This is a genomic window from Silanimonas sp., assembly GCF_044377035.1.
In the GTDB taxonomy this organism is placed as follows: Bacteria; Pseudomonadota; Gammaproteobacteria; order Xanthomonadales; family Xanthomonadaceae; genus Silanimonas.
This window is the reverse complement of record NZ_JBILJW010000003.1, coordinates 112569-205904: the sequence shown is the minus strand read 5'-3', so window position 1 is coordinate 205904 and position 93336 is coordinate 112569. Positions and strand designations below refer to the sequence as shown.

Below are 93336 nucleotides of genomic sequence, written 5' to 3'. Positions count from 1 at the left end.
CGTCCACCGCCGCCCCGCTAACTACTTGTGTACCCCAATGGGGGGTGTAGCAGCAGCTTGAAAGGCCGCCGCCGTCCGGTCAACGGCCGAAATCCTACGCTGGATCAACACGATATCCGATGGCTGAGGGGGTTCGGGCCCGCCACCCTTGTGCCCACAGCGACGGAATGCGCGGCGGGAATACCGGGATGAAAAAATCGGGCGGCGAGTCGGGGGTGCTAAAGGACCCTCGGGAAGTGGCGCTTGGTGCGGCGACGCCGAGGGAGGTGATCGACGCGGTTCGCCTCATGTTGCGGACGAAGCACTACAGCATTCGGACCGAACATGCATATCTCGGGTGGATTCGCCGGTATATGGCGGAGAACGGTCGGCGCCACCCTAAAGAAATGGACGGGCGAGCGATGGGCGCGTTCCTCACTCGGCTGGCGGTGGAGGGCCGGGTGTCGGCGAGCACGCAGTCGCAGGCGCTGTCGGCTTTGCTCTTTCTGTATCGCGAACTGCTCGGGATGTCGCCGGAGTGGCTGGACGACGTGGTGCGGGCGAAGCGCAGCATCCGCGTGCCGGTGGTGCTCTCGCGCGGGGAGGTGGTGCGCCTGCTCTCGCGGATGCAGGGCCGTGAGTGGCTGATGGCCTCGCTGCTCTACGGCTCGGGCCTGCGCCTGATGGAGGTCATCCGTTTACGAGTGAAGGATGTCGACTTCGAGCGCTGGGAGATCACGGTGCGCTCGGGCAAGGGCAACAAGGACCGCCACACGATGCTGCCGTCGAAGCTGGCCGAGCCGCTGCGCCGGCAGATGGAGGATGCGCGGGTGGAGCATGCGCGCGACCTCGAGGCCGGCTTCGGTTCGGTGTGGCTGCCGAACGCCTTGGCGCGCAAGTTCCCGAATGCCGGCGAGGACTGGGTGTGGCAGTACGTGTTCCCGGCCTCGCGGCGTTCGAAGGACCCGCGCACCGGGATCGAGCGCCGCCACCACCTCGACGAGAAGGTGCTGCAGGCGGCGGTGAAGCGCGCCCGCGTCGAGGCCGGCATCCCGAAGCCGGTGACCTGCCACACGCTGCGGCACAGTTTCGCCACCCACCTGCTGGAGTCGGGCGCCGACATCCGCACGGTGCAGGAGCTGCTCGGCCATCGGGACGTGAAGACCACCCAGATCTACACCCACGTGCTGAACCGGGGCGCCGGGGGCGTGCTCAGCCCCCTGGATCGCTGATTTTCCCGATGCCGCCCGGGCCGCGGCGCGGGGAGACTGCGGACTTGAGTCAACGTCGAGGACGAAGGCTGCGGCATGCCCTCCCCTGTCTGCTACTGCCAACCCCGCCCGCACCGGCCGGAGGCCGTGTCCTGTCTGGGCGGCGGTTGGCGGACCTTCGGCCTGATCCTGGCCCTGCTGCCGGGACTCGCCGGGGGCGCGGCCCCGTCCTCGCCGCCCCGTCCTGAGGCCCCCGCCGTGCTGAACATCGCGCGGGCCCACGACTCCGCCGCATCGGACAGGCTCTCAGCGATCCTGCAGCGGGCCTATGCGCGGGCGGGGCTGCCGCTCCGCTTGGAGCCCCTTCCGGCCCCGCGGGCCTCGCAGCGCCTGGACGCGGGACGGCTGGACGGCGAAGTGGCGCGCATCGCCCCCTACTTCGACGCGCACCCGGCCCTGATGCGGGTGGGGCCGCCGCTGATGCAGGTGTCCTTGGTGGCCTACGTTCGCTCGGATGCCGGCTTCACGGTGCGCAACGTGGCGGACCTTCGTGGGCGCCGGGTGGGGATCGTGCGCGGGCTGCTGCAATCGCAGCGACTGGTGGCGGGATTGGACCGCGTGACCGAAGTGACGACCGGCGCCCAGCTCTACCGCATGCTGGCCGCCGGCCGGCTGGACGTGGTCGTGGACGCCCCGATGGACCAGCGCCGACACACGGCACAGCTCGGGCTTCGGAACGTCGTGGCGCAGGCGACGCTGTGCGAGCAGCCCGCCTACCACGGGCTCCACCGGCGCCATGCGGCGCTCGCACCGCGCCTGGCGGCGGCGCTCGAGGCCATGCAGGCCTCGGGGGAGCTGGCAGCGCTGGCGGCGGTTGTCGAGCCCGCGTCCGCACCTCTTCTGGCCACGCGCTGAGCGGCCGAGGCCGGTGCACGGGGCCGCGACGGCGCGGCTCCCTTACAATGCGCGCCCTATGCGCCTCTATCTGCAACAGCGCCCGACCGCCGGCGAAGCCCCGAAGTACGTCCAGCTCACCTTGGAGCAGGACCTGTTCGGCGGATGGTTCCTTGTCCGCGAGAGCGGCACCACCGGCGCTCGCCCCACGGTGAAGCGGGAGCAGTACCTCGCCCGCGACACCGCGCTCGCCGCCTTCGAGTCGGCCCGAGACGCGCAGCTGAAGCGCGGCTTCCAAGTGATGTTCGCGCAAGGCGCGGACGCGCCCCGTTGATCCTGCGGCGCGCTCGCGCCGCCCTGCCGCCCGGAGGGCGACCGTGACCACCCCGTTGAAGAACGACCCGCTGCATAACGATGTGTTCCTGCGCGCCCTGCGCCGCGAGCCGGTGCCGCACACGCCGGTGTGGCTGATGCGCCAGGCCGGCCGCTACCTGCCGGAGTACCGCGCCACCCGCGCCAAGGCCGGCAGCTTCCTGGCGATGGCGAAGAACCCGGAGCTGGCCTGCGAGGTCACGCTGCAGCCGCTGGAGCGCTTCCCGCTCGACGCCGCCATCCTGTTCTCCGACATCCTCACCGTGCCGGACGCGATGGGCCTCGGCCTGTACTTCGCCGATGGCGAGGGCCCGAAGTTCGAGCGCACGGTGCGCTCGATGGCCGATGTCGAAGCCCTCGGCACGCCGGACATGGAAACCGAGCTGCGCTACGTGATGGACGCGGTGCGGGTGATCCGCCGCGAGCTGCGCGGCCGCGTGCCGCTGATCGGCTTCTCGGGCAGCCCGTGGACGCTGGCCTGCTACATGGTGGAAGGCGGCGGTTCCGACAACTTCGCGCGCATCAAGGCGATGGCGCTGAACGAGCCGGCCACCCTGCACGCGCTGCTGCGCAAAGTGACCGATGCCGTCATCGCCTACCTCGACGCGCAGCGCCTTGCCGGCGCGCAGGCGATGCAGGTGTTCGACACCTGGGGCGGCGTGATGGCGCCGCACCTGTACCGCGAGTTCTCCCTGCCGTATCTCGTTGAAGTCGCACAGAAGCTGCCGCGCGGCGAAGGCGCGAACCACGCGCCGCTGATCCTGTTCGGCAAGGGCAACGGCCCCTATCTCGAAGAACTGGCGGCCTCCGGTGCGGAAGCGCTGGGCGTGGACTGGACCGTGTCGCTCGGCGACGCACGCCGTCGCACGGGCGGCAAGGTGGCGCTGCAGGGCAACCTCGATCCGGTGACCCTGTACGCGACGCCGGAAGGCATCGCCCGCGAAGCGGCTCGCGCGCTGGACGACTACGCGGCCGCCAACGGCGGCTCGCGCGACGGCCACGTATTCAACCTCGGCCACGGCATGTCGCCCGACATGTCGCCGGAGCATGTCGCGGCCCTGGTGGCCGCGGTGCATTCGCACTCGCGGCGCTGAGGCGCCGCCGCTCAGCCGGCCTCGTCAGGGCGTCCTTCGCCGCGCGGGCGTGCGCGCCGGTCGCCCTCGACGGGTGATTCACCACGTCGCGGGGCCGCGCCGATGCCATCCAGCGCTTCAGCCAGCATCGCGCCGGTGACGGGCTTGCGCAGGTAGCCGTCCATGCCGGCGGCGCGGGCGCGACGTTCGGAGACGGCGTCGGCGCGCGCGGTGACGGCGATCAGGGGCAGGGTCCAGCCGTTCTGGCGGATCAGGGTGGCCAGTTCGAAGCCATCGACCGCGGGCAAGTCGAGATCGAGGAGCCCGACGTCGATGCGCTCGGTCTTCATCAGGGTGAGCGCGTTCAGCGCTTGCGTGGCGTGGTGAACGCGATGTCCCTGCGCGCCGAGCAGCCCGAGCATCACCTCGGCGACGATGGGGTCGTCTTCCACCAGCAGCAGGTCGAGGCCGGGGCGCGCGGCCGCGAGGTCGCCGGTGGGTGGCCGCGCGGTGCCGGGATCGACCGGTGCGAGGGCGGTGTCGGCGGCCAGCGGCAGGCGCACGCTGAAGCAGCTGCCCTCGCCCTTCGCGCTGCGCAAAGTGAGTTCGCCACCCATGGCGCGGGCCAGTTCGCGGCTGATGGCGAGGCCGAGCCCGGTGCCGCCGTAGCGGCGCTGCGTGGTCTCGCCGTCGGCCTGTTCGAAACGCTGGAAAAGCCGGCGCTGTTGGGCCTCGTCGAGGCCGATGCCGGTGTCCTCGACGTCGAACTGCACGCCGCCGCCCGGCAGCGGACGCAGCGTCAGGGTGACGCGGCCACGCTCGGTGAACTTGATGGCGTTGCCGCCGAGGTTGAGCAGGATCTGCCGCAGCCGCGACTCGTCGCCGCGAACGCGCGGCGGCAGGCCCGGCGCGAGCTGCACGGCGAAATCGAGGCCCTTGGCCTGCGCGTTCGGGCGCAGCAGCTGGCCGACGTCGGTAGCCAGCGCGGCGAGGTCGAAGGCCTCGTCCTGCAGCAGCAGGCGGCCGGCCTCGATGCGGGCGAGATCGAGGGTGTCATTCACCAGCCGCAGCAGGTGCTGGCCGGCGCGCATCACGGTTTCGGCGCGCTGGCGCTGCGGCTCCGGCAGCGGGTCCTTCAGCATCAGCTCGGTCATGCCGAGCACGCCGGTGAGCGGCGTGCGCAATTCGTGGCCGAGGTCGGCGAGGAAGGCGGTCTTGGCTTCGGAGGCCTGCTGCGCGACGCGACGCGCGTCCTGCAGGCCACGCTCCTCGGCCTGGGCCTGCACGCGCCGCCGGTACACCAGGGCCGCGGCGCCCAGCACCGCGAGGCCGCCCAGCGCGTACAGCACCCACGCCCACCAGGCGCGCCACCACGGCGGCATCACGTCGACGGCGAGCGTGATCGGTTCGGACCAGCGCCCATCGGCGCCGGCCGCGATGACATCGAGCGTGTAGCGGCCCGGCGACTGCCGCGGCAGCAGGCGTTCGCCGCTGGCGCCGACATCGACCCAGTCGGGGTCGTAGCCGTTGAGGCGGAAGCGGTAGCGGTGCGCGGACGGATCGGCGAAGGACATCAGCCGCGCCACCACGCGAAGATCGCGGTCGTCGGGCTGCAGGGTCACCACCGCGCCGGGCTGCACGGCGGCGACGGCGTCGAGGTCGACGACGTCCTCGGCGCGACGGACGCTGATCGACTCCAGCACCATCGTCGCCACCCGGGTGTCGGGTTCCACCTGCATCGGATCGAAGACCACCGCGCCGCCGACGGTGCCGGCGACCACCACGCCGTCGGCGAGCACGCGCGGCGGACGCAGGCCGAACTCGCTCTCGCCGAGGCCGTCGCCGGGGCCGAAGCGGCGGATGGCGCGCGTGGCGGGGTCGAAACGGATGAGGCCGCGCACGGTGAACAGCCACAGCCGGCCGGCGGCGTCGCGCACGAGGCCACCGGCTTCCGCGCTCGGCAGGCCGTCGTTGCCGGAATCGACCTGGTCGACTTTCGTCCACGTGCCGGCCTCGCGCTGCCAGCGCTGCAGCAGGCCGGGGCGATACACCCACACGTCGCCGGCGTCGACGAAGGCGAGGCCCTGCACGGGACCGCCGTCGGCGCCGATCTGCGGCTGGAAGCGCTCACCGTCCCAGCGCAGCACGCCCTTCGCGTTGGCCACCCACAGCGCGCCGTCGGGGCCGAGGGTGACGGCTTCCATGTCGAAGGTGTCGAGCCCATGGCCGCTGGACGGCGCGACGGTGAGCGTGACGCGGCCCTCGGCATCGCGGCGCTGCAGGCCGCCGCCGTAACCAGCGACCCAGAGCCCGCCGTCCGGCAGCGGCACGAGGAAATCGATGGCCCCGCGCGGCGCGGCGTCGGGGCCGCCATCGCCGGGCCCCCAGCGTCGCCACGTGCCGTCGGCGTCGCGCCGCGACAGGCGGCCGCTGGCCGCGCCCACCCACAGCGCGCCGTCGGCCGTGCGGGCCAGCGAGTACAGCCGCACGTTGCCGAGTTCCGCGGGCGCGATGGCGTTGTTCTCGATGCGCTGGCGGGTGGGATCGAGGCGATCGAGGCGGCCCTCTTCGCCGCCGACCAGCACGCTGCCGTCGGCGTCTTCGGCCAGCGCGCCGGCCTGGCGCATCGACAGCCGCGCGCTCGGGTCGCTCCGGCGCGTCAGGGTGGCGAAGCTGCGCCAGTAGCCGGAGAGCCAGACGAGGCCGAATTCGGCATCGCCGAACCACAGGCCACCCTGGCGATCAACGAGCATCTGCTGGTAATCGCCCTCGGCGGCTTCCGGCGCGAGGAAGCGGCGCAGGCCCTCGCCGTCGTCGTAGTAGAGGCCACGCACGGTGTAGATCCAGCGCCCGCCGCGGCCATCGCGCTGCACGCCGTGCACGCGCGTGCCGGCCAGTTCGGCGTCCCACGGCGAGGGCGCGATGCGGCCGTCGGGGCTGCGCCGCCACAACCTGCTGCGCGCGCCGATCCACAGCGAACCGTCGGCTTCGGCCTGCAGGCTGGTGATGGCGTCGCCGTCGAGGCCGGGCACGGAGACCGGCTCCGCACGGCCGTCCACCCACTGCGCCAGCCCGGTGGCGGTGCCGATGAACAGGCTGCCGTCGGTGGTCGTGGCGAGGCTGACCACCAGCGCATCCGGCTCGGTGCCAGCACCGGCGAGCACCGGGCCGTGCGCGCGCACGCGCCCGTCCGGCTCGCGCTGGAACAGGCCGTCACCGAAGCTGCCGAACCACAGCGAGCCGTCGGGCGTTTCTGCGATGGCCCAGACATCGGCGGTGGCGAAGCCGGGAACGTCGTCGGAGTGCAGCGGACGCACTTCGCGGCGAAGGGTGTCGATGACGCCGACGCCGTTCTTGCCGAAGCTCAGCCACACGTTGTCGCCACGATCGATGAGGAGCGTGTTCACCAAGTTGTCGGGCATGCCGCCGACGATGCCGGGGTTGTGCCGCCACACCCGCATGGACAGGCCGTCGAAGCGCGCCACGCCGTCGTCGGTGGCGATCCACAGGTAGCCGGCGCGGTCCTGGGCGAGGCCGTTGATGCGGCTGGAGGGCAGGCCCTGTTCGATGCCGATGCGGCGGAACTGCGGGGTTTCCGGCACCCGCGCCATCGCGGCCTGCGCGACGGCGAGCCCCAGCATCCATCCGAACAGCCTCAGCATGCCGCGCATCGATCGCTTCCCTTTCGAACCGCCCTCGCGGCGGTGGCGCGCCATGCTCGCAACGCAGCATTGCGCCCGCAAGGGACGCCCGGCCCGGCACGGCGCCTAGAATGCCGGCCATGCACCCCCTCGCCCGCCACCACCCGATAGCCCGCTTCGCCGCGCCACTGCTGGCGCTCGCGCTGTCGGCGCAGGCGGCCTGGGCCGCAGCGTCGGTGCCGGAATGGCGACTCGATCCGACCCATTCGCGGGTGGTTTTCGACGTCGACCACGCGGGGTTTTCGTACAGCCTGGCCACGCTCTCGGCACCGACCGGCCGACTTCACTACGACCCGGAAGGCTGGGAGGGCGCCGAAGCCTCGATCGAACTGGCGGTGGAGCGCCTGGATTTCGGCGACGCCGACTGGAACCGCACGATGCTCGGCCGCCGCTGGTTCCGCGCCGAGGAGTTCCCGACGATCACCTTCCGCTCCACGCGTGTGGAAGCGATCGATGAACGCCATGCGCGCGTGCACGGCGAGCTGACGGTGCGCGGCACCACGGCACCCGTGGTGCTCGATGTGCACCGCAACGGCCTTCGCCGCCATCCGTTGACACTGCGCCGCACCGTCGGCTTCTCGGCCACCGCTGAACTCGACCGCCGCGCCTTCGGGCTCGACAGCTCGCCCAATTTGATCGGCTCGACGGTGCGCGTGCGCATCGAGGTCGAAGCCGTGCGCACGCGCCGGAGCAATGCCGAGGCGCCCACCGAATCGCAGGAGAACGACGATGCCGATCCGCAACACGACTGAGCGCTGGGGCCACCTGAGCATCGCGCTGCACTGGGTCACCGTGGTGCTGATCCTCTCGCTGGTGACCGTCGGCTTCGTGATGGAGGACCTGCCGAACACGCCGTTCAAGCGCGACCTGTACCTGCTGCACAAGAGCTTCGGCCTGACGGTGCTGGCGCTCACCGCGCTGCGGCTGGGCTGGCGCTTCGTGCAGCCGACGCCGGCGCTGCCGGATGGCACGCCCGTCTGGCAACGCTGGGCCGCGCGCGGTGGCCACCTCGGCCTGTACGGCCTGATGATCGCCATCCCGGCCAGCGGCTGGGCCTACAACTGGGCCTCGAACTTCGCCACGCCCTACTTCGGCTGGACGCTCTTGGACCGCGCCGGCGCCGTGGACCGCGAACTCAAGGCGATCGCCGGCGTGGTGCACGAATGGGGCGTGTACGCCCTGCTCGCCCTGCTGGTGGCGCATGCCGGCGCGGCCTTCTACCACCACTACCAGCTGAAGGACGCGGTGCTGCGGCGCATGGCGCCGTGGATCAAGCCGGCGGGCTGATCACGCCGGCCTCGCGCGTCGCTTCCCACGCTGCTCTCGAACTCTCCCTATTCCGTGACGACCCCCGCCATGCGCTTCCTGCTCGCCCTCACCCTGGCCCTCGCGGCCCCGCTCGCCCTCGCCACCTCGCCGATGGGCCCGGTGCGCTACAGCCACACCGCCGGCTCGACGCTCGGCTTCGCGTCGAGCTACGACGGTGAAACCTTCGATGGCCGCTTCGCGCAGTTCACGACCGACATCGCCTTCGATCCGGCGAGCGCCGCCGGCCGCTTCGACGTGGTGATCCAGCTCGCGTCCGCGGGCACAGAGAATGACGAGCGCGACGAGACCCTGCTCGGCGCCGAGTTCTTCAATGCCACCGCGATGCCGCAAGCGCGCTACCAGGCCACGGCCTTCCGCAAGCTGGCCGATGGGCGCTTTGTCGCCGACGGCACGCTGACGCTGCGCGGCATCACCAAGCCGGTGCCGCTGACCTTTCGCTGGACGCCGGGTGCGACGCCGACGCTCGAAGGAACGGCCTCGGTGAAGCGCCTCGAGTTCGGGATCGGGACCGGCGATTGGGACGACACCGAGGTGATGCCCGACGCCGTCAGCGTGACGACGCGGCTGGTGCTGCAGCCGAAGCCCTGAGGATCAGCCCGCGCCGCTGCGGGCCAAGAACTGGCCGAAATCGTAGCCCGACGACGCCACCTTGATGAGGAGCCACACGGCGACGACGCCGAGGAAGGCGCCGCCGAGGGCGAAAGCGAACTTGCGGGACATGGCCGGGTGCTCCACAGGGAATGGCGACACCCTGGGCCCCACGTCCTCGCCACCGAAGTGGCGGAAGTCAGGGTGCCGACCAGCGCAGCCGCGGACTCAGCCGGCGCGCAGGAAGGCGTTGACGGCGACGAGGTCGAAGGGCCAGGCCAGTTCGATGCCGGTGGCCTCGTCGCGCAGCACCGGCACGCGCGCGCCGTAGCGGGCTTCGAGGGCGGCATCGCCGTCGATCCACACGCTTTCGAAATCGGGCGCGCCGGCTTGGGCGAGCACGTCCAATGCGGCATCGCACAAATGGCAGTCGTCGCGCTGGTACAGGGCGAGTTTCATGGCCGTTAGACTAGGCACCCTTCCTGAACCAACGCCGTCCGCGCGCCCATGGCCGTCAGCCTCTTCGACATCTTCAAGATCGGCATCGGGCCGTCCTCCTCGCACACCGTGGGGCCGATGCGCGCCGCGGCGCGCTTCCTCGAGCGCTGGCTGCAAGAGCCGGGCCAGCTGGGCGAGGTGGCGCGGGTGCGCGCCGAACTTTACGGCTCGCTCGCCCTCACGGGCCGCGGCCACGGCACCGACAAGGCCGTGCTGATGGGCTTCGAGGGCCACTGGCCCGACCGCATCGACCCCGACGTGATCCCCGACAGCCTCGAGCGCATCCGCGGCACGAAGCGGATCCGGCTGATGGGCATGCACGAGATCGCCTTCGACGAAAAGCGCGACCTCGTGTTCAACAAGCGCGAGAAGCTGCCGTACCACACCAACGGCATGCGCTTCACCGCGTTCGGTGCCGACGGCGAGGTGATCGCCACGCGCGACTACTACTCGGTGGGCGGCGGCTTCGTCGTCAACACCGACGAAGCGGCGGAAGACCGCATCGTCGCCGACACCACCGAACTGCCCTTCCCCTTCCACTCCGGCGACGAGCTGCTGGTGCGCTGCAAGGAGAGCGGTCTGTCGATCGCGCAGCTGATGTTCGAGAACGAGAAAGTGTGGCGCCCCGAGGCCGAGATCCGCGAAGGCCTCGACCGCCTCTGGGCCGCCATGCAGTCCTGCGTGGCCCGCGGCACGCGCGAGGAAGGCGTGCTGCCGGGCGGGCTGAAGGTGGGGCGCCGCGCGCCGTCGATGGCACGCGACCTGTCGAGCCGTCCCGAAGCCGCGCTGCGCGACCCGCTGACCATCCTCGACTGGGTGAACCTCTACGCGCTGGCGGTGAACGAAGAAAACGCCGCCGGTGGCCGCGTGGTCACCGCGCCGACCAATGGCGCGGCCGGCATCATCCCCGCGGTCGGCCACTACTACGAGCGCTTCTGCCCGCAGGCCAACGTACAGGGCATCCACGACTACCTGCTCACCGCCGCCGCCATCGGCATCCTCTACAAGGAGAACGCGTCGATCTCCGGCGCGGAAGTGGGCTGCCAAGGCGAAGTGGGCGTGGCCTGCTCGATGGCCGCGGCCGGCCTCACCGCCGCACTCGGCGGCACGCCGGCGCAGGTGGAGAACGCCGCCGAAATCGGCATGGAGCACAACCTCGGGCTCACCTGCGATCCCATCGGTGGCCTCGTGCAGATTCCCTGCATCGAGCGGAACGCCATGGGTGCGGTGAAGGCGATCAACGCGCAGCGCATGGCCGCGCGCGGCGACGGCAGCCACAAGGTCTCGCTCGACAAGGTCATCAAGACCATGCGCGACACCGGCCGCGACATGCAGGACAAGTACAAGGAAACCTCGCGCGGCGGCCTCGCGGTGAACGTCATCGAGTGCTGAGGGCACGCCGGTCCGCTGGGCGGCGTGCGGGTTGACCCGGAACGGTCACGCAACCGACATATCGTCGGAGGTTTCCTCACCGGAGTCCCTCCCGATGGCCGCCCGCCTCCCCCGTCCTGCCGCCCTGCCCAGCCGACTCGCGCTGAGCGCGGGCCTCGCCACCGCTCTTGGCCTGCTCGCTGGCTGCCAGCCGACCGCCGAACCCGCACCCGTCGCCACGCCGAGCCCGGCGCTCGAAGCCCCGGCCGCGGCCGGCCCGCGCAGCGCGATCTTCCTGCACCCGGACGGCATGGGCGCCAACACGTGGATGGCCACGCGCCTGATGCACGTGGGCCCCGATGGCCGCCTGGCGTGGGACCAGTTGCCGCAGGTGGCGATCTACGTCGGCCCGACCAGTGATTCGGTGAACCAGAGCTCGAACGCGGGCGCCACCACGCATGCCTACGGCGTGCGCGCCAAGCTCGACAGCTACGGCGCCATCGACGGCGCGGCGCCGACCGCCGCTTCCGGCAAGGCGCAGAGCCTGATGGTGGAAGCGAAGGCCGCGGGCAAGATGACGGCGATCCTCAACTCCTCCTCGCTGACCGAGCCGGGCACCGGCGCCTTCCTCGCCAGCGTCGCCAACCGCGACGACGAGGCCGAGATCGCCAGCCAGATCCTCGCCGCGCAGCCCGACATCGCCCTCGGCGGCGGCGAGATGTTCTTCCTGCCGAAGGGCACGCAGGGCGTGCACGGCGAAGGCGTCCGCGAGGACGGCCGCAACCTCGTCGATGAGGCGAAAGCCGCGGGCTATACGGTGGTTTTCACCGCGGACGAACTCGCCGCGCTGCCGCCGGAGGCCGCCAAGGTGCTGGGCCTGTTCGCGCACGAAGGCACGTTCAACGAGTACACCGAAGAAGGGTTGGCCGAAGCTGGCCTCACCGCCTTCCAGCCGCAGGCACCGCGCTTCGACGCGATGCTGGCCTTCATCCTGTCGCGCGTGAAGAGCGCCCCGAACGGCTACCTGATCGTCGGCAACGAAGAGGCCACCGACAACCTGAGCGGCGAGAACAACGCGCCGGCCACGCTGGAAGCGGCCATCGGCGCCGACCGCGCCATCGCGCTGGCGCTGGCGGAAGCGAAGAACAATCCCTCGCTGACCGTGGTCGTGGCCTCGGATTCGGACAACGGCGGCATGAACGCCACCAGCGACGACCTCAACGAGCCGGAAGACCTGCCGCGCCCGCTGCCCGCGCGAACGGCCAGCGGCTCCCTGCTCGACAGCGACAACGGCGAGCCCTTCCTGACGCCGACCGACGCCAACGGCAACCGCATCCCGTTCTACATCACCTGGGCCAGCGATTCGGACAGCGCCGGCGGCACCGTGGCGCGCGGCATCGGCCCGGGTGCGGTGAAGATCGAAGGCACCATCGACGCCACGCAGGTCTACAAGGCGCTCTACCTCGGCCTGTTCGACACCGACCTCGACGCGAAGTAAGCCTTCGGGGAACCCGCCGCGCGCTGCGCGGCGGATCGGAAGCAACGGAAAAGGGCCGCAGCGATGCGGCCCTTTCCTGTTTCCGTCGGATCCGGCCGGGGCGGCGCCGCCCCGGCCTTCGTGGATCAGAACTGGTAGCGGACGATCAGCTGCACCGCGCGGCCGCCGGTCTCGGTCTCGAGCTCGTACTCGTCGTAATCCCGCGAAATCTGATCAGCAATCGTGGTGAACTTGTCGAAAGCCTCGTCCTTGCTCTGGTCGAGCAGGTTGATGCCCGTCAGGCGCACGGCCCAGGCCTTGCCGAAGCGCTTCTCGATGAAGGCCTCGAGGTCGCCGTCGTAGCTGGTGATGATTTCCTCGCCCACGATGCGGCTCGGCGCGTCACCCTGCTTGCGGTAGGTCACGCCGAACGAGGCTTCCAGCGAGGGCAGCTCCTGGATGAAGCCGACGTTGTAGACGTAGTTCGACTGGTTGTTGAAGCGGCGCTTGCCGAACAGGTCGGTGATCTCGCTGTCGAGCCAGCTGTAGTTGACGAACACGCCGGTGTTGTCGAGGCCGATGGCCGAGAGCGGGGTCGAGAGGTCGAGCTCCGCACCCCAGACCTGGCCGTCGCCGGTATTGCGCGGCTGCAGCACGAACGTGCCCGGACCCTCGCTGCCTTCGACACCCGTATTGGCGAGCTCGACCAGGTCGGTGATGTCGCGGTAGAACAGGTTCATGCCGACGATGCCGCGCTCGCCGAGGCGGCGCTCGAAGCCCACGTCGAGGCCCCAGGCGCTTTCCGGATCGAGCAGCGGATTGCCGAGCACGTCGTTGTCACCCGCCTCGGCTTCGAGAAGTGCCGGCGAGATCGCATTGAAGTCCGGACGGCGCACGGTACGCGCGATCGAAGCGGTGATGCGGTTGGCGTCGTCGAGGTTCCAGCGCACGTGGGCCGACGGCAGCAGGAAGCCGTAGTCGGTCTCGGTGCGGGCGATGTTCGCCGCCACCGTGCGGTCATTGATCTCGGTGTCCGTCAGCTCGTAGCGAAGGCCGGCTTCCCACTCCATCGCGTCCGCGGCGCCGCTGAACTTCACGAACGGCTCGAGGCGGGTCTCTTCAATGCTGTTGAGACCGCCCGGCGCCGGTGCGAGGGGCTGGGTCGGACCCGGGATGGCGGGACGCACGCCCGGCGCGTTCGGGATGGTGACGCGGTAGCGGGTGGCGTCGAGGATGCGGGTCTCGCGCTCCTTGAGCGTCGCCTGCAGGCCGAACTTCAGCTTGCCGAAGCTGGCGTCGCGCTCATGGGCGAACTCGCCCGTGGTTTCGTCGTCCTCGATCAACAGGTCGGTGACGTCGCGGGTGAAGCGGTCGTCCTCCGGGAACGGGTTGGTGTCGCGGAGGTACTCGAACTCGTTCTCGAACTCGAACTGGCTGTCGGTGATGCCCGCGCGGTCGAGGCGGACCTCGGTTTCACCGCCCGCCATGGCCCACTTCAGGCCGGCGCCGAGCGTGTAGTTGTCGGTCTGGATGTCGAGGTCGTTGTCGTTGATCGTCAGCAGGTTCGCGTTGTTGGCGATGCCGCTGCGGTACTCGATCGAATCCTCGTCCTGGATGCGGTCGGTGCGGACGAACATGCCCGAGAGGTGCAGTTCGCCGGTCTCGCCCACGCCCACGCGGTAGTCGGCGTTGAAGGCGTAGTCCTTGCCCGAGCGCACGTCGGTCTGAACCTCGGTGTTGTCGAGCGCGGCGCCCGGCGCGCCGAAGCGCTGGCTGAACTTGTCCTTCGGGTTGCGGCGGCCCTGCACGTTGGCGCCGACCAGCAGGTTGCCGCCGAGCGCCTCACCGCCCCAGAACGCGCCGAGGGTCGGTTCGAACTCGTCGTCGTTGAAGCGCGTGGCGCCGGCGCGCAGGTAGCCGCCGTCGATCGAATAGCCGTCGCGCAGCACGATGTTCAGGGCACCGGCGACGGCGTCGCCGCTGCGGTCGGCCGAGGCGGAACGGACGATCTCGATGCGCTCGACGATCTCGGCCGGGATGCGGTCGACGAAGAAGGCGCGGTCGAGGCCGGCGCCGGGCACGCGCTTGCCGTTGATGAGGATCTGCGTGTAGCCCGAATCGAGGCCACGCAGGCGCACGCCGTCGTACTCGAGCACGTCGGAGACGAAAGTGACCGACGGCACGCGCTTCAGCATGTCGCCGACGGTGAGCGGCTCGAAGCGCTGGAAGTAGGCGAGGTCGTAGCTCAGCACCGGCGCGGTGGCCTCGGTGCGGTCACGGTAGATGATCTCGCCGACCACTTCGACGCGGTCGAGCTGGGCCGGCGACGGGGCCGCCGCGGCGGTCGCGGCCTGCGCGAGCGCGGCCGGAGCGACAAGTGCGGAAGCGAGGGCGACGGCAATGGCCGTCGTCAGGGGCTGGCGGGTCATGGAGCGTCCTGCGTTGGAAAAGCGTTATTCCGAGGCCGCGCCGTTTCACCCCGATGACGGTATGGCGACAGCTGCAAGACACGCGGATTGACGCGGGGCCCGAGCACGCCGGCCGCAGTGGCCTTTAGGATGCGGAGGACGTCCTCCGTGACCGCCCCATGACCGCCACGCTCCGCCCCTGGATGCTCGTGTTCGGCTTCATCGCCCTGTATTGGGCGGGCGGCGTGTTGGGGAACCGGCTGGTGGTGGGTAGCGATTCCGTCGTCCTGCTCTGGGCGCCGGGCGCCCTCAGCCTCGTGCTGCTGGTGTTCGAGGGCCGCCGCTGGTGGCCGCTCGTGGCGGCAGCGGACCTCGTGTTCTCGCTGACCGGTACCGACGTGCCGGCGGTCTTCATCCCCTTCACGATGGCCGCGAACGTGCTCGGCGCATGGGCTGGCGCCACGCTCGCGCGCCATCGCGGCCTGGGGCCGGGCCGACGGATGGACCTCGCCAGCGGCGGCGACATCGCCCTTGCCGGTTTCGCATCCGCGCTGGCCAGCCTGCCCTTGGGCGTCGCAGGCCTCGTGGTGGCCGGCTTCGCGCCGCTGTCGGCGGCGCCAGACGCGGCCGTGAAATGGCTGGTCGCCAACGTGTTCGGCGTGGCGGTGCTGGCCCCCGCGCTGTCCCTGCTGTGGCCACACCACGGGGAATCGGTCTTCGGTCAGGGACTGCGTCGCACGGGCGAGGCCCTCGCGTGGACCGCCGCCCTCGCCGCCGCCCTGCTGCTGGTGGCGGCCGTCGACGGTGCCCGGGTACGCAACGCGGAATCCCTGCTGGCGCTGCCGACGATCGTCCTGATCTGGGCCGCCATCCGCCTGCCGGCCCGGCTGGTGGCCGCCGGCACGTTGACCTGCGGCGTGGTGCTCTCGCTGGTCGCCGCCTCGGACGACGGCGTGCTTCGTCGGCCGGAGACGACGCTCGAAACCCTCGTGCTCCTGCTCCTGCTGATCACGCTGACGGTCGCGCCGCTGATCCTGATGGCCGCCATCAGCGAAGCGCGGCGGATGGGGCGCGAAGCGCTGGAGCGCGCGCGAACCGATGAGCTGACCGGCCTCGCCAATCGGCAAGGCCTCGAGCACCGGGTCGCGGACGCCCTCGCCCATGGTCCCGAGGCCCAGCCCCTGCTGCTGGGCCTCGTCGACATCGACAACTTCAAGCTGGTGAACGACGCCGGCGGACAGGCCGCGGGCGACGCCTTCCTGCGCAGCATCGCCAGCCTGCTTCAGGCCGTCTTGCCGGGCGGCAGCCTGGTCGGCCGGCTGGCCAGCGACCAGTTCGTCCTGCTGCTGGACGACCGCGACCCGGCGGCGAACGCCGCGGTGCTCGACCACGTGCTGGCCGCGGTGCGCGACTATCGGCAGGGCAGCGGCGGGAACCTCGTGTCCGCTTCGGCCAGCATCGGGGCCATCCGCTTCTGCCGCGGCCAGGCCGACTACGCCGAACTGCTGCGCCTTGCGGACGCCGCCTGCGCCACCGCGAAGGACCAGGGCGGCAACCGGCTGCGGCTCGCGGCCTTCGAATCGGCCGCCGACGCTGTGGCCGAGCACACGGCTGCGCTGCGCTGGGCCGTCCGTCTCGACGCCGCTCTGCGCGATGGCCACTTCCGCCTCTACTGCCAAAGCATCACCGGCCTGCAGGGCCGGGAGCACGGCGGACGGCACCTCGAGATCCTGCTGCGCATGGTCGACCCGGACACCGGCGAGGTGCTTCCGCCGGGCCCGGTGGTTGCTGCGGCCGAGAAGTTCCACATGGGGCCGCGCCTCGACCGCCACGTGGTGGACAGCACGCTGGCCTGGTTCGAGCGCCATCCCCAGGCCCTGGCCCAGCTCGAGGCCTGTGCGATCAACCTGTGCGCCGCGTCGGTGAACGACCCGGGATTTCCCGATTTCCTGCGCGAGCGCTTCGCGCGCAGCAGCGTGCCGCCTGGCAAGGTCTGCCTCGAGATCACCGAGACCTCGGCTGTGCGCGACCTCAACGACGCGCAGCAGTTCATCGCCGCGGCGAAGGCGCTCGGCCTGCAGCTCGCGCTCGACGACTTCGGTGCCGGTTTCTGCTCGTTCGCCTACCTCCGCCGGCTGGACGTGGACTACTTCAAGATCGACGGCAGCTTCGTGCGCGACCTCGAGTCGTCGGCGCTGTCGCTGGCGATCGTCCGCTCGATCGCCGAGATCGCGCGCAGCATCGACAAGCGCACCATCGCCGAATTCGTCGAGAACGACGCCATCCGCGACCACCTCGCGCAGCTGGGCGTGGATTTCGGCCAGGGCTACGGCATCGACCGCCCGCAGCCGATCGACCAGTACTTCCTGCGTCCCGCGGCGTCTATGCTTCGGCGCTGAACCGGAGTCCGCCATGCCCCTGCCCTCGCCCTTACGCCCGGCCCTCGCGCTGGGCCTCGCCGTCCTCCTGCTACCGGGTTGCGCCCTCTGGCGTGACGCCAAAGAGCCGGACGAGCGCGCGAGCGACGAGCCCCGCCTTGCCGCCTCCGACATCGCCCATGAGGTGGTGGCCGAAGCCTTCATCACCCCCGCGAACCCGCCGGACGAGGTCGATTCGCCCACCGCCTGGCTGACGCCCGAGGGCGGCCGCTGGCTGATCAGCACGGGCAAGGAGACCCACCAGCTGCTGGTGCATGACGGCGAGACCGGCGCCCTGCTCCGCCGCGTCGGTGGCAAGGGTCCGGCGCCGGGCCAGTTCAATCGGCCGAACGGCGTCTTCGCCTGGGGCGACCGGCTGTTCGTCGTTGAACGCGACAACCGCCGCGTGCAGGTGCTCTCGTTGCCGGGATTCACCCCACTCGCCACCTTCGGCGAGGGCGAGCTGCGTTCGCCCTACGGCCTGTGGCTGCACGAGCCGGAAGGCGGCCGCATCGAACTGTGGGTGACCGACAGCTTCATGGACGGCGACGACTACGACGTGGTCCCGCCGCTCGAGACGCTGTCGGCGCGGATCAAGCGCTTCAGCGTGCTGATCGATGGTGACGCCGTGTCCGCCCGCTTCGACGGCGCCTCCGGCGACACCTCCGAGGCGGGCGCGCTGCGCGTGGTCGAGTCGATCGCTGGCGACGTCGCGAACAACCGCCTGCTGGTGGCCGAAGAGGACGTGCCCACCGGCACCGGCTACCGCGTCTACGGCTTCGATGGCGGCTACGCGGGGCGCGACATTGGCGTCGGCGCCTTCGGGGCGCAGGCCGAGGGCGTGACCCTGTGGGCCTGCCCGGACGGCAGCGGCTACTGGATCGCCGCCGACCAGTTCATCGACGCCACACTGTTCCATGTCTACGACCGGCAGACGCTGGAGGCGAAGGGCCGCTTCGCGGGGCGCAACACCGGCATGACCGACGGCGTGTGGCTGTCGCAGGCGCCCAGCACGCGCTTCCCGGCCGGCGTGTTCTATGCCTCGAATCGCGACGAATCGCTGAGCGCTTTCGACTGGCGCGACCTCGCCTCGGCACTCGGCCTGCGCGAACGCTGCGAGTGATGCGCGGGCGGGGGCTGCTTGCCCTGTTGGGCCTGCTGGCTGCTCCGCTGCTGCCGGCCGCCGAGCCTGCGACCCGCCCCACGATGGCCGAGCTCTCCGTCGAACGTCGCGCCGATGGCACGCGCCAGGCGCTGGTCCGCAATCGCCTGGCCGGTCCGATCCACGTGCGCGTGCATGACGGCGCGCGGCCCCGCGAGGTCATCGAGGCCACGCTCGAGGCCGGCGAAACGCGCGCCATCGGCCGTTTCGGCGGCGAGGGCGCGCCGGACCTGCGGCTCGAGGCCCAGCCGGGCGCGCCACAGTTGCTGCCGCCGGGGCAACGCGGCGTCTATGCCTTCCCGCTGCCCGCCGGCAGCGCCTGGCGCCTGACGCAGGGCTTCGGCGGCCGGGCCAGCCACCGCGATGCGGCCAACTTCCACGCCCTCGACTTCGCCGCCGCCCAAGGCACGCCGGTGCTCGCGGCACGGGAGGGCACGGTGATGCAGGTGGTCGACACCTTCACCGAGGGCGGCACGGACGAGGCCCTGAAGGAGCGCATGAACCTCGTGCGCGTGCTGCATGCCGACGGCTCGATGGGGCTGTACGCGCACGTCGCGACCGGCAGCGCGCGCGTGCAGCCCGGCGACGGCGTGCAGGCCGGCCAGGCCCTGGCCGCCGTCGGCAGCGTGGGATGGAGCAGCGCCCCGCACCTGCACTTCAGCGTGCAGGCCAACGATGGCCGCGAACTGCTGAGCCTGCCGTTCCGGATGGCCGGCCCGGACGGCCGCGAGCTCGACCCCACGCCCTGAACGCCGTCGGGCCCCGCCCCCGGAGCGCCGGGAGGCCCGGCGTATAATCGCGGCCCTTCCCGTTCTCCCGAGCCGCCGGCTGAAAGCCCGGCGCGGCCCGCATGTCCCAGCAGAGCACCGAAACCCGGCGTCGCCGCACCTTCGCCATCATTTCCCACCCCGACGCCGGCAAGACCACGCTGACGGAAAAACTGCTGCTGTTCGGCGGTGCGATCCAGATGGCCGGCTCGGTGAAGGGCCGCAAGGCCGCGCGCCACGCCACCTCCGACTGGATGGCGCTCGAGAAAGAGCGCGGCATCTCGGTCACCTCGTCGGTGATGCAGTTCCCGTACGAAGGCAAGATCGTCAACCTGCTCGACACGCCGGGCCACGCCGACTTCGGCGAGGACACCTACCGCGTGCTCACCGCGGTCGACTCCGCGCTGATGGTCATCGACTGCGCCAAGGGCGTCGAAGAGCGAACGATCAAGCTGATGGAGGTGTGCCGCATGCGCGACACGCCGATCATGACGTTCATCAACAAGCTGGACCGCGAGGGCAAGGAGCCCATCGAGCTGCTCGACGAGGTGGAGACGGTACTGGGCATCCAGTGCGCGCCGATCACCTGGCCGATCGGCATGGGCCAGCGCCTGAAGGGCGTGGTGCACCTCGTCGACAACGAAGTGCATCTGTTCGAGCCGGGCAAGAACTTCACCCGTCAGGATTCGACCATCCTCAAGCTCGACGACCCGGAGCTGGAGCGCCGCCTCGGCGCGCAGGCGCTGGCCGAGCTGCGCGACGAGCTCGAGCTCGTGCAGGGCGCCTCGAACCCGTTCGATGCCGAGAAGTACCAGCAGGGCAAGCAGACGCCAGTGTTCTTCGGCTCGGCCGTGAACAACTTCGGCGTGCAGCTGCTGCTCGATTTCTTCGTCGAGCACGCGCCCTCGCCGAAGACGCGCGCCACCACCACCCGCGCCATCGCGCCGGAGGAAGAGAAGCTCACCGGCTTCGTCTTCAAGATCCAGGCCAACATGGACCCGCAGCACCGCGACCGCGTGGCCTTCATGCGCATCTGCTCCGGCCACTTCACCGCCGGCATGAAGGTGTTCCACCCGCGCACCGGCAAGGAGCTCAAGCTCGCCAACGCGCTGACCTTCATGGCCTCGGACCGCGAGATCGCCGCCGAGGCCTGGCCGGGCGACGTCATCGGCATCCACAACCACGGCACCATCTCGATCGGCGACAGCTTCAGCGAAGGCGAGCCGATCAACTTCACCGGCATCCCGAACTTCGCGCCCGAACTGTTCCGCCGCGCACGACTGCGCGACCCGCTGAAGCTCAAGCAGCTGCAGAAGGGCCTCGCCCAGCTGTCGGAAGAAGGCGCGACGCAGTTCTTCCGCCCGCTGATGAGCAACGACCTGATCCTCGGCGCGGTGGGCATGCTGCAGTTCGACGTGGTGGCCTACCGGCTGAAGGACGAGTACGGCGTGGATGCCAGCTTCGAGCCGGTGCAGGTGCAGACGGCGCGCTGGGTGTATGCGCCGGACGACAAGACGCTCGAGGCCTTCCGCGAGAAGAACGCCATGAACCTCGGCATCGATGCCGCCGGCCATCTCGTCTACCTCGCGCCCTCGCGCGTGAACCTGCAGTTGGCGCAGGAGCGCGCGAAGGACGTGCGCTTCGAGGCCACGCGCGAACACGCCGCCTCGGTGGCGGTGGACTGAGCCGCGCGTGCCGGACACCGTGACGAACGCGCGACCCGCGCCGGCCTTCTTCGAACTTCGCGACTGGCGCGAGGGCGGCGAGCGCGTCTCGACGCCACTCGGCCGCCTGTTCGTGCGCCGGCAGGTCGAACCGCGTCTGCCGGTGCTGCTGCTGATCCACGGCTTTCCCTCGGCGAGCTGGGACTGGGCGCCGCTGTGGGAACCGCTGTCGCAGCATTTCTCGCTGCTGGCCGTGGATCTGCTGGGCTTCGGCGATTCCGCCAAGCCCAAGGGCCACCGCTACACCATCGCCGAGCAGGCCGAGCTCTGCGAATGGCTGCTGCGCCGCGACGGCGCGTGGGACTACCACGTCCTGGCGCATGACTACGGCGACACCGTCGCGCAGGAGCTTCTCGCGCGGCAGCTCGACAAACGCAAGCCGCGGCCGTCGATGCGCTCGGTGGTATTCCTCAACGGCGGGCTGTTCCCCGAGATGCACCGCCCGCGCGCCATGCAGCGCCTTCTCGCCCTGCCCGGCCTCGGCCCGCTCATCGCCCGCGCCAGCAGCAAGGCGCGCTTCGCCGACAACCTGAAGGCGATCTTCGGGAAGCAGACGCCGCCCGACCCGCGCGTCGTCGACGGGCTGTGGACCCTGCTGCGCCACGACGACGGCCACCTCGCGCTGCCTCGCCTGCTGCGCTACATGTCGGAACGGAAGAAGCAGCGCGCCCGCTGGGTCGGCGCGATGGAACGCGTCGCGATGCCCATGGCGCTGATCAACGGCAGCGCCGATCCCGTCTCCGGCGCGCATGCCGCCGCGCGCTGGCGCGAACTGCTGGGTGGCGACGACCTGCACGAGCTGCCCGGCATCGGCCACTACCCGCAGCTGGAGGCGCCCGAGGCGGTGTTCGAGGCGGCGATGGTGTTCTGGTCGCGGCACCGGCTGCTGGGGCCGGTGGATCCGCGGCCGAGCGTGTCGATCACGACGCGGTAGGGGCGCCCGTGCGCGCCTGCCGCGCACGTCGTTGGGCCACGCGTCGCCAGAGCGACTATCGACGAGGGCCCGGCACAAGGCTTGCCCGCCCCACCCCGTCTTTCGCAAACGTTCCGGCGGTCGGCCCAAAGGGGGCGTCCTGCCCCTTGGGCCGATCGCTCATCCTGAGCAACCCCTTCGGAGCTTGCGCCTAAAGCGCGCGCCGGGGCTCCTGATTCGCCTCGTTCCGGGCCCTTGTCGATGACGCCCTCGGCAACCCGTCGCGACGAGCAGTCGGCGGTTGCAGGCAGGCGCCGACAGAAGGCGAATCAGGAGCCCCAGCGCGCAAACCAGGCGACAGCCCGAGGGGCGGCTCATGGAAGAGCCGCCGCTCGAGGTGCAGGGACGCACCCTTCGAGCGGGCCGCCGGGTTCTACATCGGGAAGGTGATGGGGCGGGCCAGCGTTCTGGCGGCGCCTGCTTGCAAGCGACGCCCGTTGCGCCGACCGCTGTCGACGCGCGGGAAACGCCAGAGCTCAACCCGCCCCAGCGATATCCACGTAGCCGCGCTCGATCGCGCGCTCCAGTGCGCCGAACGCCGCCTTCGCTTCCTCGAACGCCTCACGCCGAGCGCGCAGCGCGGTGTACTCGACCGCGTCGTTGCCCTGCGCCGCGGCGAGCGCCGCCTTCAGGTACTCGGCGCGCAGTTCGGCGACGCGCGTGGCGAAGGCGACGAAGCTGGCCTTGTCCAGGTGCGGGATGTGGGCCTGGATGATCTCGCGGTTGGCATCGCTGATCGCGTGCTCCACGTCCTGCAGGAACTTCTGCTGCTTGCGGATGCGGGTGCTTTCCTCGTCGAACATGGCGGTCCTCCGGTCGGCGGTAGGGCAAGCGTAGCGCCGGTTGGGCCCCGGCGCGTGCCTTGGATCACGGTTCGCGGAAAACAGCGGTGCCACGCGTGCCATCGGGCTTCACCCAGCCGCGATACATGCCGCTGGTGTTGAAGGGCATGACGATGGTGCCGCGGGCGTCGAGGCCGATGGCGCCGCCGTCGCCGCCCAAGGCCGGGATGACGCGGTTGATCACGTCCTCGGCCGCGGCTTCGATGGGGTCGCCGCGCAGGGCCACCCGCGCGCAGATGTCGTGGGCGGCCACGGTGCGCAGGTAGAACTCGCCCCAACCGGTGGCGCTGATGCCGCACTGGTCGTTGGCATAGGTGCCCGCGCCGATCACCGGCGCGTCGCCGATGCGGCCCCAGCGCTTGTTGGTCATACCGCCGGTCGAGGTCGCGACGGCGATGTGGCCGTTCGCATCGAGGGCCACCGCGCCGACCGTGCCGAAGTAGGCGCCGGGCGGCAGCGGGATGACCTCGCCGGCGGCCTGGCGCTGCTCACGTTCCTTCGCGGCCTCGAGCTGCTGGCGGCGGCGCTCGGTGTCGAACCAACGGTTCGCCACGCGCTCGAGCTCCGGCCGCGTGTCGGCGAAGGCCTCGGCGCCGTCGGCGGCGAGGAAAACGTGCGGCGAATGCTCCATCACCGCGCGCGCGAGCAGCACCGGGTGGCGCACCGTGCGCACGCCGGCCACGGCACCGGCACGACGGGTGTGGCCTTCCATGATCGCGGCATCGAGTTCGTGTGTGCCGTCGGCGGTGAACACGGCGCCCTTGCCAGCGTTGAACCAGGGCGAGTCCTCCAGCACCTGCACCGCCGCAGTCACAGCATCGAGTGCCGTGCCGCCGCGCTTCAGCACCGCGTCGCCGGCGTCCAGGGCCGCATCGAGGTCGGCGCGCAGCGCGGCTTCATCCGCTTCGGACAACTGGTCGCGGGTGATAACACCGGCACCGCCGTGGATCACCAGCGCCGTGGGCGCCGGGGGAGCGGCAACGACCGAGCCGGCGGCGACGGCCATCGACAGGAACAGGGCGGACCAAGGGCGCATCGGGCACTCCGGCGAGCTTCGGAGTGCCGACTGTAGGTCGTCTGCGCCGATCAATCGAGCTTCGGCGGCTCGGCCTGCGGGAAGCTCACCGTGGCGATGGTGCCCTTGGCGGATTCGCTGGCGAGATGCACCGGCCAGCCGAAGCGGCTCGACAGGCGCTGCACGATCGACAGGCCGATGCCCTGGCCGCCCACGCGCGCGGTGTCTGCGCGCCAGAACGGTTCGAACACGCGCTCGAGCTGCTCCGGCGACATGCCGATGCCGGTGTCCTCGATGCGGATCTCGCCGAAGCGCACGCGGATGCGCACGTGGCCGCTGTCGGTGTAGTAGCAGGCGTTGCGCACGAGGTTGCTGATCAGCACGCTCACCACGCGGCGCGGTGCCACCAGCTTGAAGTCGGCTTCGAGGTCGAGCTCCAGCGTCACCGGCTTGTTCGCCACGAGCGGCCGCGCCTTCTCCAGCTCGTCCTCGACGATCTCCGAAGCCAGCAGCGGCTCCGGCGGCAGGCCGGTGTCGCCGTCGCGAGCGAGGATCAGGAAAGCCTCGATCAGCGTCTCCATGTCGCGCACGGCGCCCTGGATGCGGTTCAGCGCCTTTTGCTGCCTCGGCGAGCAGATCGGATCGGTCTGCATCATCTCGCTGGCCATGCGGATCACCGCCAGCGGCGTGCGCAGTTCGTGCGAGGCGTCGCGGGTGAAGTTGCGCTCGCGGTGCACGAGTTCCTCGATGCGCATGCCGAAGTCGTGCAGCGAGGAGGCCAGCACGAGGCTCTCGCCCTCCACGTCCACCGGCAGGTTCTCGGGCTTCAGCGCGCTGACTTCCGGGTGTTTCGGGTCCCAGCGCTGCACCTGCGAAGCCAGCCAGATCACCGGCGACACCGCCCGCTTCGATGCCCGGTAGGTGCTCCACGCGATCACATAGACGACCACCAGCACCAGCGCCAGCGGCACCACGCCGAACCAGAAGGCCAACGCGTCAACCTGCTCCTGCTTGAACAGCAGGTACAGGGTGCGGCCGTCGTGCTGTTCGACCAGCACCAGCGCGCCGCCCTGCGAACGCGGCAGGCTGTGGTAGCCCTGCGGCAGCCCGTGCAGCGGCGCGGGGAGATCGGCCTTCGGACCGTCGGCGTCGACGACGAACCCGGTCATGTTGAAGGTGTCGGGCACCGCCGCGGCGGGGTTCGCCTCGCTGCGCTTCCAGAAGTGCGAGGCCTCTTCGGTGAGCGCGCGCTGGATCAGCAGGTGCTTGAGCACAGCCGACGCGCCATACACGCCGAGGACCGCCGCGAAGCTGATCGCGGCGGCCTGCAGGATGAAGGCGATCCAGATTTTTCGGCGGAGGCCGGTGGTGTCGGTCATGAAAAATCCGTGCCAGCCGCCACTCAGGCGGCGGGTGCGGTGTCGAGGTCGGCGATACGGTAGCCGGCCGTCTGCACGGTGTGCAGCAGCTGCTTGTCGAACGGACGGTCGATGGCCTTGCGCAGGTTGTACAGGTGGCTGCGCAGGGTGTCGGAATCCGGCAGGCCGTCGCCCCAGATCTCGCGCTCGATGTCGCGGCGGGTCACCACGCGCGGCGATTCGCGCATCAGGATCGTGAGCAGGCGCAGGCCGATCGGCGAGAGCTGGATCTCCTTGCCGCCGCGAGTGACGCGCAGCGAGGCGGTGTCGAGGATCAGGTCGGCCACCTTCAGCACCTCGGCGCTCACCTGGCGACGATCGCGGCGGATCAGGGCGCGCAGGCGGGCCTCGAGCTCCTGGATGGCGAAAGGCTTGACGAGGTAGTCGTCGGCGCCGGCATCGAGGCCGATCACCTTGTCCTGCAGGGTGTCGCGCGCGGTCAGCATCAGCACCGGCGTGCTCTTCTTCGCCTCGTTGCGCAGCTTGCGGCACAGCTCGATGCCGTCCATCCGCGGCAGCATCAGGTCGAGGACGATGACGTCGTAGCTGTTGTCGACGGCGAGGCGGAAGCCGTCGTGGCCATCGCCGGCGTAGTCGACGCCGAAGCCACGGGCTTCGAGGTACTCGCCCATCATCTCGGAGAGGTTGCGGTTGTCCTCGACGACGAGGATCAGTCCGGCGGGGTCATCACGGCGCATGGCGGGCTCCTTCAGGGATGTGAAGATTTCGTATTCAGGTTTGTGAATTCACATCGCCATTGAGCGCTGGTGAGGGTGAGACGGGTGTGAACGCTGCGCCGGGACATGGCGCGCGGCCTCAGCCCGTCGCGTCGACCGTTGCCGGCGGCACCTTGGCACGGCTGAGCCGCAAGAAGCGCCAGACCAGCGCCACCGCCGCCAAGGCGAGGCCCACGCCGAAGCCGGCCCAGACGCCCGGCGCACCCCAGCCGAACCCGAAGCCGAACAGGGCCGACAACGGCAGCGCGATCAGCCAGTAAGCCACCAGCGAGACGCGTGTCGGGAAGTCGTTGTCGAGCATGCCGCGCAGGGCCCCGAGGCTCACCGACTGCACCCCGTCCATCAGCTGGGTGAAGCCGAAGACGAAAAAGATCGCCGCGGCCGCAGCGATGACGGCCGGGTCGTCGACGAACAGCCCGCCGATCCACGCGCCGGCGAACAGGAACAGCAGGGCGAAACCGCCCATCCAGCCGGTCACGACCAGCAGCCCGGCCTGCCCGATCGCCGCCACGCGTGGCCATTGGCCGGCACCGATCACCTGCGCGATGCGGATGGTGACCGCACCCGCGACACCGAGCGGCAGCATGTAGAGCGTGCTGCCGACGGAAAGCGCGATCTGGTTGCCGGCCAACGCGACCGCACCGAACAGGCCGATCAGCACGCCGGCCACCGCCATGGCCGCACCTTCGAGGAACAGTTGCACCGTCATGGGCCGGCCTTCATTCCACTGCCGCGCCAGTTCGGCCCGCTCGAAGCGGCGCGGCCCCCACCAGACGCGCAGCGATGGCAGGTGGCGCACCACGACCCAACCGACCGCCGCGCCGATCACCTGCGCCGCGAGGCTGGCGATGCCGGCGCCCGTCAGCCCGAGTCGCGGAAAGCCCCAGTGGCCGTAGATCAGCAGCCAGTTGAAGAACACGTTGAGCAACGCGGGCAGTACCGTCACCGCCACGCTGAGCCAAGGCCGGCCCGCCGCATCAAGCAGGTTCTTGACCACCATGGCGTGCGTAAAGGCGAGCATCGACGCACTGAGGCAGAGCCAGTAGGGGCCGATCACGGCCAGCACCTCATCCGGCTGCCCCGCGTACGGCAACGCGAACAGGCCCGCGGCCATCAGCAACGCCCCCACGAGGCCACCGATGCTGGCCAGCAGCGCACCGTGCCGCGCGATGTGGCCGATGCCGCCCATGTCGCCGCTGCCGAAGCAGCGGCCGGCGAACAGGCCCACCGGACCGGCGAAGCCGTACAGCCCGGCGTAGAAGATGATCGCCACCGAGGTGGTGAGCGAGACCGCCGCCAGCGGCGTGGCGCCCAGCGGCCCCAGCATCGCGGTGTCGACCAGCGTCACTCCCGTTGATGCGACGAGGCCGGCCACCAGTGGCGCGGCAAGCGCGGCGAGCGGGCCGATCTCGGCGAGAGCGCGGCGCAGCGTGCTCATGCGCGAGCCGCCGGCTGCTGCTGCGCGAGCACGAGGCGAGCCGGCACCGTGTCGGCGGACAGGGACAACACGAAGTCGATGCTCCGGCAGACGTCGGCCAACGGGATCGGGCGCTGTGCACCGAAGCGTCCTTCGGCGATGTCCGCCTCGACCTCGTCGGTCGCGACGTTGGCCGGGTCGATGACGGTGACGCCGATGCCGAAGCGCGCCAACGACGCGTCCAGCGCCCGCGCGGCACCGTGGAGGCCGGCCTTCGATGCCGCGTTAGCGACCTCAGGATAGGCCCCCGGCGGATCCAACCACGCACCGAGCAGCACCACGCGCGGCGCCGGCGCACGCGACAGCGCCGGGGCGAGGGCTTGGGCCAGCAGGATCGGCGCGACGAGGTTTATGCCGATGACCTTGCGCGTTTCCTCGCGCGGCGAGGCCATGAAGTCGTAGTCGGCGGTGAACGCTCCGTGCTCCCACGCGCCGCCGAGGTACAGCAGCGCGTCAAGCGGCCCCTCGCCGACGGCGCGCACGACGGCCTCGAGGCCCGCGTCCTCGAGGAGATCGGCGGCCACCCACTCGCCCGCCGCGGCTCGTCCACGCGAGACGGCCAGCACGCGATGGCCCTGCCACTCGAGATGGGCAGCCACCGCCGCACCGATGCCCCGGCTGCCGCCCACCACGACGATCGTTTTTGTTCGCTCCACGACGACGCTCTCCGATTAACATACACATCGTATGCAAATACATGCATGGTGTATGTGAATGAGCCGCAACGCCGACCGCATCGCCCGGACCACCCGGGCCCTGCTCGACTCCGCCCGCCGCAGCTTCGCCACGCAGGGTTACGCGGCGACCTCGATGGAGGCGCTGTGCGCCGAAGTCGGCCTGACGCGCGGTGCGCTCTACCACCACTTCGGCGGCAAGGAAGGGCTGCTGGAGGCCGTGGTCCGGGAGATCGACGTCGAGACGAACGCCCGACTCGATGCGGCCTATGAGGCGGGGCCGGGCGGCTGGGCCGGCTTCCGCGAGTGCTGCCAGGCCTACCTCGACCTCGCCCTCGAGCCGGAGTACCAGCGGGTGATGCTGCGCGACGCACCGGCCGTGCTCGGGCAGCGCCATCGCGACATCGATGCCGCGGGCTCACTGCAGCCGATCATCGATGGCTTGGCCGAGCTGATGGACGAAGGCGCCCTGCGTCGGACCGACCCCGAGGCGCTGGCGCGGATGCTCAATGGCGCGATGATCGACGCTGCGCTTTGGATCGCGACCCACGACGACCCTCTCGCGGCTTGGCAACGGGCCCGCGAGGTGCTCGACCGCCTGCTCGACGGACTGCAGACCTGAGCGTTCGACTCAGAACGGGATCTTCCCCGTCAGCACGTCCTTGAACATCACCCAGTCGCCCATCAGCGAGTAGAACGGGTGCTTGAAGGTCGCGGGCCGGTTGTGCTCGAAGAAGAAGTGCCCCACCCAGGCGAAGCCGTAGCCGCAGACCGGCACGGCGAAAAGCCACCACGGCGACAGCACCTGCGCCAGCACGAGGCCGAGCAACACAAGCACCCCCGTCGAGCCGATCACATGCAGCCGCCGCGACGTGCGGTTGCTGTGCTCGCCGAGGTAGAACGGGTAGAACTCGCGGAAGCTGGCGAAACCGGTCGTGGGCGTGGTCATGTCGGGTCTGGTCGGGAGGCGGCGCGCCGTCGAGGCTAAGCGTGGCGCGTCGAGGCGGCATGAATCAGCGCACTGCGTCGCCGTTCGGCCATGGTGCGCCGCGGTAGGTGGCGGTCGCCGCCTGGGCCAGCATCGGCAGGTCTTCCACGGTGTCGCCATGCGCCTCGACGCGTTCTCGCGGCCAATCACCGACGAGGGCGCGAATGCGCTCCACCTTCGCCTCACCGGCGCACTGCGGTCCGTCGTAGCGGCCGGTCAAGCGTCCATCCCGGCATTCGAGCGCGGAGGCCAGAAGTTCGACGCCTTCGGCCTCGCACCATTCCCGAAGCAGCGCCTCGAAGTTTCCGGAAACGACGACGACGCGATCCCCAGCGGCCCGACGGGCCCGCAGCCTGGCAAGCACTTCCGGCCGGATCAGCGCCGGGAACCGCTCGGCGGCAAAGGTACGGGCGAGCGCGTCGAAGTGCTGACGTGCCATCCCGGAGAACGCGAGCCGCACGATGGCCGCGCGCATCACGACGCCGGACACCCAACCCGCACGGTAAGCGAGCACCATGGGCGCGAGCACCAGCCCCCCAAGACGAACGCGCCATTGGGGCGCCGCGCAACGCACGAACAGCGGGAAAGTCTCGACCGTGGTCAGCGTGCCGTCGAAGTCGAACAGCGCGAGGCGCGGCAGCGACGCCGTGTCCCGCTCGCTCACCCGCCGCGCTCGATGCGCTTGGCTTCGTTCCACAGCGCACTCTGCTCGTCCAGCGAAAGCGCGGCGAACTCGCGGCCCTGCGCACGCGCCAGCGCTTCCATCTGGCGGAAGCGGCGCTCGTACTTGGCGTTCGCGCGGCGCAAGGCCGTGCCCGGATCGACCTTGGCCTTGCGCGCGAGGTTCATCGCGACGAACAGCAGGTCGCCGATCTCGTCCTCCAGCGCGTCCTGCCGCTCGGGCGAGGCCGGCATCGCCAGCGCTTCGCGCACTTCCTCGAGTTCTTCCTCGAGCTTGGCGATCACCGGCGTGGCATCGGGCCAGTCGTAGCCGACATTGGCGCCGCGCTTCTGCAGCTTGAGCGCGCGCTGCCATTCCGGCAGGGCCTTGGGCACGTCGTCGAGCGCCGAGGGCGGCGCATCCATGTCCCGGCGCTTGGCGGCGCGCTCCGCGGCCTTCATTTTCTCCCACGCCGCGGTCTGCGCATCGGCATCCTCGACCGAGGCCTCGCCGAACACGTGCGGGTGGCGGCGGATCATCTTGTCGTTGATGGCCGCGACGACGTCGGCGAAGCCGAAGGCGCCCTGCTCGTTCGCCATCTGCGCATGGAACACCACCTGCAGCAGCAGGTCGCCAAGTTCGTCCTTGAGGTCGCCCAGATCGCCGCGATCGATGGCTTCCGCCACCTCGTAGGCTTCCTCGATGGTGTAGGTCGCGATGCTGGCGAAATCCTGCTTCACGTCCCAAGGGCAGCCGCGCTCGGGGTCGCGAAGTCGCGCCATCACCGCCAGCAGGGTCTCGATGCGCTCGCGCGGCGCGTGGGTCAGGTCACTCAAGCCAACTCCTCCACGGCAGCCGCGCGTCCGCCACGGCGACGAAGTCGCCGTTCAACAGGGTGTCGCGCTGGTTGTAGCGCAGCGGTCGGCCTTCAAGGTCGAGCACAGCGCCACCCACCGCTTCGACCAGACACTGGCCGGCAGCGGTGTCCCATTCCGAGGTGGGGCCGAAGCGCGGATAGAGGTCGAGCCGGCCTTCGGCCAGCAGGCCGAACTTCAGCGCCGAGCCCATGGGCACGCGCTCCGCCCCGGGCAGGCGATCCAGCAGGGCGGCGGTGCGCGGATCGAGATGGGAGCGGCTGGCGGCGACGCGGAGGCCCACGCCGGCCTGCGCGTCGGGCGACGGCACCTTGGCTCCGAGCGCGACATCGTCCGCACCGGCCTCCCGGCGCCACGCGCCTTCACCGGCCAGCGCCGACCAGGTCACGCCCGTCACCGGCGCATGCACGAGGCCGAGCACCGGCACGCCGTGCTCGATAAGCGCGATGCAGACGCAGAACTCGCCGTTCTTCTTGACGAACTCGCGCGTGCCGTCGAGTGGATCGACCAGCCACAGCCGCGGCCAGCTGCGGCGCAGGGCCGGTTCGAGCGCAGCGGATTCCTCCGAGAGAACGGGGATGTCGGGCGTCAGGGCTTCGAGGCCGGCGACCAGCAGGCGATGCGAGGCGAGATCCGCCTCGGTCAGCGGCGAGCGGTCGTCCTTGGCTTCGACGGCGAAATCCCGGGCGTAGACGGCCATGATGGCGCGGCCCGCCGCCTCGGCCAGGGCGATGGCCGGAACGCGCAAGGCGGCGTAACGCACCGCGGCCTCCGCTCCAGAGGCGGCACTCACGGCGTCGGCCTGCCGCAGGCCAGCCACTCGCGCACAAGGAACAGCGCGGCGATCGAGCGGCCTTCGGAGAACTCCTCGCGGAGCATCAGCTCGTGCAAGCGGTCGAAGCGCCAAGGCACCACTTCGAGAGGCTCGGGTTCGTCGCCCTCGAGCTTTTCGGGGAACAGCCCTTCCGCGACCACCAGCTGGATCTCGTGGCTCATGTAGGTAGGCGCCAGCGTGATCGACTTCAGGTGCGTCAGCCGCTCGGCGCCGAAGCCGATCTCCTCGCGCATCTCGCGCGCGGCGGCCTCCAGGCCGGTCTCGCCGGCGTCGATCTTGCCCTTGGGCAGGCCGAGTTCGTAGCGGTGCGTGCCGGTGCCGTACTCCCGGATCAGCAGCACGGTCTCGGGGTCGGGCAGCGCGGCGATCATCACGGCGCCGTGACCCTTGCTCTTCAGGCGGTCGAAGCGGCGGCGCTCACCGTTGCTGAACTCGAGGTCGACGCGTTCCAGCCGGTAGGCGCCGACATCGACCTCCTCGCGCCCGTGGATGGTCGGCAGGGGGCGGCTCATGGCCGGCCTCGCGCATGGACAGACCGGCGGCGGCTCACCATCATTCGCGGCATGACGCAGAACATTTCCATCGCGCCGATGCTAGCAGAGGGCGATGTCGAGGCCTTCCTCACCCGCGACCTCGCCGTCGTCTGGCACCCCTGCACGCAGATGCGCGAGCATCGCGGCGAACTGCCCCTGCTGCCGATCCGCCGCGGCCGCGGCGCCTGGCTGGAGGGCCTCGACGGACGCCGCTACCTCGACGGCATCTCCAGCTGGTGGACCAACCTGTTCGGCCACGCGCATCCGCACATCGCGCAGGCCATTGGGGCACAGGCCGCCGAGCTCGAGCACGTGATCTACGCCGGCTTCGCCCACGAGCCCGGCCTGCGCCTCGCCGAGCGGCTGGTGGCGATCGCGCCGCGCAGTGCCACGCACGCCCCGCTCTCCCGGGTGTTCTACGGCGAGAACGGCAGCGCGGCCATCGAGATCGCGCTGAAGATGAGCTTCCATGCGCACCAGAACCGCGGCGACGGCCAGCGCACGCGCTTCGTCGCGCTGCAGAACGGCTACCACGGCGAAACGCTGGGCGCGCTGGCCATGAGCGACATCCCGCTGTACCGGCGCATCTACGCGCCGCTGCTGCTCGAACCGGTGTTCGCGCCCTCGCCCGATGCCTACCACGCCGAACCCGGCGAGTCGGCCGAGGCCTGCGCCCGCCGCGCGGCGGGCGGCCTCGCGGCCCTGTTCGAACGCGACGGGGCGACGATCAGCGCGCTGGTGCTGGAACCGCTAGTGCAATGCGCGGGCGGCATGCGCATGCACCACCCGGCCTACCTCGCCGAGGCGCGCCGGCTCTGCGACGCCCACGGCGTGCACCTCATCGCCGACGAGATCGCGGTGGGCTTCGGCCGCACGGGCACGCTGTTCGCCTGCGAGCAGGCCGGCATCACCCCGGATTTCCTCTGCCTGTCGAAGGGGCTTTCGGGCGGCGCGCTGCCGCTGTCCGCGGTACTCACCCACGATGGCATCTTCGAGGCCTTCTGGAGCGAGGACCGCACCCGCGCCTTCCTGCATTCGCACAGCTTCGCCGGCAACCCGGTGGCCTGCGCCGCCGCCAATGCGACGCTGGACCTGTTCGAGAGCACCAACGCCATCGACGCGAACCGCGCGACGGCGGCGAAGCTGGCGAACGCGGCCTCGCGCTTCGCCGACCATCCGGCGGTGGGCGACCTGCGCCAGACCGGGATGATCCTCGCCTTCGAACTGGTCGAAGACCGCGCCACCCGCCGCGAGTACAGCGACCACCCGCGCCAGCGCGCGCTGGCCGCCTATCGCGCCGGCCTCGAGGCCGGGGCGGTGCTGCGTCCCTTGGGCAACGTGTTGTACTGGATGCCGCCCTACTGCATCGAAGACGAGGCCATCGCCGTGCTCGACCGCGCCACCACCGCCGCCATCGAGGCCTTCGTCCGATGCGAGTGATCCGCTGCCATGTCGAGGCACCGCTGTCAGCCGGTGCCGTGCTCCGCCTACCCGAGGAGAAGAGCCTGCACTTGCTGCGCGTGCTCCGGCTCCGGGAGGGCGATGCGGTGACGCTATTCAACGGCGACGGACATGACTACGCCGCGCGCATCACCGGCAGCGAGAAGAGGGCCGTCCAGGTCACCGTCGGCGCGGTAGAGGCGCGCCACAACGAATCGCCGCTGGCCATCACCCTGCTACAGGGCGTGGCCCGCGGCGACAAGATGGACCTGATCCTGCAGAAAGCCACCGAACTCGGCGTGCAGGCCATCCAGCCGGTGATGACCGAGCGCACGGAAGTGAAGCTCGATGCCGATCGCGCCGAACGTCGCATCGCGCATTGGCGGGGTGTCGTCGCCGCGGCCTGCGAGCAGAGTGGCCGCGCGCGGGTGCCTACAGTGGCCGAGCCGCGCCCGCTGCACGAGGCGCTGGCCGACCTGCCCGCCGATGCACGGAAGCTCATCCTCGACCCGCACCAGGGCCGCGCCTTGAAGGCCCTCGACCTGCAACCGACCCAGCCTGTCGTGCTCGTCATCGGCCCGGAAGGCGGCCTCGGCGAGCGCGACCACCGTCTGCTGAAGAAGGGTGGCTTCGAGGGCGTGCAGCTCGGGCCGCGCGTGCTGCGCACGGAGACCGCCGGGTTGGCGGTGCTGGCCGCCCTACAGGCGCTTTACGGTGATTGGGCCTGAGGCCTAGCCGAGGCGGGAGATCACGCCGCTGAATTCCTCGCGCCGCGACAGCGCATCGACGGCCGTCTCCAACTCGCCTCGAAGCGTCGCGCGATCATCGGCGTGCAGCGTGGCATGGCCAACCTTGCGGCCCTCGCGGGAGCTCTTGCCGTAGTCGTGCCAATGCCCGGCCGGGCTGCGCAGCACCGGCGCGGCCTCAGGCATGGCACCGATCCAGTTCAGCATGACGCTGTGGCCCACGGCGGCCGTGCTGCCCAGCGGCAGGCCGAGCACGGCGCGCAGGTGGTTCTCGAACTGCGAAGTCTCGGCGCCTTCGATCGTCCAGTGACCGGAGTTGTGCACGCGCGGCGCCATCTCGTTGGCGAGCAGCTGCCCGTCGCGGACGAACAGTTCCAGCGCGAACACGCCCACGTAGTCGAGCGCCTCAGCGACCTTCCGCGCATAGGCCACGGCCTGCGACTCGAGCGCGGCGCCGTCGGCGCAGGGCGCCATCGAGGCCGAGAGGATGCCGTCGCGGTGCCAGTTCTCGGTCAGCGGCCAGGCGCGGAATTCGCCATCGCGGCCGCGCACGGCCACCACCGAGACTTCGCGCTCGAAGGGCACGAAGGCTTCGAGGATCAGGCCGACCTTCGGCGCCTGCGGCCCCAGCGCGACCCAAGCGGCATCGAGATCCGCCGGCGTCTTCAGGCGGAACTGCCCCTTGCCGTCGTAGCCCAGCCGGCGCGTCTTCAGGATGCAGGGCAGGCCGATGCGCGCCACGGCCTCGTCGAGCCCGGCACGCGTGTCGACCGCGGCGAAAGCCGGCGTGCCGATGCCGAGCTCGTTGAACAGGGTCTTTTCGGCGAGGCGGTCCTGCGCGATGCGCAGCGCCCGCGGCGCCGGGAACACCGGGATGCGCGCGGCCAGCCACTCGGCGCTCTCGGCCGGCACGTTCTCGAAATCGAAGGTCGCCACATCGACGCGCGAGGCGAATTCCGCCAGCGCCGCCTCGTCGCGCCAGTCGCCGACGACCATGGGCACGAATTGGCCGGCGCAGGCGTCGGCACTGGTGTCCATCGCGAGGAAGCGCAGGCCGAGCGGCGCGCCGGCCAGCGCCATCATCCGCGCCAACTGGCCACCGCCGAGGATGCCGACCGTGGTCATGCGCGCGGGTCCGGCTTGGCCAGCACGGCGTCCGTCTGCTCGCGGCGGAAGCGTTCCAGCGCAGCCGCGACGTCGGCGTGGTCATGCGCGAGCATCGCCGCGGCGAACAGCGCGGCGTTCGCCGCACCGGCTTGGCCGATGGCGAAGGTGGCGACGGGAATGCCCGCCGGCATCTGCACGATCGACAGCAGGGAATCGAGGCCGTTCAAGGCCTTGCTCTGCACAGGCACGCCCAGCACCGGCACGGCGGTCTTGGCCGCGAGCATGCCCGGCAGGTGGGCCGCGCCACCGGCGCCGGCGATGATCGCGCGCAGGCCGCGCGCCGCGGCGGTTTCGGCGTACTGGAACAGGAGATCCGGGGTGCGGTGCGCACTCACCACCTGCACCTCGTGCGGCACGCCAAGGCGCGTCAGCCGGTCGGCGGCGTGCTGCATCGTGTCCCAATCAGACGTCGAGCCCATCACGATGCCCACCTTCACGGCGGTTTCCCCCTGACCTTCACCCGTCGCCATGGCGAGCCTCTCCGGCAAAACCGTATTCTAGACGCATCTTCCGCAACCCTCAGCGCCCCGCCGCCCATGGATCGCAAGCTCCTCGACCTCCTGGTCTGCCCGGCCTCCCACCAGCCGCTGCATCGCCTCGATTCCCCCCAGCGCGACGCGCTGAACGCCGCGATCACCCGCGGTGAACTGCGTCGCGGCGACGGCCGCACCGAAACGCGGTCCCTCACCGATGCCCTCGCCAGCCGCGATGGGAAGCAGGTCTACCGCATCGACGACGGCATCCCGGTGCTGCTGGTCGAGGAGGCGCTGCAGACGGCCGGCATCGACGGCCTCGCCGCGCGCTGATGGCGGCCACTCTCGCGCTGCCGCCGCCGGAGGCCATCGAGGCCGCGGTGAGGGCCGCCCTCGCCGAAGACCTCGGCGACGGCGACGCCACGGCCCAGCTGCTCGAGGACGTCCCGGCCACCGCCCATGTCGTCTGCAAGGAGTCGGCGGTCATCGCCGGCGGCCCGTGGTTCAAGGCCTGCTTCCGCGCCCTCGATCCTTCCATCCGCATCACCTGGCACGTCGGCGAAGGCCAGCGCGTCGAGCCGGGCACCGTGCTCTGCACCCTCGAGGGCCGCTCGCGCGCCATCGTCAGCGCCGAGCGCAGCGCGCTGAACTTCCTGCAGACCCTCTCCGCGACGGCCACGACCACGGCGGCCTACGCGGCGGCGCTGGCGGGCACGCGCACGCGGGTGCTCGACACCCGCAAGACCCTGCCCGGCCTGCGTCTGGCGCAGAAGTACGCCGTGCGTGCCGGGGGCGGCGTGAACCACCGCATCGGGCTGTTCGACGCGGTAATGCTGAAGGAGAACCACATCGCCGCGGCCGGTTCGATCTCGGCGGCCGTCGAGCGCGCCCGTGCCCTGCACCCGGCGCTGCCCCTGATCGTCGAAGTGGAGTCGCTGGACGAACTGGACCAGGCGCTGGCCACCGGCTGCACCCGCATCCTGATCGATGATTTCGACGACGCGATGATGCGCGAAGCCGTGCGTCGCGCCGCCGGCCGCATCCCGCTGGAGGTCTCCGGCAGCGTTTCGCTCGAACGGCTGCCGGCCATTGCCGCGACCGGCGTCGACTACGTGTCGGTCGGGGCGCTCACGAAGCACGTGCGCGCCATCGACCTCTCGCTGCGGCTCAGCGCCCCAGCACCAGCCAGGCGATAACGGCCAGCGAAACGACGATCACCACCCCGGCGATCGCCTTCATCAGCCCGGCATTGCCGCCGGACGATGCGGCTTCCGCCGACGGCGGGGCCTTCTGCTGCATCTGCTGGATCTCCATGCCCGGCGCCACGAGGATCAGCCGCACCTGGTCGAGGCGCAGTTCGTCGCCCGGGTTCAGCTGCCCGGCCTGAACCCGCTTGTTGTTGATGAAGGTGCCGTTCGACGAGCCGAGGTCTTCGACCTGCAGACCCGAGGCGTTCGGCTTCACCAGCGCGTGGCGGCGCGAGATCTCCTCCACCGGAATCGCGATGTCGCACTCGGCGGAGCGGCCGATGGTCATCGGCCCGGTGACGCCGTACATCTTGCCGAAGGTGTTGCCGGAGACGCCGCGCAGCACGAACTTGGGCGCGGCCGCGCGCACGCGCGTGGCACCGCTGTCCCCATCGAGCGCCATCGCCTGTGCCGCCGCGACCACCGAAGGCGGCAACGGCGAGCTTCCGGCCACGGTCTTCGCGGGCTCGGTGGCGACGAACTTCGCCACCACCGCACCGAAACCGACCTGGTCGCCGGTGCGCAGGGCCATCAGCTCCTTCACCGGCTTGCCGTTCACGGTGACGGCGCCTGCGCCTTCCGGCAGCTGCAGGTTGGCGCCGGTGCTGGTGATGTGGATCTCGAGATGCCGGGGCAGGATGCCCGGCCCGCCGATCACCACGGCGCCTTCCGGATCACTGCCGATGCGGTTCACGCCCGTCGCCAGCAAGGCCGTGGCGTGCTCGCCGTTAGGAAAAACCAGCTTCATCCCTCTCCCCCGTGATTGGCTGGGACCGTGAAGGCACGGTCGCGGCGGACAGTGTGCGCGAGCGGGAAGGGCTTCGTCACCCTCCCCCGCCGTTCCGCCTTGCGTCGCGGCCCGTCCACCACCACATTGCGCGGATGGACTTGCTCAGCTTCGCCTTCCTCCTCACCGTCGTCGCCCTGGCCTGGAACTGGTGGGCCGACCGCCGCGCCGCCGATGCCGCCACCCGTGTCGCCCAGCGCGCCTGCCAACAGGCCGGCGTGATCTGGCTGGACCAGAACGTGCAGCGGGTGCGGAAGCGCCTCGCCCGCAACGACGAGGGGCGCCTCGGCTGGCAGCGCGACTTCGATTTCGAATTCTCGGCCAGCGGCCAGGAGCGCCAGCTGGGTCGCGTCAGCCTGCTGGGCGAGCGTGTCGTCGGTCTGATCGGCCCGGACCGTCCGCCGCTTGTCTACGTCGGGCCTGGCGGCGCCTGAGCCCGCTCGGGCCCTGGCCCTACTTGATGATCCGAAGGTGGCCGCCGCGCTTCGGCGGCTCCGGCGCCGGTCCGGACCCATCGGTCGAGTCCTGCGGCGGCGCCACCTCGCCCTCGTCGGGCGGCAGGCCCATGCCCTGGCCGGTCTCCTGGGCGTAGACGGCGAGTACCGCCGACACCGGCACGATGACCGAATGGCTCACGCCGCCGAAGCGCGCCATGAAACTCACCTCGCGGTTGCCCAGCTGCAGATGGGCCACGGCGCGGCCGGCGACGTTCAGCACCACGCGGCCGTCCTTCACTGCCGAGGGGGGCACCTGCAATCCGTCGTGCTGGGCATCCACCAGCAGGTAGGGCGTCATGCCGTTGTCGACGATCCACTCGTGCATCGCCCGCAGCAGGTAGGGGCGATTCGAGGTCATCAATGCCGGCGTGCCGCCCTCGCTCATGCGGGGATCTCGCGCAGCGCCTTTTCTTCCGGCGTGAGGCTCCGGATGAAGCCCGGGTTCCGGAAGATGCGCTGGCCGTAGTCGTCGATCGGCTTGGCTTCCTTCGGCAGCACGATCCCGAGCGACGGCAGGCGCCAGATGATCGGGGCCATGGCGCAGTCAGCGAGGCTCATTTCCGGGTTCAGGAAGAACTTCGACGCCTTGAACAGCGGCAGGGCGGCCAGGACGAGGTCGCGCAGCTGCTTGCGGGCGTTGTCGGCCTGGGCCTTGCTGCCGGCCTGCTGGGCGGCCTGCACGTGCGGCACCCATTCGTGCTCGAGGCGCAGCATGGCCAGGCGCAATCGGGCCCGCGACAGCGGATCGATGGGCATCAGCGGCGGGTGCGGGTAGCGCTCGTCGAGGTACTCGGTGACCACCGAGGCCGAATACAGCACCAGCTCGCGTTCCACCAGGGTGGGCACGGAGTGGTAAGGATTCAGGTCGATGAGGTCCTCCGGCGGGTGCGCCGGATCGACCGGGACGAGGTCGTAATTGACCCCTTTCGCGGCCAGCACGAGGCGGACGCGGTGGCAGAGGACGCAATCCCTTGCGGAGAACAGGGTCAAGGTGTTGCGCAAACGCGGGCTTGCAGCCATCGGCACTTCCCTTCGACGCGGCCCTCGACCCCTCGCCGACGGCCCAACAATCCCTAACGTGCCGTAAATGGACGGCGAACCGCAAGGGCCCGCCTACCCCGGGCCGGCCGGCGGCCCCCCGCCCCCCCAAACGCGAAGGCCGCCCCGGGGGGCGGCCTTCACTCCGGCACCGGGCCGGGAACGCCGACGTTCGGCGGCCCCGGGCGGGTGGGACGTCAGTGGATGTCCTTCCAGTATTCCTGCTTCAACAGGTAGGCCAACAGCGTGAAGAAGGCCAGGAACAGGATGACCCACACGCCGAGGCTTTCGCGCTGCAGGCGCGCCGGCTCGCCGACGTAGGTCAGGAACGCGGTGATGTCGAGGATGGCGCGATCGTAGTCGGCCTCGGAGAAGCGGCCACGCTCGTGCTCCTGGATGACAAAGCCTTCCTCGGTCTTGCGCTGCTTGCCCTGCAGCTCCCAGAGCACGTTCGGCATGCTGGCGTTGGCCAGCACGGTGTTGTTCCAGCCCATCGGGCGGGACTCGTCGACGTAGAAGGACTTCAGGAAGGTGTAGATCCAGTCTTCCTGGCCGATCTTGCCGCGGGCGGTGGTCGAGAGGTCCGGCGGAGCCTTGCCGAACCAGGCCTGGCCGTCGCCCTTGGCGATGCCGGTCTTCATCACCTCGCCGATCTTGGCGTCGCCCTTGATCAGGAACTGCTCGACCTGCTCCGGGGTCAGCTCGAGGTCCTCGGCCAGCCGCGAATAACGCATGTACTGCAGCGAGTGGCAGGCGGCGCAGTAGTTCATGAACAGGCCGGCGCCTCGCTGCAGCGAGGCCTTGTCCTGCAGGTCGATCTGGGCGTCCTCGAGGTGCACGTCGCCGGCGGCCGACACAAAGGCCGGCGCGACGAGGAGGACCGACGCAGCGAGGAGGGCGGAAATGCGCGACTTAAGCATGCGAGGTCACCCGTTCCGGAACCGGCTTGGATTTGTCGATGGAGGTCCAGATCGGCATCGTGATGAAGAAACCGAAGTAGAAGATCGTGCAGATGCGCGCGATGATCGTCTGCGTCTCGGAACCCGACTGCAGACCCAGCCAGCCCAGCAGCACGAAGCAGATGCAGAACAGCGTGATCATCGTCTTGCTGATCCAGCCACGGTAGCGCAGCGAGCGCACCTTGCTGCGGTCCAACCAGGGCAGCAGGAAGAAGATCAGCGTCGCCGCACCCATCACGATCACGCCAAGCAGCTTGCCGGGGACGGCGCGGAGCATCGCGTAGTAGGGGGTGAAGTACCACACCGGCTTGATGTGGGCCGGCGTGACCAGCGGGTCCGCTTCGTTGAAGTTGTCGAACTCCAGGAAGAGGTCGCCGAAGGTCGGGGCGAAGAACAGGATGAAGCTGGCGATGATCAGGAAGACGCCGACGCCCACCAGGTCCTTCACCGTGTAGTACGGGTGGAAGGGGATGCCGTCGAGCGGCTTGCCGGTGGCCTTGTCCTTCACCTTCTTGATGTCGACGCCGTCCGGGTTGTTCGAGCCGACCTCGTGCAGGGCACCGAGGTGCAGCACGACCAGCAGCAGGATGACCAGCGGCAGGGCGATGACGTGCAGGGCGAAGAAGCGGTTCAGCGTCGAATCCGAGACGAGGAAGTCACCGCGGATGAACTCGGTGAGGTCGCCGCCGATCACCGGGATCGCCGAGAACAGGTTGATGATCACCTGCGCGCCCCAGTACGACATCTGGCCCCACGGCAGCACGTAGCCCAGGAAGGCTTCGGCCATCAGCGTGAGGAAGATGAACATGCCGAGCACCCAGACCAGCTCGCGCGGCTTCTGGTACGACCCGTAGATCAGCGCGCGGAACATGTGCAGGTAGACGACGACGAAGAACAGCGAGGCGCCGGTGCTGTGCATGTAGCGCACCAGCCAGCCCCACTCCACGTCGCGCATGATGTACTCGACCGAGGCGAAGGCTTCCGTCGCGCTCGGCTTGTAGTGCATCGTCAGGAAGATGCCGGTGACGATCTGGTTGACCAGCACCAGCAGCGCCAGCGAACCGAAGAAGTACCAGAAGTTGAAGTTCTTCGGAGCGTAGTACTCCGACATGTGCTTCTTGTAGAACGGGATCAGGCCCGGGGTGCGCTGGTTGAACCAGTCCACCGCGCCGTTGACCGCGCTTTCGATCTTGGCGTTCATCAGGCGGCTTCCTCCGGCGCGATGCCGACCACGACGCGGTTGGCATTGGCCTTATCGAAATGGTACGGCGGCACTTCGAGGTTCGACGGCGCCGGGACGCCCGAGAACACGCGGCCGGCGAGGTCGAAGCGCGAGTTGTGGCAGGGGCAATAGAAGCCGCCCTTCCACTCGCTGTCGAAGGCCTGCGGCTGCAGCTCCGGCACGAACAGCGGCGAGCAGCCGAGGTGGGTGCAGATGCCGACGAGCACGCCGATCTCGGGCTTGATGGCCCGGGTCTCGTTCTTGGCGAAGGCCGGCGTCTGGTCGACGTTGTCCGACTTCGGGTCGGCGAGGCGGTCGTCCAGCGTCGGCAGCGCACTCAGCTGTTCGCCGTTGCGCTTGAAGATCCAGACCGGCTTGCCGCGCCATTGGATGATCATGCGGGCACCCGGCTCGAGGTCGAGCTTGCTGATGTCCACTTCAACCGGGGCACCGGCCCCTTGCGCGCGGGCGCTGGGCTTCCAGGTGCTGAGGAAGGCATAGCCGCCGGCGGCGGCGCCTGCGGCACCGACCACGGCGGTGGTCGCGGTCAGAAACCGACGACGCCCGTTGTTGACCCCTTCGTTGGCCATTCGGCTCTCCGAACTTCGCTGTACGTGAGGATGCGAAGGGCCCGAACGAGCCTTCGCAGCAAGGCCGAAGTGTAGCCGAACGCCCATTTGACCGACAACGCCGCCGGACGACGGCGAGGGGCCTAGGGGGCGCCTGCACCCGACATCGGAACCGCGACCGACCCGGCCGGCCCGAGCGCCTCGCGGTAGCGGGCGTGAAGGGTGGCCACGCGACCCACGTAGCGCTGGGTCTCGTCGAAGGGCGGCACGCCGCCGTAGCGGTCCACGTTGCCTTCACCGGCGTTGTAACCCGCCGCAGCGAGCGTGGTGTTGTCGTCGAAGCGGTCGAGCAGCCAGGCCAGGTACTGCACCCCGCCGGCGATGTTCTGGGCCGGGTTGAAGGGGTCGGCCACGTTGAAACGGTCGGCCGTGGCGGGGATCAGCTGCATCAGGCCCTGCGCCCCCTTGTGGGAGACGGCGTTGGGGTTGAAGGCCGACTCGGCGTGGACGATCGCCCGGACGAGGGCCTCGTCGACGCCAAAGCGCGCCGCGGCGGCGCGGATTTCAGCGGCGTAGGCCGCGGTGTTCAGGCGGACGTTGGAGAAATCGACGCCCGGCAGCGATCCGCAGGCGTAGCAGGTCTCGACGTAGGTGAAGAGCGTCCGCACGGCCGAGCCCGCGTTCTGCGGGCGGACGTTCGTGTAATGCGTGACGCCATCCTTCATGTAGGTGTAGACGGCGCCGCGGGTGACCCGCGCACCGCGGGCGCTGCCGGCCCCCGGCGCGGGTGCGGCCCCCGGACTGGCCAGGAACTCGACGCGGCGGGCCGGGTTGGCCGCCGGGGCCCGCGCGGGTGCGGCAGCGGCTGGGCTCTGCGCAGCGGCGGTGGGCGCCGGGGCCGGCGTGGGCGCGATGGCGGGACGGGGGTCGGGGCGATAGCTGGCGGCCACCGTGCAGGTCATCCCGGACTGCCGGCGGCTGCCGTAATGCGAGATGCCATCCGGACCGACGCAGCGGTAGAGCGTTCCGGCCTGTGCCTCCGAAGCCCCGCCCGGGCCGAAGGCCAACGCAAGGGCGACCCACCCGGCGAGGGCGGCGGGCGACGCGGGCTTCTGGGCGCGGAGGGGACGCATGGCGCGAAGTGTCCCCCAGCAGGGCCGGGCGTACAATCCGCGCCCCATCCACCGGAACGGAGTACCCACCGTATGCCCGGCAAGCTCTTCATCAAGACCCACGGCTGCCAGATGAACGAGTACGACTCGACCAAGATGGTCGACGTGCTCGCCGCCGAACACGGCCTCGAACTCACCGAGAACGAGGCGGAAGCCGACGTCATCCTGGTCAACACCTGCTCGATCCGCGAGAAGGCGCAGGAGAAGGTGTTCTCCCAGCTCGGCCGCTGGAAGGCGCTGAAAAAGAACAACCCGAACCTCGTGATCGGCGTCGGCGGCTGCGTGGCCTCGCAGGAAGGCGAGGCGATCATCAAGCGCGCGCCCTTCGTCGACGTGGTGTTCGGCCCGCAGACGCTCCATCGCCTGCCCGAACTCATCGACGCCAAGCGCGAGACCGGCAAGCCGCAGGTGGACATCTCGTTCCCGGAGATCGAGAAGTTCGACAAGCTGCCCGAGCCGCGCGCCGATGGCCCAACCGCCTTCGTCTCGATCATGGAAGGCTGCAGCAAGTACTGCGCCTTCTGCGTGGTGCCCTACACCCGCGGCGAGGAAGTGAGCCGGCCCTTCGAGGACGTGCTGGTGGAAGTGGCCCAGCTCGCCGACCAAGGCGTGCGCGAAGTCACCCTGCTCGGCCAGAACGTCAACGCCTACCGCGGCGCGACGGACGATGGCGGCACCGCCGACCTCGCTGACCTGATCCGCGCCATCGCCGAGTTCGAAGGCATCGGCCGCATCCGCTTCACCACTTCGCACCCGATGGAGTTCACCGATTCGCTGGTGGAGGCCTACCGCGACGTGCCGAAGCTGGCCTCCTTCCTGCACCTGCCGGTGCAGTCAGGCTCGGACCGCGTGCTGACCGCGATGAAGCGCAACCACACCGTGCTGGAGTTCAAGGCCAAGATCCGCAAGCTGCGCGAGGCGCGGCCGGACATCTGCCTGAGTTCGGACTTCATCGTCGGCTTCCCCGGCGAGACCGACCGCGACTTCGAGCAGACGATGAAGCTGATCGAGGACATCGGCTTCGACCAGAGTTTCTCCTTCATTTACAGCAAGCGCCCGGGCACGCCGGCGGCGAACCTGCCGGACGACACGAGCTCGGAAGTGAAGAGCGCCCGCCTCACCCGATTGCAGGAGACGATCACCGCGAACGCGCGGAAGATCTCGCAGGCCATGGTCGGCAGCGTGCAGACCGTGCTGGTGGAAGGCCCGTCGAAGAAGAACCCGAATGAAGTGACGGGCCGCACCGAGAACATGCGCTTCGTGAACTTCGCTGGCCCGCAGCGCTTGGTTGGCCAATTCGTGGACGTGGAAATCACCGAGGCGTTGAGCAACTCGCTGCGCGGCCGCATCGTCACCCGCGAGACGGTGGCCGCCTGATGGCCGACGCCGCGACGCCGCGCGATTTCACGCTCGATCCCGAGGACGGCGAGCGGCTGGCCAACCTCGCCGGTCCGCTCGACGCGCACTTGCGGCAGATCGAGCTGCGGCTCGGCGTGCAGATCGCCAACCGCGGCGGCGTGTTCCGCGTTTCGGGTCCGGACAAAGCGACGACCGTCGCCGAACGCCTGCTGCGCCAGCTCTGGGCCGACACCGAGACCGATGTGCTGACGCCGGAATCCATCCACCTGCGCCTCGGTGCCGATGACGAGAGCGCCGTGGAGCGCGATCTTGGCTACGCGCCGCAGGACGTCGCCATCAAGGTGAAGCGCGGCACCATCCGCGGCCGCGGCGCCAACCAGGCGGCCTACCTGCACGCAATCGCCACGCACGACATCAACTTCGGCATCGGCCCGGCCGGTACCGGCAAGACCTACCTCGCCGTGGCCAGCGCCGTCGAAGCGCTCAGCGATTCGCGCGTGCAGCGCATCCTGCTGGTGCGGCCGGCGGTCGAGGCCGGCGAGAAGCTCGGCTTCCTGCCCGGTGATCTCTCGCAGAAGGTCGACCCCTACCTGCGGCCGCTTTACGACGCGCTCTACGAGATGCTCGGCACCGAGAAGGTGGCCAAGCTGATGGAGCGCAACGTCATCGAGGTCGCGCCGCTGGCCTACATGCGCGGCCGCACGCTCAACGACGCCTTCGTGATCCTCGACGAGGCGCAGAACACCACCGTCGAACAGATGAAGATGTTCCTGACCCGCATCGGCTTCGGCACGACCGCGGTGATCACCGGCGACCTCTCGCAGATCGACCTGCCCAAGCACCAGAAGAGCGGGCTGCGCGACGCGGTCGAGGTGCTGAAGGGCGTGGAGGGCATCAGCTTCCAGATCTTCGAAGCCAAGGACGTGGTACGCCATCCGCTGGTGGCGAAGATCGTGCGCGCCTACGACCGCCGCGACGCGGAAGGCGCCGCCACACCGTGATGGACGGCCCTCCCGGGACCGGCGCCGGACCCGCGGCCGATGTGGTCGTCTACGACTTCGACGGCACCCTCGTGGAGGGCGACATCGGCGCGGCCTTCGTCCACCACCTGCTGCAGGGCTGGCGTCGCGCCCTCGCGCTGCCGGTCGCCCCGCTGGGCCTGGCGCTCATGCGTTTCGAATCCACGCGCGCGTTCGGCGTGGGCGTGTTCCTGCGGGTGGCCACGATCGGCCGCGACTCGCCTGCCGTCGAGGCCTTGGCGACGCGCTTCGCCGACGCCCGCGCGCTGCGACGCCGCGAGCGCGAGATCGGGTGGCTCGAAGCCGACCTTTCGGCCGGCCGCCGCGTCGTGGTCGCCACGGGGGCGTTCGAGACCTTGGCCCGCGTGATGCTGCGGCGGCTCGGGCTGGAGGGCCGGGTGGTGCTCGTCGCCTCGCGGCTGCGCCCGGGCGCGATCGGCCTTGGCGTCGCCCGCCATTGCAACGGCGAAGCGAAGCTTCGGGCGCTGGCCGACGACGGGTATCCCGCGCCCTATGCCAAGGCGGTTTCCGACTCCTGGGCCGACGCGCCGCTGTTGCGCGCTGCGCGCGAGGCCATCCTCGTCAACGCTTCGCCCGCCAGCCGTGCGACGCTTCAGCGCGTCGTCGGCCCACGCCTGATCGATGCCGACGCCCCCGACACGCCACGCTGGATGCCATGACCCGCCCTGCCCACTCCGTCACCGTCAGCTACGGCCTCCCGCGCAAGGGCCTTCCCGCCGCCGCCAGCGTGCGCCGCTGGGTCGAGGCCGCGCTCGCCGGCCAGCGCCGCGCCATCGAACTGTCGGTGCGCTACGTCGATTCCGACGAGGGCCGCGCGCTGAACCGCGACTACCGCGGCAAGGACTACGCGACCAACGTGCTGAGCTTCCCCGTCGAACTGCCGCCGGGCGTCCGCTCGCCGCTGCTGGGCGACCTGGTCGTCTGTGCCCCGGTGGTCGCACTGGAAGCCCTGGGGCAGGACAAGCCGCTGACCCACCACCATGCCCACCTCGTGGTGCATGGCGTGCTCCACCTGCTGGGCATGGACCACGAGCGTTCCGAGGCGGAAGCGGACGCCATGGAAGCCCGCGAGCGCACCATTCTCGGCCGCCTCGGCATCCCCGACCCCTACGCCGAACGCTGAGGGCGCGGGCGGCCCTCCACCGGGCCCGTCACGGCCATCGGCTACACTCCGCAGTTCGCGCCCCTCTTCGGGGGCAACGCACCGAAACGAATGTCCGAGGACGACTCTAGTCCCCTGCCCGAGAAGCGCTCCTGGCTCGAACGCCTGTCGCACGCCTTCTCGGGTGAACCCGAAACCCGCGAGGACCTCCTGGAGATCCTCCGCGACGCCCGCAGCAACCGGCTGATCGAAGGCGACACGCTGAGCATGCTGGAAGGCGCGCTGAGCGTTTCGACGATGACCGTGGCCGATGTCATGGTGCCGCGTGCGCAGATGGTCTCGCTGCCGGTCGACGGCAAGTTGCTCGACCTGATGAAGCACGTCGTCGAGAGCGGCCATTCCCGCTTCCCGGTGCATGGCGAGGACCGCGACGAGATCCTCGGCATCCTGCTCGCCAAGGACCTGCTGCGCGGCATCGTCGCCGACAGCGCGGTGCAGGACGTCCGCGAACTGCTGCGCCCGGCCCTGCTGATCCCCGACAGCAAGCGGCTGAACGTGCTGCTGCGCGAGTTCCGCGCCTCGCGCAACCATATGGCGATCGTCGTCGATGAACATGGCGGCGTGGCGGGCCTGATCACCATCGAGGACGTGCTCGAGGAGATCGTCGGCGAGATCGACGACGAGCACGACGACGCGGCGGACGCCTCGACCAGCATTGCCGCCGAGTCGGACGGGCAGTTCGTGGTCGAGGCGCTGACACCAATCGACGAGTTCAACGAGCGCTTCGGTGCCGAATTCCCGGACGACGAGTTCGACACCATCGGCGGCCTCGTCGTCGCCGGCATCGGCCACCTGCCGGAGCCGGGCGAAGCCTTCGAGAGCGGCCGCTTCCACTTCACCGTGGTCGATGCCGACCAGCGCCGCGTGCACAGCCTGCGCGTGAGGCTCCATGACGCCATCCGCTGAGGCCCGCCCCGTGGCCGCGCTGCTCACGTGGCGTTTGGCGGCTCGGGGCGTCGTGGCCTGGGCGCTCGTGGTACTTGCCCTGTTCGCCGGCGCCGCCCTCGGCGCGCCGCGTGTCGGCGTGCTCACGATGGCGCCCGGCGAGGTGTTCTTCGAGCGCTTCGGCCACAACGCCATCGTCATCGACCCGCAGGACGGCCGCGAACCCACCAGCTACAACTTCGGCTACTTCGACCCCGGCGAACCCGATTTCCTCGCCCGCTTCGTCGCCGGCACGATGCGCTACCGCCTCGTCGCCCTGCCGCTCGAGGCCGACCTCGCCCAGTACCGCGCCAGCGGCCGCGGTGTCTCGGTGCAGTGGCTCGACCTCGACGCCACGGAAGCCGGCGCACTGGCCGCGATGCTCGAAGTGAACGCGCGGCCCGAGAACGCCGTCTACGACTACCGCTACTTCACCGACAACTGTTCGACGCGCGTGCGCGACGCACTGGATGCGGCCCTCGGCGGCCTGCTCAAGCGCACGCTCACGGCCAGCTCCGAGGGCAACACGCACCGCAGCGAAGCGGTCCGACTCGCCTCCCCCGCCGTGTGGATGGGCACCGGCTTCCACCTCGGCCTCGCGGCGAAGGCGGACCGCCCGCTCTCGCGCTGGGACGAAGCCTTCATCCCGATGCGGCTCGCCGACAGCCTGCGCACGCTGAAGCGCGCGGATGGTCGCGCGATCGTCGTCTCGGAAGCCGAAGTTTTGCCGCATCGCCTCGCGCCCGAACCGGCGGAAATGCCGCAGCTGGGTTTCGAAGCGGCGGTGGCCGGGTTCGCGCTCGCCCTGGGGCTGCTGTGGTTGGGCCGGCGCGCCCCCCGCACCGTGGCGGCGTTCGCCGGCGGCTTCTGGCTGCTGGCGGGTCTGGCCGGCGTGACGTTGCTCTTCCTGTGGTTGGGCAGCGGCCACGATTTCGCTTGGGGCAACGAGAACCTGTTCCTGCTTTCGCCGCTGGCCTTGGGGCTGCTGCCGGGCGCCTTCCGCGCGATGCGCGGCCGCCCACCCGGGCGCGTGTTCGGCGTGCTGATCGTGGTGGTGCTCGCCCTGGCCGGCCTCGGCGCCTTCCTCAAGCTGATGCCCTTCATGAAGCAGGCGAACGTCGAGTGGGTGGTGCTGCTGCTGCCGCTGCACTGGGCGCTGGCGCGGCACTTCCGCCGGCTTGCCGCCACCACGACCGCGGGCCGATGATGCGGGCATGAGCCCGGTCATCCCGACGCACCCGACCGCGCGCGCCGACATGGTGCGCGCCTGCATCCACTACCGCGACGGCCGCAAGGTCGCGGACCTCGAACTGGATGCGATCTCCGACGTGCTGGAGGTCGACGACGGCAGCTTCGTCTGGGTGGGGCTGTACGAGCCGGACGAATCCCTTCTCGGCAAGCTGCGCGAAGAATTCGGGCTGCACCCGCTGGCCGTCGAGGACGCCCTGAAGGCGCACCAGCGCCCGAAGATCGAGCCCTACGGCGACGCGCTGTTCATCGTCATGCACACGGCGCAATCGGCGGCCAACTGCGCCATCGGCGTCGGCGAGACCCACGTGTTCTTCGGGCCGCGCTACCTGATCACGGTGCGCCACGGCGCCTCCCTGCCCTACGCCGCGGCGCGGGAGCGCGCCGAGCAGAACCCGGAGCTGTTCCGCCTCGGCCCCGGCTACGGGCTTTACGCCGTGCTCGACTACGCCGTCGACAACTATTTCCCGATCGTCGAGCAGTACCGCCAGGAGCTCGAGACGATCGAATCCGACATCTTCGACCAGCAGTTCAAGCGCGACACCATCCGCCGGCTCTACGACCTGAAACGCGACCTGACGACGCTCCGCCTCGCGGTGTCGCCACTGAACGACGTGCTGGCGCAGCTCACGCGCTTCTATCCGCACCTGGTGCGCGACGAGCTGCAGGTGTATTTCCGCGACGTGCAGGACCACGTGGCCCGCGTGGCGGAAGCCACCGACACCATGCGGGAGATGCTCACCGCTGCGATGTCGGTGAACCTGTCGCTGGTGGCCGCCGAGCAGGGCGAGGTGGTGAAGCGCCTCGCCGGCTGGGCGGCGCTTTTGGCCGTGCCCACGCTGGTAGCGAGCTGGTACGGGATGAACTTCGAGGTCATGCCAGAGACGAAGGCACGCTTCGGCTACCCGATCCTCGTCGGCGGTCTCGTCGTCGCGGTGGGGCTGCTCTACCGCGTGCTGAAGAAGGCGCGCTGGCTCTAGTCGGCGGCTCGACCGGCCCGTCGGCCGGGCGTCACAGCATCCCGGTTTCGAGCTTCGCGGCTTCCGACATCATCGACTGGTTCCACGGCGGGTCGAACACGAGTTCGACATCGGCCTCGGCCACCGTCGGGATGCGCTCGACCTTGCTGCGCACGTCGTCGACGAGGATGTCGCCCATGCCGCAGGCGGGCGCCGTCAGCGTCATGCGCACGTCCACCTTGCGTTCGCCGTCGTCGCGACGGCCGAGCTCCACCGTATAGACGAGACCGAGTTCGACGATGTTCACCGGGATCTCGGGATCGAAGCAGGTGCGCAGTTGCGCCCACACCAGCTGCTCCACTTCGTCGTCGCCGGCGTCCTCGGACAGCGCGAGGGCCTCCGGGGCGTCCTTGCCGATCGCATCGGCGTCCTCGCCGGCGATGCGGAACAGGTTGCCTTCGACGAACACGGTGAAGGAGCCGCCGAGCGCTTGTGTGATGTAGCCGACGCTGCCTGCCGGCAAAGTGACGCGCTCGCCCTGCGGCACCAGAACCACGGTGCAATCACGGGAGAAGCTGACGGGTTCGCTGGAGCGGCTGTACATCGGCGGGAATCAGGACCAAATCGGGGCTAATTCTACCGGGCCGGCGGGAATCGGCGCGAGGGCACCGCGAAGACACGGCGCGGCCGTCGCCATGCCGCTACGCTGCGCAGCCCTGCCCTGCCCGGCCTCCTGCTTGAACACTGCTGCCGCTCGCACGCTCCGTCCCTTGCACAGCCGCCACCGCCGGGCGGGCTTCGCACTCGCGCTGGCCTTGCCATTGATCGTGGCGCTGTGGGGCGCGGTGGCCCTGTGGTTCGACGCGCCGGCGGCCTGGATGGCGGTGGTCGTCGCGGCGGACGCCAGCGTGCTGCTGTCCCTGCTGCGGGTGCCGGCCGGAACGGGTCGCGCCGCGTGGGCGCTGGGTTTCCTCGCCCTCGCCACGGCGGCAAGCCTGTGGCTGATGGCTGCCGGCGTGGTGGGCCCGGCCTTCGGCCTGCTGCCCTGGGAGTCGGCCCTGCGCCTGGGGCCGGTGCTGTTCGGCGTGGTCGCCGAGCCCTGGCTGGGGCTCGGCAACCTCGCGTGGCTGGCCGCGGCCGTGGCGCTGACGCTGTGGTGGAACCGCTAAGGGCGCGCGCGGGGGCGGCTCAATGGCCGCCGTCCAGCTCCTTCATGCCGCCGATCAGCTTGGCGATCGCGCCGCTCGCATCGCCGTAGAGCATGCGCGCGTTGTCGGCGTAGAAGAGCGCGTTCTCGATGCCGGCGAAGCCGGTGCCCTTGCCGCGCTTCACGACGATCACGTTGCGCGCCAGCGAGACATCGAGGATCGGCATGCCGTAGATCGGCGAGGCCGGGTCGGTCTTGGCCACCGGGTTCACCACGTCGTTGGCGCCGATCACCAGGGCCACGTCGGTGATCGGGAACTCCGGGTTGATGTCGTCCATGTCGGCGATGATGTCGTAGGGCACGCCGGCCTCGGCGAGCAGCACGTTCATGTGGCCGGGCATGCGGCCCGCGACCGGATGGATGGCGAACTTCACGTGCACGCCGCGCTTCTGCAGCGCCTGGGTGAGCTCCCACACCTTGTGCTGCGCCTGCGCCACGGCCATGCCGTAGCCCGGCACGATCACCACGCGCTCGGCGTAGGCCATCATCGCCGCCACGTCGCTGGCCTCGATGGGCTTCTGCGAACCGCTGATGGCCTGCGCCTCACCGGTCGCGCCGAAGCTGCCGAACAGCACGCTGCCGAGCGAACGGTTCATCGCCTTCGCCATCAGCTGGGTGAGCAGCATGCCCGCCGCGCCGACCACCATGCCGGCGATCATCAGCGCTTCGTTCTGCAGCACATAGCCCTCGAAGGCGACCGCGAGGCCGGTGAGCGCGTTGTAGAGCGAGATCACCACCGGCATGTCGGCGCCGCCGATCGGCAGCGTCATCGCCACACCGACAATCAACGCCAACGCGAAGAAGATCGCGATGACGAGGATGGCCGGCGTCGGCTGCAGCACCAGCAGCACGCCGCTCAGCACCGCGCCCACCATCAGCGCGGCGTTGACCATCTGCTGTGCCGGGAAGGTGTAGCGCTTGTCCATGCGACCGTCGAGCTTCGCCCAGGCGATCACCGAGCCGGAGAACGAGATCGCGCCGATCAGCGCACCGACCACGGCCAGCACCGTCATGGTCGGGCTCATGCAGGCGTGGTCCGCCATCGACGTGGCGTCGCAGGTGCCGGTGTGGCTCGAAGCGCTCACCAGCGCCGCCGCACCGATCGCCGCCGCGGAGCCGCCGCCCATGCCGTTGAAGATGGCGACCATCTGCGGCATGTCGGTGAGCGGCACGCGCTTGCCCCAGACCCAGAACACCGCGCTCAGCACCAGCGCCAGCACCATCAGGCCGAGGTTGAGCGGGTCGACGCCGTGCGAGCCCCAGGTGGTGGGCGCGACGAAGGTGACCAGCGTGGCGAGCACCATGCCGACGCCGGCCCACTGGATGCCGCGCCGCGCCGTCACCGGCGAGGACATGCGCTTGAGGCCGACGATGAACAGCACCGCGGCGATGAAGTAGCTGGCCTTGGCCAGCAGGTCGAGCAGGCCTTCCATCAGTTCGCCCCCTTGCTCGACTTGAACATCTCGAGCATGCGCTCGGTCACCACGTAGCCACCGACCGCATTGCCGGCGCCCAGCAGCACGGCGAGGAAGCCAATGGCGCGCTCGGTCGTGGTGTCGGCGTGGGCCAGCGCGACCATGGCGCCGACGACGACGATGCCGTGGACGAAGTTGGACCCCGACATCAGCGGCGTGTGCAGGATTACCGGCACCCGCGAAATGATTTCGTGGCCGCAGAACGCGGCCAGCATGACGATGTACAGCGCGACGAACCCGTCCATCCGTTTCCCCATGTGGCGAGCCCGATGGGCTCCTGTCCCCGGCCCCATCTTAACCACGGGATGAACATCGTCCGCGAGCGGTCAACGCGCCGGGATGGCATGGCGTTATGGCGACCACGGCAACCGCCGTGATCCCGGAGCCCTGCCATGCGCCACACCGCCGCTTCCCGCCCCTTCGCCCGCCTCGCCCTGACCGCAGCCCTCCTCATCGGTGCGTCCGCCGCGTCCGCGCACGCGACCGGCCCCGTCGCCGACCGATGGGAAGCCCGCGGCGATCGCGTCGACCAGCGCCTCGACGCCCGCGGTGACCGCATCGACGGGCGTCTGGACCATCGCGCGGACGTGGCTGAGGCCCACGGTCGCGAGCACCGCGCAGACCGCCTCGATGACCGCGGCGATCGCATCGACCACCGGCTCGATGCCCGCGGCGACCGGCTCGAGCGCCGGGCCGACCGGATCGGCCAGCGCCGCCAGGGCCGTCGCGGCTGAGCCCTTCGCCCTTCGCCCTCCGTCCCGTCAACCGAATCCGAACCGCTGCGTTATCGTCCCCATGGATGGCCACGGACCCCCACGCCCCTTGAGCCCGAACGCGGCCCCGCCGGAGATGGCGCTCGACGGCTTCCTCGCCAGCGTCGAGCGCCGCGCCTTCCGCATGGCCGAGTTGGCGCTCGGGCACCGCGAGGACGCGCTCGATGCCGTGCAGGACGCGATGATCGCCTTCCTCGGCTATCGCGATCGTCCGCAGTCGGAGTGGCCGGCGCTGTTCTTCAGCGTGCTGCGCAGCCGGATCACCGACCGGCATCGCCGCAACAGCGTGCGCCGACGCGTGCTCGCCGTCTTCGGCGTGCGCGACGAGGAGGAGGCCGAGGATCCGATGGCCCAGATCGCCGACACCGCGCCCGGCCCGGCCGAAGCCGACGAGCGGCAGCGTGCATGGAAGGCGCTGGGCCACGCCCTGCGTGCCCTGCCCCGTCGGCAGCGCGAGGCTTTCCTGCTTCGCGAGCTTCAGGGCCTGTCCGGCGCCGAGACCGCCGCCGCGATGGGCTGTACCGAGGGTTCGGTGAAAACCCACCTGTTCCGCGCGCAGGCCGCGCTACGGACCCAACTGGACGATTGGCGATGAACACTCCCGACGACGGCCGCCTCCACCGCGCCCATGCCCTTTTCGATGCCCAGGTCGAGGCCCTCGACGGCGCCACGGCCACGGCACTGCGCGCCCGGCGTCGCGAGGCGATCGCGACGATACCGACGCGATCTCGGCGGGCCTGGTGGTGGCCAACCAGCGGACTGGTGACCGCGGCCCTGGCCCTTGCTGTCGTGATGCCACGAAGCGCATCGATCGACGATGTCACCGGTACTGGCGCAGTGGCATCGCACGCCACGGCGGCAACCTCCGGCGTCGCCGCTGTGGAGGACGGCCAGGCGGAACAGGCCGCCCAATTCGCCGATGGGGCGCTCGTCGAGTTCGAGAACGATGCCGAGTTCTACGCATGGCTGGCGACCCTGCCCGCCGAATCCGCCGCAGACACGCCCTCTCCGCCCCCCCATTCCCCGAATACCCCGCATGAAGGATGACGCCATGACCCGCACGCCCCCGCCCATCCGCGCCAGCGCACGCGCCTTGCTGGTCGCGCTCGCCGTCTGCTTCGCCTTGCCTCTGGCGGCGCAGTCCGCCGGCACTGCGCCCGCCGCCGGGGCGGCGGTAGGTGCGCCGATCCCTTGGGAATCACTCTCGGAAGCGGATCGCGCCGCCCTGCTCGAACCCATCCGGGAACGCTGGGAGCGCGCGACTCCGGAACAACAGCAGCGCTACCTCGAGCGCGCGCACTTCTGGGCCAGCCTGACCCCGGAACAGAAGCAGCAGGCGCGCCGCGGCATGCGGCGCTGGGCCGATACCGATCCGGAAACCCGCGCGCGCCAGCTCGAAACCTGGCGGCGCCTGAGGGATGACCAGCGAAACCAGCGGCCCGGTCACGACACCCGATCGGACCACTTCGACCGTCCGCGCGATCCCTTGCAGCAGCGCTGAGACCGGGTCCGCGCCGGCTTGGCCTCAGGCCGTCGCGGCGGCCGGAGCGCGCACCCAGCAGCTCTTCTCGATCAGCTCGTCGTTCCAGTCGAGCGTGATCGCGCCGTCCTTCACGAACAGGCTGACGAAGTTCAGCAGGTTGCGGGCGTACATCTCGCTGGCATGCACGGCACCGCTGCTGGCGAGGTTGAGCGGGCCGGCGACGGTGACGCCGCCGTGCTGCACGTTCTCGCCGGGGGTCGTCAGCTCGCAGTTGCCGCCGGTCTCGGCGGCGAGATCGACGACCACGCTGCCCGGCTTCATGCCGGCCACCATGGCCGCGGTGATGATCTTCGGCGCGGCCCGGCCCGGCACGGCGGCCGTGCACACCACCACGTCGATGGTCTTGAGATGGTCGGCGAGGCGCTGCTGCTGCAGTGCACGCTCCTCGGCGCTGAGCTCGCGCGCGTAGCCGCCGCTGCCCGCGGCGGACACGCCGAGGTCGAGGAACTTGCCGCCGAGCGATTCGATCTGCTCGCGCGTCTCCGGGCGCACGTCGAAGCCCTCCACCTGGGCGCCAAGCCGGCGCGCCGTGGCGATGGCCTGCAGGCCGGCCACGCCGGCGCCAACGACCAGCACCTTCGACGGGCGGATCGTGCCCGCCGCGGTGCTCAGCATCGGGAAGAAGCGCGGCGCGAGCTGCGCGCCGAGCAGCACGGCCTTGTAGCCGGCCATGCCGGCCTGCGAACTCAGCACGTCCATGGCCTGCGCGCGCGTGGTGCGCGGCAGCTTCTCCATGGCGAAGGCGGTGGCGCCGCGCGAGGCCAGCGCAGCCTCGCGATCACCGGGCGCGTGGGCGGCGAGCATGCCGACGATGACGGCGCCGGGCTTCAGCTTCGACAGGGTGGCGGCATCGGGCGACTGCACGCAGAGCAGCAGGTCGGCCTCGGCAAGCGCGGCCGCGCCATCGGCGCCTCCGGCGGCCTCGTAGGCGGCATCGGGGAATCCGGCGTCGGCGCCAGCGTCACGGGCCACGCGCACCTGCGCGCCGAGGGCGGCGAGCTTCTTGGCCGTTTCGGGGGTGATCGCGACGCGGCGTTCGCCAGCGGCGGTTTCCTTCAGGCAGACCACGGTGACCGGCATCGGCGCGTCCTCGAATAGGGAGCCCCGATGCTAGCCCACGGTTCAGGCCCTGTCGTGCCTCAGGCGATGTCCTGCTTCAACCGGCCGACCATGCGCTGCAGGGCGTCCTCGAAGGCGCCGCCCTGCGCGTCGCGCAACTGGAGCTTCCCGAGCTTCTTCAGGGCGCCCAGTTCCTCGACCGAGGCGACCAGCATGCGGACGCCGCGGCGGTTCACGAACATCAGGCGGTTCGAGATGGGCGAGATCCAGGCCAGCTTGGCCGGGGCCAGCTTCTCGTCTTCGCCGGCCAGGCTGATCCAGTCGCCGACCTTGAGGTCGCGGAGCTGGGCGAGGTCGTCCGGATCGAAATCCGGGACGGCATCGGTGCCGCCGACGATCTTCAGGCGCGGCTGGGGCGGCAGCGGCGGCGGCTCCGGAGCGACGCGGAGCACCGCAGCGGCCTGCTGCGCGGCCACGGCGTCGCCGCGGCGCTGGGCTTCGACGCCGTCGGCGATGGCTTTGATCACGGCATCGGCGGCATCACCCTGCACGCCCGAGCTGCCGAGCACGACGACGAGATCGGCGCTGAGGCCCTGCATGGCCGTCGGGATGCTGATGCCCGCGGCCTTGCCGCCCGGCAGCAGGTCGAGCAGTTTGTCGGCCAGCGACAGGGCCGCCGACCAGGCGACCGACTCGGTGCCTTCGCGCAACGCGACGAGCGAAAGATGGTGCGACCAGCTGCGTGCCAGGAACTCGCGCAGCGCCGCCGGCACCTTGCGGCCATCGACGCGGTTCGACACTTCGCCACCGGCCTGCACGCGGGCGTGCTCGAGGCGCTCCTGCCCGCGCTGCGCCTCGGCGGCACGCTTCTCGGCCAGCTCGACACGCTTCTGGTGCTGCTCGAGGAAGCCGCGCAGCTCGGATTCGAGCGTCTCGAAGATGGCGACGTCTTCGTTGAAATCCCCCACGAGGGTGTCGACCACCTGCTCGGCCTTGCCGAGCATCTCGCGCTCGTGCGCGCTCTGCCCGCCGTTGCCTTCGCAGGCCTCGGTGACCGCGTTGAGCAGGCGGCGCGCCGGGTGCGTGCGGTACATGAACATCTGTCGGTCGAGCAGCGCCACCTTGACGTAGGGCACGACGAGGCGGCTCACGAGGTTGCGCGCGCGCTGTTCGAAATCGTGCTCGTCGAACAGCACGTCGAAGAGCATGCCAACGAGGTCGACCGCGTCTTCTTCGTCCGGGCTGATGCGCACCTGGTCCGGCGAGAGGCCGATGCGGCGGGCGCTTTCGAGCAGGTCACGCTTGAGCAGGACGGAGAGCGAGGCCTCGTGGCGCTCCATGGTCTCGAGCACGGAGGGCGGCACTTCGGTCTGCATCAGCGAGAGCACGGAGAGCATCTCGGTGGTCTGCATGGCGCGGCGCTCGGGAACGCCTGGCGTCGGCGGCGCACCGGGGACGCTGGCATTGCCCTGCGGGCGCAGCGCGCGAAGCATCTCGCGAAGCAGGCTGAAGACGTTGGCATCGTCCTGCGACGTCGGCCCCGAATGGCCGTGGCCGTAGCCGTGTCCATGACCGTGGCCTTGTGCATAGCCCCCGGCGTCGTCTCCAGAAGATGGCGTCGCAGCGCCAGAATTCGGCGACGGCGGCGCACTGCCGGGGCGCGCCGCTCCACCGCCCGGACGTACCGAAGCGCCGGGACCAATGCCCTGACGCGGCACGAGGCCCGCCGCCATGAAGCGCTGCATCAGCGGATCGAGCACTTCGTTGAAGCGGGCCATCAGCTCGCGCTCGTAGTACTTGTAGAGCACCACCTGCAGCATGTTCGGCAGCTCGATGCCCTGGACCGCGCGATGCAAGGCGTGGCCGAAGTTCAGCGGGCTGAGCGGGTTCTGGCGCGGCGCGAGCGATTCGACGCCCATGATCTTCGCCAGCGCCTTGGCCAGCGCGTCCAGCGAGTGGCCGTGGGCCCGCTGCAACGCCTCCACGATCAGGTCGGAGGCGAGCTGCTGCTCGAGCTCCTGCTCTTCCACCAGGCTCAGGCGGAGGCCATCGGCGGAGCCTTGCTTCGGTTCGATCAGCTCGTCGAACAGGGCCTCGTACTGGCGGGCGAACTGGCGCTCGATGGTGGCGCGCGTGCTGCGCAGGGTGTTCATCGCCTCGAGGCGCGGCGAGCGCGCGAACGGATCGGCGCCTTCACCTTCTTTCTGCGCGAGGTCGAACATCCAGTCGTCGGCCTTGCCCAGCACCGCGTGCACGAGCGACGACAGCTGCTCCACCACCGAGCGGCGGGTGTAGCGCAGCAGTTCATCGTAGGTGGGCGGTCGGGAACTCACGGGCGTCATCGTCGGGAAGGGTTTGGGGGGGCTACTGAGGATAGTGGGGGTGTTAACACTTGCAAACCGTGACGGCACCTGCAGTTGGGCGCTGCCGGACGGGGCCTCGTTACAATCGGGGGATGGACCTTTTCACTGCCTTGATGCAGCGCCGTTCCGTCCCGAGCCGCCAGCTTGGCGCCCCCGGCCCCGACGCCACCCAGCGCCGCGCCCTGTTCGAGGCCGCGATGCGCGTGCCCGACCACGGCAAGCTCGCCCCCTGGCGCTTCCTGACCATCGAGGGGGACGCCCGGCACCGGCTCGGCGAACGCCTCGCCGCCCGCGCCAAGGCGCTCGACCCCAACGCCCCGCAGGCCGCCATCGACAAGGACCGCGAGCGCTTCAGCTTCGCGCCGCTGATCGTCGCGGTCATCGGCACCCCGGTCGAAGGCCACAAGGTGCCCGTGGTCGAACAGCTCATGTCCGGCGGGGCCGTGTGCTTCGCGCTCTTGCAGGCCGCGCAGGGCCTCGGCTTTGGCGCGCAATGGTTGACCGGCTGGGCCGCCTACGACCGCGAGATCCTCGACGGGCTGGGGCTCGCGCCGCATGAACTGCTGCTGGGCTTCATCCATATCGGCACCGCGCAGGGCGAGGCCCCCGAGCGCCTTCGCCCGGCGCTGGACGCGAAACTCACGGAATGGTCGCCGTGACGGCTCCCGCGGCGAACGCCGTGCACCTCGTCGATTCGAGCCTCTACGTGTTCCGCGCCTGGCACGGCACGCCGATCGACGCCAGCGACGAGGACGGCTGGCCGGTCAACGCCGTGCACGGTTTCGCGCGCTTCCTCTGCGAGCTGATCGAGCGCACGCGCGCGGAGCGCCTGGCGCTGGCCTTCGACGAAGCGCTGGATTCCTGCTTCCGCAACGCGATCTACCCCGCCTACAAGGCGCACCGCGACCCGGCGCCGGAGGAACTGAAGCGCCAGTTCGCGCACTGCAAGGCGCTCGGCGAGGCGATGGGCCTGCCCGTGCTCGCCCATGTGGAATACGAAGCCGACGACCTGATCGGCACGGCGGCCGCGCAGGCGCGTCGCGACGGCCATGCGGTGGTGATCGTCTCGGCGGACAAGGACATGGCGCAGCTGCTCGACGAGGGTGACTGGCAGTGGGATTTCGCCCGCAACGAACGCTGGGACTGCGCCGGCGTGAAGCCGCGCTACGGCATCCACGCGCACCAGGTGGCGGACTACCTCGGCCTCACCGGCGACGCCAGCGACAACATTCCGGGCGTGCCCGGCGTGGGGCCGAAGACCGCCGCCACACTGCTCGCGATCTATGGGTCGATGGACGCCCTGCTCGACAAGCTCGACGAAGTGCCGCTGCTCAAGCTGCGCGGCGCCGCCCAGCATGCGGTGCGTCTGCGCGAACACCGCGAATCGGCCCTGCTCTCGCGCCGGCTCGCCACCATCGTCCGCGATGCCCCGCTGCCCGGCGACTTCGACGCCGCGCGCCGCCGCGCACCGGACAGCGACGCCATCGACCGGCTGTGCGAGCGCCTGCGCATCGGCCCGATGACGCGCCGCCGCCTGCAGGACGCCGCGAGGATGCCGACTTGAAAGGAGCGCCATGAACCCGAAGCACGAAGGCCCGGCGCAGGTCGCCTGGGAAGGCCGCTGGCTGCGCATCCGCACGCGTGGCACGTGGGAATACGCCGAGCGCACGCACGCCGAGGGCAAGGCGGTGATCATCGTCGCCGTCACCCCGGAGCGGAAGCTGCTGTTCGTCGAGCAATACCGCGTACCGCTGCAGCAGCGCACCATCGAGATGCCCGCCGGCCTTGTCGGCGACAACCTCGGCGAGGACACGCTGGAATCGGCGGCGGCGCGCGAGCTGCTGGAGGAAACCGGCTGGCAGGCCAGCCACGTCGAGGTGCTGATGGAAGGCCCGACGAGCTCCGGCATGAGCAGCGAGATGATCGCCTTCTGCCGCGCCACCGGACTCACCCGCGTGCATGCCGGCGGCGGCGACGAGACCGAGGACATCACCGTGCACGAGGTGCCGGTCGACGAGGCCGCACGCTGGCTGACCTCGAAGATGGCCGAGGGCTATGCGATGGACCCGAAGCTCTGGGCCGGGCTGTGGTTCGTCGAGCGCAACCCGGATGGCAGCCGCGCCGGCTGATCCGGCGCGCAACCCTCAGCGATACGCGTTCGTCGCATCGACCAGCAGGCTGGCGATCTCCGGCTCGAAGGCCGAATGCCCGGAGGTGGGCGCGATGTGCAGCGTCGCTTCCGGCCAGGCCGTCTTCAGATCCCACGCGTTCTGCACCGGGCACACCACGTCGTAGCGGCCGTGCACGATGGTGCCGGGGATGTGGCGGATGCGGTGCGCGTCGCGCAGCAGTTGGTCGTCGTGCTGGAAGAAGCCGCCGTTGACGAAGTAGTGCGATTCGATGCGGGCGAAGGCCAGCGCGAAGGCCTCTTCCTCGTGGCCGGACATGAAGTCCGGGTCCTGGCGGAGGAAGCTCGTCGCGGCCTCCCACACGCTCCAACGCCGCGCCGCGGCGAGGCGAACGGCCGGGTCTTCGTGGGTGAGGCGACGGTGGTAGGCCGAGATCAGGTCGCCGTGTTCGACGGCGGGAATGCCGTCGAGGTACTGCTGCCAGGCATCCGGGAAGAGGCGCGAGGCGCCTTCCTGGTAGAACCACTCCAGCTCCCAGCGGCGCAGCATGAAGATGCCGCGCAACACGAGCTCGGTGACGCGGTCGGGGTGGGTTTCCGCATAGGCCAGCGCCAGCGTCGAGCCCCAGCTGCCGCCGAAGGCCTGCCAGCGGTCAATGCCGAGGTGGGTGCGCAGCGCCTCGATGTCAGCGACGAGGGCGTGCGTGGTGTTATCGACGAGGTCGGCGTGCGGCGTGGAGCGACCGGCGCCGCGCTGGTCGAACAGCACGATGCGGTAGTGCTTCGGGTCGTGGAAGCGGCGCATCTTCGGGCCGCAGCCGGCGCCGGGGCCGCCGTGCAGCATCACCACGGGCTTGCCCTTCGGGTTGCCGCACTGCTCGTAGTACAACCGATGCCGCGCGTCGACCTGCAACGTGCCGGTGTCGAAGGGTTCGATGTCGGGGTACAGGGCGGCCATGCGTCACTCCGGTGCGGGAGCGCAAGGATACGGGGCGAGACCCCGCCCGCGCGTGCTTGAACTGTCACGCAGGGCGCGTATGCTCAGGCCTCAATGGAGCCCGCTACGCCGCATCAGGCCGTCGTGCTGGCCAGGGTCGATAGCACCCCGGCACGGGGTTCTGCCCCCCAGCGTTTCCCGGCCGGTCCGGCCCCCCGCCTTCTCAGTCTCGACGCCCACGGCCGCATCCTGAATTGGATGACCTGGCAGGACGCAGCTTGCCTCTACGCGCGCGGCGCTGTGGCCTGGACGCTGGGCGACCCCTGCCTGCAGGTGCGCGGTGGCGTGAACCGCTGGACCGGGCGGCAGAGCGTGCTGGACATCGCACCGATCATCGCCGCCAAGGGCCATGCCAGCGCCCGAGTGCCCGAACCCACACCGGCGCTGACGAATACCGCGCTGTTCGCCCGCGACCAGTGGATCTGCCTGTACTGCGGCGGTGACGGCCGCCGGCTGCCACTGACGCGCGACCATGTCATCCCGAGCTCGAAGGGCGGCAAGGACGTGTGGGAAAACGTCGTGGCCGCCTGCATCCACTGCAATTCGAAGAAGGGCGGACGCACACCGCAGCAGGCGGGCATGCCGCTGCTGGCCGTGCCGTTCCGGCCGAGCTGGGTCGAGCACCTCATCCTCTCGAACCGCCACATCCTGGCCGACCAGATGGCCTTCCTCACGGCGCACCTGCCGAAGCGGGCGCGGCCGCAGGGCTAGGCGTCGCGCCCCATCGCATGTGACGTGATGCAGCGCACAGCCTGACACCTTGAGACGTCGAGACGTTTGACCCTCGCCGAGGGCCTTCCAATACTCTGGCGCTCCTGCCTAGACGCCTTGGCTTCCATGCCCCGACTCAGCTTTTCCGGCTTCGACCGCGCCGACGAGGCCAAGGCCCGCGCGCTGTTCGAGGGCCTGCACCTGGGCGACTGGGCACTCTCCGACGAAGCCGGCGCCGACGCCGTGCTGATCGATCTCGATTCGATGTACGGCCAGATGGCGTGGATGAAGGGCTTCGACGCCGGGAAGGTCGCCATCGGCCTCACCCAGGCGCTACGCGCCGACACCGCCTACCGGATCGACGCGCCGCTGGAAGCCGAGGCGCTGCGCGCCGTGCTGCTCGCCATCGCCGGCGGCCCTCCGGCCAGTGCGCCTGCCGTCGAAACCCCGATGCCCGAGGCGGCGGTCGTCGTCGCCTCCGCCGCCGTGTCGGCCCCGAGCCCGACCCGCACCACCCTCGAGGCGCCCGCCGTCGCGGCACCGGCGTCGGCGAACCGCTTGGCCGCGCGCCTTGCGCGCGCCACCGGCCCCTTCGCCGTGCAGTTCGGGGGCCTCCCGCGCCTCGTGGTCGACCCTGCTTCGCAGCAGTTCGCCCCGGGGAAATCGCTGAAGGCCCTGATCGACTACGGCCACGCCGATCTGCCGGCCGAATCGATCGAAACCCTCGATGGCGATGCCGCGACCGCGGCGCTTCGCGCGGCCGGCGACCCGCAACCGCTGTCGCGCCTGACCTGGCTGCTCGCCCTGGGCGGCGGCGCCGGACGGCTGCTGGACCACGCCCCGGGCACCCGCTTCCAACTGGGGAAATGGCCGCAGGCGGAACGCGAGTTCCCCAAGCACTTCCGCATCGCCACGGTGATGCTGAAGGCCCCGGCGACGCTCACTGAGATCGCCAGTGCCTCCGGGGCCAGCGAGGCCGAGGTGGCCGACTACATCAACGCCGCCCTCGCCGTCGGCCACGCCAACGCGGCGTGAGCCGGGCCGAGAACGGGCGCCGGGTGCCCTGAGGACGCCCCCACCGGGCTGAATCCCGCCCCATCGTCGGCTTGCCCCCCCTCCCCCCGCGGGCGGACAATTCGCGACCGAATTGTTGCCGATGCCTGCGATGGACCCCCAGCGCTACCCGCGCCTCTCCCGCATCACCCTGCCCGCCGACCTGCGCCAGTTCCCCGAATCGGAACTGCCCGCCGTCGCCGACGAGCTGCGCGCGTACCTCATTGAATCGGTCGGCCAGAGCGGCGGCCACTTTGGCGCCGGCCTCGGTGTCATCGAGCTCACCGTCGCCCTGCATTGGCTCTACGACACCCCGAACGACCGCCTCGTCTGGGACGTGGGCCACCAGACCTACCCGCACAAGATCCTCACCGGCCGCGGCGAGCGCATCACCAGCGTGAAGAAGAAGGGCGGCGTCGCGCCGTTCCCGAAGCGCAGCGAGAGCGAGTACGACACCTTCGGCGTCGGCCACAGCAGCACCAGCATCTCGGCCGCGCTCGGCATGGCCACGGCCGTGCAGCGCTCCGGCGACGCACGCAAGGTCGTTGCTGTGATCGGCGACGGCGCGATGACCGCGGGCATGGCCTACGAGGCCCTGAACCACGCCGGCGGCATGGACCCGGAACCCGACGTGCTGGTGGTGCTCAACGACAACCAGATGTCGATCTCCGAGAACGTCGGCGGCCTGACCAAGATGCTCGGCAAGCTGATGTCCTCGAACACGCTGAACGCGGTGCGCGAGGGCGGCAAGAAGATCCTCGGCGACAAGCGCAAGAGCCCGGCGGCGCGCTTCATGAAGCGCTGGGAAGAGCATGCCAAGGGCATGTTCGTGCCGTCGACGCTGTTCGAGGAGATGGGCTTCCACTACACCGGCCCGATCGACGGCCACGACCTGCCGGCGATGCTGCAGGCGATGAAGCTGCTGAAGGGCAAGAAGGGCCCGCAGCTGCTCCACGTCATCACCACCAAGGGCAAGGGCTACGAGCGCGCCGAAGGCGACCAGATCGGCTACCACGCCGTCTCGCCCTTCGACCCGGACCTCGGCGTCGTCAGCAAGGGCGGCGCGAAGAAGCCGACCTACACCGACATCTTCAGCGACTGGCTCTGCGACGCCGCCGCCGCCGAACCCAAGCTGCTCGGCATCACCCCGGCGATGCGGGAAGGTTCCGGCCTCGTGCGTTTCAGCAAGGAATTCCCGGAGCGCTACTTCGACGTCGCGATCGCCGAGCAGCACGCCGTCACGCTTGCCGCCGGCATGGCCTGCGAGGGCGCGAAGCCCGTCGTCGCCATCTATTCGACCTTCCTGCAGCGCGGCTACGACCAGCTGGTGCACGACGTCGCAACGCAGAAGCTCGACGTGCTGTTCGCCATCGACCGCGGCGGCGTGGTCGGACCGGACGGCGCCACCCACGCCGGCAATCTGGATTTGAGCTTCCTGCGCTGCGTGCCGCACATGGTGGTGATGGCTCCGGCCGACGAGGCCGAATGCCGCGCCATGCTCACGACCGGCCTGCGCTTCGACGGCCCGGCCGCGGTGCGCTACCCGCGCGGCACCGGCCCCGGCGTGGCCGTGCCGGCGACGCTCGACACGCTGCCGATCGGCAAGGCCGAAGTGCGCCGCAAGGGCAAGGGCATCGCCCTGCTCGCTTTCGGTGCGCTGGTGCCGGCCGCCGAACACGTCGGCACCGAACTCGGCCTCACCGTCGTCAACATGCGCTTCGTGAAGCCGCTCGACCGCGAACTGCTGCTCGAACTCGCCGCCACGCACGAGGGTTTCGTCACCCTCGAGGACAACGTGGTGATGGGCGGCGCGGGCTCGGCGGTGCTGGAGCTGTTCGCGCAGGAAGGCGTCATGAAGCCCACCCTGCTGCTCGGCCTGCCCGACCGCTTCCAGGACCACGCCGCGCGCGAGGAGCTGCTGGCCGAAGCCGGCCTCGACGCCGCCTCGATCCGCACCGCGGTGCTGAAGCGCTGGCCGGCGCTGGCCACGCCCGAGCTCAAGGCCGCGGGCTGAGCCCCGCACGGGCGAAGGGCGTCCGGGTCAGTGCCCGGCGCTCTTCATCGATTCCGGAATGCCCGCGGCGCCATAGCGCCGCCGCACCATCGGGATGGTCAGCATCGTGCTGGCCACCGCCATCAACAGCAGCGCGGTGAAGGCATCGGCGGAGATGATGCCTTTGTCGAGCAGGATGGTCGCGAAGATGATCTCGATCAGCGCCTTGGTCTGCAGCAGCCAGCCGATCAGGTAGGCCTCGCCGGGCTTCCATCCGAGGATCTTCGCGGCGATGGTGATGCCGAGGCGTTTGCCCACCACCGAGGCCACCAGCAGCACGCCTGCGGCGATGAACACGGCGCTGCCGCCCGCATCCCATTCGGTGCGCAGCCCGGTGCTGAGGAAGAACACCGGCATCATGAACACCAGTACGGTGTTGCGGACGAGGTCGAAGCGCTCTTCGGCGAACCAGTGGCGGTCGATGATGACGCCGGCGAGGAAGGCACCCACCATGAAGTGCAGGCCGGCCGCGTCCGAGCCCAGCGCGCAGGCCAACAGCCACATCAGGCCAAGCGCCCAGCGGTCGAACTCGCCGACGCGGGCGAGGCCGCGGCGCACGATGGGCGCGAGCACCGCGAACGCGACGAGGAAGCCGACCTGGTGCAGCAGGCGATCGGCGTCGACGAGGATCAGCGCGAGCACGATCCAGATGGCGATGTCGTCGAGGCTGGCGTAACGCAGCACGCGCTGGCCCAGCGGCGTGCGCAGGATGCCGAGCTTCTCCATCAGCAGCATCAGGATCGGCAGCGCGGTGACGGCTGCCCCCATGCCGAGGGCCGCGACGAACTGCAGCTCGGTGGCCTTCGGCCCGAGCAGGCCGGGCATCCATTGCAGCAGAGCCCAGGCGGCGGCGGCGCCGACCAGCAGCGGCATCGCCATCGCCAGGCCGGCGGTGACGGCGGTTTCCCGACGACCGGCCCAAGCCGAGCGCAGGTCGAGCTCGATGCCCGCCAGCCACAGGAAGATGATCACCGCCCACCAGGCGAGGCCATTGAGGTTGGCCACCACCGTGGGCTGGAACAGCTGTTGGTGCACCTCGGGGAAGACCGCGCCCGCCACGCCGGGCCCGAGCAGGATGCCCGCGACGATCTGCACCACCACCAGCGGCGCGATGTCCTCGGTGCGCGCCAGGCGCCAGACCAGCCACGGCAGGGCGAAGATGCCGAGCATCACGATCAGGAAAGCGGTCTTGGGGTGGATCAGCTCGGCCATGGTGCGGTTGAGGGTTCTTGAAGAGGCGCCATCCTAGGGCATGGCCGTGGGCCGAGGCAGCCGCGGCGCAGCAACGACTGACTTTCGTCAGTGACGCCGCGCCCCGGGACTTGGCACAGTGTCTTCATGCCGGGCGCCGCATGCTGCGATCGCCCTGAACCGAGGTGTTGAATGAGCCGTCCCGAAGACCACCTGCGCGACCTGCGCATCGACCGCCGTCCCGGCGCCGCGCGCCCGACCTCGAACCGCAAGTGGATCGTGCTCGGCGCGATCGTCACCGTGATCGCCGTCGGCGCGGTGCTGATGTCCGGCCGGCCGACGCCGGTCGACACCAGCGTCGCGCGCAGCGCGGCCGACGCCGGGCCGCCCACCCTGCTCGACGCCTCCGGCTTCGTCACCGCCCGGCGCATCGCCACCGTCTCATCGAAGGTCACCGGCCGCGTGGCCGAAGTGTTGATCGAGGAAGGCATGAAGGTCGAAGAGGGCCAGCTGCTGGCCCGCCTCGACGCCACCGACGCCAGCGCCCAGCTCGAACTCGCCAGCGCGCAGCAGGCTTCGAGCGAATCGCAGCTCGACGAAGCCCGCACCCAGCTCGCCTTGGCCGAGACCACGCTGACGCGCCAGCAGGAGCTGATCGGCCGCCAGCTGGTCGCGCAATCGGCGTTCGACCAGGCCAAGGCCGACCGCGACGCCCGCGCGGCGCGCCTCGCCAGTCTGGAGAAAGCCGTCGAAGTCGCCCGCGACCAGCGCGCGCTCACCGCCATCGGCGTGGACAACACGCAGATCCGCGCGCCCTTCGCCGGCGTGATCGTGGCCAAGGCCGCGCAGCCGGGCGAGATGATCTCGCCGGTCTCGGCCGGCGGCGGCTTCACCCGCACCGGCATTGGCACGCTGGTCGACATGGATTCGCTGGAGGTGAACGTCGACGTCAACGAGGCCTACATCGGCCGCGTGCAGCCGAAGATGCCCGTCAACGCCGTGCTCAACGCCTACCCGGACTGGACCATCCCGGGCAGCGTCATCGCCATCGTGCCCACCGCCGACCGCACCAAGGCCACGGTGAAGGTGCGCATCGCGCTCGACAGCAAGGACACGCGCATCGTCCCCGACATGGGCGTGCGCGTGAGCTTCCTGGCCCCGGTCGATGCCGATGCGCCGAAGCCCACCGGCGCCTTCGTGCCGGAAGCCGCCATCGTGCAGCCCGCGCCCGCCGCGGAGGGCGAGGAGCCCGGCCGTCCCGCCGTGTTCGTGGTCGAAGACGGCGTCGCGAAGCGCATTGAAGTGACCCTCGGCGAAGAAGCGAACGCCGAACGCCACGTCACCGCCGGCCTCAACGGTGGCGAGACGGTGATCGTCGCGCCGCCGAAGGGCCTCGCCGACGGTGCGCGCGTGGTGGTCAACGCCGCCGCCGGCCGCTGAGCGATCCCGCCGCCATGAGCACGCCGTCGATGTTCCCGCTGGTCGAGATCCGCGACCTCACCAAGACCTACGTGCGCGGCAAGCAGCGCGTCGAGGTGCTGCACGGCATCCAGCTCGAGATCCCGGAGGGCGATTTCGTCGCGCTGATGGGGCCATCCGGCTCGGGAAAAACCACCCTGCTCAACCTGATCGGCGGCATTGATTCACCCACCTCTGGGGTGTTGAAGGTCGGCGGCCAGCGCATCGACGACTACGGCGCCGACGAGCTCGCGAAGTGGCGTGCCGAAACGGTGGGCTTCATCTTCCAGAGCTACAACCTGATGCCGGTGCTCAGCGCGCAGAAGAACGTCGAGCTGCCCCTGCTGCTCACCGAGATGGGCGCGGCCGAGCGCGCCAAGCGTGCCCGCATCGCGCTGGACCTCGTCGGCATCGGCGATCGCGCCGGCCACAAGCCGAACGAACTCTCCGGCGGCCAGCAGCAGCGCGTGGCCATCGCCCGCGCCCTGGTCAGCGACCCCACCCTGCTGATCTGCGACGAGCCCACCGGCGACCTCGACCGCAAGACCGCCGACGAGGTGCTGCGCCTGCTGCAGCGCCTCAACTCGGAATTCGGCAAGACCATCATCATGGTCACCCACGACCCGAAGGCCGCCGAGTACGCCAAGCGCACCGTGCACCTCGACAAGGGCGCGTTGGTGAAGGAGGCCGCGCACTGAGCGCGGGCATCCCATGCTGAAGTACGTCGGGCTCGTGCTTTCGGGCCTCACCCGCAAGAAGCTGCGCACCACCCTCACCTTCCTCTCGCTGGCGGCAGCGTTCACGCTGCTGGGCCTGCTGCAGGCGGTCGGCGTGCTGTTCTCTGGCGCGTCGGACTTCTTGGGGGCGAGCCGCCTTATCACACAGGCTTCGACGTCTTTCACCCAACCGTTGCCCATGCGAATGATGGGGATCATCGAGTCGGTCGACGGCATCGATGCGGTGTCGCATTCCCAGTTTTTCGGCGGGCAGTACGGCGAGGCACGAGGCTTCTTCCCGCAGTTTGCTGTCAATCCGCGACTGCTGAAGGCAACGTACTCCGAATGGGTGATGCCTGACGATCAATGGCGCGCTTTCCAGCTGACTCGCGATGGCGCGATCGTCGGCAGGAACATTGCCGAGCAGTACGGATGGAAGATCGGTGACGTCGTCCCGCTCAACAGCTTCATTTGGACGAAGTCGGATGGCTCCAGGCTTTGGGAGTGGCGAATCGTCGGAATCTTTGACGGCAAAGACGACGAGTGGCAGAAACGCACCAGCCTGATGTACCTGAACTACGGCCAGTTTGATGAAGGCCGGGCGCCTGGTGCGCGCGGTTTGGCCGGCGTATTCGTGGTCCGCGTCACTGACCCCAGCAACGCGGAGAAGGTGGCTGCAGCCATCGATGCCAAGTTCGCGAACTCTTCCGACGAGACCAAGACGCAGAGCGAGCAGGAGTTTCAGGTCAGTTTTGCTCGCCAACTCGGCAACATCGGACTGATCGTCAATCTGATCACCGGCATGGTGTTTTTCTCCATCCTGTTCTTGACAGGCGTGGCGATGAATCAGGCCGTCAGAGAGCGAATCCCCGAGCTCGCCGTACTCAAGTGCCTTGGATTCAAAGACCGACAGGTGATGTGGCTGGTGCTTTCCGAGTGCTTCGCACTGTGCGTCATCGGTGCCACTGCCGGGATGCTGATCGCCAGCGCCGCAGTGCAGCTCCCGATCATTCAGAGCGCCATTCCTGTGAGCGTCGGCGGAACGGTGTGGTTGGTGGCTGGCGCTTGCGTCATCGCCCTGACACTCCTTGTCGGACTTCCCCCGGCAATGACGGCACAGCGCCTCAAGATCGTGGATGCACTTGCTGGACGGACGGGCGACTCTTCTTTCGAACTTGCCCTTCGCAAGGCCATCGAGTGGCCGGCGATGGGATGGCGATGGGTCATGGGTCGCTCAGTGCGTCCCGCGGAGGCCGACGCATGAGCGCATGGACGCAAGTGCGCGAGATCACATTGATGAACCTGCGCTCGATCCCGGAGCGCCTCGGCCCCTCGCTGGTCATTGTCGTTGGAATCGCCGGCGTCGTTGGCGTCCTGGTGGCGCTGCTGTCGATGGCTACCGGGCTTCGGGAAACGCTGGGCGGGAACGGCCGAACGGATCAGGTGGTCATCGCGCGGGGTGGAAGCAATGGCGAACTCGCCAGTTTCCTCTCGATCGGAAACGCGACCCTGGTCAAGCAGGACCCGGCCATTGCACGGAACGCTGACGGCGCTCCGATAGCCAGCGCAGAGATCATCGTCATTACCGAAGTACGCAAGCCCGGTTCGCGAAACTCAGCGAATGTGTCATTGAGAGGAATTGAACCGATCGGTCTGACGCTTCGAGACGGTTTCCGCCTGACGAGCGGACGGATGTTCCGCCCTGGCGTGCAGGAACTGATTGTTGGAACGGGCGCAGCAGGGCAATTTGAAGGACTAGAGGTTGGGCGCTCGCTGAAGTTCCGCGGCTCGACCTGGGCCATCGTGGGCCACTTCGAAAGTGGAGGCATCTACGATTCTGAGCTCTGGAGCGACGTGCAGACAGTCCAGAGCGCATGGCGGCGCGCTGGCGTTTCGTCCGTACTGGCGCAACTCAAGCGTGAAGGCGATCTACCCGTCATTGCCAAGCGCCTGAAGGACGACCCCCAACTCGACGTCGAAGCGAAGTCCCAGAAGGCCTTCTACACCGGGCAAAGCAGCGCCCTGACAACCGTGATCGGGATCATGGCCGCCATCATCGCCCTGATGATGGCGCTTGGTGCGATCTTCGGCGCGCTAAACACGATGTATGCCGCCGTTTCCGCTCGTACGAGAGAAATCGGCACGCTTCGGGCACTGGGTTTTGGCGCTCTGCCTGTCATCGTTTCGGTGATGGCTGAGTCGCTGATCCTCAGTGTTTCAGGCGGCGTGCTGGGTGCCGTCGTCGCATACATCGCCTTCAACGGATACGCGGTTTCGACGCTTTCCGGCATCAGCCAAGTGGCGTTCCAATTCGCCGTCACGCCGTTGCTCGTGGCGATCGGCCTGTCACTGGCCATTGCCATCGGCTTCATCGGCGGCCTGGCGCCCGCGATCCGCGCGGCGCGGATTCCGGTGACGTCGGCGCTGCGGGAGTAGCGCCGGCGCCACCGGTGTACCACGGGGTCGCCGCCATGGCGCATCGGACCAGCAGGCGGACCGTTACGCTCCCGCACGCTGACCGCAGGTGCCGTTAGGCGACGGCAGCGACCTGCCGTGGCCGGAAAACCGCCTCACTCCCGATGATTGCACCAATGCCTTTCGCGCGAGGCGTCAGGAGACACGCTGGTAGTGCGAGATCCTCAGGAAGTCCAGATCAATCAGGGCGAACACCCCTGCCAACTCCGGCGCATCCTGGGACCTCCGCATCGCGCGCTCCGCCGCTTCGGCGTCCTCCCAAGCGACATGGTCGATCCACCATCCGTTGGCCTCGTCTCGGTACATGGAGCGTGACACATGGCCGGGCTGTGCCCTGATGAAGTCGCCGAGGGTTTCCATCCCTGCCCTCTGGTCAGCAGCGTCGACGCCACTGATGAACCGTAGCAGCGCGATCTCGTGCACCTGTTTGTCGTTCATTGGCTGATTTCTCCGTGTTGGACCGGCGTCATCGCCGGCGCTTGAAGAATCTCCATGGACATGCCAGAAAATGGCATGTTCACTCATGCCAAACGCCAATGAGATCAGAGACCGGCGAGCGTGCGCTCGGACTGCTGCGCTCCCGCGATGACTGGACAGCACCTTCGCTGGCGCACGAATTGGGAGTCAGCGTGCGCACCGTCCACCGGCTGCTCGCGGAATTCAGGGAGCGTGGTTTGCCGATCGAGGCCTCCCGCGGCGCCGGTGGCGGCATCCGACTGGGGTGGACCTACGGCCTCGACGGACTCCGGCTAGGGCACCGGGACACGCTGCAGGTGCTTCTTGCGCTGGCCGTTGCCGAGCGGGTCGGGGGGCCACTCATGACGGCGAGGCTCCCCGCGGTGCGGCAGCGGCTTGGCCTGGCGCTGCCCCAGCAACAGCGAAGCGCCGTTTCCCGACTCAGGCGTCGGGTCCTCGTGGGCGCGTCCGCCTCACCGGCCGTCGCGTCGAAGTACGGAAGCATCAAGCCAAGCATCGCGGTTCGAATCCAGGAGGCATTCCTTGCCCAGCGCGCCCTGCGCATCGCGTATCGGGATGGGTCGGGTGCCACCTCGGCCCGAAAGGTCGAGCCCCACTATCTGTTGTTCAATCCGCCCTGCTGGTACTTGCTGGCATGGGACTCCGGGAAGGATGCCGCCCGTCACTTTCGACTCGATCGCCTGACCGATGCCGGGGTCGCGGAGGAGCCGTTCACCTTGCGCCCGTCGAAACAACTGATGCCCGACGTCGACACGTTCTTCGATGGCCTCTAGGTGCTGCCGATTCCAACGCCAGGGCCTGTTTCGCGCAGTGACCGGAAGGCCGATCAACGCACTTGGAACGGGAGCCCCGAAACGGGGCCCCCGGATCCGATCAGGGCTCGACCACCGCCACCCGCTTGCGGTTGTCAGAAGGCACGCGGTCGATCAGCTTGTTGTAGGGGTCGAAACCCACCTCGTAGGGTGCTTCGTCGACCGTCACAGTGATCGTCGGCTCGGCCTCCGTGATCCGACGCCGCTCGAGGAACAGCACCCGCTCGTCCGCCTCGTCGGCGCCCGGCGCGCGCGCGAACACCGCCACCTCGACCTGGTCATCCATCGGCGCCGGCGTCTCCTTGCCCAGCCCGTCGCTGTAGATCTTTCCGGCCCTGAGCGAGAGAGTGACGTCCCAGCGACCGTCGGCGCGCTTCGTGGCCTTCGCATCGACCACCCGGTTGTCGTAGAAGGTGATCCTCTGGAACAGGTCGGTGATCAGGCTCTGCAGTTCGGGCGACGCCTCGGCGCGGATGTACTCGAGCAGCTCCGCGGAGGTCGTGTAGGGCGGCTGCTGGAAGCCCTTGTCCTGCAGGTAGCGGCGCAGCGCACGATTGAGGGCTTCCTCGCCCATCTCCTCGCGCAGACGATAGAAGACCAGCGAGCCCTTGTTGTAGTGGATGTACCCCTGGTTCTCGACGCGGTACAGCGGCAGTTCCTCCACCAGTTCGCCGCCGCGCCGGTCGAGGTAGTTGTCCAGCTCATACCTGAGGAACCGACGCATCTTGTCACGGCCGTACTTCTTCTCCATCACCATCAGCGCCGAGTACTGCGACAGCGACTCGCTGAGCATGACCGAGCCCTGCACGTCGGCACCGATCACCTGGTGCGCCCACCACTGATGCGCCACTTCGTGCGAAGTCACGTAGTAGACGTAGTCGATGGCGTCCTCGTCGCGCAGGTCGGCGATGAAGCCGATCGACTCCGAGAACGGGATGGTGTTGGCGAAGCTCTGCGCGAAGCGCTCATAACGCGGGAACTCGATGATCCGTACCTGCTTGTGCTGGTAGGGAGTGAAGTTCGCAGTGAAATAGTCGAGCGAGTCCTTCGTCGCCTCGATCATGCGATCGACGTTGTATGAATGGGCGGGGTGGTAGTAGACCTCGACCGGGATCCCGTTCCACGTGTCACGCTTCACCTCCCAGCGCGCCGAAAGCCAGGCGGCGAACGGCAGCATGGGGCGGTCCATCGCGTAGGCGAAGCAGCGACGGCCGTTCTCCTCCGTCTCGGCCTCGAGGTAACCCGGCGCCAGCGCGATCTGGTCGGGCGACGTGCAGACCTTGGTGCGGAAGTCGATCCAGTCGGCGTCGTCGCTGATGTAGGTGTTGGCGCGTGCCGCCTCGTCCTCCAGCTTCGCCATCCGCGGCACCTCGCCCAGCCCGCGCTCGCGGCGTTCGTTGCGGTCGACGATCTGCATCCCGGTGCTGTAGCCGAAAGTCGGCAGAACACCGGAGTTGAAGAACGTGCCGTTGCCGACCACCTGGGTCTGCAGCACGTTGTTGCCGAAGCCGCGCTCGGCGGCGCGCACCTCGAAGCGCAGGGTCATCTCGGCCCCCGGCGCCATCGGCTCGCGCAGGCGGTAGATGCGGTAGCCCAGGGGTTCGTCGAAGCGCTCGAGTTCGTGTGGCGCGAAGTCGATCGAGGCCAGCTCGATCCCACGCGTGGTCAGCACGTGGAAGGCCTCGATCGGGACCTTGTGCTGGTTCACCAGCCGGTAGCTGCCGCGGATCGTGACGCTGCGCGTCTCGGGACGGATGTCGACCTCGGTGTCGATGGCCTTGATGCGCGGCTGGGGCAGGCCGGCGTACTGCGCGTACTCCTTTTCGTAGCGGGCCTGAAGATCGAGCGCGGTGTCGCCGGACATGTAGTCGTTGACCACGTTGGTGTTCCAGAACACCCAGCCGCCGACCCCGGCCCAGGCTGCGACGGCGACGGCCAGTGCCGTGCCCAGCGGCCCACGCAGTCGTTGGGCCGCATGCCGCCGCCGCTCGCGGCCGGACGGCGCGGTGCCGCGTACCCAGAACGCAGCCGCCAGCAGCAGCAGCGAAACCACGAACATCAGCCAGTAGACCGAGAACCAGGCCCAGCCCGTCAGGTAGTGGCCGAAGCCATTCATGTCGGAATAGGTCGGCGTCGGCGCGCTCGCGAACTGCACCAGGTTGTGGTCGACATCGACCACGCCCAGCACGATCTGCGAGACATAGATGAGGATCACGGCCAGGTAGCCCGCGAACTTGTTGTTCGTGAAGACCTGCACGGCCACGCCGAGCAGGCCCATCAGCACGAAGGGCACCGCGGCGATCGCAAGCGACGCCGCATACACGCCGGGCTCGAAGTGGGTATAGCCGCGCATCAACTGGAAGCCCATGCCGGCCAGCACCCCGGCCGTGCTGAACACCGCCACCACCGCCAGCACCGCGCCGCACTTCGCGGCCAGCGGCACCCAGTCGGGGACCGGCAAGGCATCGGACACGTCGCTGATCTTCGCCTGCCGCTCCTTCCACACCAGCTCGCCGGCGTAGAACGTCACGACCAGGAACAGGAAAAGAGCCATGCTGCCCTGCAGCGCCTCCACCATCAGGTAGGACACTGGGAAGACCTTGGCGCCAAACATGGTGTCGATGAACTGCGCCGCACCAAAGAAGTTCACCACCGCGAACACCAGCATCACGAGGAAGGGCACGCTGCGCAGCACGCCCCAGGTGTCGAAGCGAAGCAGGCGCCAGAACTGGGAGAGCGCAGTACGCAGGGTGAAGGCGCGTGGCGGATGCGCAGCGATCGCGTGCGGCTTTGTGGTCGCTGCCGGCGTCGCCTGCGCGACGGACCCCTTGCGCTTCGAGGTACGCCCCGACCCCGTGCCGGCGCGCATCGGCTTGAACAGCGCATAGGTCGCACCCAGCAGCGACAGCGCCACCGTACCCCACAGCGCACGGTTGGCGATGAGGTATCCCGTCAGTTCCGGCAGGCGGGTGTTCTGCTCCTCGACCGACCAGTAGCGCACCGCGCGGCCCATCGCACGCAGCCCGAAGGGATCGATCAGTGCGGCGATCCAAGCGTTGTCGATGTCGCTGGTCAGGTTGCCGGCCACGATCCACAAGACGAAGAACGCAAGGACGCCTACATAGACCATCAGCAGGCTTCGCGTGACCGCGGCCAACAGCGCCAGCAGCGCACCGCCGAACAGCAGGTTCGGCAACACCAGCACCGCGAACGACCACAGGAAGGGATCGAGCGAGAAGGTGCCGAGGCGCTGGGGGTCGATCCAGGGCATGAACTGGCCGGCGATCATGCCGATCGCCACGGCGACGAAGATCGCGAGGCAAGCCACCAGTCCTGCAGCGAAACGCCCAAATAGATAGTCGGCCTTCCGCATCGGGGTGGCGAAGAACAGTTCGGCCGTTCCGAACTCATGGTCGCGCAGCAGGCCGTTGGCGATGAACAGCACGATCAGGAACAGCCCCAGCAGGCTGAACACGCCGAGCATGTTGGCGATCACGGTCGGCGCATTGCGATGCACATTGCCGATCGCACTGCCGACCTGGATCGCGTCGGACGACGTCGCGCCGAAGGCGAGCAGACCGAAGACCACGGCCACCAGCCACAGCAAGGGGGAACTGAGCTGGTAGCGCAGCTCGAAGCGGAAGAATTCACCGAACATGGGTGCGCTCCCTCAGGCGGCCTGCGCATGCTGGCGCAGGCGCTGGAAGTAGACGTCCTCGAGGTCCGGCGCGATCTTCGTGAACCCGGCTTCCGGCTGGGACTCCGCGTAGACATGGATCACCGGCTGGCCACCGACCAGACGCGTGGAGAGCACGTCGAAGCGCGCCTGGTAGTCGGCCAGCGTGGACTTGTTGACGGTCGCCTTCCACACCCGGTCGTTGAGGGCCTCGATGGCCTCCTGCGGGCGGCCGGTCAGCAGCACCGTGCCTCGGCTGATGATCGCCATCCGTGGGCAGAGGTCGGTCACGTCCTCGACGATGTGGGTGGACAGGATCACCACCACCTGCTCACCGATCTCGCTGAGCAGGTTGAGGAAGCGATTGCGCTCCTCGGGGTCGAGGCCGGCGGTCGGCTCATCGACGATCACGAGGCGCGGGTTGCCGATCAGCGCCTGCGCGATGCCGAAACGCTGGCGCATGCCGCCGGAGTAGGTACCGAGCTTCCGTTTGCGGGCGTCCCACAGGTTGGTCTGGTGCAGCAGCGACTCGACCACCTCCCTTCGCTCCTTGCGCTGGCGGTAGCCCTTGAGCGCGGCGAAGTGGTCGAGCAGGTCTTCGGCGCTGACTTTCGGGTACACGCCGAAGTCCTGCGGCAGGTAGCCCAGCGTGCGGCGCACGGCGTCCTTGTCGCGCTGCACGTCGATGCCATCGAAGGTGATCGTGCCCTCGTCGGGGTCCTGCAGGGTGGCGATGGTCCGCATCAGGGACGATTTGCCGGCCCCGTTGGGTCCGAGCAGTCCGAACAGTCCTTTCGGAATGTCGAGCGTGACGTGGTTGATCGCGCGCACGCCGTTGGCGTAGGTCTTCGACAGATCGTGGATGGTCAGCATGGTCTTCCCCGGCAGGATGGGCCGGCGCATTCGGCGCCGTCATGGAACGGGATCATGCTGGTCCCGCTTGACGTCCACGGGCATGTGCGGCAGGTCATGGGGTGACTTTGGTCACGGAGAACGCCTGCGCCGCGGCATCGGGCGGCAAGAAGCGCAGCTCAGCCCCGCTTCGGCGCCCGCGTCACCAGCACTACGCTCGCCAAAATGACGCCCATCGCCAGCCAGGTGTCGGCATCGAAGCGTTCATGCAGCACGACGGTGCCCAGAAGCACCGCGATCGCCGGGTTCACGTAGGCGTACGAGGTGGCCAGCGCCGGGCGCACGTGGTGCAGCAGCCACACGTAGGCCGTGAAGCCGACGATCGAGCCGAACAGCGCGAGGTAGACGAGGGCCAGGGTCGAATCCAGCGGCGGCACGCCGGCGAAGCGCTCGCCGAGCAGTAGCGACGCGATGGCCATCAGCACGCCGCCCGCAAGCATCTGGCCGGCGGCGCTCATGAAGGGCGTGGGCAGGTCCTGGTCGCGGCTCCACACGGAGCCCCAGGCCCACGAGAGCGGCGCGACGATCAGGCAGACCATGCCGAGCCACGAGCCGCGCAGCTCGCTGCCGAAGTTCAGCAGCGCGACGCCGCCGAGGCCGACGACAATCCCCGTCCATTCCAGCGCACCGAGCTTGCGCCCACGCAGGGTGGAGAACACGGCGACGAACAGCGGCATCGAGGCCACCGCAATCGCGGCGAGGCCGCTGCTCACTTCGGTCTGCGCAAGGTTCACCAGCCCGTTGGCGAACAGCACCATGAAGACGCCCATCGCCGCGAGGTTGCGCCACTGCGCGCGGGTCGGCGGCGCCACGCCGCGCCAGCGCAGCACGGCATAGAACAGCGCGCCGGCCGCGAGCATGCGGATCGCGCCCATCGCGAAGGGCGGGTAGCCCTGCACGCCAATGGCGATGGCGAGGTAGGTCGAGCCCCAGACGAGGTAGACCGCCGCGAGCGCGGCGGCAACGGCAAGGCGCGACGGCGCGGCGGCGCTCAAGCGCGCCGCCACGAGTACGCGAGCGGGATCAATCCGCCCAGAGCGTGGCCTGGCGCGACTCCGGCAGCACCTGCGTCGCGAGGCGCTGGTTGCCGGCAAGCAGGCCGAGCGCGTCGGCCAGCACGTGGGCCGACTCGCGCAGCAGCGGGTCGATGTGGTTCTCGGCGGCCTTCTCCTCGGCCACCTGCTCGGCGACATCGCGCTCGTCGGCCTGCAGGCCGTCGTCGGCGCGGTTCGGCAGGCTGTCGTCGAGACCCAGGCGCTTGCGCTCGGCGGTGCGGGCCAGACGCTTTGCCTCGGCTTCTTCGCGCTCGGTGCGGCGGGTGGCCTCGTTGAGCGAGATCGTGCCCTCCTCGCGGTCCTTGCGGAACTCGGCCACGTCGTCGCGCCACCAGCCGAACTCGACGTCCTTGGCGATCCGCGATTCATGCCGCTGCGCCAGCGGCAACAGCATCGGCGCGAAATTGCCGTAGGTGCGATGGGTGGCGGGCTGGATGCGGCTGGCCGGCAGGGCGTTGTCGTAGCTGCTCTCGCCGAACTCGCTGGCATCGAGCGTCACCGGGAATGCGAGGTCGGGCACGACACCATTGAACTGCGTGGTGCCGCCATCGATACGGAAGAACTGCGCAACCGTGAGCTTCAGCTGGCCGAAGCGCGGCTCGCGGGTGTTCTGGAAGCGGTCGAGGTCGATGAGGTTCTGCACCGTGCCCTTGCCGAAGGTGGTCTCGCCGATGATCAGGCCGCGGCCGTAATCCTGGATGGCGGCGGCGAAGATCTCCGAGGCCGAGGCGGAGCTGCGGTCGACCAGCACGGCCAGCGGGCCGTCCCAGGCCACCCCGGCGACGTCGTCGCTCTCGATGCTGATGCGGCCGCCCGCCTCGCGCACCTGCACGACCGGGCCGGTATCGACGAACAAGCCCGTGAGCTCGACGGCTTCGGTCAGCGAGCCACCGCCGTTGCCGCGCAGGTCGACGACCACGCCATCGACCTTCTCGGCCTTGAGTTCGGCGAGCAGCTTGGCGACGTCGTTGGTGGCGGAACGCGCGTCGGCGTCGCCGCGGCGCTTCGCTTCGAAATCGGCATAGAAGGTCGGCAGGCGGATGACGCCGATGCGCTTGCCGTCGGCCTCGATGAGCTGGCGTCGCGCGGCCTGCTCTTCCAGCTTCACGCGGTCGCGGACGATCTCGACGATGCGATGCGCGCCGTCGATGCCGTTCACCGCGGGGATGGTGTCGAGGCGCACCGTGGTGCCCTTGGCGCCGCGCACCAGCTGCACGACGTCGTCGATGCGCCAGCCCATCACGTCGACCATCGGGCCATTGCCCTGCGCCACCGCGACGATGCGATCACCGACGGTGAGCTGGCCGGTCTTCGCGGCCGGGCCGCCCGGAACGAGCGTGCGCACGACCACGTAGTCGTCCTGCGACTGCAGCACCGCGCCGATGCCCTCGAGCGAGAGGCGCATCGACATATTGAAGTTCTCGGCGCTGCGCGGGCTCATGTAGCCGGTGTGCGGATCGATCGACTCCGTGTAGGCGTTCATGAAGGTCTCGAACGCGTCCTCGGGCTTCAGCTGGTTCACGCGCGTGGCCATCTGCGCGTAGCGGCGGTCGAGCGTGCGACGGATCTCCTCCGGCGCGCGGCCGGCCAGCTTCAGGCGCAGCCAGTCGTTCTTGACGTACTTCTCCCACAGCGCGTCGAGCTCGGCGCTGTCCCTGGCCCAGGCGGCGTCCTCGCGCTCGTAGCGCCACACCTCGTCGCCGCTGAAGTCGAAATCGCCCCTCAGGCGTTCACGGGCGAAGGCCACGCGCTCGGAGACGCGCAGCATGTAGCGGGTGTAGAGGTCGAAGGCCGGCTGCAGGCTCTGGCCCTTGATGGCGTCGTCGAAGCGGCGCTCGTTCTTCTGGAAGGCGTCGATGTCCGACTGCTTGAAGAACAGCTTCTGGCCGTCGAGGCTCTCGAGGTAGCGCGTGAAGATGGCGCTGCTCAGGGCATCGTCGAGCGGCTTCGGCGCGTACGCGTAGCGGCTGTCGGAGAGCACGCCGTAGACCATGCGGGCGGCGCCCTGCTGGTCGACGGTGGGGCGGAAGGCCGGGGTCGCGTTGGCCGCTGCAGGCGCCGCCGGGGCCGCAGCGGCACTGCCGGTGGCGACCTGGGGCGACAGGGCCGCGCCGGCGAGGGCCAGCGGCAGGGCAAGGGCGAGTACGAGGGGCAGCGGCTTCAGCATGGGATTTGGTCCGTCCGTTCGATGCAGCATGCCGCGGTTGGGCGGCCGGTCAATGTGCCGGACGTCGCATCAGGCGATGACGCCGGCCTCCGCCGCCGAACGGTCGGCGTGGTAGGACGAGCGCACCATCGGCCCGGAAGCGACATGGCTGAAACCCAGACCGTAGCCGAAGGCCTCGAGTTCCTTGAATTCTTCCGGCGTCCAGTAGCGCATCACGGGATGGTGATGCGGCGTGGGCTGGAGGTACTGGCCGATGGTGATCATGTCGACATCGTGGGCGCGGAGGTGCTCGAGGCACTCCTTCACCTGGTCCATGTCCTCGCCGAGGCCGAGCATGATGCCGCTCTTGGTCGGCACCGACGGATGCTGGGCCTTGAAGCGCTGCAGCAGCTGCAGCGACCAGTCGTAGTCGGCACCCGGGCGTACGTTCGGGTACAGCGGGCGGACGGTCTCGAGGTTGTGGTTGAAGACGTCCGGCGGGTTCGTCGCGAGGATCTCGAGCGCGCGGTCCATGCGGCCCTTTCCGCGGAAGTCGGGCGTGAGGATCTCGATCTTCAGCGCCGGCGAGAGAACGCGGGCCTCGCGGATGCAGTCGGCGAAATGCTGGGCGCCGCCGTCGCGCAGGTCGTCGCGGTCCACCGAGGTGATCACCACGTACTTCAAGCGCATATCGGCAATCGTCTGCGCGAGCTTCAGCGGCTCCGAGGCATCCGGCGGCTTCGGCCGGCCGTGGGCGACGTCGCAGAAGCTGCAGCGGCGCGTGCAGACCTCGCCGAGGATCATGAAGGTGGCGGTGCCGTGGCTGAAGCACTCGTGGATGTTCGGGCAGCTCGCCTCTTCGCAGACGGTGACGAGCGAGTTCTCGCGCAGCTTCGACTTCAGCTGCTGCACCGCGTTGCCTGCCGGGATGCGCACGCGGATCCAGCTCGGCTTGCGCAGCTTCGGCGCCTCGTCGAACTGGACCGGGCTCTTGCCGATCTTGTCGCCGCCGAGCTGCTTCTTGCCCGCTTCGAGCGCGTCGGGCGTCAACACGGTGAGCGGGATGGTCTTGGTCGGCGTGGACATGGTTCGGGTCGCGTCGTCAGGGATGGGCGGGCGCCGCGCCGAGATCCGGCAGGTCGTCGCGCCACTCGGCGGCAAGGCCGAGCTGTCGGCAGAGATGGGGCACCAGCACGTCGGCCACAAGGCGCAGCTCACCGGGGCCACCGCAGTCTAGCAGCGTGGTCACGGGCTGCCCGGCGTAACCGCAGGGGTTGATGCGCTGGAAGGGTTCGAGGTCCATCGCGATGTTGAACGCCAGGCCGTGGAAGCTGCATCCACGCCGCACGCGCAGGCCCAGGGCCGCGATCTTCGCTCCATCCGACGTGTACACGCCGGGCGCACCGTCCTTGCGGAAGGCGGCGAAGCCGTAGGTGGCGCAGGTGTCGATGATGGCCTGCTCGATGCGCTCGACCAGCGCCTTCACGCCGATACCGAGCCGCCGCAGGTCCACCAACGGATAGGCCACCAGCTGGCCGGGGCCGTGGTAGGTCACTTGGCCGCCGCGATCGACGGGAATCACCGGGATGTCGCCGGCCGCCAGCACGTGCTCGGGCTTGCCGGCCTGGCCGAGCGTGAAGACCGGGTCGTGTTCGACCAGCCAGAGTTCGTCGACGGTCTCCGCGCCGCGCTGGTCGGTGAGCGCCTGCATGGCGCGCCACACCGGCGCATAGGCCTGCCGGCCCAGCCAGCGGACGCGCACCGGCGTCAGAGCGTCCACTTCACTTCGGGCAGGGCGCGCAGGGTCTCGTGGGCTTTCTCGTAGTCGGCGCGCGTCGCGGCGTCGAAGGCGTAGGTGACGGACACCCAGTTGCCCTTGGCTGACGGCCGGCTGCGGTGGCGCCCGCGATGCACGACGAAGCCGGCGGCCTCCAGCGCGTCAGCCATCTTCACGTCGAGCCCAGCGCCCGCCGCGCCCATCGCGCTGATCTCGAAGGTGCCCGGGAACTGCAGGCCGTGTTCGGGGTTGTCGGAGGTGATCGACATGCGCGCTCCGGCCGATTACTCGGCGTTCCACCACATCAGGAATTCATCGTACATGCGGCCGAAGAAGCCGGCTTCGGCCACCGGCTTCAGCGCCACCAGCGGCGCCGAGGCCACTTCCTTGCCGTCGAGCATCACGCGCACCGTGCCGATGGCCTGGCCCTGCGTGATGGGCGCGACGATCTGCCTCGGCACGTCGATCTGCGGCTTGAGGTCGCCGTAGCGGCCGCGCGGCAGCGTGACCAGCACCGGCGTGGTGACGCCGAGTTCGACGGTCTCCGTTTCGCCCTTGAACAGCGGCTGGGTCGCCAGCGCGGCGCTGCCGCCGAACAGTGCATGGGTCTCGTAGAAGCGGAATCCCCAGTTCAGCAGCGCGAGGTTGTCGCCTTCGCGGATGCGGAAGGCATCGGCGCGCGAGTCGGTCTCGATGCCCATGACCACCGAGATCAGGCGCATGTCGCCGCGCTTGGCCGAAGCCGCGAGGTTGTAGCCGGCGCTGTTGGTGTGGCCGGTCTTGATGCCGTCGACGCTGGGGTCCTTCCACAGCAGGCCGTTGCGGTTGTGCTGGGTGATGCCGTTCCAGGTGAATTCCTTCAGCGAGTGCAGCGCATACGCCTCGGGGAAGTCGCGGATCATCGCGCGGGCCAGCAGGGCCATGTCGCGCGCGCTCACCACCTGGCCTTCGGCGTCGAGGCCGTGGGCGTTGACGAAACGGCTGTTCGTCATGCCGATCTTCGCGGCATAGCTGTTCATCAGGTCGGCGAAGGCCTCCTGCGTGCCGGCCACGTGCTCGGCCATCGCGATCGAGGCGTCGTTGCCGCTCTGCACGACCATGCCCGTGAGCACGGCGTCGAGCGGAGCGCGGGTGTTCACGTCGAAGCCCGAGTAGCTGCCCGCGGTGCCGGCGCCGCCTTCGCGCCAGGCGCGCTCGGAGATCAGCACCTGGTCGTCCTTCTTGATGCGGCCCGCGGCCAGCTCGGCGGCGACGACGTAGGCCGTCATCACCTTGGTCATCGAGGCCGGCGCGCGCGGGGTGTCGATGTCCTTGCCGGCGAGCACCTGGCCGCTGGTGGCGTCCATCAGGATCCAGGCCGCGCCCTGCGAGGCCGGCGCCGGCGGAATCGCCACGGGGGCGGCAGCGGGAACCGGAGCGCTCGGCTGCGGCACCGGGGCGGCCACTGGCTGGGGCACCGGCTGCGGCGTGGGCGTTTGGGCGACGGCGAACGTGGCGGCGACGATCAGGGGAAGCGCGAGCAGGGACGGGCGACGCATGGGACGACAGGACTCCGGAGTGCGGGGCGCGCGGTGGTCGCGCGTGGAAAGGGTGGAAGGTTACGGCGCGACGGCTGAATCGCGTGCCGGAATGCGGCGCGGGAATGGCGGTTTCAAGGCTCCGCGCCGAACAGCCGCGGGGTGGCGAGGCCGCTGTCGATGATGCGGGCTGCCAACGCCTGCGCCGCGTCCACGGCCTGGGCCGGGAAGCGCACGCGCCAGACGCTGCGCTCGCCGACGATGGCGTGGTCGAGTTCGGCCCCGTCGAGCCCCGCGTCGGCGAGGCGCTCCACCAGCCGCTCGGCATTCATGCGGTCGCCGAAGCTGCCCACCTGGACGATCTGCGGGCCGATGCCCATCGGGGTGGGCGGCGTGAGCGGACGGTCCGCGGCCGGGGGGACCGGTCCGCGCCAGCGGTTGGCGGGCACGGGCGCCGTGGCGCGCGGCGGTGGCGAGGCGGGCCGTGCCGGCGTGGGCGGCACGGCATCGGCGTAGCGGGTGTGGTCCGGTCCCATCAGCGCCTCGACTTCAACGCGGGCGGTGCCGGAGCGCTTCATGTCGAGGCGCGTGGCCGCGGCGTAGCTCATGTCGATGATGCGCCCGGCATGGAAGGGGCCGCGATCGTTGACGCGGACGACGACGCTGCGGCCGTTGTCGAGGTTGGTGACGCGCACGTAGCTCGGCAGCGGCAGGGTCTTGTGCGCGGCCGTGAACGCGCACATGTCGTAGCGCTCGCGGCTGGAGGTGTGGCGGCCGTGGAACTTGTAGCCGTACCAGCTGGCGATGCCGCGCTCCTCGTAGCCTTCCGCCGAATCCATCACGCGGTAGGTGCGGCCGAGCACGCTGTAGGTCTCGCGGTTGCCGTAGCGCGACTTCGGCTCGCGGCGCGGCACCGGCTCGGGGATGTTCGACACGTCGATGGCCACGGGCGGCGCGCTGTCGGCCACGCCCGGCGCGTACAGGCCACCGGCGGTGTACAGCGATTCGTCGTGCTCGCGCGGCGGCACGCAGTTCGGCGCCGGCGGCAGCGCATCGACGCTGGCGGCGCCGCGATCAGGTAGCGGACGCACGCGGCTTCCCGCCTCCCCGGCATACGGGTCGGGGCGCGGCTTCGGGGCACTGCCGCAGGCCGCGAGCAGCAGCGAGGCGACGACGAGGCCGGCGACGCGCGACATCACGGGGCGGCGTCGCCCGCGATGATTTCGTCGGCCAGCTGGTGCACGGCCAAGGCGTACATCGGCGAACGGTTGTAGCGGGTGATCACGTAGAAGTTGCGGAAGCCCAGCCAGTGCTCCGTGCCTTCCGCGCCCTCCAGCGTCACCAGCGTGGCCGGCGCGTCATGGCCCTGTGCCTCGGCCGGGCGGAAGCCCTTCTCGCCGAGTTCGGCGAGGCCGTAGCGCGGCTCGAGGTCGGGCGGCGCGAAGGCCGCGCCCTCGTTCGCGGTGGCGCGCGCGACGACGGGGCTGCCCTTCTCCCAGCCGTGCGCGATGAAGTAGTTGGCGATCGAGGCGAACACGTCCGGCAGCGAGCCGAAGAGATCGCGCTTGCCATCGCCGTCGCCGTCCTTCGCGTAGGCGCGGTAGCTGGACGGCATGAACTGGCCCCAGCCCATCGCGCCGGCATAGCTGCCCTTCTGCGCCGGGATGTCGATGCCTTCCTCGCGCGCGAGCAGCAGCGACTGCGCCAGCTCGTCGCGGAAGAACGCGCCGCGCATGGCCTCGCGCTCCGGGTTGCCGAGCTTCGGGTAGTGGAAGCCCAGCGTGTAGAGCGCATCCAGCACCTCGAAGCTGCCGGTGATGCGGCCGTAGGCGGTCTCGACGCCGATGATCGCGACGATGTACTGCTTCGGCACGCCGGTCTCGTCCTCGACCTTCTGCAGCGCTTCGCGATGCTCGGCGAGGAAGCGGCGGCCGCCGGCGACGCGCGCGTCGGTGATGAAGATCGGGCGGTAGTCCTTCCACGGCTTCACTCGCTCGGCAGGACGCGACATCGCGTTGACGATGCTCTGCTGGTAAGTGGCCTTCGCCAGCCAGCCCTCGATCTCGGCGTCGGTGAGCCCGTACTTGGCACCGGCTTCGGCGATGAAGGCCGCCTTCGCCGCGGGGTCGGTCTCGGCGGCCGAAGCCGGGAGGGCGAGGGCCGCGAGCAGCGCGGCGGACAGCAGGGCGAAACGCATCGGGATCAGGCCGGGACATCCGCGCGAGGAAGGTCGCGCTGTGCCGCGGAATTTACCATGCGGGCGCATGGGGGCCGCGCGAGGAAAGCACGCAGAGTCCAAGCGCAAAGCCAGCGACGCGAGGCTGGCCCGCCCCATGACCTGCTTCGAGTTGAACCCGGCGGCCCGCTCGAAGGGTACATCCATGTACCTCGAGCGGCGGCTCATCCATGAGCCGCCCTCCGGGCTGTCGCCTGGTCCACGCGCCGGGGCTCCTTATTCGCCCCGCGCCGCTGGCCTTGCGCTCGGTCCGCTGCGACTTGGCAAAGCCGAATAGCGGAGCAAGTCAACATCGTCGCGACACCAGCACTCCCGACCGGAGGGGGCGCCCTGGAAGGGGCCGGGCGCCGCGCCCGCGGGGCGGCGGACCAGCGACAAGCGAGCCAAGGATGGCGAGCGCGCGGCTCGGGGCAGGACAGCCCCGAGTCCGCGAAGAGCGGTCCGCCGCCACCGCGCGGCAGGCGCGAGACCGGATGAGGTTCAGGCGCCTCAGCCCCCCCAAGTGCGCCGATGCGCACCCGCCGCCATCACCATGCCGAAGCCGGCCAACAGCGATACCGCCGACGTGCCGCCGTAGCTCAGCAACGGCATCGGCACGCCCACGACCGGCAGGAAGCCCGCCACCATGCCGGCATTCACGATCACGTAGACGGAGAAGGTCAGCGCCAACGCGCCGGCCAGCAGGCGGCCGTAGGTGTCGCGGGCCTGCGAGGCCAGCCACAGGGAGCGCGCCACGACGAAGAAGTACAGCGCCAGCAGCACCAGCACGCCGAGCCAGCCGAACTCCTCGGAGAACACCGAGAACACGAAATCCGTGGTGTGCTCGGGCAGGAAATCGAGGTGGGCTTGGGTGCCCTGCCCCCAGCCCTTGCCCGTCGCGCCGCCGGAGCCGATGGCGATCTTCGACTGGATGATGTTCCAGCCGGTGCCGAGCGGGTCGGATTCCGGGTCAAGGAAGGTGAGGATGCGGTCGCGCTGGTAGGGCATCAGGAACTGCCAGCCCACCGGCAGCGCGGCGAGGCCAAGGCCGGCGAACAGGCCGATACGCCACCAGGCGATGCCGGCGAGGAAGACGGCGAACACGCCCGAGGCCCCGACCAGCAGGCCGGTGCCGAAGTCGGGCTGGAGGATGGTGAGCCCCACCGGCAAGCCGATGATCACGGCGGTGATGCCCAGCGTGCGCCACTGCGGCGGCAGGTGGGCCTGGTGGAGGAACCAGGCCACCATCATCGGCACGCTGAGTTTCAGCAGTTCGCCGGGCTGCAGATAGAACACCTTGAGGTCGATCCACAGGTTCGCGCTGCGGCCCGTGCCGACGGCGAACACCAGGCCCAGCAGCACGAGGCTGGCGAGGTAGGCCAACGGCGTCCATTGCCGCAGGGTGGACGGCGCGAGGCGCGACAGCATCAGCAGGGCACCGAGGCCGACGGCGAAGCGCGCGGCCTGCTTCACGACCGAATCGACGTCGCCGCCCGCACTGGCCTGCACGACGAGGCTGATGGCCATGATGGCGCAGAGCCCGAGCAGCAGCGGCAGATCCACCTTGTCGAGCCAACGCCAGGCGAAGGCGCTGAAGACGCGCACGAATACGTTCATTCGCGCGACTCCGGGGCGGCGGGCGGGAGCACGGCGGGTTCGGCGGGCGTCGGCGCCGCCGTCGCCCCGGGAGCCTCCGCTGGCAACGTCGGTGGGGCCGCCGGCGGCGGGCCGATCCAGGCATCGAAGATGCGTCGGGCCACCGGCGCAGCCGCCAGCGAGCCCGATCCGCCGTGTTCAACGACCAAGGCCACGGCGATGGTGGGCGCCTCGGCGGGCGCATATCCGACGAACAGGGCCTGGTGGCGAAGGTGATAGGGCAGCTTGTTGGGGTCGAGGCGCTCGGTGCCCTGCCGGCTCACCCGCTGGGCCGTGCCGGTCTTGCCCGCCATCAGGTAATGCGCGCCGACGGCGGCACGAGCGCCCGAACCGGTCGGCCCGTGCATGGTGGCGACGAGGCCGTCGCGGACCGCTGCGAGGTGCGCCGGATCGTGGACCACCGGCAGCGGCGCCGGCTGCGGCTCGGGCAGACGGGGTGCGCCGAAGCCGGCCTGCGTCGCTCGGACGAGGTGTGGGCGTCGCAGTTGTCCGTCGCCGGCCAGCATCGCCGTGCCTTGCGCCAGTTGCAGCGGCGTCACCACCCAGTAGCCCTGCCCGATGCCGGCGATCACCGTCTCGCCGGGGTACCAGACCTGCCTGAAGCGGCGCTGCTTCCACTCGCGGCTGGGCAATACCCCTGAGGCTTCGCCGGTGAGGTCGATGCCCGTCGGCTTGCCGAAGCCCATGCGATCGAAATCGGTGCTGATCCGGTCGATGCCCAGCTTCATGGCCAGGTCGAAGTAGTAGGTGTTGACCGACTGCGCCAGCGACTCGCGCAGGTTGATCGTGCCGTGGCCGCCCGGGCGCCAATCGCGGTACTCGCGCGCCTGGCCCGGCAACCGGTAGGCGCCACTGGAGAACACCGTGGTCTCTGGGGTGATCAAGCCTTCGTCCAAGCCCGCCAGCGCCATGAAGGGCTTCAGCGTCGAGCCCGGCGGAAAACCGCCGAGGACATTGCGGTTGAAAAGCGGACGGGCCACGTCCTCGTTGAGCCGACGGTAGTCGTCGAAGGAAATGCCGCCGACGAACAGGTTCGGGTCGTAGCTCGGCAGGCTGACCATGGCGAGGATCTCGCCGGTCTCGGGATCGATCGCGATCGCCGCGCCATGCTTGCCCTCGAAAGCTTCGACCATGGCCTTCTGCAGGGCGATATCGATGCTCAGGTGCAGGTCGGCGCCGGGCTTCGCGTCGTGCCGGCGCAGCACGCGCAGCGGGCGGTTCTCGACATTCGTCTCGACCTCCTGGTAGCCGACGTCGCCGCGCAGCCGGCTCTCGTAGTAGCGCTCCAAGCCGGTCTTGCCGATGTGCGGCAGCGCCGCGAAGCGCGACTCACCGCGCGCCTCCAAGGCATCGACGTCATCCTGGTCGATGCGCCCGACGTAGCCGACGATGTGCGCCGTGAGTTCGCCGAAGGGGTAGCGCCGCGTCAGGTAGGGCACCACCTCAACGCCGGGGAAGCGGTGACGGTCGACGGCGAGCCGAGCGATCTCTTCTTCGGAGAGGCGCAGCTTCAAGGCGATTGGCTTGAAGCGCCGCGAGCCCTTGCGGGCGTTATCGAAGCGGCGGAGTTCATCCTCGGACAGCGCCACGCGCTCGCGCAGCGCGGCCAGCAGCTGTGGCATGTCCTCGACGCGCTCGGGAACGATGTCGAGCCGGTAGGCGGGCGCGTTGTCGGCCAGCAGCACGCCGTTGCGGTCGTAGACGAGGCCACGCGCTGGAACGATGGGATCGAGCCGGATGCGGTTTTCCTCGGAGCGCGTGGCGTACTCCTCGTGCTGCTGGATCTGCAGCCGGCCGTAGCCCAGCGCGAGGGCGCCGAGGGCCGAGGCGACACCGACGGCCGCGAGCAGGGCGCGGCGGCGGAACTGCTCGCCTTCGGCCGCGGCATTGCGGACGGGACGGGCGCGCCACCGCCTCATCGGCCGCCGGCCCGCTCGCGATGCCGCAGGCGCAGCGAATCCAGCAGCAGGAAGCCCCAGGGCCACACCACCAGCCCGACCAGCGGCGCCAGCGCCGGCCCCCAGCCGGGCAGGCCGGCCCCGGCGATCAGACGGATCGAGGCCATCAGGGCGAAGTCGTTGACCAGCAGCAGGCCCACCGCCGCCGACTGCTGCCACAGCGGGAAGAAGCGCAACTGCGCGCGGAAGCGCTGCACCAGGAACACCAGCACGGCCATGCGCAGCGCCTGCTCGCCCAGCAGCGTGCCGGCCACCACGTCGGCCAACAGGCCGGCGACCCAGGCCAGCGCCATGCCGCCGCGGCCCGGCGACTCCAGCGCCCAATACACCAGCGCCAGCGCCAGCAGGTGCGGACGCAGCGTGTCGAAGGGCGCTGGCAGCGGCAGTACGAGGAACAGCAGGCCGAAGGCGAGGCTGCCCAGCCGGAGCCAGACGGGCGTGTCGCGATTCATTCGCGCGCCTCCGGTGCCGTTGGCGTGTTCACGGGTGCCGCGGGCGGCGCCTCCGGCGCGCTGGGTTCGGGATCGCGGTAGCCCTCCGGGATCGGCGGCCCCACGTCGATGTCGATCTCGCCCCGCATCACCAGCAGGACCTCGAGGCCGCGATCGAGCTGGGCGGCGGGCGTCACTTCAGCGACGAGGAACAGGCGGGTGTCTTCCGGCCCCACGGCACGCACCGTGCCCACCGCGAAACCGGCGGGAAAGCGACCGCCGATGCCCGAAGTGACCAACAGGTCGCCCTCGCGAATGTCGGCCGACTGCGGAATGTTCGGCACGCGCAGGCTGTCGCTTCGACCGGTGCCGACGGCGACGAGTCGCAAGCCGGTGCGCACCACCTGCACTGGCACCGAGTGGCTGGCATCGGTGAGCAGCAGGGCCGTGGCCCCGTGCTCGGACACCTGCACCACCTGCCCCAGCATGCCGCCGGCGTCGATCACGGCCTGGCCCACCTCGACGCCCTCCGCGCTCCCGCGGTCGAGCCGGACGCGCTGGCGCCACGGGTCGAGGTCCACGTCGACGATGCCGGCCATCTGCACGGCCAAGCGGAAATCGCCGGTGCCCCCGAGCAGGGCGCGCAGGCGCTGGTTTTCGCGGGCGACCGCCTCGAGGCGTGCCAGCTGCGCATCGCGCAGCTGCAGCTCGCGGCGCAGGGTGATGGTCTCGTCGGCCAGCACCTGCTGGCGGCTCAGCGCCGTGTCGGCCCATCGCCACAGCGCGGCCGGCAGGGCGGCGAAGCGCCAGACCGGTTCGACCGCCGTGGACAGCGCGGCGCGCACTTTCGGCGAAAGGTCACCGCGATGGTCGGCCACCATCAGCACGGCGGAGAGAGTGATGCAGGCCAGCAACGGCAGCGTGCCAGCGGCCGCTTCCGAGAGTTTCGGCGCTGGCGAGCCGGAGTGGATCACGGGTGCCGGGCGGTCGTCGGCGTGCCGGGGTTCACTCCGGCGAGAAGAACTCGTTGCCGGTCATGTCGACCAGCTCGAGCGCACGACCACCACCGCGGGCAACGCAGGTGAGCGGGTCGTCGGCCACGTGCACCGAGAGGCCGGTCTCTTCGGACAGCAGCTTGTCGAGGTCCTTCAGCAGCGCACCGCCGCCGGTCAGCACGATGCCGCGCTCGGCCACGTCGGCGCAGAGCTCCGGCGGGGTCTGCTCCAGCGCCTGCTTCACCGCGGTGACGATGCCCGACAGCGGCTCATGCAGGGCTTCCAGCACTTCGGCCGAGGTGATGGTGATGTTGCGCGGCACGCCCTCGGCGAGGTTGCGTCCGGAGACCTCCATCGAGCGGGCCTCCTTCTGCGGGTAGGCGCAGCCGATCTCCAGCTTGATGCGCTCGGCCGTGGCTTCGCCGATCAGCGTGCCGTGGTTGCGGCGCACGTAGTTGATGATGCCCTCGTCGAAGCGGTCGCCGCCGATGCGCACCGACTGCGCGTAGACGATGCCGTTGAGGGAGATCACCGCTACTTCGGTGGTGCCGCCGCCGACGTCGATGACCATCGAACCCGAGGCCTCGCCCACCGGGATCCCGGCGCCGATCGCGGCGGCCATGGGCTCTTCGATCAGGAAGACGTCGCGGGCGCCGGCCTCGAGGGCCGACTCCTTGATGGCGCGGCGCTCGACCTGGGTCGAGCCGCAGGGCACGCAGATCAGCACGCGCGGGCTGGGGCGCAGCAGGCGGCTGGTGTGCACCTTGCGGATGAAGTGCTTGAGCATCTCTTCCGTGTAGGTGAAGTCGGCGATCACGCCGTCCTTCATCGGCCGGATGGTCATGATGTTGCCCGGCGTGCGGCCCAGCATGCGCTTGGCCTCGGCGCCGACGGCCGCCACCGACTTGGCCGAGCCCACGCCGCGGTCCTGGCGGACGGCAACGACGGACGGCTCGTTGAGGACGATGCCCTGCCCACGGACGTAGATCAGGGTGTTGGCCGTGCCGAGGTCGATCGACAGGTCGTTGGAGAACAGACCGCGGAGCTTCTTGAACATCGGGGATCGGGCCGGAAAGTCGCTGGAAACAAGCGGACAAGGGTAGCAACCGCGCACCCTGCCCCACAAGGAAAAAGCCCGTTAATGCGGGTATCCTTCGCGGCCCGCCCGGCCGCCACCGGGCACCGCGCGGCACCCGTCATCCGGCCGGGGCGCGCTTACGACGACCCCTGAGGACCGATCCGATGACTGCTGCCCTGATCTGCGGCTCGCTGGCCTACGACACCATCATGGTGTTCCAGGACCAGTTCAAGAACCACATCCTGCCGGACAAGGTGCACATCCTTAATGTGTCCTTCCTGGTCCCGCGGATGCGCCGCGAGTTCGGCGGCTGCGCCGGCAACATCGCCTACAACCTGCACCTGCTGGGCGGCAAGCCGCTGCCCATGGCCACCGTGGGCGCCGATTTCAGCCCCTACCGGGCCCACTTCAGCGATCTGGGCATCCCCCTGACCCATGTGAAGGAGATCGCCGACCTTTACACGGCGCAGGCCTTCATCACCACCGACCTCGACGACAACCAGATCACCGCCTTCCACCCCGGCGCGATGATGCGGTCGTACGAAAACCACGTCCGCGACGTGCCGGGCGTCAGCTTCGGCATCGTGGGCCCGGACGGCTACGAGGCCATGCTGCAGAACTGCACCGAGTTCGCCGAGTGCGGCATCCCCTTCATCTTCGACCCCGGCCAGGCCATGCCGCTGTACAACGGCGAGGAACTGCGCCGGATGATCGACCAGGCCACCTACGTGACGGTCAACGACTACGAGTCGAGCCTGCTGCAGGAGCGCACCGGCTGGTCGGCCGAGGTGATCGCCAGCAAGGTGAAGGCCTACTTCATCACCCGCGGCCCGAAGGGCTCCGAGGTCCACACCCCGGACGGCATGATCCACATCCCCTCGGCCACCGCCATGCGGGTGGTCGACCCGACCGGCTGCGGCGACGCCTACCGCGCCGGCCTGATCTTCGGCTTCATGAACAACCTGGACCTGGCCACCACCGGCCGCATCGCCAGCCTGATGGGCGCCCTGAAGATCGAACACCTCGGCCCGCAGAACCAGCGCTTCGACTACGCCGAGTTCGCCGAGCAGTTCCGCCAGCAGTTCGGCTACGCGCTCTGAGCCCGCCGCCCCCCCCCGGGGGCGTTGCGTGCCCGATAAGTCTCACAGGGAAAAGAGACTGAACGGCAGCCTCGCGAACGTGACCTTTTGCACATTGTGAAGTTTGCGTTAGAGTCGGGGCACCCCGGGATCTACACCGGGGATCTCGATTTCCCTTCCTTCCTGATCGGTTTACCGACGAGCAGGAAGGGACTCCGGAGCCAACACAGATATCCACACCACGTGGGGAGCCAAGCATGACCAAGTTCAATCCGCTGTCCGCAGCGATCGGTTTCGCGATCGTTGCCGGCACCATGTCGCTCGGTGCGACCAATGCCTACG

General features: G+C 69.8%; 92 protein-coding genes (1 of these 92 cut by a window edge). 45 read left to right on the top strand and 47 right to left on the bottom strand.

Annotated elements, in window-relative coordinates:
- Positions 1-266: 266 nt before the first annotated feature.
- The 4 genes from ACIQ6S_RS02960 (at position 267) to hemE (ending at position 3550) form a co-directional block, all read left to right on the top strand.
- Positions 267-1211, top strand: coding sequence for an integron integrase (locus ACIQ6S_RS02960; RefSeq protein WP_397607053.1), 945 nt, complete (start codon positions 267-269; stop codon positions 1209-1211).
- Positions 1212-1286: 75 nt separating this feature from the next.
- On the top strand, positions 1287-2105 hold the full coding sequence (locus tag ACIQ6S_RS02955) for a substrate-binding periplasmic protein (RefSeq protein WP_397607043.1): 819 nt from the start codon (positions 1287-1289) through the stop codon (positions 2103-2105).
- A gap of 58 nt (positions 2106-2163) precedes the next feature.
- Entirely contained in the window at positions 2164-2418 is a 255-nt protein-coding gene (locus ACIQ6S_RS02950) for a WGR domain-containing protein (protein ID WP_297867457.1), read from the top strand.
- Positions 2419-2488: 70 nt separating this feature from the next.
- Positions 2489-3550: a uroporphyrinogen decarboxylase gene (hemE, locus tag ACIQ6S_RS02945; protein ID WP_397607052.1), complete on the top strand. Its 1062-nt coding sequence runs from the start codon at positions 2489-2491 to the stop codon at positions 3548-3550.
- 11 nt (positions 3551-3561) lie between these two features.
- On the opposite strand, the gene ACIQ6S_RS02940 is transcribed toward hemE, so the two are convergent.
- Positions 3562-7191: an ATP-binding protein gene (locus ACIQ6S_RS02940; RefSeq protein ID WP_397607042.1), complete on the bottom strand. Its 3630-nt coding sequence runs from the start codon at positions 7189-7191 to the stop codon at positions 3562-3564.
- A gap of 119 nt (positions 7192-7310) precedes the next feature.
- On the opposite strand from ACIQ6S_RS02940, the gene ACIQ6S_RS02935 reads away from it, so the two are divergent.
- From ACIQ6S_RS02935 to ACIQ6S_RS02925, 3 genes are all read left to right on the top strand, one after another.
- Positions 7311-7982 (top strand): YceI family protein, encoded by a 672-nt coding sequence (locus tag ACIQ6S_RS02935; RefSeq protein WP_397607041.1) that lies wholly within the window; start codon positions 7311-7313, stop codon positions 7980-7982.
- Positions 7960-8517 (top strand): cytochrome b, encoded by a 558-nt coding sequence (locus tag ACIQ6S_RS02930; RefSeq protein ID WP_397607040.1) that lies wholly within the window; start codon positions 7960-7962, stop codon positions 8515-8517. The genes ACIQ6S_RS02935 and ACIQ6S_RS02930 overlap by 23 nt, the downstream gene beginning before the upstream one ends.
- A 69-nt stretch (positions 8518-8586) precedes the next feature.
- Positions 8587-9147, top strand: coding sequence for a YceI family protein (locus ACIQ6S_RS02925; protein ID WP_397607039.1), 561 nt, complete (start codon positions 8587-8589; stop codon positions 9145-9147).
- Positions 9148-9150: 3 nt separating this feature from the next.
- On the opposite strand, the gene ACIQ6S_RS02920 is transcribed toward ACIQ6S_RS02925, so the two are convergent.
- Positions 9151-9279 (bottom strand): hypothetical protein, encoded by a 129-nt coding sequence (locus tag ACIQ6S_RS02920; RefSeq protein ID WP_397607038.1) that lies wholly within the window; start codon positions 9277-9279, stop codon positions 9151-9153.
- Positions 9280-9375: 96 nt separating this feature from the next.
- On the bottom strand, positions 9376-9606 hold the full coding sequence (locus ACIQ6S_RS02915) for a glutaredoxin family protein (RefSeq protein ID WP_397607037.1): 231 nt from the start codon (positions 9604-9606) through the stop codon (positions 9376-9378).
- 48 nt (positions 9607-9654) lie between these two features.
- On the opposite strand from ACIQ6S_RS02915, the gene ACIQ6S_RS02910 reads away from it, so the two are divergent.
- A complete protein-coding gene (locus ACIQ6S_RS02910) occupies positions 9655-11037 on the top strand; it encodes an L-serine ammonia-lyase (RefSeq protein WP_397607036.1) in 1383 nt (460 codons plus the stop codon).
- A 94-nt stretch (positions 11038-11131) separates the two neighbouring features.
- Positions 11132-12514, top strand: a complete 1383-nt coding sequence (locus tag ACIQ6S_RS02905) for an alkaline phosphatase (protein ID WP_397607035.1) — start codon at positions 11132-11134, stop codon at positions 12512-12514.
- 125 nt (positions 12515-12639) lie between these two features.
- On the opposite strand, the gene ACIQ6S_RS02900 is transcribed toward ACIQ6S_RS02905, so the two are convergent.
- The gene (locus tag ACIQ6S_RS02900) at positions 12640-14922 is read right to left on the bottom strand and encodes a TonB-dependent receptor plug domain-containing protein (protein WP_397607034.1); all 2283 of its coding nucleotides are present in this window, start codon (positions 14920-14922) and stop codon (positions 12640-12642) included.
- A 158-nt stretch (positions 14923-15080) separates the two neighbouring features.
- Here ACIQ6S_RS02900 and ACIQ6S_RS02895 point away from each other — a divergent pair, with 158 nt between their 5' ends.
- From ACIQ6S_RS02895 to ACIQ6S_RS02875, 5 genes are all read left to right on the top strand, one after another.
- Entirely contained in the window at positions 15081-17300 is a 2220-nt protein-coding gene (locus ACIQ6S_RS02895; protein WP_397607033.1) for a putative bifunctional diguanylate cyclase/phosphodiesterase, read from the top strand.
- A 13-nt stretch (positions 17301-17313) separates the two neighbouring features.
- Positions 17314-18441: a phytase gene (locus ACIQ6S_RS02890; RefSeq protein ID WP_397607032.1), complete on the top strand. Its 1128-nt coding sequence runs from the start codon at positions 17314-17316 to the stop codon at positions 18439-18441.
- Positions 18441-19229, top strand: coding sequence for a M23 family metallopeptidase (locus ACIQ6S_RS02885; protein ID WP_397607031.1), 789 nt, complete (start codon positions 18441-18443; stop codon positions 19227-19229). Before ACIQ6S_RS02890 ends, ACIQ6S_RS02885 begins: the two co-directional genes overlap by 1 nt.
- A gap of 101 nt (positions 19230-19330) precedes the next feature.
- The gene (locus ACIQ6S_RS02880) at positions 19331-20932 is read left to right on the top strand and encodes a peptide chain release factor 3 (RefSeq protein ID WP_397607030.1); all 1602 of its coding nucleotides are present in this window, start codon (positions 19331-19333) and stop codon (positions 20930-20932) included.
- Between the two features lie 7 nt (positions 20933-20939).
- Positions 20940-21905: an alpha/beta fold hydrolase gene (locus tag ACIQ6S_RS02875; protein ID WP_397607029.1), complete on the top strand. Its 966-nt coding sequence runs from the start codon at positions 20940-20942 to the stop codon at positions 21903-21905.
- A gap of 515 nt (positions 21906-22420) precedes the next feature.
- Here ACIQ6S_RS02875 and ACIQ6S_RS02870 read toward each other — a convergent pair.
- The 6 genes from ACIQ6S_RS02870 to ACIQ6S_RS02845 all read right to left on the bottom strand — a co-directional run bounded on the left by ACIQ6S_RS02870 (position 22421) and on the right by ACIQ6S_RS02845 (position 28089).
- Positions 22421-22747: a hypothetical protein gene (locus ACIQ6S_RS02870; protein WP_397607028.1), complete on the bottom strand. Its 327-nt coding sequence runs from the start codon at positions 22745-22747 to the stop codon at positions 22421-22423.
- A gap of 64 nt (positions 22748-22811) precedes the next feature.
- A complete protein-coding gene (locus ACIQ6S_RS02865) occupies positions 22812-23822 on the bottom strand; it encodes an isoaspartyl peptidase/L-asparaginase family protein (protein WP_397607027.1) in 1011 nt (336 codons plus the stop codon).
- A 50-nt stretch (positions 23823-23872) separates the two neighbouring features.
- The gene (locus ACIQ6S_RS02860) at positions 23873-25180 is read right to left on the bottom strand and encodes a sensor histidine kinase (RefSeq protein WP_397607026.1); all 1308 of its coding nucleotides are present in this window, start codon (positions 25178-25180) and stop codon (positions 23873-23875) included.
- A gap of 23 nt (positions 25181-25203) precedes the next feature.
- The gene (locus ACIQ6S_RS02855; RefSeq protein ID WP_297867114.1) at positions 25204-25917 is read right to left on the bottom strand and encodes a response regulator transcription factor; all 714 of its coding nucleotides are present in this window, start codon (positions 25915-25917) and stop codon (positions 25204-25206) included.
- 118 nt (positions 25918-26035) lie between these two features.
- Entirely contained in the window at positions 26036-27394 is a 1359-nt protein-coding gene (locus ACIQ6S_RS02850) for an MATE family efflux transporter (RefSeq protein WP_397607025.1), read from the bottom strand.
- The gene (locus ACIQ6S_RS02845; protein WP_397607024.1) at positions 27391-28089 is read right to left on the bottom strand and encodes an SDR family NAD(P)-dependent oxidoreductase; all 699 of its coding nucleotides are present in this window, start codon (positions 28087-28089) and stop codon (positions 27391-27393) included. The genes ACIQ6S_RS02850 and ACIQ6S_RS02845 overlap by 4 nt, the downstream gene beginning before the upstream one ends.
- Before the next feature lie 58 nt (positions 28090-28147).
- Here ACIQ6S_RS02845 and ACIQ6S_RS02840 point away from each other — a divergent pair, with 58 nt between their 5' ends.
- On the top strand, positions 28148-28729 hold the full coding sequence (locus tag ACIQ6S_RS02840; protein ID WP_297867111.1) for a TetR/AcrR family transcriptional regulator: 582 nt from the start codon (positions 28148-28150) through the stop codon (positions 28727-28729).
- A gap of 9 nt (positions 28730-28738) precedes the next feature.
- Here the strand turns inward: ACIQ6S_RS02840 and ACIQ6S_RS02835 are convergent, their stop codons facing one another.
- The 5 genes from ACIQ6S_RS02835 to nudE form a co-directional block, all read right to left on the bottom strand.
- Entirely contained in the window at positions 28739-29056 is a 318-nt protein-coding gene (locus ACIQ6S_RS02835; protein WP_397607023.1) for an Mpo1-like protein, read from the bottom strand.
- A gap of 64 nt (positions 29057-29120) precedes the next feature.
- Entirely contained in the window at positions 29121-29759 is a 639-nt protein-coding gene (locus ACIQ6S_RS02830) for an HAD-IB family hydrolase (RefSeq protein WP_397607022.1), read from the bottom strand.
- Positions 29756-30583 carry a nucleoside triphosphate pyrophosphohydrolase gene (mazG, locus tag ACIQ6S_RS02825; protein WP_397607051.1) on the bottom strand — a complete coding sequence of 276 codons (828 nt, stop codon included), beginning with the start codon at positions 30581-30583 and terminating at the stop codon, positions 29756-29758. Before mazG ends, ACIQ6S_RS02830 begins: the two co-directional genes overlap by 4 nt.
- 1 nt (position 30584) lies before the next feature.
- Positions 30585-31424 (bottom strand): 3'(2'),5'-bisphosphate nucleotidase CysQ, encoded by an 840-nt coding sequence (gene cysQ, locus ACIQ6S_RS02820; protein ID WP_397607021.1) that lies wholly within the window; start codon positions 31422-31424, stop codon positions 30585-30587.
- Positions 31421-31978, bottom strand: coding sequence for an ADP compounds hydrolase NudE (nudE, locus tag ACIQ6S_RS02815; RefSeq protein ID WP_397607020.1), 558 nt, complete (start codon positions 31976-31978; stop codon positions 31421-31423). Before nudE ends, cysQ begins: the two co-directional genes overlap by 4 nt.
- A gap of 51 nt (positions 31979-32029) precedes the next feature.
- On the opposite strand from nudE, the gene ACIQ6S_RS02810 reads away from it, so the two are divergent.
- Both ACIQ6S_RS02810 and ACIQ6S_RS02805 read left to right on the top strand, forming a co-directional pair.
- Entirely contained in the window at positions 32030-33439 is a 1410-nt protein-coding gene (locus ACIQ6S_RS02810; protein WP_397607019.1) for an adenosylmethionine--8-amino-7-oxononanoate transaminase, read from the top strand.
- On the top strand, positions 33430-34167 hold the full coding sequence (locus ACIQ6S_RS02805) for a 16S rRNA (uracil(1498)-N(3))-methyltransferase (protein WP_397607018.1): 738 nt from the start codon (positions 33430-33432) through the stop codon (positions 34165-34167). Before ACIQ6S_RS02810 ends, ACIQ6S_RS02805 begins: the two co-directional genes overlap by 10 nt.
- Positions 34168-34170: 3 nt before the next feature.
- On the opposite strand, the gene ACIQ6S_RS02800 is transcribed toward ACIQ6S_RS02805, so the two are convergent.
- Together ACIQ6S_RS02800 and purE are read right to left on the bottom strand one after the other, a co-directional pair.
- Complete coding sequence (locus ACIQ6S_RS02800) at positions 34171-35310, bottom strand: 5-(carboxyamino)imidazole ribonucleotide synthase (RefSeq protein ID WP_397607017.1); 1140 nt, start codon at positions 35308-35310, stop codon at positions 34171-34173.
- The gene (gene purE / locus ACIQ6S_RS02795) at positions 35307-35822 is read right to left on the bottom strand and encodes a 5-(carboxyamino)imidazole ribonucleotide mutase (RefSeq protein ID WP_297877118.1); all 516 of its coding nucleotides are present in this window, start codon (positions 35820-35822) and stop codon (positions 35307-35309) included. The genes ACIQ6S_RS02800 and purE overlap by 4 nt, the downstream gene beginning before the upstream one ends.
- A gap of 66 nt (positions 35823-35888) precedes the next feature.
- Here purE and ACIQ6S_RS02790 point away from each other — a divergent pair, with 66 nt between their 5' ends.
- Together ACIQ6S_RS02790 and nadC are read left to right on the top strand one after the other, a co-directional pair.
- Positions 35889-36158: a Trm112 family protein gene (locus ACIQ6S_RS02790; RefSeq protein ID WP_397607016.1), complete on the top strand. Its 270-nt coding sequence runs from the start codon at positions 35889-35891 to the stop codon at positions 36156-36158.
- Positions 36158-37021 (top strand): carboxylating nicotinate-nucleotide diphosphorylase, encoded by an 864-nt coding sequence (gene nadC / locus ACIQ6S_RS02785; protein WP_397607015.1) that lies wholly within the window; start codon positions 36158-36160, stop codon positions 37019-37021. Before ACIQ6S_RS02790 ends, nadC begins: the two co-directional genes overlap by 1 nt.
- On the opposite strand, the gene ACIQ6S_RS02780 is transcribed toward nadC, so the two are convergent.
- Complete coding sequence (locus ACIQ6S_RS02780) at positions 36993-37820, bottom strand: FHA domain-containing protein (protein WP_397607014.1); 828 nt, start codon at positions 37818-37820, stop codon at positions 36993-36995. The genes nadC and ACIQ6S_RS02780 overlap by 29 nt on opposite strands.
- A 134-nt stretch (positions 37821-37954) precedes the next feature.
- Here ACIQ6S_RS02780 and ACIQ6S_RS02775 point away from each other — a divergent pair, with 134 nt between their 5' ends.
- Positions 37955-38293: a DUF3301 domain-containing protein gene (locus tag ACIQ6S_RS02775; RefSeq protein WP_397607013.1), complete on the top strand. Its 339-nt coding sequence runs from the start codon at positions 37955-37957 to the stop codon at positions 38291-38293.
- A gap of 19 nt (positions 38294-38312) precedes the next feature.
- On the opposite strand, the gene ACIQ6S_RS02770 is transcribed toward ACIQ6S_RS02775, so the two are convergent.
- The 6 genes from ACIQ6S_RS02770 to ACIQ6S_RS02745 all read right to left on the bottom strand — a co-directional run bounded on the left by ACIQ6S_RS02770 (position 38313) and on the right by ACIQ6S_RS02745 (position 43277).
- Positions 38313-38714 carry a ClpXP protease specificity-enhancing factor gene (locus ACIQ6S_RS02770; protein ID WP_397573484.1) on the bottom strand — a complete coding sequence of 134 codons (402 nt, stop codon included), beginning with the start codon at positions 38712-38714 and terminating at the stop codon, positions 38313-38315.
- Positions 38715-38737: 23 nt separating this feature from the next.
- Positions 38738-39376 carry a glutathione S-transferase N-terminal domain-containing protein gene (locus ACIQ6S_RS02765; protein WP_297867100.1) on the bottom strand — a complete coding sequence of 213 codons (639 nt, stop codon included), beginning with the start codon at positions 39374-39376 and terminating at the stop codon, positions 38738-38740.
- A 215-nt stretch (positions 39377-39591) separates the two neighbouring features.
- Positions 39592-40314, bottom strand: a complete 723-nt coding sequence (locus ACIQ6S_RS02760) for a cytochrome c1 (protein ID WP_397607012.1) — start codon at positions 40312-40314, stop codon at positions 39592-39594.
- The gene (locus ACIQ6S_RS02755; RefSeq protein WP_397607011.1) at positions 40307-41554 is read right to left on the bottom strand and encodes a cytochrome bc complex cytochrome b subunit; all 1248 of its coding nucleotides are present in this window, start codon (positions 41552-41554) and stop codon (positions 40307-40309) included. The genes ACIQ6S_RS02760 and ACIQ6S_RS02755 overlap by 8 nt, the downstream gene beginning before the upstream one ends.
- Complete coding sequence (gene petA / locus ACIQ6S_RS02750; protein WP_297877113.1) at positions 41554-42165, bottom strand: ubiquinol-cytochrome c reductase iron-sulfur subunit; 612 nt, start codon at positions 42163-42165, stop codon at positions 41554-41556. The genes ACIQ6S_RS02755 and petA overlap by 1 nt, the downstream gene beginning before the upstream one ends.
- Before the next feature lie 122 nt (positions 42166-42287).
- Entirely contained in the window at positions 42288-43277 is a 990-nt protein-coding gene (locus ACIQ6S_RS02745; protein ID WP_397607010.1) for a lytic transglycosylase domain-containing protein, read from the bottom strand.
- A 72-nt stretch (positions 43278-43349) separates the two neighbouring features.
- On the opposite strand from ACIQ6S_RS02745, the gene miaB reads away from it, so the two are divergent.
- From miaB to corA, 7 genes are all read left to right on the top strand, one after another.
- Positions 43350-44693: a tRNA (N6-isopentenyl adenosine(37)-C2)-methylthiotransferase MiaB gene (gene miaB / locus ACIQ6S_RS02740; RefSeq protein ID WP_397607009.1), complete on the top strand. Its 1344-nt coding sequence runs from the start codon at positions 43350-43352 to the stop codon at positions 44691-44693.
- On the top strand, positions 44693-45676 hold the full coding sequence (locus ACIQ6S_RS02735; RefSeq protein WP_397607008.1) for a PhoH family protein: 984 nt from the start codon (positions 44693-44695) through the stop codon (positions 45674-45676). Before miaB ends, ACIQ6S_RS02735 begins: the two co-directional genes overlap by 1 nt.
- Entirely contained in the window at positions 45676-46374 is a 699-nt protein-coding gene (locus tag ACIQ6S_RS02730; protein WP_397573478.1) for a haloacid dehalogenase-like hydrolase, read from the top strand. Before ACIQ6S_RS02735 ends, ACIQ6S_RS02730 begins: the two co-directional genes overlap by 1 nt.
- A complete protein-coding gene (gene ybeY / locus ACIQ6S_RS02725) occupies positions 46371-46838 on the top strand; it encodes an rRNA maturation RNase YbeY (protein WP_397607007.1) in 468 nt (155 codons plus the stop codon). Before ACIQ6S_RS02730 ends, ybeY begins: the two co-directional genes overlap by 4 nt.
- A 90-nt stretch (positions 46839-46928) precedes the next feature.
- Positions 46929-47783, top strand: coding sequence for an HlyC/CorC family transporter (locus ACIQ6S_RS02720; protein ID WP_297867091.1), 855 nt, complete (start codon positions 46929-46931; stop codon positions 47781-47783).
- The gene (locus ACIQ6S_RS02715; protein WP_397607006.1) at positions 47767-49008 is read left to right on the top strand and encodes a DUF4105 domain-containing protein; all 1242 of its coding nucleotides are present in this window, start codon (positions 47767-47769) and stop codon (positions 49006-49008) included. The genes ACIQ6S_RS02720 and ACIQ6S_RS02715 overlap by 17 nt, the downstream gene beginning before the upstream one ends.
- Before the next feature lie 7 nt (positions 49009-49015).
- Positions 49016-50029: a magnesium/cobalt transporter CorA gene (gene corA, locus ACIQ6S_RS02710; RefSeq protein WP_397607005.1), complete on the top strand. Its 1014-nt coding sequence runs from the start codon at positions 49016-49018 to the stop codon at positions 50027-50029.
- 31 nt (positions 50030-50060) lie between these two features.
- Here corA and sufT read toward each other — a convergent pair whose 3' ends face one another.
- Positions 50061-50612: a putative Fe-S cluster assembly protein SufT gene (sufT, locus tag ACIQ6S_RS02705; RefSeq protein WP_397607004.1), complete on the bottom strand. Its 552-nt coding sequence runs from the start codon at positions 50610-50612 to the stop codon at positions 50061-50063.
- 166 nt (positions 50613-50778) lie between these two features.
- Between sufT and ACIQ6S_RS02700 the strand changes: the two genes are divergently transcribed.
- Positions 50779-51177, top strand: a complete 399-nt coding sequence (locus ACIQ6S_RS02700) for a hypothetical protein (protein WP_397607003.1) — start codon at positions 50779-50781, stop codon at positions 51175-51177.
- A gap of 19 nt (positions 51178-51196) precedes the next feature.
- Here the strand turns inward: ACIQ6S_RS02700 and ACIQ6S_RS02695 are convergent, their stop codons facing one another.
- Both ACIQ6S_RS02695 and ACIQ6S_RS02690 read right to left on the bottom strand, forming a co-directional pair.
- Positions 51197-52648 (bottom strand): NAD(P)(+) transhydrogenase (Re/Si-specific) subunit beta, encoded by a 1452-nt coding sequence (locus ACIQ6S_RS02695; RefSeq protein ID WP_397607002.1) that lies wholly within the window; start codon positions 52646-52648, stop codon positions 51197-51199.
- The gene (locus tag ACIQ6S_RS02690; protein WP_397607001.1) at positions 52648-52935 is read right to left on the bottom strand and encodes an NAD(P) transhydrogenase subunit alpha; all 288 of its coding nucleotides are present in this window, start codon (positions 52933-52935) and stop codon (positions 52648-52650) included. Before ACIQ6S_RS02690 ends, ACIQ6S_RS02695 begins: the two co-directional genes overlap by 1 nt.
- A gap of 147 nt (positions 52936-53082) precedes the next feature.
- Here ACIQ6S_RS02690 and ACIQ6S_RS02685 point away from each other — a divergent pair, with 147 nt between their 5' ends.
- From ACIQ6S_RS02685 to ACIQ6S_RS02670, 4 genes are all read left to right on the top strand, one after another.
- A complete protein-coding gene (locus ACIQ6S_RS02685; protein WP_397607000.1) occupies positions 53083-53424 on the top strand; it encodes a hypothetical protein in 342 nt (113 codons plus the stop codon).
- Between the two features lie 61 nt (positions 53425-53485).
- Positions 53486-54058: an RNA polymerase sigma factor gene (locus tag ACIQ6S_RS02680; RefSeq protein ID WP_397606999.1), complete on the top strand. Its 573-nt coding sequence runs from the start codon at positions 53486-53488 to the stop codon at positions 54056-54058.
- The gene (locus ACIQ6S_RS02675) at positions 54055-54510 is read left to right on the top strand and encodes a hypothetical protein (protein ID WP_397606998.1); all 456 of its coding nucleotides are present in this window, start codon (positions 54055-54057) and stop codon (positions 54508-54510) included. Before ACIQ6S_RS02680 ends, ACIQ6S_RS02675 begins: the two co-directional genes overlap by 4 nt.
- A 4-nt stretch (positions 54511-54514) precedes the next feature.
- Positions 54515-54964, top strand: a complete 450-nt coding sequence (locus ACIQ6S_RS02670) for a DUF3106 domain-containing protein (RefSeq protein ID WP_397606997.1) — start codon at positions 54515-54517, stop codon at positions 54962-54964.
- Between the two features lie 24 nt (positions 54965-54988).
- Here ACIQ6S_RS02670 and ACIQ6S_RS02665 read toward each other — a convergent pair whose 3' ends face one another.
- Both ACIQ6S_RS02665 and ACIQ6S_RS02660 read right to left on the bottom strand, forming a co-directional pair.
- Positions 54989-56086: an NAD(P) transhydrogenase subunit alpha gene (locus tag ACIQ6S_RS02665; RefSeq protein ID WP_397606996.1), complete on the bottom strand. Its 1098-nt coding sequence runs from the start codon at positions 56084-56086 to the stop codon at positions 54989-54991.
- Positions 56087-56145: 59 nt separating this feature from the next.
- Positions 56146-58398 carry a DUF1631 family protein gene (locus tag ACIQ6S_RS02660; RefSeq protein ID WP_397606995.1) on the bottom strand — a complete coding sequence of 751 codons (2253 nt, stop codon included), beginning with the start codon at positions 58396-58398 and terminating at the stop codon, positions 56146-56148.
- Positions 58399-58520: 122 nt separating this feature from the next.
- Here ACIQ6S_RS02660 and ACIQ6S_RS02655 point away from each other — a divergent pair, with 122 nt between their 5' ends.
- From ACIQ6S_RS02655 to ACIQ6S_RS02645, 3 genes are read left to right on the top strand one after another with little or no spacing between them, the layout of a single operon-like run.
- A complete protein-coding gene (locus ACIQ6S_RS02655) occupies positions 58521-59087 on the top strand; it encodes a nitroreductase (protein WP_397606994.1) in 567 nt (188 codons plus the stop codon).
- On the top strand, positions 59084-59992 hold the full coding sequence (locus tag ACIQ6S_RS02650) for a 5'-3' exonuclease H3TH domain-containing protein (RefSeq protein ID WP_397606993.1): 909 nt from the start codon (positions 59084-59086) through the stop codon (positions 59990-59992). Before ACIQ6S_RS02655 ends, ACIQ6S_RS02650 begins: the two co-directional genes overlap by 4 nt.
- A gap of 10 nt (positions 59993-60002) precedes the next feature.
- Positions 60003-60557 (top strand): NUDIX hydrolase, encoded by a 555-nt coding sequence (locus ACIQ6S_RS02645; RefSeq protein ID WP_397606992.1) that lies wholly within the window; start codon positions 60003-60005, stop codon positions 60555-60557.
- Positions 60558-60572: 15 nt separating this feature from the next.
- Here ACIQ6S_RS02645 and pip read toward each other — a convergent pair whose 3' ends face one another.
- Complete coding sequence (pip, locus tag ACIQ6S_RS02640) at positions 60573-61514, bottom strand: prolyl aminopeptidase (protein WP_397606991.1); 942 nt, start codon at positions 61512-61514, stop codon at positions 60573-60575.
- A gap of 93 nt (positions 61515-61607) precedes the next feature.
- Here pip and ACIQ6S_RS02635 point away from each other — a divergent pair, with 93 nt between their 5' ends.
- The 3 genes from ACIQ6S_RS02635 (at position 61608) to dxs (ending at position 65331) form a co-directional block, all read left to right on the top strand.
- On the top strand, positions 61608-62264 hold the full coding sequence (locus ACIQ6S_RS02635; protein ID WP_297867073.1) for an HNH endonuclease: 657 nt from the start codon (positions 61608-61610) through the stop codon (positions 62262-62264).
- Positions 62265-62390: 126 nt separating this feature from the next.
- Positions 62391-63299, top strand: coding sequence for a hypothetical protein (locus ACIQ6S_RS02630; RefSeq protein WP_397606990.1), 909 nt, complete (start codon positions 62391-62393; stop codon positions 63297-63299).
- Positions 63300-63429: 130 nt separating this feature from the next.
- Positions 63430-65331 carry a 1-deoxy-D-xylulose-5-phosphate synthase gene (dxs, locus tag ACIQ6S_RS02625; protein ID WP_397606989.1) on the top strand — a complete coding sequence of 634 codons (1902 nt, stop codon included), beginning with the start codon at positions 63430-63432 and terminating at the stop codon, positions 65329-65331.
- Between the two features lie 27 nt (positions 65332-65358).
- Here dxs and ACIQ6S_RS02620 read toward each other — a convergent pair whose 3' ends face one another.
- Positions 65359-66582, bottom strand: coding sequence for a cation:proton antiporter (locus ACIQ6S_RS02620; protein ID WP_397606988.1), 1224 nt, complete (start codon positions 66580-66582; stop codon positions 65359-65361).
- 171 nt (positions 66583-66753) lie between these two features.
- Between ACIQ6S_RS02620 and ACIQ6S_RS02615 the strand changes: the two genes are divergently transcribed.
- From ACIQ6S_RS02615 to ACIQ6S_RS02600, 4 genes are read left to right on the top strand one after another with little or no spacing between them, the layout of a single operon-like run.
- On the top strand, positions 66754-68001 hold the full coding sequence (locus ACIQ6S_RS02615) for an efflux RND transporter periplasmic adaptor subunit (protein WP_397606987.1): 1248 nt from the start codon (positions 66754-66756) through the stop codon (positions 67999-68001).
- 29 nt (positions 68002-68030) lie between these two features.
- Positions 68031-68717 (top strand): ABC transporter ATP-binding protein, encoded by a 687-nt coding sequence (locus ACIQ6S_RS02610; protein WP_397607050.1) that lies wholly within the window; start codon positions 68031-68033, stop codon positions 68715-68717.
- Between the two features lie 13 nt (positions 68718-68730).
- Positions 68731-69999, top strand: coding sequence for an ABC transporter permease (locus tag ACIQ6S_RS02605; RefSeq protein ID WP_397606986.1), 1269 nt, complete (start codon positions 68731-68733; stop codon positions 69997-69999).
- Entirely contained in the window at positions 69996-71171 is a 1176-nt protein-coding gene (locus ACIQ6S_RS02600) for an ABC transporter permease (protein WP_397606985.1), read from the top strand. The genes ACIQ6S_RS02605 and ACIQ6S_RS02600 overlap by 4 nt, the downstream gene beginning before the upstream one ends.
- Before the next feature lie 174 nt (positions 71172-71345).
- Here ACIQ6S_RS02600 and ACIQ6S_RS02595 read toward each other — a convergent pair whose 3' ends face one another.
- Complete coding sequence (locus tag ACIQ6S_RS02595; RefSeq protein WP_297877083.1) at positions 71346-71648, bottom strand: hypothetical protein; 303 nt, start codon at positions 71646-71648, stop codon at positions 71346-71348.
- Between the two features lie 98 nt (positions 71649-71746).
- Here ACIQ6S_RS02595 and ACIQ6S_RS02590 point away from each other — a divergent pair, with 98 nt between their 5' ends.
- Positions 71747-72460: a YafY family protein gene (locus ACIQ6S_RS02590; RefSeq protein WP_297867062.1), complete on the top strand. Its 714-nt coding sequence runs from the start codon at positions 71747-71749 to the stop codon at positions 72458-72460.
- Positions 72461-72560: 100 nt separating this feature from the next.
- Here ACIQ6S_RS02590 and ACIQ6S_RS02585 read toward each other — a convergent pair whose 3' ends face one another.
- From ACIQ6S_RS02585 to ACIQ6S_RS02515, 15 genes are all read right to left on the bottom strand, one after another.
- On the bottom strand, positions 72561-76157 hold the full coding sequence (locus tag ACIQ6S_RS02585) for an ABC transporter permease/M1 family aminopeptidase (protein WP_397606984.1): 3597 nt from the start codon (positions 76155-76157) through the stop codon (positions 72561-72563).
- A gap of 12 nt (positions 76158-76169) precedes the next feature.
- The gene (locus ACIQ6S_RS02580; protein WP_297867060.1) at positions 76170-77048 is read right to left on the bottom strand and encodes an ABC transporter ATP-binding protein; all 879 of its coding nucleotides are present in this window, start codon (positions 77046-77048) and stop codon (positions 76170-76172) included.
- Positions 77049-77206: 158 nt separating this feature from the next.
- A complete protein-coding gene (gene yedA / locus ACIQ6S_RS02575) occupies positions 77207-78094 on the bottom strand; it encodes a drug/metabolite exporter YedA (protein WP_397606983.1) in 888 nt (295 codons plus the stop codon).
- Between the two features lie 16 nt (positions 78095-78110).
- On the bottom strand, positions 78111-80309 hold the full coding sequence (locus ACIQ6S_RS02570; RefSeq protein WP_397606982.1) for a carboxy terminal-processing peptidase: 2199 nt from the start codon (positions 80307-80309) through the stop codon (positions 78111-78113).
- Positions 80310-80378: 69 nt separating this feature from the next.
- Entirely contained in the window at positions 80379-81374 is a 996-nt protein-coding gene (gene lipA, locus ACIQ6S_RS02565; RefSeq protein WP_397606981.1) for a lipoyl synthase, read from the bottom strand.
- A 16-nt stretch (positions 81375-81390) separates the two neighbouring features.
- Entirely contained in the window at positions 81391-82068 is a 678-nt protein-coding gene (gene lipB, locus ACIQ6S_RS02560) for a lipoyl(octanoyl) transferase LipB (RefSeq protein WP_397606980.1), read from the bottom strand.
- Positions 82056-82334: a DUF493 family protein gene (locus ACIQ6S_RS02555; protein ID WP_297877078.1), complete on the bottom strand. Its 279-nt coding sequence runs from the start codon at positions 82332-82334 to the stop codon at positions 82056-82058. The genes lipB and ACIQ6S_RS02555 overlap by 13 nt, the downstream gene beginning before the upstream one ends.
- A gap of 15 nt (positions 82335-82349) precedes the next feature.
- Positions 82350-83603, bottom strand: coding sequence for a D-alanyl-D-alanine carboxypeptidase family protein (locus tag ACIQ6S_RS02550; protein WP_397606979.1), 1254 nt, complete (start codon positions 83601-83603; stop codon positions 82350-82352).
- 113 nt (positions 83604-83716) lie between these two features.
- Positions 83717-84778 carry a septal ring lytic transglycosylase RlpA family protein gene (locus tag ACIQ6S_RS02545; RefSeq protein ID WP_397607049.1) on the bottom strand — a complete coding sequence of 354 codons (1062 nt, stop codon included), beginning with the start codon at positions 84776-84778 and terminating at the stop codon, positions 83717-83719.
- A complete protein-coding gene (mltB, locus tag ACIQ6S_RS02540) occupies positions 84778-85917 on the bottom strand; it encodes a lytic murein transglycosylase B (RefSeq protein WP_397607048.1) in 1140 nt (379 codons plus the stop codon). Before mltB ends, ACIQ6S_RS02545 begins: the two co-directional genes overlap by 1 nt.
- Before the next feature lie 390 nt (positions 85918-86307).
- Positions 86308-87414 (bottom strand): rod shape-determining protein RodA, encoded by a 1107-nt coding sequence (gene rodA, locus ACIQ6S_RS02535; protein WP_397606978.1) that lies wholly within the window; start codon positions 87412-87414, stop codon positions 86308-86310.
- Positions 87411-89372 carry a penicillin-binding protein 2 gene (gene mrdA / locus ACIQ6S_RS02530; protein ID WP_397606977.1) on the bottom strand — a complete coding sequence of 654 codons (1962 nt, stop codon included), beginning with the start codon at positions 89370-89372 and terminating at the stop codon, positions 87411-87413. Before mrdA ends, rodA begins: the two co-directional genes overlap by 4 nt.
- Complete coding sequence (gene mreD, locus ACIQ6S_RS02525; RefSeq protein ID WP_297867049.1) at positions 89369-89863, bottom strand: rod shape-determining protein MreD; 495 nt, start codon at positions 89861-89863, stop codon at positions 89369-89371. Before mreD ends, mrdA begins: the two co-directional genes overlap by 4 nt.
- Positions 89860-90816, bottom strand: coding sequence for a rod shape-determining protein MreC (gene mreC, locus ACIQ6S_RS02520; RefSeq protein WP_397606976.1), 957 nt, complete (start codon positions 90814-90816; stop codon positions 89860-89862). The genes mreD and mreC overlap by 4 nt, the downstream gene beginning before the upstream one ends.
- Before the next feature lie 31 nt (positions 90817-90847).
- Positions 90848-91894: a rod shape-determining protein gene (locus ACIQ6S_RS02515; protein ID WP_297867047.1), complete on the bottom strand. Its 1047-nt coding sequence runs from the start codon at positions 91892-91894 to the stop codon at positions 90848-90850.
- 185 nt (positions 91895-92079) lie between these two features.
- Here ACIQ6S_RS02515 and ACIQ6S_RS02510 point away from each other — a divergent pair, with 185 nt between their 5' ends.
- Together ACIQ6S_RS02510 and ACIQ6S_RS02505 are read left to right on the top strand one after the other, a co-directional pair.
- Positions 92080-93015, top strand: coding sequence for a carbohydrate kinase family protein (locus tag ACIQ6S_RS02510; protein ID WP_397606975.1), 936 nt, complete (start codon positions 92080-92082; stop codon positions 93013-93015).
- A gap of 236 nt (positions 93016-93251) precedes the next feature.
- Positions 93252-93336 carry the start of a TonB-dependent receptor domain-containing protein gene (locus tag ACIQ6S_RS02505; RefSeq protein WP_397606974.1) on the top strand. It continues 2756 nt past the right edge of the window, so only the first 85 of its 2841 coding nucleotides appear in the window; the start codon lies at positions 93252-93254; its stop codon lies off the right edge, out of view.

What these genes read in the sequence shown, in the direction of transcription:
- ACIQ6S_RS02930 (WP_397607040.1), top strand. Translation starts at nt 7,960, where the DNA reads ATGCCGATCCGCAACACGACTGAGCGCTGGGGCCACCTGAGCATCGCG.
- mltB (WP_397607048.1), bottom strand. Translation starts at nt 85,917, where the DNA reads ATGGGGCGGGCCAGCCTCGCGTCGCTGGCTTTGCGCTTGGACTCTGCG.
- ACIQ6S_RS02615 (WP_397606987.1), top strand. Translation starts at nt 66,754, where the DNA reads ATGAGCCGTCCCGAAGACCACCTGCGCGACCTGCGCATCGACCGCCGT.
- ACIQ6S_RS02850 (WP_397607025.1), bottom strand. Translation starts at nt 27,394, where the DNA reads ATGAGCACGCTGCGCCGCGCTCTCGCCGAGATCGGCCCGCTCGCCGCG.
- ACIQ6S_RS02655 (WP_397606994.1), top strand. Translation starts at nt 58,521, where the DNA reads ATGGACCTTTTCACTGCCTTGATGCAGCGCCGTTCCGTCCCGAGCCGC.
- ACIQ6S_RS02745 (WP_397607010.1), bottom strand. Translation starts at nt 43,277, where the DNA reads ATGCGTCCCCTCCGCGCCCAGAAGCCCGCGTCGCCCGCCGCCCTCGCC.
- ACIQ6S_RS02920 (WP_397607038.1), bottom strand. Translation starts at nt 9,279, where the DNA reads ATGTCCCGCAAGTTCGCTTTCGCCCTCGGCGGCGCCTTCCTCGGCGTC.
- ACIQ6S_RS02810 (WP_397607019.1), top strand. Translation starts at nt 32,030, where the DNA reads ATGACGCAGAACATTTCCATCGCGCCGATGCTAGCAGAGGGCGATGTC.
- ACIQ6S_RS02910 (WP_397607036.1), top strand. Translation starts at nt 9,655, where the DNA reads ATGGCCGTCAGCCTCTTCGACATCTTCAAGATCGGCATCGGGCCGTCC.
- ACIQ6S_RS02665 (WP_397606996.1), bottom strand. Translation starts at nt 56,086, where the DNA reads ATGCCGGTCACCGTGGTCTGCCTGAAGGAAACCGCCGCTGGCGAACGC.
- ACIQ6S_RS02695 (WP_397607002.1), bottom strand. Translation starts at nt 52,648, where the DNA reads ATGGAAGGCCTGCTCGACCTGCTGGCCAAGGCCAGCTACTTCATCGCC.
- ACIQ6S_RS02590 (WP_297867062.1), top strand. Translation starts at nt 71,747, where the DNA reads ATGAGATCAGAGACCGGCGAGCGTGCGCTCGGACTGCTGCGCTCCCGC.
- corA (WP_397607005.1), top strand. Translation starts at nt 49,016, where the DNA reads ATGAGCCCGGTCATCCCGACGCACCCGACCGCGCGCGCCGACATGGTG.
- ACIQ6S_RS02585 (WP_397606984.1), bottom strand. Translation starts at nt 76,157, where the DNA reads ATGTTCGGTGAATTCTTCCGCTTCGAGCTGCGCTACCAGCTCAGTTCC.
- ACIQ6S_RS02860 (WP_397607026.1), bottom strand. Translation starts at nt 25,180, where the DNA reads ATGACCGACACCACCGGCCTCCGCCGAAAAATCTGGATCGCCTTCATC.
- petA (WP_297877113.1), bottom strand. Translation starts at nt 42,165, where the DNA reads ATGGCCAACGAAGGGGTCAACAACGGGCGTCGTCGGTTTCTGACCGCG.
- ACIQ6S_RS02545 (WP_397607049.1), bottom strand. Translation starts at nt 84,778, where the DNA reads ATGTCGCGCGTCGCCGGCCTCGTCGTCGCCTCGCTGCTGCTCGCGGCC.
- ACIQ6S_RS02685 (WP_397607000.1), top strand. Translation starts at nt 53,083, where the DNA reads ATGCGCCACACCGCCGCTTCCCGCCCCTTCGCCCGCCTCGCCCTGACC.
- miaB (WP_397607009.1), top strand. Translation starts at nt 43,350, where the DNA reads ATGCCCGGCAAGCTCTTCATCAAGACCCACGGCTGCCAGATGAACGAG.
- ACIQ6S_RS02940 (WP_397607042.1), bottom strand. Translation starts at nt 7,191, where the DNA reads ATGCTGAGGCTGTTCGGATGGATGCTGGGGCTCGCCGTCGCGCAGGCC.
- mrdA (WP_397606977.1), bottom strand. Translation starts at nt 89,372, where the DNA reads ATGAGGCGGTGGCGCGCCCGTCCCGTCCGCAATGCCGCGGCCGAAGGC.
- ACIQ6S_RS02955 (WP_397607043.1), top strand. Translation starts at nt 1,287, where the DNA reads ATGCCCTCCCCTGTCTGCTACTGCCAACCCCGCCCGCACCGGCCGGAG.
- ACIQ6S_RS02630 (WP_397606990.1), top strand. Translation starts at nt 62,391, where the DNA reads ATGCCCCGACTCAGCTTTTCCGGCTTCGACCGCGCCGACGAGGCCAAG.
- ACIQ6S_RS02595 (WP_297877083.1), bottom strand. Translation starts at nt 71,648, where the DNA reads ATGAACGACAAACAGGTGCACGAGATCGCGCTGCTACGGTTCATCAGT.
- ACIQ6S_RS02805 (WP_397607018.1), top strand. Translation starts at nt 33,430, where the DNA reads ATGCGAGTGATCCGCTGCCATGTCGAGGCACCGCTGTCAGCCGGTGCC.
- lipA (WP_397606981.1), bottom strand. Translation starts at nt 81,374, where the DNA reads ATGTCCACGCCGACCAAGACCATCCCGCTCACCGTGTTGACGCCCGAC.
- ACIQ6S_RS02755 (WP_397607011.1), bottom strand. Translation starts at nt 41,554, where the DNA reads ATGAACGCCAAGATCGAAAGCGCGGTCAACGGCGCGGTGGACTGGTTC.
- ACIQ6S_RS02730 (WP_397573478.1), top strand. Translation starts at nt 45,676, where the DNA reads ATGGACGGCCCTCCCGGGACCGGCGCCGGACCCGCGGCCGATGTGGTC.
- ACIQ6S_RS02865 (WP_397607027.1), bottom strand. Translation starts at nt 23,822, where the DNA reads ATGCGCCCTTGGTCCGCCCTGTTCCTGTCGATGGCCGTCGCCGCCGGC.
- ACIQ6S_RS02925 (WP_397607039.1), top strand. Translation starts at nt 8,587, where the DNA reads ATGCGCTTCCTGCTCGCCCTCACCCTGGCCCTCGCGGCCCCGCTCGCC.
- ACIQ6S_RS02760 (WP_397607012.1), bottom strand. Translation starts at nt 40,314, where the DNA reads ATGCTTAAGTCGCGCATTTCCGCCCTCCTCGCTGCGTCGGTCCTCCTC.
- nadC (WP_397607015.1), top strand. Translation starts at nt 36,158, where the DNA reads ATGGCGGCCACTCTCGCGCTGCCGCCGCCGGAGGCCATCGAGGCCGCG.
- ACIQ6S_RS02895 (WP_397607033.1), top strand. Translation starts at nt 15,081, where the DNA reads ATGACCGCCACGCTCCGCCCCTGGATGCTCGTGTTCGGCTTCATCGCC.
- mreD (WP_297867049.1), bottom strand. Translation starts at nt 89,863, where the DNA reads ATGAATCGCGACACGCCCGTCTGGCTCCGGCTGGGCAGCCTCGCCTTC.
- ACIQ6S_RS02735 (WP_397607008.1), top strand. Translation starts at nt 44,693, where the DNA reads ATGGCCGACGCCGCGACGCCGCGCGATTTCACGCTCGATCCCGAGGAC.
- ACIQ6S_RS02890 (WP_397607032.1), top strand. Translation starts at nt 17,314, where the DNA reads ATGCCCCTGCCCTCGCCCTTACGCCCGGCCCTCGCGCTGGGCCTCGCC.
- ACIQ6S_RS02580 (WP_297867060.1), bottom strand. Translation starts at nt 77,048, where the DNA reads ATGCTGACCATCCACGATCTGTCGAAGACCTACGCCAACGGCGTGCGC.
- dxs (WP_397606989.1), top strand. Translation starts at nt 63,430, where the DNA reads ATGGACCCCCAGCGCTACCCGCGCCTCTCCCGCATCACCCTGCCCGCC.
- pip (WP_397606991.1), bottom strand. Translation starts at nt 61,514, where the DNA reads ATGGCCGCCCTGTACCCCGACATCGAACCCTTCGACACCGGCACGTTG.
- ACIQ6S_RS02555 (WP_297877078.1), bottom strand. Translation starts at nt 82,334, where the DNA reads ATGTCGATCACCTCCGACAACCCCGAACACGGCCTGCAGTTCCCGGGC.
- ACIQ6S_RS02670 (WP_397606997.1), top strand. Translation starts at nt 54,515, where the DNA reads ATGACCCGCACGCCCCCGCCCATCCGCGCCAGCGCACGCGCCTTGCTG.
- ybeY (WP_397607007.1), top strand. Translation starts at nt 46,371, where the DNA reads ATGACCCGCCCTGCCCACTCCGTCACCGTCAGCTACGGCCTCCCGCGC.
- ACIQ6S_RS02605 (WP_397606986.1), top strand. Translation starts at nt 68,731, where the DNA reads ATGCTGAAGTACGTCGGGCTCGTGCTTTCGGGCCTCACCCGCAAGAAG.
- ACIQ6S_RS02510 (WP_397606975.1), top strand. Translation starts at nt 92,080, where the DNA reads ATGACTGCTGCCCTGATCTGCGGCTCGCTGGCCTACGACACCATCATG.
- ACIQ6S_RS02855 (WP_297867114.1), bottom strand. Translation starts at nt 25,917, where the DNA reads ATGCGCCGTGATGACCCCGCCGGACTGATCCTCGTCGTCGAGGACAAC.
- ACIQ6S_RS02690 (WP_397607001.1), bottom strand. Translation starts at nt 52,935, where the DNA reads ATGGACGGGTTCGTCGCGCTGTACATCGTCATGCTGGCCGCGTTCTGC.
- ACIQ6S_RS02715 (WP_397607006.1), top strand. Translation starts at nt 47,767, where the DNA reads ATGACGCCATCCGCTGAGGCCCGCCCCGTGGCCGCGCTGCTCACGTGG.
- purE (WP_297877118.1), bottom strand. Translation starts at nt 35,822, where the DNA reads ATGGCGACGGGTGAAGGTCAGGGGGAAACCGCCGTGAAGGTGGGCATC.
- rodA (WP_397606978.1), bottom strand. Translation starts at nt 87,414, where the DNA reads ATGAACGTATTCGTGCGCGTCTTCAGCGCCTTCGCCTGGCGTTGGCTC.
- ACIQ6S_RS02570 (WP_397606982.1), bottom strand. Translation starts at nt 80,309, where the DNA reads ATGCTGAAGCCGCTGCCCCTCGTACTCGCCCTTGCCCTGCCGCTGGCC.
- ACIQ6S_RS02550 (WP_397606979.1), bottom strand. Translation starts at nt 83,603, where the DNA reads ATGCGTCGCCCGTCCCTGCTCGCGCTTCCCCTGATCGTCGCCGCCACG.
- ACIQ6S_RS02620 (WP_397606988.1), bottom strand. Translation starts at nt 66,582, where the DNA reads ATGGCCGAGCTGATCCACCCCAAGACCGCTTTCCTGATCGTGATGCTC.
- ACIQ6S_RS02600 (WP_397606985.1), top strand. Translation starts at nt 69,996, where the DNA reads ATGAGCGCATGGACGCAAGTGCGCGAGATCACATTGATGAACCTGCGC.
- ACIQ6S_RS02765 (WP_297867100.1), bottom strand. Translation starts at nt 39,376, where the DNA reads ATGGCTGCAAGCCCGCGTTTGCGCAACACCTTGACCCTGTTCTCCGCA.
- ACIQ6S_RS02915 (WP_397607037.1), bottom strand. Translation starts at nt 9,606, where the DNA reads ATGAAACTCGCCCTGTACCAGCGCGACGACTGCCATTTGTGCGATGCC.
- ACIQ6S_RS02610 (WP_397607050.1), top strand. Translation starts at nt 68,031, where the DNA reads ATGTTCCCGCTGGTCGAGATCCGCGACCTCACCAAGACCTACGTGCGC.
- ACIQ6S_RS02635 (WP_297867073.1), top strand. Translation starts at nt 61,608, where the DNA reads ATGGAGCCCGCTACGCCGCATCAGGCCGTCGTGCTGGCCAGGGTCGAT.
- ACIQ6S_RS02835 (WP_397607023.1), bottom strand. Translation starts at nt 29,056, where the DNA reads ATGACCACGCCCACGACCGGTTTCGCCAGCTTCCGCGAGTTCTACCCG.
- ACIQ6S_RS02645 (WP_397606992.1), top strand. Translation starts at nt 60,003, where the DNA reads ATGAACCCGAAGCACGAAGGCCCGGCGCAGGTCGCCTGGGAAGGCCGC.
- ACIQ6S_RS02780 (WP_397607014.1), bottom strand. Translation starts at nt 37,820, where the DNA reads ATGAAGCTGGTTTTTCCTAACGGCGAGCACGCCACGGCCTTGCTGGCG.
- ACIQ6S_RS02905 (WP_397607035.1), top strand. Translation starts at nt 11,132, where the DNA reads ATGGCCGCCCGCCTCCCCCGTCCTGCCGCCCTGCCCAGCCGACTCGCG.
- ACIQ6S_RS02680 (WP_397606999.1), top strand. Translation starts at nt 53,486, where the DNA reads ATGGATGGCCACGGACCCCCACGCCCCTTGAGCCCGAACGCGGCCCCG.
- ACIQ6S_RS02770 (WP_397573484.1), bottom strand. Translation starts at nt 38,714, where the DNA reads ATGACCTCGAATCGCCCCTACCTGCTGCGGGCGATGCACGAGTGGATC.
- ACIQ6S_RS02900 (WP_397607034.1), bottom strand. Translation starts at nt 14,922, where the DNA reads ATGACCCGCCAGCCCCTGACGACGGCCATTGCCGTCGCCCTCGCTTCC.
- nudE (WP_397607020.1), bottom strand. Translation starts at nt 31,978, where the DNA reads ATGAGCCGCCCCCTGCCGACCATCCACGGGCGCGAGGAGGTCGATGTC.
- ACIQ6S_RS02870 (WP_397607028.1), bottom strand. Translation starts at nt 22,747, where the DNA reads ATGTTCGACGAGGAAAGCACCCGCATCCGCAAGCAGCAGAAGTTCCTG.
- ACIQ6S_RS02790 (WP_397607016.1), top strand. Translation starts at nt 35,889, where the DNA reads ATGGATCGCAAGCTCCTCGACCTCCTGGTCTGCCCGGCCTCCCACCAG.
- ACIQ6S_RS02885 (WP_397607031.1), top strand. Translation starts at nt 18,441, where the DNA reads ATGCGCGGGCGGGGGCTGCTTGCCCTGTTGGGCCTGCTGGCTGCTCCG.
- ACIQ6S_RS02515 (WP_297867047.1), bottom strand. Translation starts at nt 91,894, where the DNA reads ATGTTCAAGAAGCTCCGCGGTCTGTTCTCCAACGACCTGTCGATCGAC.
- ACIQ6S_RS02720 (WP_297867091.1), top strand. Translation starts at nt 46,929, where the DNA reads ATGTCCGAGGACGACTCTAGTCCCCTGCCCGAGAAGCGCTCCTGGCTC.
- ACIQ6S_RS02935 (WP_397607041.1), top strand. Translation starts at nt 7,311, where the DNA reads ATGCACCCCCTCGCCCGCCACCACCCGATAGCCCGCTTCGCCGCGCCA.
- ACIQ6S_RS02840 (WP_297867111.1), top strand. Translation starts at nt 28,148, where the DNA reads ATGAGCCGCAACGCCGACCGCATCGCCCGGACCACCCGGGCCCTGCTC.
- ACIQ6S_RS02950 (WP_297867457.1), top strand. Translation starts at nt 2,164, where the DNA reads ATGCGCCTCTATCTGCAACAGCGCCCGACCGCCGGCGAAGCCCCGAAG.
- ACIQ6S_RS02880 (WP_397607030.1), top strand. Translation starts at nt 19,331, where the DNA reads ATGTCCCAGCAGAGCACCGAAACCCGGCGTCGCCGCACCTTCGCCATC.
- ACIQ6S_RS02675 (WP_397606998.1), top strand. Translation starts at nt 54,055, where the DNA reads ATGAACACTCCCGACGACGGCCGCCTCCACCGCGCCCATGCCCTTTTC.
- ACIQ6S_RS02800 (WP_397607017.1), bottom strand. Translation starts at nt 35,310, where the DNA reads ATGACCACGGTCGGCATCCTCGGCGGTGGCCAGTTGGCGCGGATGATG.
- ACIQ6S_RS02775 (WP_397607013.1), top strand. Translation starts at nt 37,955, where the DNA reads ATGGACTTGCTCAGCTTCGCCTTCCTCCTCACCGTCGTCGCCCTGGCC.
- sufT (WP_397607004.1), bottom strand. Translation starts at nt 50,612, where the DNA reads ATGTACAGCCGCTCCAGCGAACCCGTCAGCTTCTCCCGTGATTGCACC.